At 64.4% G+C, this 115343-nt stretch carries 96 protein-coding genes and 1 tRNA gene (1 of these 97 cut by a window edge); 54 read left to right on the top strand and 43 right to left on the bottom strand.

From position 1 onward, the window contains the following. The 6 genes from Pla108_RS21335 to Pla108_RS13125 form a co-directional block, all read left to right on the top strand. On the top strand, positions 1-308 hold a 308-nt coding region (locus Pla108_RS21335), incomplete at its 5' end, for a hypothetical protein (protein WP_231934484.1). A gap of 98 nt (positions 309-406) precedes the next feature. Next, complete coding sequence (locus Pla108_RS13105; RefSeq protein ID WP_146445403.1) at positions 407-1891, top strand: type IV secretory system conjugative DNA transfer family protein; 1485 nt, start codon at positions 407-409, stop codon at positions 1889-1891. 60 nt (positions 1892-1951) lie between these two features. Further along, positions 1952-2347, top strand: a complete 396-nt coding sequence (locus Pla108_RS13110) for a hypothetical protein (RefSeq protein ID WP_146445404.1) — start codon at positions 1952-1954, stop codon at positions 2345-2347. Between the two features lie 48 nt (positions 2348-2395). After that, a complete protein-coding gene (locus tag Pla108_RS13115; RefSeq protein WP_146445405.1) occupies positions 2396-2848 on the top strand; it encodes a hypothetical protein in 453 nt (150 codons plus the stop codon). Further along, entirely contained in the window at positions 2845-3087 is a 243-nt protein-coding gene (locus Pla108_RS13120) for a helix-turn-helix transcriptional regulator (RefSeq protein ID WP_146445406.1), read from the top strand. The genes Pla108_RS13115 and Pla108_RS13120 overlap by 4 nt, the downstream gene beginning before the upstream one ends. A gap of 60 nt (positions 3088-3147) precedes the next feature. Continuing rightward, positions 3148-3453, top strand: coding sequence for a DUF1580 domain-containing protein (locus tag Pla108_RS13125; RefSeq protein ID WP_146445407.1), 306 nt, complete (start codon positions 3148-3150; stop codon positions 3451-3453). Here Pla108_RS13125 and Pla108_RS13130 read toward each other — a convergent pair. Together Pla108_RS13130 and Pla108_RS13135 are read right to left on the bottom strand one after the other, a co-directional pair. Then, positions 3450-4736: a tyrosine-type recombinase/integrase gene (locus Pla108_RS13130; protein ID WP_146445408.1), complete on the bottom strand. Its 1287-nt coding sequence runs from the start codon at positions 4734-4736 to the stop codon at positions 3450-3452. The genes Pla108_RS13125 and Pla108_RS13130 overlap by 4 nt on opposite strands. Before the next feature lie 399 nt (positions 4737-5135). Beyond that, complete coding sequence (locus tag Pla108_RS13135; RefSeq protein WP_146445409.1) at positions 5136-5408, bottom strand: hypothetical protein; 273 nt, start codon at positions 5406-5408, stop codon at positions 5136-5138. Between the two features lie 499 nt (positions 5409-5907). Here Pla108_RS13135 and Pla108_RS13140 point away from each other — a divergent pair, with 499 nt between their 5' ends. Next, entirely contained in the window at positions 5908-6102 is a 195-nt protein-coding gene (locus tag Pla108_RS13140; protein ID WP_146445410.1) for a hypothetical protein, read from the top strand. A 21-nt stretch (positions 6103-6123) separates the two neighbouring features. Here the strand turns inward: Pla108_RS13140 and Pla108_RS13145 are convergent, their stop codons facing one another. Next, positions 6124-6540, bottom strand: a complete 417-nt coding sequence (locus tag Pla108_RS13145; protein ID WP_146445411.1) for a DUF6876 family protein — start codon at positions 6538-6540, stop codon at positions 6124-6126. A 377-nt stretch (positions 6541-6917) separates the two neighbouring features. On the opposite strand from Pla108_RS13145, the gene Pla108_RS13150 reads away from it, so the two are divergent. The 9 genes from Pla108_RS13150 (at position 6918) to Pla108_RS13190 (ending at position 20810) form a co-directional block, all read left to right on the top strand. Then, complete coding sequence (locus Pla108_RS13150; RefSeq protein ID WP_146445412.1) at positions 6918-7835, top strand: ArdC family protein; 918 nt, start codon at positions 6918-6920, stop codon at positions 7833-7835. 103 nt (positions 7836-7938) lie between these two features. Beyond that, positions 7939-8145 carry a helix-turn-helix domain-containing protein gene (locus Pla108_RS13155; protein WP_146445413.1) on the top strand — a complete coding sequence of 69 codons (207 nt, stop codon included), beginning with the start codon at positions 7939-7941 and terminating at the stop codon, positions 8143-8145. A gap of 46 nt (positions 8146-8191) precedes the next feature. Next, complete coding sequence (locus tag Pla108_RS13160) at positions 8192-11020, top strand: type I restriction-modification system subunit M (protein WP_146445414.1); 2829 nt, start codon at positions 8192-8194, stop codon at positions 11018-11020. Further along, a complete protein-coding gene (locus Pla108_RS13165; RefSeq protein WP_146445415.1) occupies positions 11007-12314 on the top strand; it encodes a restriction endonuclease subunit S in 1308 nt (435 codons plus the stop codon). The genes Pla108_RS13160 and Pla108_RS13165 overlap by 14 nt, the downstream gene beginning before the upstream one ends. Before the next feature lie 15 nt (positions 12315-12329). Beyond that, entirely contained in the window at positions 12330-14462 is a 2133-nt protein-coding gene (locus tag Pla108_RS13170; RefSeq protein ID WP_146445416.1) for a DUF262 domain-containing protein, read from the top strand. After that, complete coding sequence (locus Pla108_RS13175; RefSeq protein WP_146445417.1) at positions 14459-17593, top strand: type I restriction endonuclease subunit R; 3135 nt, start codon at positions 14459-14461, stop codon at positions 17591-17593. The genes Pla108_RS13170 and Pla108_RS13175 overlap by 4 nt, the downstream gene beginning before the upstream one ends. A 2-nt stretch (positions 17594-17595) precedes the next feature. Next, positions 17596-18279 carry a M48 family metallopeptidase gene (locus Pla108_RS13180; RefSeq protein ID WP_146445418.1) on the top strand — a complete coding sequence of 228 codons (684 nt, stop codon included), beginning with the start codon at positions 17596-17598 and terminating at the stop codon, positions 18277-18279. Positions 18280-18732: 453 nt separating this feature from the next. After that, a complete protein-coding gene (xerA, locus tag Pla108_RS13185) occupies positions 18733-19587 on the top strand; it encodes a site-specific tyrosine recombinase/integron integrase (RefSeq protein ID WP_146445419.1) in 855 nt (284 codons plus the stop codon). Beyond that, positions 19584-20810: an IS91 family transposase gene (locus Pla108_RS13190; RefSeq protein ID WP_146445420.1), complete on the top strand. Its 1227-nt coding sequence runs from the start codon at positions 19584-19586 to the stop codon at positions 20808-20810. Before xerA ends, Pla108_RS13190 begins: the two co-directional genes overlap by 4 nt. 554 nt (positions 20811-21364) lie before the next feature. Here Pla108_RS13190 and Pla108_RS13195 read toward each other — a convergent pair. Beyond that, entirely contained in the window at positions 21365-22396 is a 1032-nt protein-coding gene (locus Pla108_RS13195; protein WP_146445421.1) for a toprim domain-containing protein, read from the bottom strand. Between the two features lie 8 nt (positions 22397-22404). Beyond that, positions 22405-23022 (bottom strand): hypothetical protein, encoded by a 618-nt coding sequence (locus tag Pla108_RS13200; RefSeq protein ID WP_146445422.1) that lies wholly within the window; start codon positions 23020-23022, stop codon positions 22405-22407. Between the two features lie 555 nt (positions 23023-23577). Here Pla108_RS13200 and repC point away from each other — a divergent pair. The 11 genes from repC (at position 23578) to Pla108_RS13255 (ending at position 35693) form a co-directional block, all read left to right on the top strand. Continuing rightward, entirely contained in the window at positions 23578-24840 is a 1263-nt protein-coding gene (gene repC / locus Pla108_RS13205; protein WP_146445423.1) for a plasmid replication protein RepC, read from the top strand. 105 nt (positions 24841-24945) lie between these two features. Continuing rightward, a complete protein-coding gene (locus Pla108_RS13210; RefSeq protein ID WP_146445424.1) occupies positions 24946-25401 on the top strand; it encodes a helix-turn-helix domain-containing protein in 456 nt (151 codons plus the stop codon). 1559 nt (positions 25402-26960) lie between these two features. Then, a complete protein-coding gene (locus tag Pla108_RS13215; RefSeq protein WP_146445425.1) occupies positions 26961-28028 on the top strand; it encodes a J domain-containing protein in 1068 nt (355 codons plus the stop codon). Positions 28029-28059: 31 nt separating this feature from the next. Then, positions 28060-28341 carry a hypothetical protein gene (locus Pla108_RS13220; RefSeq protein ID WP_146445426.1) on the top strand — a complete coding sequence of 94 codons (282 nt, stop codon included), beginning with the start codon at positions 28060-28062 and terminating at the stop codon, positions 28339-28341. Positions 28342-28554: 213 nt separating this feature from the next. After that, positions 28555-30435: a type IV secretory system conjugative DNA transfer family protein gene (locus Pla108_RS13225; RefSeq protein ID WP_146445427.1), complete on the top strand. Its 1881-nt coding sequence runs from the start codon at positions 28555-28557 to the stop codon at positions 30433-30435. Next, positions 30432-30938, top strand: coding sequence for a hypothetical protein (locus Pla108_RS13230; RefSeq protein ID WP_146445428.1), 507 nt, complete (start codon positions 30432-30434; stop codon positions 30936-30938). The genes Pla108_RS13225 and Pla108_RS13230 overlap by 4 nt, the downstream gene beginning before the upstream one ends. Before the next feature lie 38 nt (positions 30939-30976). Then, positions 30977-31315: a hypothetical protein gene (locus Pla108_RS13235; protein ID WP_146445429.1), complete on the top strand. Its 339-nt coding sequence runs from the start codon at positions 30977-30979 to the stop codon at positions 31313-31315. Positions 31316-31369: 54 nt separating this feature from the next. Continuing rightward, positions 31370-31870: a hypothetical protein gene (locus Pla108_RS13240; RefSeq protein ID WP_146445430.1), complete on the top strand. Its 501-nt coding sequence runs from the start codon at positions 31370-31372 to the stop codon at positions 31868-31870. A 187-nt stretch (positions 31871-32057) separates the two neighbouring features. After that, positions 32058-34904 (top strand): MobF family relaxase, encoded by a 2847-nt coding sequence (gene mobF, locus Pla108_RS13245; RefSeq protein ID WP_146445431.1) that lies wholly within the window; start codon positions 32058-32060, stop codon positions 34902-34904. A gap of 3 nt (positions 34905-34907) precedes the next feature. After that, positions 34908-35297 (top strand): hypothetical protein, encoded by a 390-nt coding sequence (locus tag Pla108_RS13250; RefSeq protein WP_146445432.1) that lies wholly within the window; start codon positions 34908-34910, stop codon positions 35295-35297. Between the two features lie 54 nt (positions 35298-35351). Beyond that, positions 35352-35693: a DUF1580 domain-containing protein gene (locus Pla108_RS13255; RefSeq protein WP_146445433.1), complete on the top strand. Its 342-nt coding sequence runs from the start codon at positions 35352-35354 to the stop codon at positions 35691-35693. A 969-nt stretch (positions 35694-36662) separates the two neighbouring features. Here Pla108_RS13255 and Pla108_RS13260 read toward each other — a convergent pair. Continuing rightward, positions 36663-37901 carry a tyrosine-type recombinase/integrase gene (locus Pla108_RS13260; protein WP_146445434.1) on the bottom strand — a complete coding sequence of 413 codons (1239 nt, stop codon included), beginning with the start codon at positions 37899-37901 and terminating at the stop codon, positions 36663-36665. A 123-nt stretch (positions 37902-38024) separates the two neighbouring features. Next, a tRNA-Met gene (locus Pla108_RS13265) sits at positions 38025-38098 on the bottom strand. Between the two features lie 223 nt (positions 38099-38321). Between Pla108_RS13265 and Pla108_RS13270 the strand changes: the two genes are divergently transcribed. Then, entirely contained in the window at positions 38322-39866 is a 1545-nt protein-coding gene (locus tag Pla108_RS13270; RefSeq protein ID WP_146445435.1) for a prenyltransferase/squalene oxidase repeat-containing protein, read from the top strand. A 187-nt stretch (positions 39867-40053) separates the two neighbouring features. On the opposite strand, the gene Pla108_RS13275 is transcribed toward Pla108_RS13270, so the two are convergent. After that, positions 40054-42027 (bottom strand): hypothetical protein, encoded by a 1974-nt coding sequence (locus Pla108_RS13275; RefSeq protein WP_146445436.1) that lies wholly within the window; start codon positions 42025-42027, stop codon positions 40054-40056. 111 nt (positions 42028-42138) lie between these two features. Here Pla108_RS13275 and Pla108_RS13280 point away from each other — a divergent pair, with 111 nt between their 5' ends. The 3 genes from Pla108_RS13280 to Pla108_RS21640 all read left to right on the top strand — a co-directional run bounded on the left by Pla108_RS13280 (position 42139) and on the right by Pla108_RS21640 (position 44007). Then, the gene (locus Pla108_RS13280) at positions 42139-42867 is read left to right on the top strand and encodes a BON domain-containing protein (RefSeq protein WP_146445437.1); all 729 of its coding nucleotides are present in this window, start codon (positions 42139-42141) and stop codon (positions 42865-42867) included. Positions 42868-43120: 253 nt separating this feature from the next. Then, positions 43121-43705, top strand: a complete 585-nt coding sequence (locus Pla108_RS13285; protein WP_146445438.1) for an HD domain-containing protein — start codon at positions 43121-43123, stop codon at positions 43703-43705. Then, entirely contained in the window at positions 43612-44007 is a 396-nt protein-coding gene (locus Pla108_RS21640) for an HD-GYP domain-containing protein (protein ID WP_146445439.1), read from the top strand. Before Pla108_RS13285 ends, Pla108_RS21640 begins: the two co-directional genes overlap by 94 nt. Before the next feature lie 25 nt (positions 44008-44032). On the opposite strand, the gene Pla108_RS13295 is transcribed toward Pla108_RS21640, so the two are convergent. The 13 genes from Pla108_RS13295 to Pla108_RS13355 all read right to left on the bottom strand — a co-directional run bounded on the left by Pla108_RS13295 (position 44033) and on the right by Pla108_RS13355 (position 62414). Then, positions 44033-44758, bottom strand: coding sequence for a hypothetical protein (locus Pla108_RS13295; RefSeq protein WP_146445440.1), 726 nt, complete (start codon positions 44756-44758; stop codon positions 44033-44035). 14 nt (positions 44759-44772) lie between these two features. Next, the gene (locus tag Pla108_RS13300; protein ID WP_197526532.1) at positions 44773-48177 is read right to left on the bottom strand and encodes a secretin N-terminal domain-containing protein; all 3405 of its coding nucleotides are present in this window, start codon (positions 48175-48177) and stop codon (positions 44773-44775) included. Between the two features lie 626 nt (positions 48178-48803). Then, positions 48804-50996 carry a serpin family protein gene (locus tag Pla108_RS13305; protein ID WP_197526533.1) on the bottom strand — a complete coding sequence of 731 codons (2193 nt, stop codon included), beginning with the start codon at positions 50994-50996 and terminating at the stop codon, positions 48804-48806. 178 nt (positions 50997-51174) lie between these two features. Continuing rightward, positions 51175-52143, bottom strand: a complete 969-nt coding sequence (locus tag Pla108_RS13310) for a hypothetical protein (protein ID WP_146445443.1) — start codon at positions 52141-52143, stop codon at positions 51175-51177. Further along, a complete protein-coding gene (locus tag Pla108_RS13315; RefSeq protein WP_146445444.1) occupies positions 52140-53798 on the bottom strand; it encodes a hypothetical protein in 1659 nt (552 codons plus the stop codon). Before Pla108_RS13315 ends, Pla108_RS13310 begins: the two co-directional genes overlap by 4 nt. A 255-nt stretch (positions 53799-54053) precedes the next feature. Next, the gene (locus Pla108_RS13320; RefSeq protein ID WP_146445445.1) at positions 54054-55703 is read right to left on the bottom strand and encodes a type II secretion system protein GspK; all 1650 of its coding nucleotides are present in this window, start codon (positions 55701-55703) and stop codon (positions 54054-54056) included. Between the two features lies 1 nt (position 55704). Continuing rightward, on the bottom strand, positions 55705-56538 hold the full coding sequence (locus Pla108_RS13325) for a type II secretion system protein GspJ (RefSeq protein WP_146445446.1): 834 nt from the start codon (positions 56536-56538) through the stop codon (positions 55705-55707). Then, a complete protein-coding gene (locus tag Pla108_RS13330; protein ID WP_146445447.1) occupies positions 56535-56969 on the bottom strand; it encodes a type II secretion system protein in 435 nt (144 codons plus the stop codon). The genes Pla108_RS13325 and Pla108_RS13330 overlap by 4 nt, the downstream gene beginning before the upstream one ends. A gap of 6 nt (positions 56970-56975) precedes the next feature. After that, complete coding sequence (locus Pla108_RS13335) at positions 56976-57542, bottom strand: prepilin-type N-terminal cleavage/methylation domain-containing protein (RefSeq protein WP_197526534.1); 567 nt, start codon at positions 57540-57542, stop codon at positions 56976-56978. Next, positions 57514-57933 carry a type II secretion system major pseudopilin GspG gene (gene gspG / locus Pla108_RS13340; protein WP_197526535.1) on the bottom strand — a complete coding sequence of 140 codons (420 nt, stop codon included), beginning with the start codon at positions 57931-57933 and terminating at the stop codon, positions 57514-57516. The genes Pla108_RS13335 and gspG overlap by 29 nt, the downstream gene beginning before the upstream one ends. Before the next feature lie 259 nt (positions 57934-58192). Then, positions 58193-59401 carry a type II secretion system F family protein gene (locus Pla108_RS13345; RefSeq protein ID WP_146445450.1) on the bottom strand — a complete coding sequence of 403 codons (1209 nt, stop codon included), beginning with the start codon at positions 59399-59401 and terminating at the stop codon, positions 58193-58195. 359 nt (positions 59402-59760) lie between these two features. Continuing rightward, positions 59761-61467 (bottom strand): GspE/PulE family protein, encoded by a 1707-nt coding sequence (locus tag Pla108_RS13350; protein WP_146445451.1) that lies wholly within the window; start codon positions 61465-61467, stop codon positions 59761-59763. Positions 61468-61622: 155 nt separating this feature from the next. Further along, positions 61623-62414, bottom strand: a complete 792-nt coding sequence (locus tag Pla108_RS13355) for a Spy/CpxP family protein refolding chaperone (RefSeq protein ID WP_197526536.1) — start codon at positions 62412-62414, stop codon at positions 61623-61625. 232 nt (positions 62415-62646) lie between these two features. On the opposite strand from Pla108_RS13355, the gene Pla108_RS13365 reads away from it, so the two are divergent. The 9 genes from Pla108_RS13365 to cdd all read left to right on the top strand — a co-directional run bounded on the left by Pla108_RS13365 (position 62647) and on the right by cdd (position 71201). Further along, complete coding sequence (locus Pla108_RS13365; protein ID WP_146445454.1) at positions 62647-63423, top strand: AMP nucleosidase; 777 nt, start codon at positions 62647-62649, stop codon at positions 63421-63423. Between the two features lie 248 nt (positions 63424-63671). After that, positions 63672-64856 (top strand): DUF1559 family PulG-like putative transporter, encoded by a 1185-nt coding sequence (locus Pla108_RS13370; RefSeq protein ID WP_146445455.1) that lies wholly within the window; start codon positions 63672-63674, stop codon positions 64854-64856. 67 nt (positions 64857-64923) lie between these two features. Next, a complete protein-coding gene (locus Pla108_RS13375) occupies positions 64924-65364 on the top strand; it encodes a hypothetical protein (protein ID WP_146445456.1) in 441 nt (146 codons plus the stop codon). 134 nt (positions 65365-65498) lie between these two features. Further along, positions 65499-66527: an endonuclease/exonuclease/phosphatase family protein gene (locus Pla108_RS13380; protein WP_146445457.1), complete on the top strand. Its 1029-nt coding sequence runs from the start codon at positions 65499-65501 to the stop codon at positions 66525-66527. A gap of 164 nt (positions 66528-66691) precedes the next feature. Next, positions 66692-67402, top strand: coding sequence for a deoxyribose-phosphate aldolase (gene deoC / locus Pla108_RS13385; RefSeq protein ID WP_146445458.1), 711 nt, complete (start codon positions 66692-66694; stop codon positions 67400-67402). A 108-nt stretch (positions 67403-67510) separates the two neighbouring features. Continuing rightward, the gene (locus Pla108_RS13390) at positions 67511-68347 is read left to right on the top strand and encodes a purine-nucleoside phosphorylase (protein ID WP_146445459.1); all 837 of its coding nucleotides are present in this window, start codon (positions 67511-67513) and stop codon (positions 68345-68347) included. A gap of 127 nt (positions 68348-68474) precedes the next feature. After that, positions 68475-69308 (top strand): purine-nucleoside phosphorylase, encoded by an 834-nt coding sequence (locus tag Pla108_RS13395; RefSeq protein ID WP_231934486.1) that lies wholly within the window; start codon positions 68475-68477, stop codon positions 69306-69308. 174 nt (positions 69309-69482) lie between these two features. After that, the gene (locus Pla108_RS13400; protein ID WP_146445460.1) at positions 69483-70769 is read left to right on the top strand and encodes a thymidine phosphorylase; all 1287 of its coding nucleotides are present in this window, start codon (positions 69483-69485) and stop codon (positions 70767-70769) included. A gap of 27 nt (positions 70770-70796) precedes the next feature. After that, positions 70797-71201 (top strand): cytidine deaminase, encoded by a 405-nt coding sequence (gene cdd / locus Pla108_RS13405; RefSeq protein WP_146445461.1) that lies wholly within the window; start codon positions 70797-70799, stop codon positions 71199-71201. Positions 71202-71400: 199 nt separating this feature from the next. Here cdd and Pla108_RS13410 read toward each other — a convergent pair whose 3' ends face one another. The 5 genes from Pla108_RS13410 to Pla108_RS13430 form a co-directional block, all read right to left on the bottom strand. Continuing rightward, positions 71401-72804 (bottom strand): porin, encoded by a 1404-nt coding sequence (locus Pla108_RS13410; protein ID WP_197526537.1) that lies wholly within the window; start codon positions 72802-72804, stop codon positions 71401-71403. Between the two features lie 327 nt (positions 72805-73131). After that, complete coding sequence (locus tag Pla108_RS13415) at positions 73132-73866, bottom strand: hypothetical protein (protein WP_146445463.1); 735 nt, start codon at positions 73864-73866, stop codon at positions 73132-73134. 62 nt (positions 73867-73928) lie between these two features. Continuing rightward, positions 73929-74546, bottom strand: coding sequence for a CvpA family protein (locus Pla108_RS13420; protein ID WP_146445464.1), 618 nt, complete (start codon positions 74544-74546; stop codon positions 73929-73931). A 45-nt stretch (positions 74547-74591) separates the two neighbouring features. Then, entirely contained in the window at positions 74592-76508 is a 1917-nt protein-coding gene (locus Pla108_RS13425) for an ATPase, T2SS/T4P/T4SS family (protein WP_146445465.1), read from the bottom strand. Between the two features lie 52 nt (positions 76509-76560). After that, the gene (locus tag Pla108_RS13430; protein ID WP_146445466.1) at positions 76561-77709 is read right to left on the bottom strand and encodes a type IV pilus twitching motility protein PilT; all 1149 of its coding nucleotides are present in this window, start codon (positions 77707-77709) and stop codon (positions 76561-76563) included. A gap of 383 nt (positions 77710-78092) precedes the next feature. On the opposite strand from Pla108_RS13430, the gene Pla108_RS13435 reads away from it, so the two are divergent. Then, a complete protein-coding gene (locus Pla108_RS13435) occupies positions 78093-79376 on the top strand; it encodes an FG-GAP repeat protein (RefSeq protein WP_146445467.1) in 1284 nt (427 codons plus the stop codon). 117 nt (positions 79377-79493) lie between these two features. On the opposite strand, the gene pepF is transcribed toward Pla108_RS13435, so the two are convergent. From pepF to Pla108_RS13465, 6 genes are all read right to left on the bottom strand, one after another. Next, a complete protein-coding gene (pepF, locus tag Pla108_RS13440) occupies positions 79494-81287 on the bottom strand; it encodes an oligoendopeptidase F (RefSeq protein ID WP_146445468.1) in 1794 nt (597 codons plus the stop codon). Positions 81288-81501: 214 nt separating this feature from the next. After that, positions 81502-82533 carry a beta-ketoacyl-ACP synthase III gene (locus tag Pla108_RS13445; protein WP_146445469.1) on the bottom strand — a complete coding sequence of 344 codons (1032 nt, stop codon included), beginning with the start codon at positions 82531-82533 and terminating at the stop codon, positions 81502-81504. 105 nt (positions 82534-82638) lie between these two features. Beyond that, a complete protein-coding gene (locus tag Pla108_RS13450; RefSeq protein ID WP_146445470.1) occupies positions 82639-83325 on the bottom strand; it encodes a hypothetical protein in 687 nt (228 codons plus the stop codon). Positions 83326-83408: 83 nt separating this feature from the next. Further along, a complete protein-coding gene (gene pyrE / locus Pla108_RS13455) occupies positions 83409-83972 on the bottom strand; it encodes an orotate phosphoribosyltransferase (RefSeq protein WP_146445471.1) in 564 nt (187 codons plus the stop codon). Positions 83973-84010: 38 nt separating this feature from the next. Next, positions 84011-84232, bottom strand: coding sequence for a hypothetical protein (locus Pla108_RS13460; protein ID WP_146445472.1), 222 nt, complete (start codon positions 84230-84232; stop codon positions 84011-84013). A 26-nt stretch (positions 84233-84258) separates the two neighbouring features. Beyond that, the gene (locus Pla108_RS13465) at positions 84259-85632 is read right to left on the bottom strand and encodes a LysM peptidoglycan-binding domain-containing protein (RefSeq protein WP_146445473.1); all 1374 of its coding nucleotides are present in this window, start codon (positions 85630-85632) and stop codon (positions 84259-84261) included. Positions 85633-85667: 35 nt separating this feature from the next. Here Pla108_RS13465 and Pla108_RS13470 point away from each other — a divergent pair, with 35 nt between their 5' ends. Further along, entirely contained in the window at positions 85668-86174 is a 507-nt protein-coding gene (locus Pla108_RS13470) for a DUF1499 domain-containing protein (protein ID WP_146445474.1), read from the top strand. Here Pla108_RS13470 and Pla108_RS13475 read toward each other — a convergent pair. Further along, positions 86142-86858, bottom strand: coding sequence for an endonuclease III domain-containing protein (locus tag Pla108_RS13475; RefSeq protein WP_146445475.1), 717 nt, complete (start codon positions 86856-86858; stop codon positions 86142-86144). The two genes, Pla108_RS13470 and Pla108_RS13475, sit on opposite strands and share 33 nt — an antisense overlap. A 276-nt stretch (positions 86859-87134) precedes the next feature. Here Pla108_RS13475 and Pla108_RS13480 point away from each other — a divergent pair, with 276 nt between their 5' ends. From Pla108_RS13480 to Pla108_RS13495, 4 genes are all read left to right on the top strand, one after another. Continuing rightward, positions 87135-87788 carry a DUF2617 family protein gene (locus Pla108_RS13480; RefSeq protein ID WP_146445605.1) on the top strand — a complete coding sequence of 218 codons (654 nt, stop codon included), beginning with the start codon at positions 87135-87137 and terminating at the stop codon, positions 87786-87788. A 265-nt stretch (positions 87789-88053) separates the two neighbouring features. Beyond that, entirely contained in the window at positions 88054-90906 is a 2853-nt protein-coding gene (gene alaS, locus Pla108_RS13485) for an alanine--tRNA ligase (protein WP_146445476.1), read from the top strand. 54 nt (positions 90907-90960) lie between these two features. Next, entirely contained in the window at positions 90961-93603 is a 2643-nt protein-coding gene (locus Pla108_RS13490; protein WP_146445477.1) for an MGH1-like glycoside hydrolase domain-containing protein, read from the top strand. A 396-nt stretch (positions 93604-93999) separates the two neighbouring features. Beyond that, on the top strand, positions 94000-94476 hold the full coding sequence (locus tag Pla108_RS13495) for a hypothetical protein (RefSeq protein WP_146445478.1): 477 nt from the start codon (positions 94000-94002) through the stop codon (positions 94474-94476). A 28-nt stretch (positions 94477-94504) separates the two neighbouring features. Here Pla108_RS13495 and Pla108_RS13500 read toward each other — a convergent pair whose 3' ends face one another. Continuing rightward, the gene (locus tag Pla108_RS13500; protein WP_197526538.1) at positions 94505-95992 is read right to left on the bottom strand and encodes an endo-1,4-beta-xylanase; all 1488 of its coding nucleotides are present in this window, start codon (positions 95990-95992) and stop codon (positions 94505-94507) included. Positions 95993-96208: 216 nt separating this feature from the next. On the opposite strand from Pla108_RS13500, the gene Pla108_RS13505 reads away from it, so the two are divergent. The 5 genes from Pla108_RS13505 (at position 96209) to Pla108_RS13525 (ending at position 100394) form a co-directional block, all read left to right on the top strand. Then, positions 96209-97102 (top strand): phosphoribosylaminoimidazolesuccinocarboxamide synthase, encoded by an 894-nt coding sequence (locus Pla108_RS13505; RefSeq protein WP_146445480.1) that lies wholly within the window; start codon positions 96209-96211, stop codon positions 97100-97102. 77 nt (positions 97103-97179) lie between these two features. After that, positions 97180-98433 (top strand): RNA polymerase sigma factor, encoded by a 1254-nt coding sequence (locus Pla108_RS13510; protein ID WP_146445481.1) that lies wholly within the window; start codon positions 97180-97182, stop codon positions 98431-98433. Between the two features lie 155 nt (positions 98434-98588). Continuing rightward, positions 98589-99437, top strand: a complete 849-nt coding sequence (locus Pla108_RS13515) for a YciI family protein (RefSeq protein ID WP_146445482.1) — start codon at positions 98589-98591, stop codon at positions 99435-99437. Between the two features lie 46 nt (positions 99438-99483). Then, complete coding sequence (locus Pla108_RS13520; protein ID WP_146445483.1) at positions 99484-99993, top strand: YybH family protein; 510 nt, start codon at positions 99484-99486, stop codon at positions 99991-99993. Beyond that, the gene (locus Pla108_RS13525; RefSeq protein ID WP_146445484.1) at positions 99990-100394 is read left to right on the top strand and encodes a YciI family protein; all 405 of its coding nucleotides are present in this window, start codon (positions 99990-99992) and stop codon (positions 100392-100394) included. Before Pla108_RS13520 ends, Pla108_RS13525 begins: the two co-directional genes overlap by 4 nt. A gap of 328 nt (positions 100395-100722) precedes the next feature. Here Pla108_RS13525 and Pla108_RS13535 read toward each other — a convergent pair whose 3' ends face one another. The 4 genes from Pla108_RS13535 to Pla108_RS13550 form a co-directional block, all read right to left on the bottom strand. Then, positions 100723-101799, bottom strand: coding sequence for a DNA integrity scanning protein DisA nucleotide-binding domain protein (locus tag Pla108_RS13535; RefSeq protein ID WP_146445485.1), 1077 nt, complete (start codon positions 101797-101799; stop codon positions 100723-100725). Positions 101800-101955: 156 nt separating this feature from the next. After that, positions 101956-103830: a hypothetical protein gene (locus Pla108_RS13540; protein ID WP_146445486.1), complete on the bottom strand. Its 1875-nt coding sequence runs from the start codon at positions 103828-103830 to the stop codon at positions 101956-101958. 322 nt (positions 103831-104152) lie between these two features. Continuing rightward, positions 104153-104827, bottom strand: a complete 675-nt coding sequence (locus Pla108_RS13545; RefSeq protein ID WP_146445487.1) for a HEAT repeat domain-containing protein — start codon at positions 104825-104827, stop codon at positions 104153-104155. Between the two features lie 150 nt (positions 104828-104977). Next, positions 104978-105346, bottom strand: coding sequence for a hypothetical protein (locus Pla108_RS13550; RefSeq protein WP_146445488.1), 369 nt, complete (start codon positions 105344-105346; stop codon positions 104978-104980). Between the two features lie 390 nt (positions 105347-105736). On the opposite strand from Pla108_RS13550, the gene Pla108_RS13555 reads away from it, so the two are divergent. The 3 genes from Pla108_RS13555 to Pla108_RS13565 all read left to right on the top strand — a co-directional run bounded on the left by Pla108_RS13555 (position 105737) and on the right by Pla108_RS13565 (position 111169). Continuing rightward, positions 105737-107359, top strand: a complete 1623-nt coding sequence (locus tag Pla108_RS13555) for an ABC transporter permease (protein WP_146445489.1) — start codon at positions 105737-105739, stop codon at positions 107357-107359. Positions 107360-107411: 52 nt separating this feature from the next. Continuing rightward, positions 107412-110033 (top strand): hypothetical protein, encoded by a 2622-nt coding sequence (locus Pla108_RS13560; protein WP_146445490.1) that lies wholly within the window; start codon positions 107412-107414, stop codon positions 110031-110033. A gap of 209 nt (positions 110034-110242) precedes the next feature. Further along, the gene (locus Pla108_RS13565) at positions 110243-111169 is read left to right on the top strand and encodes an ABC transporter ATP-binding protein (protein WP_146445491.1); all 927 of its coding nucleotides are present in this window, start codon (positions 110243-110245) and stop codon (positions 111167-111169) included. 211 nt (positions 111170-111380) lie between these two features. Here Pla108_RS13565 and Pla108_RS13570 read toward each other — a convergent pair whose 3' ends face one another. The 5 genes from Pla108_RS13570 to Pla108_RS13595 form a co-directional block, all read right to left on the bottom strand. Continuing rightward, a complete protein-coding gene (locus Pla108_RS13570; protein ID WP_146445492.1) occupies positions 111381-112013 on the bottom strand; it encodes a hypothetical protein in 633 nt (210 codons plus the stop codon). Between the two features lie 56 nt (positions 112014-112069). Further along, positions 112070-112504 (bottom strand): DUF695 domain-containing protein, encoded by a 435-nt coding sequence (locus Pla108_RS13575; protein WP_146445493.1) that lies wholly within the window; start codon positions 112502-112504, stop codon positions 112070-112072. A 58-nt stretch (positions 112505-112562) separates the two neighbouring features. Continuing rightward, positions 112563-113708: an aminofutalosine synthase MqnE gene (gene mqnE / locus Pla108_RS13580; protein ID WP_146445494.1), complete on the bottom strand. Its 1146-nt coding sequence runs from the start codon at positions 113706-113708 to the stop codon at positions 112563-112565. 100 nt (positions 113709-113808) lie between these two features. Further along, positions 113809-114906 carry a 4-hydroxybenzoate octaprenyltransferase gene (locus Pla108_RS13585; protein ID WP_231934493.1) on the bottom strand — a complete coding sequence of 366 codons (1098 nt, stop codon included), beginning with the start codon at positions 114904-114906 and terminating at the stop codon, positions 113809-113811. An 80-nt stretch (positions 114907-114986) separates the two neighbouring features. Continuing rightward, positions 114987-115343: the 3' portion of a UbiX family flavin prenyltransferase gene (locus tag Pla108_RS13595; RefSeq protein WP_146445495.1), read on the bottom strand. 309 nt of this gene lie beyond the right edge of the window; 357 of the gene's 666 nt are visible here — the last part of the coding sequence; its start codon lies beyond the right edge, outside the window; its stop codon occupies positions 114987-114989.

Below are 115343 nucleotides of genomic sequence, written 5' to 3' on the forward strand. Positions count from 1 at the left end.
GGGGCTTCGCCCCCGCCCCACGGCCTCTCAGCTTCCTGCTAACGGCTCACTCGGCACAGCTGCGCGCTGCACAATTCGGGCGCCACCGGGGCCCGCCGGGCGCTGCACTTTTCGACTGCCGATCACAGCCGGCGCCGTCGTACACGATCGCCGCGGTCCCGCCGCTAGTCGTCTGGTTGCACGAACGCCTGCGGCTATCGCGGTGGTTCCGTCGCTGGTTCGCCACCGGTTACGGCGCCGCTGGCGAATGGATGTCCTCGGTCGAACTGAAACGTCACACACGACCCCTCCCGAAGAAACTGCCGTGAGTTCGCTAGACGGCCGACCCGTTCTGGCGTTCCGCCGCGTCCGACGCTTACGCCGCTCGGTGGCTTGGTGAAACCCTCTCGAACCCTGAGCAATCCTCATGAAAAAACCCCAAGGCCATCTCCACGACACGCCGCTGATCGGTCAGACGCTCCCCGAGCACGGGCTCCGCGGCGCAGCGGTCCACGTTCCGGGGCACCACTACACGACGATCGCTTGCACGGGTTCCGGCAAGCTGGCCGCCTCGGCCGCTCACCAGTTGATTGGCTGGCCGGACGACCTGCTGGCCATCTCCGAGAAAAACGACCTCTGCGACCTGGCGCTCGGGCGCCGCTGCGACCCGACGCTGTGGGATGACTTGAGGCTGGTGCGTCGTTGGGGACGCCGCCTGGGGGCTGACCCGCGAGGCATTACGCAGGCGCGTTACCACCTCGCGGGAGGGCGGGTGATGAACGTCGATCTGGGCGGCTCAACCGCTTATCCCGCCTCACGCTACACGTTCCTCAACGAGGTCGATGTCACCGAGGCCGGCGCGCAGGCGCGGCTGATGGCGATCGCGCGCGGCCTGTTCCCCGAACAGAAGAAGACGGCGACGGCCGACCCGTACTGGCAACTCGCCCCCCAAGGCGCATTCGCCGCGGTCGCCGGCCACGTCCGAACGACCGAGCCCGACCCGCGTGACCAGACGCTGGTGCGCGCCACCGAACGGCTGATGGGGATCGACCCGGCGACGGGCAAATCGAACCCCAAGCTCCAAGAGCGGCTGTTCTTGGAAATGATGCACAACCCGCACCTGGGCGGCTTTATCGCGGCCCAAGGGGCCGAACTCTACAACCTCGGCGAAAAAACGCTCGGGCCTTTGATGAGCACGATCGGCACCCGCACGCGTTGGATGCTCGGCGACAAGCGGGTGCGCGAGATGCTCAGCGGCCCCTCGGACTTCAGCCTCGAAGAACTTGGCGCCGGCGGCCCGCCGCTGAGCGTCTTTGTGACGCCGGTGCGCGGCGACAAGTCATCGCAGGCGTTCTTGCGGATGCTCTTGGAACTCTCGGTGCTGATGTTCCAACAGCGCCGCGAGCCGCCCAAGAAGCGTGTGCTGCTGCTAGCGGACGAGGTCCCGGCATGGGGCGAAGAACAGGTCAATCTGCTTCGCAGCTCGATGAACATCCTCCGCGACCGCAAGGTCACCGTCTGGCTCTACGCCCAGTCGTACGGGCAGCTCGTGCAGCTCTGCGACGAACAAGGCGCGGCGGAGATTCTTTCGGCGAGCTGTGTGCAGCTGTTCGGCTGCCGCGACAAGTGCACGGTGGACATGATCCGCGACCGGCTCGGCAAAACCGTGATCCGCCGCAATAGCGGCAAAGGGCCCGCCAAGTTCGAAGAGGTCTACGTCGCCGACACCGACGCGATCTACGACGAGCTGAGCCCCGCGTCGCCCCTGCAATATGTCTTCCCCTACGCGGGCCGCCCGATGCGGCTAGGCCGCGTCGGCTACACGTCGATCCGCACGCGTGAAGGCCTCGTGCTGCCGGGGCTCAACTACCAAGGCCACTATGACGTTAGGCTTCGCCCTTACGGCCCCTGAGGCGTCCCGGTGCGAGCGGCTTTATCGGTTTGTTTTCATCAACCTCTGGAGATTGTCTTCATGTCCGCTTCCTCCTTCGGCGATGCGCCCGACTTGTCGCGTGACTTCAACGCCCCTTCGGGCGAGCTGCGGCCCCCGATCGACGCGGCCAACTGGCCGACCCAAGACGAGGTCGAGCACCTGAGCCTCGCCGACCGCCCTTACACGCCCGGCGGCGATCTCGAATACAACGTGCACCAAGCCGTGCGTTACGAGCGGACGAGTTATACGCAGCAGACGGTGACCGGCCCGGCGGCCGGCGCGCCCGAAGAGCTGAACTTCGACAAGGACTTCCAGTCGGCCAGCGGCTCGCTCTCGCCCGCTGCGCTCCGCGCGCAGATCGACAAGGAACTCGGCGCCCTGGCGCCGGGGTTCGACCGCGCCGCCGGCCCCGACCGCGGCGGACCGGATCGCTGAGGGGTCGTCGGAGTCATCTTCCCTCTCACCCCTTAGGGACCACGCATCGTGACGGAAATCGACGACTGCTTTGCGCAGTGCCGGTCGCTGTTGACCGAGCAACGCGCCGCGCTGGTGAAGACCCGCGACGACGCGCTGGCGACCGCCGAGCGGGCGTCCAAGACGCTCGCCAAACTCGACCGCGCCCTCACCGGGCTCTCGACCGGCTCCAAACGCTCCACGGACGCCGCGCCGCGGGCGAAGCGCGCGTGCAGCAACCGGCCGGAGGTGCTCGCGACAATCCACGCAGCGCTCGGCGCCGGCCCGCTCGACGCCGCGACGCTCAAAACCCGAGTAACGCAGCGGCTGCGCGACGAGGGCCGAAACCTGTCGATGTTCGCCAAGCTGTTCGAGAGCTGCTTGGCCGATCCCACGCTCGCCTGTAACGACCAAGGCGTCTATCGCCTCCCCGGCGCTGCGGGCTGGAAGGCCAAGGGACCGGCCGCGGAGACCCTGCTATGACGCCGCCGCAGACGCCACTGAACGAGGACACCTCGCCGCTGCTTTTGACCGCCGCGCAGGTCGCCGGGCTGCTCCAGATCGGTGAACGCACCGTCTGGCGGCTGCTCAGCGCCGGGGCCATCGTCGCGCCGGTGCGGATCGGCGGCGCGACGCGTTGGCGACGCGGATCGCTGGAACGATGGATCGACGCGGGCTGCCCACGGCCGGGCGAGACCACGGGGGGTGAGCCAACGGTTTAAGCGGCTGTTGGTCTCGACGCCTCCTCTCCCTATCTCACCAGCCTAAGCAAAGCCCACGCCATGCCCCTCCCCGACGAGACCCCCGTCGCCCTCACCGACGCGCCGTTCCATCTGCCGCGGCGGCGCGGCAAGAAGGTCCACTACGCCACGGTCTACCGCTGGGCGACCAAGGGCACGCGGGGACGCGTGCTCGAGTCGCAGCTAGTGGGCGGCGTTCGCTACACGACGCTCGGCGCGTTGCGCCGGTACTGCAACGCGGCCGAGTCGGCGCCGCCACTCCCTCCGCGGCGTTGCGGGGTTACGTCCTTGCCAACGACGCCCGAACTGCGGGCGATCGAACAAGCACTGAGCGACGCCGGCCTCTAGCCGAGGGCCCGCATCACCTCGACCGCCTTCTGCAGGTCGAGCTCGGCGTAAATCTCGGTCGTCGTCGCCGAGCTATGCCCGTCCACGGCGCGGGCCGCGTCGATGCCAAACAGTTTGCGGATCTCGGTCGAGGCCGTGTGGCGGATGCGGTTGGGCGACCATTGATCGACGCCCGCCTTCTTGCAGGCGCGGTGGATCGCCCGCCGGTAGCTGCCGGCCGTGTAACGCTCGCCAGCGGAGCGGAGTGGGGAGGCCTTGCGGTTGTCGCCGGGCTTGTTGCCGCACGACAGCGAAGTCTTTCGCCGCGCCGACGCCTGCCCCCGGCGGAGCCGCTCGGAGGCCGCTGGCGAGAAGCAGAACGCCTCGACGGGCGTCGTATCGAGGTAGGGGCGGAGGATGGCCTGGGCGCGGGGACCGATGGCGACGATCCGGTCCTTCTCGTGGTGCTCGGTCTTGTGCTCGGAGGGGGCGTAAATCCACACGTCGCCTGTCGTGTCGATGTCGGCGGGCGACAAGCTACAAATCTCCCCGGGCCGTGCGCTCGTGAGCCGCTGCAAGCGAACCATGTCGGCCACGATTTCCGGCAGGTGGATGATCGTCGCCTCGATCACTTCGTCGGCGACCGATTGGACTCCCTGGGTCTCGCGGGCGCGGCTGCGGCCCTTCTTCAGACCGGCAAGCGTCTTCAGACCCGCGGGGACCGACGGTTCAACGAGTTCTTGGGCAGCCGCCCAAGTGAACAGGCCGCGTATGCGGTTGATCTGCTTGTTGACGTGTTTCCGGGACCAGTTGGCCTCGTCGATCATCGCGTCACGGACCCCGTCGAGGGCGACGGGGCCGAACTCGTTGGCGATCGTCAGGCCGTAGTGCTTGCGGAGCACGCGGAGCGCGTCGTCGATCACGCCCGCCTCGCGCGTCACCTCGCCGTTCTTGCGGTAGTAATCGTGGGTGTGGCGGCGATAGACGAGGATCAGCTCGACGATAGTCAGGGGCGTCCCGTTGTACGCCTTTTTGCGGAGCGTCTCAGGAGTGACGCCTCGGGCGACATCCTTCGGTTTGGGCTCCTTATTGGCGCCGTCGCCCGTCGCACCTTGACCGCTCAGCGGCGCCGGGCCGCGGTGGCGTTCGGTGCGCCACTTGGTGAGGACCTCCTCGTACCGCTTGTGGCTCTTGGGGGAGCCGTAGGGACCGAGGAAGATTTGCCGTCCGAAGTAGGAGACAACGGCCTGCTTGGTCGTCTTGTGGAGACGATACTTGGGGGGCCGGTGGAACAGGCGGGGCATGGCGCTCTCGGCGGGCTATCGAGGGCGCAAAGAGGGATGTCCTGAGAACATCCCGCTTAGCATTCCCTCTTTGGCTTCGGCAGAGAGCCGCTCCGGCCGACATGGCCGGGTAGCTAACCCCTTACGGGGCAAAGAGTTACAAAAGTGGCGGGGGCCGGATTCGAACCGACGACCTCGAGGTTATGAGCCCCTCCCTCTAAGTGTCCCAACTGCTTTGCTGGGGCAGATTTACAAATCGTATCAAGACGCCTTAGAGGGTAAAAGTACCCTCTTTTGTAAGCAACCGTTCGCAATCATTCGCATTCTTGCGAACCGAAAGAGGGTCTTTGGATTGCAAGCTCATCAACGAAGACGAAGAGAGCCGCCTGTCGCCAGGCGGCTCTCGGTGAATGTGCGAGTTTACTGCTTGCTCGCCTGGTAGTCGGCTTCCTCCAGCTCGCGAACCTGATCGTAAGCCAAGGCGTAGAGCCTCGAAGCCTGGAGGAGTTGGGATCCACTCAGAGACGTGGTCTCGTGGTAGTTCCCGTTGTCGTCCTTGTAGCTCCGTTGCACGGCCGAGGTTGAATAGAAGGGGCGTCCCTTCTCGCTCTCATTCTTCCAGATGGCGATCTGCAAGAGGCCGTCCTTCAGGCGGGTGATGGGTTCGTTCTGGGTGGAAGTTTGGTTCGACATGGTCTTTCTCCTTTCATGGTTGGTTGACCTACGCATCCGACCGTCCACCGAAAAGCGGGCGTGTCCAACGTCTGCCCGGAGGGACCACAAAAGAATTTCTAGCGAAGCGTCCCGAGAAATTGTTTTTGGCGTTTGACTCGACCGATGCGGGGGACAGGATAGCGCTAGTCAATCCGACATGAAAGAAAAAAGAAGGCCGGAACCACTCCACCTAGAACGCCTCACTCCGACGACGGCATAGGACTTCTCCATCGCATAGACGGAGAGAGCGGCAAGGCGTCTTCTCAAGCTCTGGCCGTGCTGACGGCGTTCACAGGGCAGGAACCTCTCCGAGATCACACTTGTCACTATGCTGGCCAATCCAGGTTGTGGCGTGTCTTCCTCGGCTCGATCCAGCAAAGTATGGCGGAGGCCGCCCACTACCCGGTGCCATCCTCGCACTCGGATTGACCGATGGATGGCAGGGGAACACTCGCTCGTACAGACGATTGAAGGAACGATGAGCAGCACGAATAATCGGGCGTTGACCGAGGACAACAGTCCAAGAGATCCGAGCGAGCAGACGATCCGGCTCACCGCATCGGAACGAAGACGCTTCTGCGATCTCTGTCTCTCTCCCCCGCCCTTGGCGGAGCCCCTGAAGACAGCGCTCAAGCGTCGCAAGGAAATCGTCGAAGACCGGACCGCCGAGTGACGGTCCGGCCGACGGCAGCGGTCAGTGTTCGCTCGGCAGGTACAGCGTCCAGAGCCGACCATCGAAGCCGGCCCAGACATCGACGCTCTTTAGAGGGAAGTCTGTGAACGGAATCCGCTGCGTGATGAAGGCCGCTTCCCCGGCGTCCGGAACCGCGGTCAGAACGGCCGATCGCTCCGACAGGTCCACCGACAGCTTCCAGAAGTGCAGCCACTGGAGCCGCTCGTTCTGCCTGAGGGCCTCGTTGAACGAGTGACTGCCTATCCAGCTGGCGATCGCGTCGATGAGCCAGTAGGCGCCAGCCTGCTCCGCGAGGTGTCGCACCCCCGGCGTGTAGATGACACGAGGGTTGAGGGAGTGGCGAAACCGCTCCAGGTCTCCTGTGAAGTGACGTAGCTCGTTCTCTAGTTGAGCTGATGCTGGTAGGTTCTTAGACATCGTAGGTTCCTCCTTTCTGAGGGTTTGATTGAACGATGCCTGCGAAAACAAGCGAGCGGCACTAGCGGCGGTGTCCAGGGTCTGCCGCCAGGCACGCCGAAGATGCCGGAGGCGTCTGCAGGCGTCCCTTGACGCCCGACCGCGACGCTCGCTTACCGTCTGGCGAGAGTTCCATCACGCCCAGGAGGAGAGAAGCGGAGAGGGCCAACCCCTAAAGCCGGATAGAGATTCGTAGCCATGACACGGGTCCAAGAATTGGCTTGACTCTCTCGTCTCGCTGTGGCACGCAAGTGGTAAAGCAACTGAGTAAGAAGGAGCGTCCCATGCAGACGGCATCACCGACCGCTAACAAAACGCTGCCCTCCGGGTAGGGCGGCGTGGCGCGGGGCAATAGGAAGACAGAAGCGGCAAAGCCGAGGCGAGACATCTACCAAGAGGTCACCGACCGCATCCTCGACCTCCTCGATAGCGGCGTCGCCCCCTGGCGGCAACCGATCAAGCGATCGGCCCACGGCGACGGGGCGCCGAAGAGCCTCTCGACCGGCAAGAACTATCGGGGGATCAACGTCTTCCTCCTGGCGATGACAAGCTGGGCCCACGGCTACGAGTCGGACTACTGGGCGACGTTCAATCAGGTCATCAAGCAGCAAGGCAAAGTCAAGAAAGGCGAGAAGTCGACACTCGTCGTGTTCTGGAAGCAAGCAGCCACGAAAGACAAAGAGAGCGGAGAAGAGATCAGTATCCCGGTACTGCGACATTACAACGTCTTCAATGCCGAGCAGTGCGAGGGGATCAACGCTCCTGACCAGGCTGCCACGACAGACGAAGCAGAACCCTTCGAGCCGATTGAGGAAGCCGACCGAATCGTCACGAGTTACCCGGCAGGTCCACTTGTCATGCACACAGGGTCAGCTGCAATGTACCTGCCGAAGATCGATACGGTCCGTATCGCAGCACCGGATCGCTTTGAGAACCGAGAGTCTTACTACGCCACGCTTTTCCACGAGCTAAGCCACTCGACGGGTCACAAGTCGCGGCTCAACCGAGGCCTGGATGAGGCACCCGCTCCTTTTGGGTCGCCTGACTACTCGAAAGAGGAGCTTGTGGCAGAGATGGGCTCGGCGTTTCTCTGCGCCGCGGCCGGCATCAGCCCGCCTACGATCGAACAATCCGCGGCCTACATCGACGGCTGGCGGAAGAAGCTAAAGGACGACAAGAAGCTGGTCGTGCAGGCAGCCGGGCAGGGACAACGGGCGGCGGATCACATTTTGGGCATCGACTACGTCGCAGACTGAGACGACTGACGCTGGCTATCTGTGTGGGATACCGAGATCCTGGAGGGTTTGGTAGACTCGCTGTTCGTGGAGACAAAGCCCTGGCCGAACTAAGGCTCCGAGCATGGAACGAATTGACGAGTACCTCAAATTGGCAGAGGCAGCGAAGACGCTTGGTGTTGCCGAGAACACACTCAGAAGCTGGGCTGACTCCGGCAAGGTGGCGGTCACGCGAAACCCAGCTAACGGGTACCGACTCTTCCGTCGAGAAGATCTAGAACAATTCTTGGATTCAGTACGCAACGAGCGGGAGATGCGCAAGCCGCGATAGCTGCTTTTGTATCAGCTTTAGGAACGCAATCTTTGGAGCACTGTGCATGAAGCCCGAAAAGATAACACTATCTCAACTCGAAACTTTTCTCTTCAAAGCCGCCGATATCCTCCGCGGCAAGATGGATGCGTCTGAATTCAAGGAGTTCATCTTCGGCATGCTGTTTCTGAAACGGCTGTCAGACGAATTCGACGTCAAACGGGAGCAACTCAAGAAGGAGTATGCCCACCTGAAGGACCAGCCGGAACTGCTCGCCGAGGTCCTGGAAGACAAGACCTCCTACGGAGAAACCTTCTTCGTTCCCATTCGGGCCCGATGGCACGAGTCGTGGACGGATGAGGATGGCGAACTCGTCCCGGCACTGAAAGACCTGAAGCATGACATTGGCAACATGCTTAATAAGGCCATCGCCGCCGTCGAAGATGAGAACGACGCGCTCGCCGGTGTGTTAAAGAACAACATCGACTTCAACGAGGTCAAGGGAAAGACAAAAATCCCCGACCAGAAGTGGAAAGACCTCCTTGACCACTTCAATCAACCCAACTTCGTCTTGGTCAACGGCAACTTCGAGTTCCCGGACCTTTTGGGGGCTGCGTACGAGTACCTTATTAAATACTTCGCCGACAGTGCCGGAAAGAAGGGTGGCGAGTTCTACACACCCGCCGAGGTGGTTCGCTTGCTCGTGCAGCTCGTGAAGCCCGAGGCGGGCAATGAAATCTACGACCCCACCGTCGGCTCGGGCGGCTTCTTGATTCAGTCGCACCAATACGTCGAGGAACAAGGGCAAGACCCGAACGACCTCGCCCTGTTCGGCCAAGACAGCAACGGTACTGTCTGGGCCATCTGCAACATGAACATGATTCTCCACAACATCACCCGCTTCACTATCGAGAACGGAGACACGCTGGAGGACCCACAGATTCTCGACGACGGAAAGATTCGCACCTTCGACCGGGTGCTCGCCAATCCGCCCTTCTCGCAGAACTACAGCAGGGCAAACCTGAAATTTGCCAGCCGCTTTCGCGAGTGGTGCCCCGAAACGGGCAAGAAAGCCGACCTGATGTTCGTCCAGCACATGCTGGCTAGTCTCAAGCCCAATGGGCACATGGCGACCATTATGCCGCACGGCGTGCTGTTTCGCGGTGGCAAGGAAAAGCTGGTACGTGAGCTGTTCATCAACGACGACGTCATCGAAGCAATTATCAGTCTTCCTCCCGGTCTCTTCTACGGCACGGGCATCCCGGCGTGCGTGCTGGTTATGAACAAGAGCAAGCCAGATTCCCTGAAGGACAAAGTTCTTTTCATCAATGCGGACCGCGAGTTCGCCGAGGGGAAGAATCAGAACAAGCTACGTCCCGAGGACATTGAGAAGGTCGACTTTGTATTCACGCACAAGCGGGAGATTCCGAAGTACGCGCGACTTGTCGACAAGAAGGAAATCGTCGACGAGCACGACTACAACCTCAACATCCGTCGCTACGTCGACAACACACCGGACCCAGAGCCGGAAGATGTTCAAGCACACCTCATTGGTGGGATTCCTCAGAGTGAAGTCGAGGCGCTTAGTTCTGACTTTGCTCAATTCGGCGTGCAGGCGGATTCGCTGTTCCAGCCCGACCGAGTTGGGTATCTCGCTTTCCGCGAGTCAATCGACACCAAGCCAGCAATCAAGGCGACGCTGGAATCGGACCCAGAGTTGCTGGCTACCGTTGACAAGCACGAGAAAGCGTTGGAGGAGTGGTGGCAGGTCGCTCGCGACGATTTCGCGGAGCTATGCAACGGAAAGAATCTCCCTGAGGTGCGGCACGAGCTGATGACGACGCTAAAGGAAAAGCTGGTGCCACTTGGGGTGCTCGATGAATTCAAGAGTGATGGAGTTTTCGTCAACTGGTGGCAGCAAATCCGCTACGACCTAAAAACCATCATTTCGACGGGCTGGCATCACACGCTGATTCCCGACGAGTATCTCATTGCGGAGTTCTTCGAGGCCGAGGCCGCTGACATGGAATCGTTGGAGGCCACCATCGCAGAGACACAGAGCGAACTGGCAGAGGCGGTTGAAACGGCTCAAGAGGTGTCTGGCTACGAACCGGACGAAGACGAGAAGGTCACCGCGGCCATCATCAAGTCCACTCTCAAAGACTTGATTGATGACCTGAAAGACACGCCAGGCTCCTCAGCAGAGATGGAACGGACGAAGCTTGAAGAGCAGGACGACGCCATCAAGGCAATTGAAAAACGTATACGAGAAACAAAGGCGGAACTCAAGGAGAAGACGGAAGCCCTAGATTTTAAGCTAACGCTAAAACGCATTGGAGCAGATGAGGTCAACGCGGAGACGACTGTGCTAAAGGCTACGGCTGAGAGCCAGCTATCAAACGTCGCTGAAAAAGTCGACGAGGCTCTAATGCCGTTTGCCGAGGAGCTTGGGGATCACAAAGACTTCGACGACGCTCAGAAGAAGCTCAGTGCCGCCATCAAAAAGCTAGAAAAGGGGGGCGGCAATACAGACCGCGTCAAGGCTCTCAAGAAACAGAAGGAGGCATTCAAGCCAGTCACAAAAAGATACAACGCTTTGAAGAAGGACCAAGAGGCGCTTCAGGATCGGCTAAACGCGACGGACGATATCTGTTCCGAGATTGGCGGTCAACTGACTGAAAACGAAGCCAAACACCTAATTTTGAAGAAGCTTTACGATGCGGAGCATGGTCAACTGACCCGCTACCTGAATACGGAGAAACGAGTCTTAATGGAGGCAGTCGAGAACTTGTGGGATAAGTACGCGATTTCAATCAGGCAGCTAGAAGACTTACGAGCAGAGACACTGGGAACCCTGAACGAATATTTGAAGGGGCTTAGCTATGTCTCATCGTAATGGCGAAGTTCCATACAAGCATCCCTGGCCGGAAGACCAACTTGGTAATGTTGCAAGCGTTACCGTTGGAGGTACTCCAAGTACGTCGGTGCCAGAGTACTGGAATGGAGAAGTTCCCTGGATGTCGTCTGGTGATGTACATCTAAGACGTATTCTTGATGTGCCAACCAGAATATCTGACCTTGGACTTCGCTGCTCGAATGCAACAATGGTTGACCCTCCGGCCGTTGCTATCGGCCTTGCTGGTCAAGGAAAGACCCGAGGTACGGTTGCTATTGTTTTGTGCCGCCTTTGCACAAACCAGTCGGTCGCCTTAATCAAGGGCAATCCACATACACTCGATACCAACTACCTGCTTTACAATCTGGAGTACCGATACGCAGAACTGCGTTCGCGTTCTGCCGGAGGTGGACGCGCTGGTCTCTCTAAGCAGTTGCTCGAAGCTGTTCCGGTCCCACTACCTTCGACCACCGAGCAATCCAAGATTGCCGACGTCCTTTCGACGGTTGACAGAGCGATTGAGCAGACGCAAGCACTTATTGCGAAGCAACACAGAATCAAAGCCGGCTTGATGCAGGATCTGCTGTCCCGCGGCATCGACGCAGAAGGAAATCTCCGTTCCGAAGAAACGCACGAGTTCAAGGACTCTCCACTCGGGCGAATCCCAATCGAGTGGGATATCGCCGAGTTGGGCTCACTGACGGAAAGCTACGACAGCATCACCTATGGTGTGTTGAAACCTGGACCATATGTTGAAAACGGGGTTCCACTTCTGCAAATTGAAGATGTTATTCACGGTGATATCCAAATAGAGCTACTTCACCGCATAAGTCCCGAACTTGACTCTCAGTACAAACGCACGCGATTACGAGGCGGCGAAGTAGTTGTTTCACTGGTAGGTACCATCGGGCGAATTGCACACCTGCCTCCTTCTGTGTGCGGTTTCAATCTCCACCGGAATCTTGCTCTCGTACGGCCCGTCGCGAAGCATTCCAGTCGGTTCTTATATCACTTCCTTCGAAGTGAGGGCGGTCAAAAAGAGTTTGCGAGAAACTCGTTGGGAAGCACGCAAGCATTGTTCAATTTGGGAAGTCTTCGCGCTCTGTGTGTGCCATTGCCCGACCCTGATGAACAGGAGCGAATTGCGGAGCGAAGCGACGCCCTCGATGCCGCTTCTGCAAAGACCGCACTTGCAAGAGACAAACTGATTGAGCTTAAGACTGCCATGATGCAGGACCTACTCACGGGCGACAAACGTGTCACGCCGTTGCTTGAGCCAGCTGAAATTACCTGACCGACCGGTACATCAATGGACGAACCCAAGCCTCTCGACAGCCTCTTCAAGGAGAAGCTGTTTCGCATTCCGGACTACCAGCGAGGCTATGCGTGGGGTCGCGAGCAGTTGGCTGATTTCTGGGAGGACTTGGTCAATCTCCCCGACGGCCGTTCGCATTACACAGGTGTGCTTACTCTCAAAGAGGTTCCCAATCGCAATGTCGACGAAGACGCGAAAGAGTTCTGGCTCATCGACGACCACTCGTACAAGCTCTACCACATCGTGGACGGGCAGCAACGGCTCACGACGTTCACATTATTCCTGCAAGCCTTCATCGAGCTACTTCGCGGACTACCTGAAAATGAAGGACTGGCGGACAATGCAATTTACCTGACCGACACGCTCAGCATCGCAGCCGTCGAAAGCAAGTTTCTGTTCGATGTAAAGCCGGCCGGCAAGGCGTTTCGCACCTACAAGTTTGGCTACACGGTCGACAACCCCAGCTACGAGTATATGCGGTTTCGCATTCTGGGCGAATCGGGTGGCGGGACGGTGTTCGAAACGTTCTACACCCTGAACCTGAGTAATGGGAAACGCTATTTCAAGGAGCAATTGCGGGCCTGGCACGAAGAGGAAGGAATCGGCGGTCTCAAGAACTTGTACCGCACCCTGACCAAACGGTTCCTGTTCAACGAATACATTATCAAAGACGAGTTCGACGTGTTCGTCGCCTTCGAGACGATGAACAATCGTGGCAAGACGCTATCGGACTTGGAACTGCTCAAGAATCGTCTTATTTACCTCACGACTTTGTACACCGACGCGGAACTAGACCACGCCGAACGTAAAGACCTCCGAGACCTGATTAACGACGCCTGGAAAGAAGTCTATTTCCAGTTGGGCCGCAACAAGTCCAAGCCACTGAACGACGACGACTTCTTGCGGGCCCACTGGATGATGTACTTCAAGTTCTCGCGACAAACAGGTCGCGACTACATCAAGTTCCTGCTGGAGGAGCAGTTCACCCCGCAGCGTGTCCATCGCAAAGTCGTCCAGCCGGTGGAACTGGAGGAAGCGGAAGAGCAGACGTCCGAGGCAGACCTCGACACCGAAGAGGACAACGGCCTGGAAGAACTCGAAGCCAGCGAGCCCGTGATGGTGGCTGAGTTGCGGCCCAGTGATATTCGCGACTACGTCAAAAGCCTCAAGGCGTCCTCGGTTCACTGGTTCCGGACGTTCTACCCTGACATGTCGGACGAACTCCCGCAGAAAGAAACGGAATGGATACAGCGGCTGAATCGCTTGGGCATGACGTATTTCCGGCCGTTACTGATGGCGATTCTAAAGAACATCGACGATTCTCGCGAGCGCGTTCGAGTCTTTAAGGAGATTGAGCGATTCGTCTTCGTCGTGTTTCGGCTGACGCAAACCCGCTCGAATTATCGCAGCTCCGAATTCAGCAATGCCGTCCGAGCAATCGACCGAGGCGACACGGACGTGGCGGAACTAAAGGAGCGACTGCGCAGCCGAATGAGCTTCACATTCACCGACGAGGGTCATTTTGCGACCGACGACTTCTATCTATTGCTGCAGAAGAAGTTTGAGAATGACCAAGGGTACTACGGCTGGACCGGATTGCGCTATTTCCTCTACGAGTACGAGCTAAGCCTGTTGTCTAACAGTCGTCAGAAGAAGCTCGACTGGACCGACTTGCTCAAGACGCCGAAGGACAAGGTCTCCATCGAGCACATCTATCCGCAAACCGCGAGCGCTGGTTGGAAGCCAGCGTTCAAAGGCATCCGCAAACGGGAGCGGGAGGCTTATCGCAACAGCCTCGGAAACCTTTTGCTTCTTTCTTCCGCAATCAACTCATCACTCCAAAACGACCCCTTTAAGGAGAAGAGGAAGCCCAAATGTAATCGCGATGGTACCAAGCTCCGCAATGGCTACGCCGATGGTTCCCATTCAGAGATTGAAGTATCGCATTCCGAAGATTGGGGGCCCGACGAGATTCGGGAGCGAGGCATTCGGCTGCTGAAGTTCATGGAGAAGCGTTGGGGAATCCGTTTCGCGGATGACGCGGCACTGGAAGAACTGCTGTTTATCGACACACTGGTCGATGGCGACTCCGACAAAGGAGAAGCGGACGAGGGAGATTCACAATGAGTTCCCGAGACAAGACGCCGAAGCACATCAAGATCGACGAACGGAATCACGTCGAGCTGCCGCTGCTTGAGCAGCTGGACGGGCTAGAGTGGGTAGTCATCGACCTTACGGACAAACAGCAAACGCCTGCGGACACTGGACGGGAGAACTTCACCGAAGTCATTCTTCCGAAAGTTCTGCGTGCGCAGCTCAAGGTGATTAATCCGTGGCTGGAGGATGACCAAGTCGAGGAAGTCGTCAAGCAACTCACAGCCAGCTTCCCTAGCACGAGCCTCATCGAGAACAACAAGTACCTACTTCACTTGCTTCTGGAGAACACCAGTGTCAGCGAGAATCGGCAGACCGGCGAGCAGAGCCCGACGGTCCAATTTGTCGACTTCAAGGATGAGACGAAGAATAGCTTCACGGCTGTGTGTCAATTCAAGGTGCGAATTCTAGGCACAGAGCATCACGTCATCCCGGATGTCACACTCTTTTTGAATGGTCTGCCGGTCTGCGTCATCGAGTGCAAGTCGCCGAAGGTCAAGGACGCCCTTCCTGAGGCGATTGACCAGCTGATGCGGTACAGCGAGCAACGAGGCGACAAAGGCGAAGGCAGCCCTCCGCTGTTCTTCTACAATCAAATCGTCGTCGTTACTTGCCGGAATCAATGCAAGTTCGGCACCATCACCACGCATACCGAGAAGTACTTCTACCGTTGGGCCGACCCGTATCCGAGGACGGTGGACGACTTAGCTCACGGTGCGAGCAGCCCCAACGACCAACAACGGCTCGTCGCCGGAATGATGGACAAGAGGAACCTGCTCGACCTCATTCGCACATTCACCTTGTTCTCGACGGATGACAAAGGCCAAACTATTAAGATTGTCGGCCGATATCAGCAGTTCCGTGCTGTGAAACTGGCAGTCAAACGATTGCTCGATGGACAGACACCGCGCGAGCGAAGTGGTATCGTCTGGCACACGCAAGGCTCTGGGAAGTCGCTGACCATGATGTTTATGGTTCGTGAGATGTACCGACACGCAGAGCTATGCAATTGGAAAGTCGTTTTTGTAACCGACCGGACACAGCTGGAAGAGCAACTCAACGAGACAAGCCAGAGCATTGGCTTCACGGTCAAGGTCGCAGACAGCATCAGGCGTCTAAAGGAACTGCTGCGCAGTGACACCGCTGACCTCGTGATGGCGATGATTCACAAATTCAGAGAGACGGACCTGCAGGAGACATTTCCTGAACTCAATGCGAGTCCTCACATCCTTGTGATGACCGACGAGGCCCACCGCTCGCAGTACGCAATGCTCGGGGCGAATCTTGACAAAGGGATTCCCAACGCGTCCCGCATTGGCTACACGGGCACTCCTATCGACAAGACGGAACGCGTATTTGGCGAGTACATCGACAAGTACACCATGCGACAGTCGATTGAAGATGGCGTCACGCTGGAAATCGTCTATGAAGGCCGCACGCACAACGCCGAGGTCGCTGACCAGGCTGGAATGGACGAGAAGTTCGCGGACGTGTTCAGTGAACACAATCTGCAGGAGCGATTGGAGATTCTAGGATATGGAACCAGAGAGGCTTACTTAGAGGCGAGGGCGACAATTAAGGCCAAGGCTTGGGACATGGTGCAGCACTACCTGACCCATGTCTTCCCCAACGGCTTCAAGGCCCAGGTCGTTGCCACCTCTCGCGAAGCCGCTGTGCGGTATAAGCGGTGGATAGACGCGTCGCTGCGGCTAAGCCTACGACGGCTGAAGCAGAATAATCCCGACAACATCGACCTTGCCCGCCTGGAGCGGATGACGACCGATGTGATTATCTCAGAAAGGCACAATGACCCTCTCCGACTGAAGAAGTTCACCTACAAGTCTCAACACGAGAAGAGCATCAAGAGCTTCAAGCTTGCCTTTGGCCGGGAGGACGAGGGTGTCACGGGCGACATGGGCATTCTGATTGTCAACAATATGCTTCTGACGGGGTTTGATGCTCCCGTCGAGCAGATAATGTACCTCGATAAAGTCGTCGTCGCCCATAATCTTCTGCAAGCGATTGCCCGCGTAAACCGTGTCGGCGGAGAGGGGAAGGACAAGGGTTTCGTCGTTGATTACGTGGGGATTGGGCACCACCTGAAGAAAGCCATCGATACCTATGACGAGCGCGAGCAGAAGGAAGTACGCGACGCCTTAAGTTTCCCCGAGGAAGAGTACCGCGAGCTGCAAGCGAGCCATGCTGAGATTCTTGAGCTGCTCGCGACACATGGCTTGACTGACTTGAGCGACCATGACGCATTCTTTGACGTCTTCTACGACGAGGACCTGCGCTTTGACTTCATGCTCGCGTTCAAGAAGTTCACAAAGTGCTTGAACTTAGTGTTTCCGGCAAGGGAAGCATTGAACGTGATGCAGGATTACCAAAGACTGGCAGAGATAAATGTCTTAGCAGGCAAGCACTTCCGTGACGGAAGACTGAGCATGAAGGGGATTCCGCCGAAGCTTCGAGGAATCGCGGATGAATTCCTGAAGTCTCGTGGTATTGCTCAGAAGGTGGCCCCCATCTCAATACTCGACGAAGATTTCCAAAAGGAGGTTGGCAAGCGCTTTCGCACGAAGACGAAGGCGGCGGAAGTTGAGCATGCAATCCGGCACCACCTGGATGTCGAGTTAGACGACGACCCCGACCTGCAAGCGTCCTTTGCAGAAGCCCTCGCCCGAATTTTGGAGGAGTACAGAGACAACTGGGACAGAATCTATCAGGAACTAGAAAAGCTACGGCAGCGAATCATCAATGCCGAGAAGGAACCGACGTACGGCCTACACCGCAAGAAGCAGATGCCGTTCTTCCGCTGCCTCCGACGGGAAGTCTATGGCGAAGAGGCACTGACAGATGACCAGATATCGGTTTTGGTCGACTTGACGCAGAAAGTGTTCCTCGTCATCGAGCGCGAGCTGAAGCTGACGGGATTTTGGGAGAGTACTCCTGCCAAACAGAAATTGCGAGCCGATATACAACAGCTACTGCTGTCACCCGACGTTATGCAGCTCCCCAACGTTGTAGCCAATCGGGCAAGGATAATCAGCCGAATCATGGAGATTGCCGAGAGCAAGAACGACACGATACTCTACGCGGCATAGGAATGGAATTAGATTACACCGTCAAACGCTCTGCTAAGCGGAAGAAGCTAACAATCTCCGTCGAACGCGACCGGACGGTGGTGGTTCATGCTCCTATATCGGCGTCTGATGAGGCAATTGACAAAGCGGTGCAATCGAAACGGCAGTGGATATACGCGAAAACGCACCACGAACAGAAGCTGCACGAGTTGCCGCACCCGCCGGGCAAAGAGTTCGTGAATGGAGAATCGGCACTCTACCTGGGAAAGCACTATCGGATTCAGATTGTTGATGACGAGACAGCCAAAGTTCATTTTGGGAATGGGTTCACTGTGCCGCGGCGTCAAGCTTCCCTCCGACGGGAGGCGCTTCGTGAATGGTACCTGGAGCAAGCCCGCGAGGTGATATTGCCACGAATTGACGAGCAGGCCCGTAACCTGGGTGTTCAGGTCCGTTTGGTTAAGATTGTCGACAATCGCTTTCGTTGGGGTTCCTGCACGCCGAAGGATGCAGTGCATATCAACTGGCGTCTTATCAAGGCCCCAATGTCTGTTATCGACTACGTGATTGTTCACGAACTTGCACATTTACTGGAGGAGAATCACACGCCGCGGTTTTGGAACATCGTCCGCACGCACACTGCGGCGATGCTTAAAGCCAAGACGTGGCTTAAGGAGAACGGACAACTTCTAGAGGAAGAGGTTTAGGATTCTTTGATGCGCGGTAGTTTTTAGTCGCTTCTTCATTGTTTGCACCTGCACAATAGACAAATGCACAATAACCACTTACCGGCTGATCGATGTTTTGATCGAGTATTCTGATACTGCCTCGCTGCCGCAATGTGATAATAAAGATTGGACTAAACCGCTTCGCGGTGGGACGGCGTGGATGCCGTCGGCGTCGAGCGGATCATCGCCACGCATCGCAGAGTGGTTTCCATATCGTCGAGCGTTGAGCCACGCCGAGATGTCAATCGAATCAAGCGGTTGCCGTCCCCTATTTTCCCTATTGCGCGTTATCACACTGGCGTCATGAGGCGACGAGCCGTCTCCTCAATCGGCTTTTTCACGTCCTTGTGACGCGATTCGCATCGGCATTCTCCATTGCCCAGGATGGCGGGGTTTCCCCACCCCGTCCCCTTTTTGGCAGGAAGATTTGCGATGACCGAATTGCGCCAGCGGATGATCGAGGACCTGCGTCTGCGGAACGTCGCGGAGAACACGGTCACGTGTTACGTGCGTGCCGTGCGGCAGTACGCCGAATTCTTCGGCAGGTCGCCCGATCGGCTCGACGCCAAGCACCTGCGGCAGTACCTGCTACACCTGCTGGAAGTCCAGAAGGTGGGCCAGGGAACGTACAACCAGAAGGTCGCGGCGCTGCGGTTCTTCTACCGCGAGACGCTGAAGAAGCCCGCGTACGTCGAGGGCGTCTGCTTCACCAGGAAGGAGCGGAAGCTGCCGGTTGTACTGAGCCACGACGAGATCCGTCGGTTCCTCGAAGCGCTCGACAGCCTGAAGTCGCGGGCCATCTTGATGACCTGCTACGGCGCCGGCCTGCGAATCTCCGAAGCGTTGTCGCTCGGCGTCGGCGACATCGATAGTGAGCGGATGATGATCCGCGTGCGTCAGGGCAAGGGCCGCAAGGACCGCTACGTCGCGCTGCCCAAGACGCTCTTGATCGTGCTCCGCGAGTACTGGAAGGCGGCCAAGCCGACGGACTGCTTGTTCCCCGGCCGTGACGGCGTCAAGCCGCTGACGCGGCAGTCGGTCGTCAACGCGTGCCACCGCGCGATGAAGGCGGCCGGCATCAGCAAGAACGTCTCGCCCCACACGATGCGGCACAGCTTCGCCACGCACCTGCTGGAAGAGGGCGCCGACGTGCGGACGATCCAGGTGCTTCTTGGTCACCGCAGCGTGACCACTACGGCGCTTTACACGCACGTCTCGCAAGCGACGATCCGCAAGACGAAGAGCCCGCTCGACCGCCTCAACGAGGAGCCGGCCGCCACGGCATGACCAAGCAGCCTCGGCTTGAAGTAGCCGAGGTGTTCCGGGGAGGTGGATCGAGGTTCCTCGATCGGTACGGCAAGACACTCTCGCACGCCCAGCACCGCGCGTTGCGCGCTATCGTGGCCTGTCGCACCAAGGTGCTCGGCGGCCACGTCGATCGGTGCGACGGGTGCGGCCACACGCGGCCGAGCTACAACTCGTGCCGCAACCGGCACTGCCCGAAGTGTCAGGCGTCGGCGCGAGCCGCGTGGCTCGAAGCGAGGGCGACCGAGCTGCTGCCCGTGCCCTACTTCCACCTCGTCTTTACGCTCCCCGATCAGCTCGGCCCGATCGCTCTGCAGAACCCGAAAGCCGTTTACGGAATCCTCTTCCGCACGGCCTGGGAGACGGTGCGCGAACTGGCTAAAGACCCCAAGCACTTGGGCGCCAGCGCCGGCATACTCAGCGTGCTGCACACGTGGGGTTCGAACCTCTCGCACCACCCCCATCTGCACTGCGTCGTGCCGGGCGGCGGCCCGTCGCTCGACGGCGAGCGGTGGGTCGCGGTCGAGCGGTCGCGTAAGCGGAAGGCGTTCTTCCTGCCCGTGCGGGTGATGAGCCGCGTGTTCCGCGGCAAGTTTCTCCAGCAGCTCAAGGCCGCCTACCGCAAGGGACAGCTCACGTTCCACGGTAAGCTATCGCCGCTGAGTGCCGTTCGCGTCTTCGAGTCGCTCCTCAATGCCTCGGTGAAGACTGACTGGGTCGTTTACGCCAAGCGTCCCTTCGGCGGTCCGCGGCAGGTCCTGAAGTACCTGGCCCGCTACACGCACCGGGTCGCCATCGCTAATAGCCGGCTGGTGAGCTACGAGGACGGCGTGGTCGGCTTCAACTGGAAGGACTACCGCCACGGCGGGCAGACGAAGGTGATGCGGCTGAGCGATGTCGAGTTCATCCGCCGGTTCTTGCAGCACGTCCTCCCGAATGGCTTCGTCCGCATCCGCCATCACGGCTTCCTCGCCAACCGCGATCGCGGTGAGAGCCTGCGGCGTTGCCGCGAGTTGCTCGGCGTCAAAGAATCGCCTCCGATCCCTGAGGCGACCAGCGAGGCCTCAAACGATCCGCCCCTGAACGTCTGCTCGGTCTGCGGCGCCGGCCTACGGTCGAGGGAGCTGAGGCCGCTCCGCGGCCTCTCCACCCGGCAGGTTCTGACGCTCGACGCCGCCGGACTGGGCCTGCTGGATACTTCGTAGAGGAGTAACGTGGTAAAACCCTTCGAATTCGTTGCGTCAGCCTTGCTGAACCACTGCCGGTGCGCGCCGAATGAGGTCGCACGCGATCAAGACTTCCTTCTTCGCCGCTCGCCAAGGCTTGGAGGTGTCTCTAGTCGTAACGGAAAGCGGCTCGATCGCAGTCAGTCCTACGAGCTGATGTCGCCGGCTAGGCTATGGCGGCGATAGAATCCCCATAGCCGGCCGCCCCCGTCGGTTTACTCCAACGCGTTGTATCGGAAGTGCCGGGTCGCGTGTTGGCGGGACTACGTCGTGCGGGCACTGCCGATACAACAGTAAGCGTTCTGACAAATCCCGCTTCTTGCTTCACCGCTTCGGCCGTGGCCGCCGTCGCTTTCGCACCGGTGGTCGGGGCTGCGGTCGCCGCCGTCGCCGCAGCTTGGGGCCTGCTCGACGCTTCTTTCTTGACGGCTTCCACCGCTCGCCAGCCGCCAATCCGAACTTGACCCGCAGCGACTGGGCCTTGTCGTATCTCAGTTTCTTGGCGTAAGGCATCGGCTTCGGCATCGCTTCTCCTATCGCCCCGGCTCTGGCTTGCCAACTACCAGCCCAGCCGGTACCGGCTTGCGGATCTTCAGAGCATCATTCCAGTCAGCTCCCCGTTCTTTGGGCCGATCGTCAGAGAAGGCAAGATCAGACCGGCCAGTGGAAATCAGCAGCTCGTGAAGCTGAGTGGTCAAGCGATCGCCCGCTTCATCGTTATCAAACGCCGCGACGATCTGCGACTCCTTCTCCATCCGCTCGATGGCCCGTCGGATCAGTTCTGGTTGTTGCGGGTTGAGTTGTCCGCTTACGGAGGCGACGCGTAACGAAGCCTGCTGTCGGATTGCCAAGTACGAGACGGCATCAAGGCCGCTCTCAGCGAATGCGAGCGTGCGATCCCCCCCGAAGCCGGCTGACATCCACAATCCTTTGCGTCCTCCCTTGCTGAATAGATTCGTCCCGGACCCTTTGATTTCGTAGCCTACGAGGACGCAATCCCCGTCCCCTACTCCCCCTTGCAATCCCCAGTGTGGGAAAACGACTGCCCCACTCCTGGGACAATGTCGGACACGGCCCCGAAGGCGGCTGCCGAGCATAAGGTCGAGTGGTACACCCCGCTCGGCGTTCAGGTAGTTGTGCCACGCCCTAACCGGCTCAAACCTGGCGTAACGGACGGCGACGCCGATTAGGTCAGGCTCGCTCGGCCGCAATTCCGCAGCGAAGCTCCCTGCCCGCTTTTGCCGTACTGAGTCGAAATACGGCGTGCTGAGATAAGGCCGGAGCAGTTGCCGCACCCGCCCGAGCGAACAGCCGGGTTCGATGACCCGCTGAGCAAAATCGACCGCGCTGCCGCTCGACTGGGGGTCGTAGACGCTGCAGTAGACGTAGTGCCGCCCGTTCTGCGCGACGATGATCTTGTCCTTGCCGCTCGCCATCAACGCGGAGTGACGGGTCGATTTGCGGCGATCGATCTCGTACCCGTGATCGCTAGCGATCACCGTCAGGTCTAGCCGCTTGAACGCCTCTAGCTCCGTAGCACGATCGATCGCGTCTCTTGCCGACATCCCTACCCTCACCCAAACAACTTCTTCCAGAACGACTTATTCCGCTCGGCGCGCAGCGCCTGACGGTACTGGTCGATCTTGCGAGTCGCCTCGTCGAGTCGCCCACGATAGTCCTTGGCCTGCTGCTCTTGGTTGCCGATCCGCTTCTCGAGGGCCTTGATCGATCTTTCCCAGTCGCTTGTACGGCCGGACGCCCCTTTGGTCTCGTCGGTGATCAGGAGCAACGCTTTGTTGTGCTGGTCTTGGGCCTTGGCGAGCGTCTCGCGGAGATGGGCGATCTCGTCCTCTAGTTGACGCCGTTCCCGGACCCTCTCCGCGGTGAGCGTCGCTTGCAGTGTCTCGCTTGCGGCCAGCCGCTCCGTTAGGCCGGCGATCCTTTCCCTGACGTCAGGTTCTAAGGACGCCCGACCGCTCCTGACTGGCGCCTTTCCCTGCCCTACTGTCTCGCGAATCTCATCCACCGACTTTGTTAGCGGGTACACCCGCTCCAGCTCCGCTACGTCGATCACCTTCTTGTTCTTGCCGTCCAAGGAATAGGAAAGCCTGCCCGACTTCGTGGCGGCGTTGATCGTCTCACGGCTCTTGCCGGACAGTAGAGCGGCTTCCTTGACGGTTACTTTAGACAAACTTGACAACTCCTGACAGCAATAACTCCATTAAGGTTGCCACAACTTGATCGGCGGATCCACAACGAATTGCGTCTGGGGTTGTCAAGCTTTCGGTCCTAGGATTGTCAGCCGGACGTCAGACGCCACAGCATTGTTGTCAGGCCAGACGCCAAGCGACTGAAAGCACACGACAATCAGCGTCAGGCCGTCTGTCAAGAGTTGTCAACTTGATTGACAGTCTGACATTGTGTTATTGTCAGATGGTTGATTCTTTTTTCCTGGGGATAGTTTCCACCCCGGAAAATGATTTCATACCGCCGCTCCGCTTGCCAGCGGGGTTCTCTTCAACTCACAAACCACAAGGAGGGCGTCACCCCGAAAGAAGCCTTGACGACATGAAAAAACCGCCGTTGGCGCGGCGGTTCTTCTCGAAGAGCGATTTATATCAGTACCTCTTTACCTTAGCGCTCTTCTTATTGCGATGCAAGCTATTTATTAGCTCGGCAACCCTGTTGTGTTGCCCCATTTTGCGTCGCCTTTTCGTACGGCCGATGAGGGAACGCAGCACAATAAATGCAATGCAAAATCAACGAACCACGGACAACCCAACCCCAACGGCTAGCGGCCCAGAAGTCTCGCTTCGAAGAGGAACACCGCGACCCTTTCGCGGCCCTCGAAGAGGACGCCGACCGCTATCAGCTTTTACTACTGGTCAAACGCGTCGGAAAAGAGGGAGGGTTCTCTCCCCGCATGATCCAGCTGCTGGACTACTATCTGGCCTACACCACCAAGGAGGACTGGGAGGAGGGGAGTCGGCCGATCGTCTTCCAATCCGTTGGCCGCACCGCGATGGACTTGGGCGTGAGCGAGCGACAAATCCAGAAGCTCGAAAAGCAGCTCTTCGCCGTTGGGGCGATTACCTGGCGGGATAGCGGCAACCACAAACGATACGGCCTACGTGACAAGAGAACGGGCCGCTTGGTGTACGCGTTCGGCGTCGATCTGACGCCCCTGGGCCACCTAAAGAACGACCTTGAAGACAAGCTGCACCAGAAGCGGCTCTATGTCGAGGCCTGGCGAGCGACGAAGCGAGACATCTCGATGTGCCGCCGCCGAATTCGCTCAGCTCTGATCGAGGCAGACGAGCAGGGGATCGACAAAAGTCAAAGAGCGGCTTGGGAGGAGGAGTACGGAGCGATTGCTCACCAGCTCCGCACGCACCACTCCCTCCAGGAATTGCGAGGTCTGCTAGTCCGCCATACCGAGCTTCTTAGGCGGCTGTCCGGAGCGATAGGACAGCAAGGAGGGCGATGCGCGAGGTCCGAGCCAACCATCGCAGCAACAGACATTTGTGCTGACAGAAGCGAAGAAAAGTTCGCCCACTTAGAGTACTCCAATCCAATTAACCAAGTTAGTAGTCGCCCTGCGGGCGTAGGCTTGCAGGAAGGAGGAAGGGAGGAGCCAGAGGACCAACGGCGAACTCTTAAGCCGTCGTGCTCCACCGTCTCACTTCGTCAGGCCCTATCAGGCGCGACCGACAGGTTCTTGCAACGGCTGCCCCATCCTAGTTCCCAACCTAACTGGAGTGATCTGATCGAAGCGGCCTACGAGATACGTGGGGAACTGCGGATCAGTCAACAGAGTTGGAACGACGCCTGTCGCATCTTGGGGAGGCCGTCCGCCGCGGTCTGTGTGCTGCTGACCGACCGGGGAACGACGAGGGTGTCAGGCCGTGTCAGGCTACCTGACGCGTATTTCCAGGGTATGGTCCGAAAGGGGTCTCATGGAAAGCTGCGCCTCGATACGTCCTTGCTTGCGCACCAGAGAGAAGTGTAGTAGGGTGCCCGTGGCAGTCACGGAAGTTAGTGAGGGGCAGTGCGCGAGGAATTTGATCGGGAAGCCAAAAGGCGACGGGGAAGGTCCACCAAGTACCGCGTGCGGTTGTCCAAGGAAGAGAGATCACAGCTCGAAGCCTTGAACGAAAAAACCACCGACCGTTTCGTGGAATGGAGATCGAGGGTTCTCATGGAACTTGACGAGGGCGGAGACCGAGGTCGGAACCGGTCCAATTACCGCGACTTGGCGAGTTCACTCGGCATTACCCCCCAACAGGTGACCGATACCGCGAGAACGTATTGCCACGGAGGCATCGACGCCGCTCTCGCCGCCAAGCGGCCTTGGATCCGAGTCACGCCCGCGGAGGAGGTGACGCTGAAGGCGCTGATTGTCGAGGGGATGGAGGAGGGCAGGTCCCTCTCTATCCGATACCTAGCGGCACTGATTGGAAGGTCACCATCGACGGTGGCGAGGGCCCTGAAACGCCTCAAGAACGCTGAACTTGCCCGCTCGAAAGCAGGGCCAAAAAAATATCTTGACGGCCCAGCCTCACCGGGATAGAAAAAGGAGTGTTCCAACAGGAACAAATGCCGTTTCTAGCGGCCTACACTTCTTCGTCGCCTCTGGCCTCGTGTCAGCTGACAGCTGACAGACGTAAGACTCACCGATCATCGTAGGGACTGAACGAGCTTGCTCGCTCGCTGGCTCTACGTGAGGGGGTTTTACATGGCCATCGATTCTTCGCGACTCAGCCAGACGGACTTCTGGTTGTATCCTCATGACCGCGCACACCGTGAGGAGTGTCTAGCACTGCTCGAGAACTTCCTCTCCTGCCAGAGCATGGTGCTTACCACTTCTGCGGTCGCTTGCTTCCTTGATGTCGCGTGCCCCTGCCGCTGCAAGCATCCTCATGACTTTGTCGAGGAATGCGCAAAGCGGATTTCGCCTAACAGTCAATTGACTGTTCGACGCCAACGCCTCAGAGACTTTGGTCCCAAGAGTGTTATCCGATTGTTGTCTCTGGTGATTCCTCGTGAATGCCACGCGTTAACAACGGCCAATCTGCGAGATGCTAGGCCGATGACACAAGACATAAGGCGCTCGCTGGATCGCCTATTCATACGGTGGGGCCAACACCACTACGATATTGAAAAAAGAATTGCGTCAGCGCCGACGGAATCATTGCCGTATATCTGGGCGCATCGCAACTCGGATACGGACACGGATTGGGACACCGTCTCGCGGAAACTGGTGGTCGGGATCGCCGCTACAAAACTGAAGGCGCGGGGAATAAGAGTGGTTTCGGACCGTTACTTTAATTTCATCAGAAAGCATATTGGATATACAGGCATACATAGCTTTACACCGTTCGTGTATTGCCATCGCGGCATTGGTAGCCTCGGTTTGGCGTGCGGATTCAGTCCTGCCACAATTGGCATTTATACTCACTACCGAGAGCAGGATCGAAAGCGCACTAAGGAGGAAAGTCCCTTGAGTGTGATGTCGCTCTTGGACTTGGAAGGTCCTGAGTGGCTTTCGCGATTTGAAACCTGGCGAGACGCGATAACAAGCAAATCACGCACGGCCAATGTCGCTAACGAATATGTCATCGATCTGTACACCCTAACTAAGGCTGTTGAGTTATCGTCCGACCTCTCGTTTACACCGGGCGAGTACATACGACTCGATGGCGCCACTTAGGTTTCGCTCGACGCGAGCGGTCTAAACCAGGCATCGTATTAAAGGAGTTTCACACAAAAAATAAAGAACCCGCCACGCCGGAGCGATGACGGGTCCTCATAGTGTCCAGCAACCGGCCTGAGGGCGGGTCACCGGAGCAACTTGGTCGTTCTCCTTTGTACCCCCTCAAGCCTGGTCGGTCAAACGACATCGGGGGCTCTCGCATCTCTCTTAGCGACCGCGCGACCTCTCCGCGCGGATGGCGGATCGAAACTTCGCCAATCGACGCGTTGGCGCGGCTAGCTATCGCCACATCTAGGCAAACCCCGGCAGCCATCAGCGGCCACGGGGCCCGCCGAAGGTGCGTCCGCAGTTGTCGTCGGCTTGTCGAAAGGCCAAACACCTTCGTTCCCTTTCCTTTCACTAAGACGAGATCCGCAATGACCGTTGAAACCGCCTGCCAGGTCCTCGGCGTCAACCGAACCAGCCTCAACTGCGCGCTCCTGAAGACCGCATATCGAACGCTCGCCAAACGTCACCACCCCGACACGCCCGGCGGCGATCCAGCCCTGTTCCTAGAGGTCAATGAAGCCTTCGACACGCTCCAGGCGTTCTTGCGCGGCGAGGCGCTCAACCCCGTGACCCCGCCGAAGAAGTCGCTTTCACTGCAGTTAGGATCGACTACCGCCACGCTACGGATCCCGGAGAACGTTTCGCCACAACGCACGCTCGAACACTTCAAGAAGGCCGGCGCAATCGACAAGAAGTGGCGGTTCTCTCACATCGATCGTGACGACCAGACGTTCGTGCCCCGTTCGTGGGACGACCCGGTCGGCGTGATGGGGCTCAAGACCACCGACGCGATCGTCTGCTTCGACCCGCTAGAAGTCGAAAGGGTCCGGACACTACGTTTCCGGGCGCTGGAAGGTCGTGAGGGGACGCCGAAGCCGCCCCCCCGTGTGGACACCTTGCAGAGGATGTCGGTGGAACTTCCCGCCATCGAGGCCGCTTTGGCGTCGGCCGAAACTTACAAGATCGCGAACGGGTTCCCGCTCTACGAGAACGACAAGGAGGGCAGGGAACGGGCCGGACGGACCTGGGACCTTTGCTACCGCCGCGTTTACCGCGACTTCTCTGCAATCCAAGTCAGGATTCTCAACGCGGCAGATGAACTCGTCGGCGAGTACCGCTTCGATGTCAACCCGCGGGCCGTCACAAGCACCGAGCGGGTCCACGGACGCAGCGACGCCAAGATAGCCGTCGCCGGCGCGTACAGAAGCGAAGGTCCGAACCTCATCGGTGATGGATGGAATAACGATCGAGACCTCGAACCGTATTCGTCCGACTCGCTTTTAACGAAGTGGGTCCCGCTCGAGAAGTACGAAAAAAGCCGGTACTACAAGCTGTTGCAAGAAGGGATCGGCGGTCGCCACTCGAAGCCCGCTCTCGAAGCTGGCGACCAGCTGCACGCGATAGGCCAGCAGCAACGCCGTTTGTCGGCCGGTTAGTCCCTCCGTTTTGTCCCCAAGGAGACCTCTGATGGTCGCCCTCTGCTTCCGGCGGGTCCGCCAGCTGCTGTGGTGGTGCCTGCACCAATCCCTATTCGTGCTTTGTGAGGTCACAACCCTCCAAGTGCTGTTTCTCACCCCGGCCGTGCTAACGCTGCTCTGGCTCCCAACCCTGTTCGAGCCACAGCAGTCATCCGCCGACGACAACCAACAAACCCAAGCCTCCCACTCTGCCCCGACTCTGACGGACATCCTTCACATCTTTCAGCCCCCAAACTCCGACTGCGAGCCGAATCATGTCGCGAACCCCTAAGAAGGAAGTGTGGCCGCCGCCCACTGCACCGCCAAGTCGTTTCAATGGTGGGCCCGGCGAGTGCCGGGCCCACCCCTTGTACGGCCCGCTTTACCGCTTCGACCCCATCACCTACCCAGTCTCGGTCCCCGGCACGAACGACAGTCCGTCACTCCCACCCCAAACCGACCATCCCGACAGCGATGGTGGGGGCAAGCGAGGAGGGAGCCGACGGTGAACAACTTCGGACCCCGCGTCATCGTCAACATCCTGGCCGGCGTGCTGGCCTGCTTCTTGTGGATGCGGTTCGCCCAGCCCTTCTGGCGGGGGACGCCGTGGGAAGAGATGACCGCCCACTTGGGCGCCATCGCCTGGGCGATCGGGCTCCTCTACCCGCTGTCTTACGTTATCCCGACGCTGCGGCGCCGCCTAAGACTGCCGTTCATCTTACCCGCCTCGGCCTTGGTCGCCTTGATCGGGTTCTGGCAGATCGGCCAGGAATTCGGCCGGGAGCAGGCGAGGCTGCTGAGCCAAACCTGCTTTATTCCCGCTGTCTTGCTCGCCGGCCCGCTGCTGGTGAGCAGCGTCTCCCACCAAATCTGGCTGAGCCGCTGGTTCCGCGAGGTCTTCCGCTTCGGCGACGGCGACAACGCCCGCTGGTCGACGCGTTCGGATTACAACGCCCGGGAGATGCCGATGCCCCGCACATGGAACGGCGGCCTCGGCTGGACCGACCGCATCCTGCTGGGCGTCACGACGTTCCGCCACGACGTCTCTCCACGCCTCGTCTGGCTAACCCCAAGCGTTCACCTCTACACGGTAGGAATGAGCAACTCCGGCAAGTCAGCGACCGCCCAGTGGCCCAACTACGCGATCTACGGTGGGGCGGCGCTGATCGTGGATATGAAGGGGGAGCACGCCCTGATGACGGCGAAACGCCGCGCAGAATTAGGTGAAGTGACGATCGCCAACCCGCTGGGCGTGCACGGCCTTCCCAGTTGTCAGTGCAATCTGCTGGCGGGCATCGACGAGACGACCGACGAAGGGCGTCGGCAGATCTCCGAGATCGGCAAAGCGATCGTCATCCCCGAGGACAACACCCACACCGGCACTCACTTCTCCGACAACGCCAAGACGCTCCTCGACGCGGTGAACACCTGGGTCTGCCACACGCAACCGGAAGAGACGCGCAACCTCGTGACGAGCTACCGCCTGATCAACTCGCAGGACCCGGCCACCGGCGTCTATGACCCCGCTGTCTGGCTCGACCTGATGGCGGAGATGAGCGAGTGCCCGCTGGGCGTCTGTGCGATGGCCGCGAAACTGATGGACAACGCCGGCGACCGCGAGGGGGGGTCTTTTCTCACCACCCTCTCGAAGTCCATCAAATTCATGGCCCCCGCAGGGATGCAGCACTTCCTCTCGGGGGTGACCAATCCGCTGCGCGACCTGCCGACCAAAGCGAAGGCGAAGCCCACCTTCTACGTCGTTGTCGGCCTGGGCAACGAGATCGACTATAGCCGCTACATCCGATTGATGGTGGCGATGGGCGTCTACTACTTGCGGGAAGACTACCGCCGCACCGGGCAGGCGGCTTACCCCAAGCCGCTGATCGGACTGGACGAGTACGCCCTGTACGCCAAGGGGCTCGACTGCATCACAACCGGCTTCGGCAACCTCCGCGAGGTGGCGACCCTCTGGGTCTGCACGCAAAAGAACTCGATGGTCCGTGAGGTGATCAAGTCGGGTCTCGACCTGTTGCTCCAGAACTCGACCGTGCAAGTGTTCGGCGTCGCCAATGACGACGACGACATGGCCGCTTGGGTCTCCAACCACCTCGGCCAGCACGTCGTCCGCAAGAAGAAGGGGCCCGGCATCTGGTCCAAGGAGATCCAGAGAGAGAAGCAACCGCTGATGACCCGCCGGGCCGTGCAAGACACGCTCCGCCAGCACTCCGCCAACCAGTTCATTTTCCCGGCCGACGGCGGCCCGCCGATGTGGCTTCACCGCCGAGCGTACAAGCGATTCAAGATCGGCGGCAAGCAAGTCTTCAAGGCCTTCAACCTGGCCGGCGTCTACGACAATGTTGACCCGAAGAAAGGAAAGCCCAAATGAAACCCGGCGCCAGCTACCCCTCGCCCAGCCATCCCGTTTCCTACTCGGGCCCCCCCCAGGCGTTCTCCCACGTCCAGAAGATCGGTCCCGAGTTCAATGACGCTGCTTCGGGTAGTCGAGAGAAGCGTGCGACGGATGCGCTCAGGCCGCACGCTCCCGACTTGAAGAAGGATTTTAGCAAGGCCCACGAAGGGCCTCGTGAGGAGGTCGGCAAACCGACTCTGCACCACATCCTCATCCCTTCGGGAGAGGTGGTGGCCGCCGTCCACGCCCAGCACGACCGCGAGAAGCTCCAACGCAATCAGGAGAAGGACCGGCAGATGAAGGCGTGGCGAGAAGCCGCGATCACCACCAGCCGCACGTTCAATACCAGAGCCCTGGCCCCGATGCATCTACGCGAGACCGTCACCCCCGAGGTCTTCTTGAAAGCGGCCCGGCAAGCGGCCCTGAAGCGACGGCTGCAGCAGAAGCAAGAACAAGCCCATGAGGATCACGAAAGATAATGTTTGCCAACCATGCGCAAATCGCGATAGGGTCGAGAATGGACACGCTCAACGAACAAGAGATCGAGACGCTTCTCCTTCGCGAAGCGCGACAAGTGCCGCTCCCGACAGGCGGCTTCAACGAAGTCACCGCAACACGCCACCACTGGCTGGCGGTTGAAGAGCTCGTGAGGGACTACGGCTGGTCGCTGGAAAGCCTGGGCCGCCTCGTCTTCGAAGACCAAAGGGCGACCGGCGCCGACTTCCATGCCTGCTTTTGTCGCGTCGTCGCCTACGTCCTGGCCGACGCCCGCCATGTCCTCGGCGAGACCGTCGAAAGGCCCAGCCGCCTGCCGCTGCTGCCGAGTGGCTATCAGCCCCGCGAGTCGGCCGTCTAGATCAGACACTCAAGCCGCTTCCTCTTTCTCCTATCGCCACCGGAGCCAACCGCGATGCCAACCGCCATGCCAACCGTCGAAGCCGCCCGAGAGGCGCTGATCGCCATCCGCGACCCGCTGCTGGAAGAAAAGACGCAGCTCGCCCGCCAGCTCATCCGGATCGAGGCCGACCTCGCCCCGATCGAATCGGCCCTAGAAGCCCTCGATTGCGATGCGAGCAAGCCGGCCAAGCAGCGTGGCAAGTCAAAGAGCAAGAGCCCGCGCCAAGAGGACGTCCGCAAGGTGATGCTGCAGCTCGTAGCGGCCAACCCGGGAATCGATCGTAGCGAGCTCGAAGAACTGACCAAGGACAAACTGAGGAACGAGCTAGGGTTCGACCTCAAGGGCTTCGCCAACCGCTCGAAAGAAGTCTTGTCAAAGAACGGCTTTGCGGTCGAGGCGAGTGGCGGGGTGTATCTCGCCGGTCATCCGGTAGCCGAATCGAAGAAGCCTCTTCTTAAGCCGGCAAGCGAATCAGTTGTGGACAGAACATTCGCTGCGGACGGTTTGCGTTGATTCGCAGGGAAGAATCAACGCAAGCTGGGCAGGCATAAGCACCGCTTAGGAGACGAGCCTATTCCTCAAACTGCAATTCTAAACCGTTCACATCATTCCCAGGAGCAACCGTAGTCGCTACCGCCCGACCTCAAGAGACCACCGAGCAAATCACGACCGCGCCTAAGAGTCAAGAGTAATCAACGCCATGCTGATCGCCACGCAAGCCAAAAGCATAGAAGGGACGCAGAAGTACTTCGACACCGTGCTGTCGCAAGGGGACTACTACACCGGCGACAGCGAAGTGGGCGGCGAGTTCCACGGCAAGCTCGCCGAGCTGCTCGGCGTGGCGGGCCAACAGGCGACCCGCTCGGCCTTCGGCCAACTGCTGAGGGGCCACCACCCAGAGACCGGCAAGAAGCTGATCCAAAGGCTGCGAGCCGATCGCCGGCCGGGGATGGACCTCACCTTCAGCACGCCTAAGTCGTTGAGCATCCTCTTCGCCACCACCAAGGACGAGCGTCTACTCGACGCCTTACGTGCGACCGTGAGAGAGACGATTGAGAAGGACGTAGAGCCGCTGATGGCCAGGCGGGTCCGCTCGGGGGAGAAGGCCGCGTCGAAAGACAAGACGCTCACCGGCAACCTCATCTACGCCGACTTCTTGCACAAGACTTCCCGGCCGGTCGAGGGCCGGGTCGATTGCCACCTCCACATTCACGCCTTCGTGATGAACCTCACCGAATCGGGGGGCAAGTTCTATGCGGCTGAGATGGAAGAGATTGTCCGCCAACGAGCCTCACTACAAGCCAAGTTCGACGCCCGGCTCGCCCGCCGCCTGCAACGAGAACTGGGCTACAAGGTCGAAAAGACCCGCTTCCTCCAGTCGGGCCGGATGAAAACCGGCTGGGAGATCAAAGGCGTCAGTCGCTCCACCATCGAGAAGTTCTCCCGCCGGACGCAGCAGATCGAAGAGTTCGCCGAAGAGCACGGCGTGCTGGGCGCCGACGAGAAAGGCCGGCTCGGGGTCCGCACTCGGGACAAGAAGGAGAAGGGGCTCTCGATGGAAGAGCTCCACCGGGAGTGGCGGTCGCGGCTGACCGCCGAAGAACTAGCGGCCCTCGAAGGGATGCACGCCGCGGCCCAGCAAGCCACGCAAGGGCGAGCCCTTGAGGGCAAGGCCGCCGAATCGGTCCGCTACTCCCTCGACCACCACCTCTACCGGCAATCCACCGTTGAAAAACAAGCGGTTATCGCGACCGCTTTAGAACACGGTTTAACGCTGACGCCCGAGGAGGTCGAAGCGGCCCTCGACAACGAAGAGGTCATCCAACGCAGCCGAGAGTTCCGCGGCGTCACCCGCGACTTCGTTACGACACGGGCCGTATTGGAGGCGGAGCGACGGATGATCGCCTTCGCCCGGGAAGGCCGCGGCACTCGGATGCCGATCGGCCGCGGCGAGTACAAATTCGAACGCCACTGGCTCAACCCCGACCAGAAGAGGGCCGTCACCAGCATCCTCGAGAGCCGCGACACCGTCATGGTCGTGGCCGGTGGGGCCGGGACGGGCAAGTCCACAACGCTCTCCGAACTGGGCAAAGCCCTGCATTCCTTCGGTCGCGAGCTGTTCGTCTTCGCCCCCAGCACTGGGGCTCGTGAGGTCCTCGAAGAGAAGGGGTTCGCCAACGCACAAACCACCGAGCACCTGCTCCGCAACGAGAAGCTCCACGAGTCGCTCCGAGACCAAGTGCTGCTGATCGACGAAGCGGGACTCGTCGATGTCCGCACGATGAACGGCGTCTTCGACATCGCAAAGAGCCACAACTGCCGCGTCGTCCTCTCCGGCGACACCCGCCAGCACGGGCCGGTACGAACGGGGGAGGCGATGCGGATCCTGGAGCAAGAAGCGGGCCTCCACGTCGCCCGGATCGAGACGATCCAACGCCAGAAGGGCCACTACAAGGAAGCGATCGAACTGATCAGCCGGGGGCACGAGGTCGTCGACAAAGAGCGGGGCCGATCGGGCCTCGTGGCCGGCTTCGAGAAGCTCGACCGGCTCGGCAAGGTCGTCGAGATCACGTCCAAGAACCGCTACGCCGTCCTCGCCGAGGAGTACCTCAAAGCCCCCAAAGGAAAGTCCCCGCTCGTCGTCGCACCGACGCACGCCGAGGGGCAAGCGGTCACCGGGCACATCCGCCACGGCCTGCGGAAGCGGGGGGCGATAGGGAAAGAAGACCGCGAATTCTTGCAACTCACCTCGCTCAATCTCAGCGAAGCCCAGAAGACGCAGCGGGCGACCTATCTCCAGCCGGGCGTCGTCGTCCAGCTGCACCAGAACATTCGGGGGGGCTTCAAGAAGGGCGAACGCTACCGCGTTACCAAGGACGCGGCGGGCGAGCCCCAACTAACGCCGCTCGCAGGCGGCCCGGCGAAGCCGATCCCGTACCAGCACCCTGACCGCTTCGAAGCGTACGCCGAGAACAAACTCGGTCTGGCGGTAGGCGACAAGGTCCGCTTCAGCCTTGGCGGCTCGTCGATCGACAAGCAGCAGCGGCGGATCAGCAACGGCCGTGTGGACGAGATCGCCGGCTTCGACAAGCAAGGAAACCTCCGCCTCAAGAGCGGCATGACGGTGGCGAGGGACTACGGGCACCTCTGCCTGGGCTACGTCGTCACGAGCCACTCGGCCCAGGGCAAAGACGAGCGGCACGTCATCGCCGCGATGGGCTCCCAGTCGCTCCCCGCCATCAACGCCCGACAGCTGTACGTCACCGCCAGCCGCGGCCGCGAAGACATCACGCTGTACGTCGACAACAAGGCCGCCGTCGTGCAGGCGATTCAGAACGCCGGCCGGCAGCTTTCCGCCACCGAGTTGGTGGGGTCGGCAGCCGTGCAGCGGGCAAGCCAACAGCGTCGGCAGCTACGCAGCCATCTCCGCTTGATCGAACGAGCCCGCGAATGGTGGCGGGCTCGGGTGGGAGGCCGCGACGCGACGCCGCAGCGACGCCATGTCCCCATCCATCTTCAACCGGCCCCGCAACTCGGCAGGAGTTAAGAAATGAGCCGTCTACCCTTCCCATCCAACGAGAACCACCACACGAGCGTCGCCTCCGCAACCGCCGACAAGGCCCCGTGGAAGCGGGTCAACCCGAGCGAGCCGCCGCCGATGATGTTCCAGGTGCAGCTGTGCGACGGGCGGGCCGTCAGCTACGCCTACTGCGACCTGCGTGAAATCCGTCAAAGGGACGCCGGCTACATCGAGCTGTGCCTATTGGGGATGGAGAAGACGCACGTCGCGGTGACCGGCCGCAACCTCACGGACCTGGCCAACCTCATCGCGGCCGGACGGATCAAGTCGTTTGAAGAACTAGGGCCGCGGACGTTCGACCGGGCCGAATCGAGCCCGTCGATCGACAAGATCACCATCGAGACGCTGACGGGACACTGATCTCACTGAGCAAACCGCGACCGCTACACCAGCATCTTAGGAGGGACCGAACCGATGACCGGCCGCACGCTGCACGACGAAAAACTCATCTCACTCCGCGAGGTCCCCGACTTCCTGCCGACGCGGCGGGGAAAGAAGCTGCACATCTCAACGGTCCACCGCTGGGTCCAGAAGGGGGCCCGCGGCAAGGTGCTCGAATCGGTTTTGCTCGGCGGCGTCCGCTACACGAGTCTAGAGGCACTGGTACGTTTCATGACCACCAGCACCGTTGAGCTGACTGAAGTGCGACGCCAAGCAATCGTTATGGATGAAGTAGAGAGACGCGGATTTCTAAATCCTCGACAACCCCGTTCAGAGATTCGTGGAAGGCAGACTGACAAGACTGATCGGCAATAGGCTGCAGATGTTACTTATCGAGAGCTATTTGACATTGGATGCTACAAAGTCACGAATGATCCTGTAGTCCCCAGGTGACTGCTCAACGAGAGTGCGGTCTAGGTTTATTTGGTACTTGTGAAAGGCACCTGGCAAATTAAGGGATATGATCGCGGAATCAATCCGTATCAATAGCATCCAGCATGAATTAGGTTGATTGGGATCAAGCGGAAAGTGAGAGAAGCAGGTGCACTGCGTCAGATCTAAGTTGATAGCGGCGAATCCGTTTCCTACCCTCTCAGCGAAAGCTGTCCTTGCAGGACTGCTAGTGAGGTCGAGAGGGATGCGGGCTCGTTTGAGCGGATTGTCGAACGTGGATTGCAGCAAGGTAAGGTAGTTGTTGATGAATATCCGCAAAGGGTAGTCTGAAACAACCAGGAAGTACCTCGCTGTAGAGGTGCTCGGTCGGTGCGAGCACGCATAGCAATCAGGTTCAGGAACTAGAGCGACCAAGCGAATCAAGTCTGCAACAACCTCCGCACTTACCTGAGACGCTCGTGTGTCCTTTCCACTGGGCGTCCGTCGATACGACTTAAGGAACTTCGCCTCCACATAATTGCGATATCGCCAACCGAAATTAGCAAGTCGCTTGCTGCCGATTTTCGAACCGCCGTAATCAACAAATATGTCGCAGTGACGGTTATTCACGGGCAGTGGCGCATTCCGAGTGTCGTATGGCTTCTCTAGCTGTAGTCTTTGAATTGGGTCAACAACATTCTTGGAGTGGAGGGCGTTAAGCAGTGAAAAAGAAAACGATCCCACAGCATTCGCTTCTCGCTTGACACGTTGGAATCCCAATCCAGCGATGGATTCAGGCAAGATCGAGAAAGCACTCTCAACTATCATTATGGCGTTTTCCACCCGGATGCCTACGAAGCTAACTGCCTCAAAACAGTATAGCTACGCGGTTTCTTCGAGCGACAACATCGCTCAACCAACCGTTCGGGCGACCTTCATCGCCAGGGCCAGGTCCCGCTCGGCGTAGATCTGAGTGACCTCGGCACTCTGGTGCCCACACACCACCTGGGCCGCCTCCAGACCAAATTGCTTACGCACCTCGGTCGCTGCTGTGTGCCGCAGCCGGTTAGGGGACCATTTCTCGACGCCCGCCTTCGCGCAGGCCCGGTGGATGGCGATCCGGTAGCTGTTGGCGTCGTAGAACCGAATAGGCCCCCGCTTAGTCACTACTTGATGGGCGCGTCGGAGGATCGACTCGAACGGCTCGTTACTACCTTCTTCCCCGCGGCGACGACGCGTCATCCAGGAGGTCTCGGCGGGAGCGAAGCAGGGCCAAAGCGGATCGCGAAGCAAGTAGGGGGCAAGGACCTTCTGAGCCTTCGGCCCGACCATCACCAACCGCTCGGCGCCGTAGTGCTCCATCTTGTGGGACCCGAGCTGATAGACCCAGACGTCCCCGGTGCGTTCCAAGTCGCTCGGGCGCAGGCCGCAAACCTCGCCAGGCCTGGCGCCGGTGAGCCGCTGGAACCGGACCATGTCCGCAACGATCTCCGGGGCGTGCTTCAAGGTCGCTGCAACGGACGCGTCGTCGATGACCGTCACCCGGCCGTTGTCGCGGGCCCGGCTGCGTCCCTTCTTGAGCCCGGCCACCGACTGCAACGCATGATGGACGAGCGGCGGCACGAGCTCGTTCTCGCACGCCCAAGCGAACATCCGCCGGATGCGGTTGACGTGTTCGTTGATGTGCTTGCGGGACCACCCCTTGGGGTCGATCATCAGCTCCCGCAGGTCCTTGAGCTTCACCGGGCCGAACGCGGCCGCGTCCTCCTCGCCGTGGTGACGCAGCAGCAGCTTGAGGATCTCGCTGACTTGCTCCCCCTCGCGGGTCAAACGCCCGTTCTTGACGTAGTAGGAGTGGGCGTGGTCCTCGTACACGATCGCCAGCTCATTGAGCGTGACGACATGGCCTTGTTGCAGGCGTCGCCGCAGCCGCTTGACGGTCAGCTCGGATTTCGGGTCGGCCTCGGCCAGATCGGGCCGCTGCGCGTCGCGGCGGAGACGCCACCGCTTGATCAGCTCCTCGTACCGCTCGTGGCTCTCACCGGAACCGTAGGGGCCGAGCTGGATCGCCTTGCCGTCGATCGAGACGACGGCTTGGCCGGTGCTTTTGTGGAGACGGTACTTGGGCGGGCGCGAAAGAAGCTTGGGCACGGCGGCTCTCCTGCTTCGAGACGCCAAAAGAGGTAGTTTTACCTCTTTTGGGCCCCAGCAAGCCGCTCGGCCTCACATGTGGCCGGTAACCTAAAGTACGGTTTCAGCAGGACTTAGAGAAAGTGGCGGGGGCCGGATTCGAACCGACGACCTCGAGGTTATGAGCCTCGCGAGCTACCTGGCTGCTCCACCCCGCGGTGGAATATCTCAAGATACTCCGCTCGAATCGGCTCGGCAAGGCGCCCCCCTGTACTGAATCTTTGCGACTTGTTCTTCGCGACTTGGCTCGTTCTTAGCGACTTGGCTCGGCCGTTCATTGCTTCGGGGCGATGCGACCGATACGGTTCCAAGAACGCCCACTGCGTAGACGACCTTCAACGCCGCCGGCCTTTCCCAACGAATCTGGCTCCCGCCGACCGCTTGGCCTCGCCTTACTCCGCCGCCGTCCTGCCGCCCCCGCCGCCCCCGCCGCCCCGCGTCGGTCGCGATGTCGGTGTCGATTCGGGGGGGACTGACCCCGCCGACGGAACGCGGCGTCGGCCGCTCGGGATCGGGCCGGTGGGCCGGTGGGTTGAGGACGCTCCCGCCTGGCTCGTGAGTGGGATGCTCCATCTGGGGCTGCTCGTTCTCTTTGCCCTCTTGGCGATGGGCGTGGCGAAGGACGACCGGCTGTCGCTCACCGTCGGGCTCTCGGAGGACCTGGGCGAGCAGATGATTGAGGAAAGCCTCGACCTGACGACGGCGACCGAAATCGAACTCGACGAGCAGGTGCTGACGCCTGACACGCTGCCGGAGGTGGCGAACCCACTGGCGACGCCCCCCGTGATCCCGATCGATCCGACCGGTTTGGCTTTCAGTTCGGAGTTGCCGAGCGTGACGCCCGGCGCGGCGTTGTCCGGCCGCGAGCCGGGTCGCAAAGAGGCGTTGCTCAAAGCGATGGGCGCGACCGCCCAGACCGAGACGGCGGTGCTCGAGGGGCTCCGCTGGCTCGCGCGGGTGCAACAGAACGACGGCGGCTGGAGCCTGGTCGGCAAGTACCCCAACCCGGCCGCCAACGAAAACCGCGAAGCGGCGACCGCCATGGCGCTGATTGCGTTTCAGGGCGCCGGCAAGCTGCCGAGCAACTCGAAGATGGACTTCGGGCAGAACGTCGCCCGGGGATGGCGTTGGCTGCTCGGCCGCCAGGAGGCGGATGGCTCGTTCTTCCACAGCGGCGGGAGCAACCACCGCTTTTACACGCACGCCCAGTGCACGATCGCGTTGTGCGAACTGTTGGCAATGACCGGCGATGAGCAGTACCGAAAGCCCGCCCAACTCGCGGTGAAGTACCTGATCGATACGCAGACCGATCTTGGCGGCTGGCGGTACAACCCGGGCGTGCAAAGCGACTTGTCGGTCACGGGCTGGGTGCTGATGGCGCTGAAGAGCGCGCGGATGGCGGGGATCGAGGTGCCGTCGCCGGTGTTCGCTCATATCGAGGGCTTCCTCGACCTTGTGTCGCGCTCCGACCCGGTGGTCTATGCGCCGCTCGGCTCACGCTACGTCTACGAAGAGCCCGACATCTTCAATCGCGAGGCGGTGCCGACACTGACGGCGGTCGGCTTGCTGAGCCGCGAGTACCTAGGCTGGCCGACGGACGACAAGCGGATCGACAAGGGCGTTGAGTTCCTGCTGACCCACAAGCCCGAATGGCGGCGGGGAAAGACCGACGTCTATTACTGGTACTACGCGACGCAGGCGATCTTCCACGCCGGTGGGCCGCGCTGGACCGAATGGAACAAGGTGATGCGCGAGCTGCTCCCGGCTCAACAGTCGAAAGACGGCCGCGACCGGGGGAGTTGGGACCCGCGCGAGGACGCGTGGGGCGCCTCGGGGGGCCGGCTTTATATGACCTGCATGGCGATCTACACGCTGGAGGTCTATTACCGCCATCTGCCGCTGTACCAGCAGCGCGCGGTGCGGTGACGCGGTGAGGTGGCGTGGGATGGGGGGCTTGGTTTGCGGTGGTGCGTTCTCCGCTTACTTCGTGCGCGGCTCTAAGCGGCTCGCGCTACGTTTCCGCGAACTACAACAGACCGCTTAGAGTCGCGCACGAAGTAAGCGGAGCAGTTCGAACCACCACCAAGACCCTCCCAACCCACAAGCTCTGCCCTCAATCGTCCGTCTTGAAGCTAAACGCCACGTACCGGAATCCGCGCGGTGTGTCGTAAAGCGCGGCGGCGGACGGGGTGGCGTACTTCATCATCGTCTCGACCGACGGAACGCTCGACTCTTCTAACGCATCGCGGAGCCAGCGCATCGGCGGGGCGAACTCGGCCATGCGGTTAAGTTCTTCGCGCGAGGCGTCCGATGTTCCCGCGGCGTGCCATTGGCGGAACTGGGCGCCGGGGTCTTGGTAGGTGAGGATTCGGCCCTCGTCGGCGCCCACCGTGCCGGCGCCGAGCCGCCCGGCGCGGTTGAGCGTCAGACGGAACGGCAAGTGGTCGGCCAGCCGATCGCCGACGCCCGCCTCGGTGTCGATCAACCGGTGGAGCAGCTCGGGCGTCTCGGCGAGGACGACTTGCTCGCCGATCACGGCGATGCACGACAGGAAGACGGGGCGCTGGCCGCGACGGCGACGCCCCTCCTCGCCGGCCGCCTCGGCGGGCTCCGTGGCGTTGAAGCCGTCGACCTGCAAGTAGCTGACGCCGCCGTGCTCCCGGGTTTCGACGCGTGGCGCGACCTTCGACAGAACCGCTCTGATCGTCGCTTCCATCCAGACGGGGTCGTCGACGTCGAGCAGCGTGACGCGGGCCGGGGTGACCCGCAGGGCCTTTCCCTCCTCCGTCGCGCCGTAGCCCTGCACGGAGGTGAACCGCCCCGTCAGGTGCGAGACGAACTCTTGCGGGGAAACGCCGATCTTCTTGGTGACATTCTCTTCGACGAGCTTCGCGAACTCCCCCTCGCCGCGGATTCGGTCGTAGAGCTGGCCCGCGCCGTCGAGCGTCGCCTTCAGGTCGACCGCGCCGCAAGCGTAGCTAGTGATGTCGGCGGGGATGGCGTCGCCGGGGGTCGCGTCGCAAGGCAACAGCCGCGCCATCTTGAGGATGCCGGCGCGGGGGTTGTCGAGCAGCAAGTGGGCGCGGAACAGGCTGTCCCAGTCCCCCTCGTTGATCCAACCGGCCGCCGCGATCCCCTCGACGCCATCGAGGCCCAGAATCGGCAGCGTCGCCAGCGCGATCCGCATCCCGGCGTTCCCTTGGGCGACCGCCCGGAAGATGCCCACTGGGTCCACGAAACCGACCAACTGCGGGGGCGACTCGTCGCCGCCGCCGAGCCGTTCGCTGACGCACTCGCGCAGCGACTCGGTGAACGCCTCGTTGTCCGACAGCGGCGTCGCGTAGCGGGTGCGGAGGCGGGCGATGCGTTTCGCTTTGTCTTCGTCTTCCGCTGCCGCGTCGCCCTCGGCATCGGCTTCGGGCGTATCGGGCAGTTCCGTGAGCCCTTCGGCTTCGTCCCACTTGGCGACGACCGACTCGATCAGGATCGGATCGTTCGACATCACCAGCACGGCGTCGCGTTCGACAAGGCCGACGGTGTTGTTGACGTTGTCGCCGTCGCGGATGACGGTTACCTCGACCGAGCCGATCGGCTGGGTGGCCACCTGTCTCCCCTTTTCGGCGGAGTAGTTCTTTACGGATTCGATCAGTACCGCCGCGCGGTCGCTGCCATCCACCAACGCTTGGCGATCTCCGGCGGCGCGGTCAGCGGCGCTCACGGTGTCGGCAAGAAAGACGAAGCCGGGCGCCTCGTTCCGTCGCGGCACGATGCTAAGGGCGACCTCCCCCTCGAACAGGGCAAGCATCTCGGCAAGCCCGCCGCCGGTCGCCTTGCCGGGGCCGTTACGGTAGGACTCGTCGATCCGATTAAACAGAGCCTGCAGGAAGGGGGCGATCTCCGGGTCGTTGAACATCTCGCCACCGCTGCCGCTGTTGAAGCGCTCGGCGAGCTCCGAGGCGTCCGGCGTGCGGACAAAAAAGACCGACCGACCGGGGAACAGACGCATGGACGTCGGTCGCTCGGCCACCGCCACGGCGGGGAGGGCGACAAGAAGCAGGACGAGAAAACGGCAAAGAGGGCGTCGCACGACGGAGATTCTCCTAAGAAGAAGGGGCGTTGGCGGTGACGCGGCGGTCTCGCCAATTCCCGTGTGGTAGACTACAGGATAACCGAACCAGCCACCCCGAGGGGCCCGACTGTGATCCGCCCTGCCCTCCCCCACTTCGCCGCAGCCGTAGCGATCTTGACCCTCGCGGCCGATGTTTCCGCCCAAGGCCGTGGCGGCGCTGGCGGTGGCGGTGCGTTCGGCGGCGGTGGCGGCGGGGCGTCGTTCGGGACCTCCTCCCTAGGGGGCGGCGGCCTCGGTTCGTCGTCGCTCGGCGGCTCAAGCCTTGGCGGTTCCTCTCTCGGGCAATCGTCGATGGGCCAATCCGCCTTCGGCTCGACGGCGAACGGCTCGGTCTTCGGCGGCGCCGCAACCGGCCAGAACGCCAACCAAGCGTTCATTGGCCGCGGCGCTGCGGACCTCCAAGCGTTTTTCGGCAACCAAAACGCGGCGGGACAATCCAGCCAACGGTCGCAACGGGCCGGCGGTCAAAGCAGCAGCAGCTCAAGCTCGTCCGCCGGGCGGCGCCCCGAGGTGCGGGTGACGCTGACCGCGGCGCCCGAGTTGCGTCGCGTCGCGACCGCGAACCGCCCCGATGCGTCGGTCGCCCTCGCCAACGTGTCGCGGCTGCTCACCCGCAAAGGCGTAAACGGCGTGACGGTCTCCGCCGATGGCGGGGTCGCCGTTCTTGAAGGGGTCGTCGCGACCGCGTCCGAGCGGCTGCTCGCCGAGAAGCTCGCCGCCATCGAGCCCGGCGTCCGCCGCGTCGATAACCGCCTCACGGTTCAGAGCGCCGAAGAAGTCCTCCCTGAGCCGCTCTAAGCAAAGCGAACGCTAAGAAAGACCCTACGTCTTCTTACGGGCGAGGGCTTGTTCTTACGGGCGATGGCTGGGGCTGAGACCACGCCTGCTGATGATGGCAGCGGTGGCTCCCATGACACGTGAGTTCGGCTAGCGAAACGCTCGCGCGTCGGTAGCAAGCGGCTCGGCCCGGTGAAAAGCCAACGCGGCGCTCTCGGCTTGGCCGTCCGGCACCGTGCTCGAAGGCGTCCGGAGCGATGTCAAGTTTGCAACGATGCCGGTGCTTGTCCTGACCGCTTCGGACGACGCCAAGACGCGCCGCCGCTCGTTAGAACTCGGTGCAACGGACTTCCTCTCCAAGCCGGTCCATCCCGACGAGTTGATTCAGCGTGTCCGGAACGCGCTCGCGTTGCGTTTCCATCAGCGCGAACTCGCCCAGTACGCCAATCGCCTTGAGTTGCTGGTCCGTGTGCGCACCGAGCAACTCCTTGTTGCACAACGCGAAGTGATCCATTGTTTGGCCAGGGCGTCGGAGTACCGCGACCACGAAACAGGTCGGCACGTGTTGCGGGTCGGCCGGTACTCGGGCATCATCGCACGCCAACTCGCAAAGGGCGAAGCGTACGCCGAGGCGTTGGAGCTGGCGGCGACGCTGCACGACGTGGGGAAGATCGCTGTGCCCGACACCATCTTGCTGAAGGCGGGGGGGGGCTCGACCAAGACGAGTTCGAGTGGATCCAGCGGCACTGCGGGTTTGGCAGCCGCATGTGCGACACCCTCGGCCCCGACGAGACGACCTCCTTCCGAACGCACACCGACGCCGGCCCGCAGATCATCGAGGCCGCCACTTCACCGCTGATGAAGTTCGCAGCGCGGATCGCGAAAACCCATCACGAGAAATGGGACGGCTCCGGGTACCCCTTGAAGCTTCAGGGTGAAGACATCCCGCTGGAAGGCCGAATCGTGGCCGTCGCCGACGTCTTCGACGCCCTCAGCAGCAAACGCCCCTACAAGCCGGCGTTCCCGATCAAGAAGTGTTTCGAAATCCTCGAAGAGGGCGCGGCCAGCACTTCGACCCGGCCGTCCTCGACGCCTTTTTGGCGAGGAAGGACGAAGTCATCGAAGTCCAAATCGAGTACTCCGATGATTGAATGCCGCTAGAGCGGCTCGGAGTCTCGACACATCCCTAGCGATTCAAACGGATCGTCGTCGTCGAGAGCCGCTTGCGAGACTCAACCGCCTCGACGGTCTCAACCCCGCGCGGCGCCGCGGCGGGCGGCTCTTGGAAGCCGGCTTGGCGGACCTGCTGGCTCGCCGGCGTGGCGGCGAGCATGGTCCCCTCGGCCGGCGCGAGGCCGCTGCCTGGCAGCCGCTGCCGTGTTTGATCGCTCACCACGAGCCCGCCCCCCCGGACTGGCTCGAAGCGAGCGATCAAACTGATGTCGGCCGGCGGCCCGTCGCTCGGCCCCCACGGCAGCCACACACTGTACGACGGCCCCAGCTCCGAAACACTCATGTGCTTCGTGAGTTGTTCGACCGGGAACACAAAGCGCCGCGTCGGCTTGTGATCGGTCGCCAACCGACCCCCTTCGTCAAAGGCATAAACAACCAGCCGCCCTTCGACGGCGATCGGGTCGGTCCTTCGGTCATAGAAATAGAGTCGGCCGCCAAAACCCCGTTCCGATGCCTCGCCCGGCGTTTGCCGCACCGTGTCCACCCAGGTGGCGACGATGCGGTCGGGCTCACCCGAACGCGGCTCGTCGGGATCGACTCCCCACTGCATCGGATTGGGCAGCGTGGCAAACGGGCTGACGCCCTTCACCGTCTCGGCGTCGGGCGCCGCGCTGCGGCATCCGACCGACACGCAGACCGCCAGACAGGCGATCCCGAAACCTCGGAGGGCGATCGACATGGCGGGGTTGGTGTTCAACGGCTAACGGTGGGCAAGCGGCGCGGGGCGGTTGCCGGGGCGGTGTACGATACCGCCTCGACGCGGGTCGTCTCTTCGTTGTCGGTCGTCGACTCAGCGGGTTCAGTCGATTCCTCCGCGGCGCCGAACGCGGGCCCCGTCGGGACAGGTGTCTCGAACGGCGCCTGGGTCTCGAAGGGAAGCTGGGTCGGGTAGCACGCCGGCGTGTCTTCCCACGAGTCGCCCCGCGTCCGCAAACCGGCCGGGCCGTGCATGCCGATCACGTCCGACAACACCCAGCTCATCCGCGACGACTCGACTTGCTTGAGCATCTCGGCGTCGAGCTCCGAACGGATCACGCGCGGCGTCATGATGATCAGCAGCTCGGTGCTCCCCTGCTGCACGCCGTCGTAGCGAAACAGGTCGCCGATCAACGGGATGTCAGCGAGCAACGGCACGCGGCGGTGGACATCAAAGGTCCGCTTGGTCAGCAAACCGCTGAGGACCACCGTCTGTCCGCTGGCGGCGCTCACCGTGGTGATCGCCTGCGTCGACTTGATCTGCGGCGCGCGGATCACCGTCCCGTCGGCCGCGATATTGATGGCGATCCCCTCCGCTTCGGGTCCGACTTCCGACTTCTCGGCCGAGACGTTCATCACGACCTGGCCATCGGGGCTGATCCGGGGGGTCACCTCGAGGATGATGCCGACCGGCTCGTACTCGATCGAATTGGTCTGACCGAACTGGCTGTTCGTGACGCCCGTGATCCTCGGCACGCGGGCGCCGACCTGGATGCTGCCGGTCTTGCCGTCGAGCGTCGTCAGCTGCGGGCGGCTGAGCACCTCGAGGCGACGGCTCTCTTGCAGAGCCCGGAGCAAGAAGTTGAGGTTGCTGCTGCTCGCCGAGAGGACGAAGCCGCCGAAGTTCAAGTCGCTGTTGACGCGGTTGAGCGCGAAGCTCGACAGGGCTTGGGCGCCGACATTGCCCGCCCGCTGCAGGGCGGTCGTCGAGCCGTTATTGCCCAGCGTTTGGTTGTTGAAGTTGAACCCCGGCGACAGCTCACTCGTAAGCACGTTCTGCGTCGTTGTCGAGACGGTCGCGCCACCGGCCGACTGCGTGTTGGTCGTCGTCGTGATCAGCGTGGGATCGGTCAGCAGCGACCGGTCGAACAGCAACGAGTCCTGCAGGCCGAGCTCGACGCCGAACTCGTCGGTGTCGTTGAGGCTCACTTCGGCGATCAGCACCTGGATGGTAACCATCGGCGGCCGTTCGTCGAGCTCTTCGACCAGCCGGCGGAGCTCTTGCTCGTAGCGCGGCGTCGCGCTGATGATCAGGCTGTTGGTCGCTTGCTCGGCGACAACCACTACCTCACGCTCGATCAGCTCACGGGGGCTGTACGAGAGATCGGCGTCCGCCTCGGCGGCGCGCTCCGTCTCGAGCCACTCGTTGAGCACCGTGGCGACCGTCGTGGCGTCGGCGTTCTTCAGACGGAAGACGGTCGTCTGCCGCGAACGGACCTCGGCGTCGTCGAGGCGCAGCAGCACCGCCTCGACCACGGCAAGGTCCTCGGCCGTGCCAGCGGCGATGATGCTGTTGGTCCGCAGGTCCGTCGTCACATTCAGCGGCGACAGTCCGCCCGAGCCGTAGCCGCCCGGCTCGCTCGCGTCCTCGTCGGCGCCAAAGAGCGTGCGGAGCATCTCGGCGAGCGCCTCGGCGTCGCCGTTCGCGACGGTGAAGACCTTGAGTTCCGCCGCCGCGTCGGGCGAGCGGTCGAGCCGTTCGATCAGGCCGGCGAGCAGCGGCATGCTGTCGGCCGGGGCCGTCACCACCAGGGCGTTGGCCCGCGTGTCGGGCGCAACCCGCACGCCGGTCAGCACGCCCGACTCCAGCGCGGTGGGGTCGCCTTCGCCCATGCCGAGCCGCAGCGCCGCCGCCCGGGGCGACGCGTTCTCGTCCCCGCCATCGGTCGATGGACGGATCGCCGCCTCGATCACCTCGGCGAGGTCCTCGGCCAGCGAGTTCTTCAGCGGGAAGACCCGCACCTCGTCGACGGCTTGGCCGCGGGCGGCGTCGATCTGCTTCACCAACGCCCGGACCTCTTCTTGGTCGCGCGGAGCGGCGCTCACGATCACGACGTTGCTGCGGTAATCGGCGACGGTGAACGCCCGCGACCGCAGCAGCGAGGTCGATTGGTCATTCGCCTGCGGCGTCTGCTGCTCGAAGAAGTTGTCGATCAGCGTTTTGACGTCGGCGGCGGCCGCGTGCTTGAGCGGGTACGCCTCGAAGCGGTAGGTCGGCTCGACCGGCTGATCGAGCTGTTCCACCAGCCCCGTGGCGAGCTTCACGTTCTCTGGCCGGCCCACCAGCAACAGCGCGTTGGGCTTCGCCAAGCCGGTGACGCTGAGGTCGCCGACGCGCGGGCCGAGCACCTGGTCGTACACGCTCGTCAACAAGCGGGCGAGCGAATCGGCGTCGATGTGTTGCAGCCGCAAGACCTTGATCTCGGGCGTCGTCTGCGAGCTGAGGCTCTCGATCTGGTCGATGATCCGCATGACACGGTCGACGTCCTCCTGATCGCCACGGAGCACGATCACGTCGAGCCCCTCGACGAACTCGATCTGCACCGGGCCGAGAATCGACTCGTCCTCGGCGACGCGGCCCGGGTTGGGCGTCGCGGCGCCGGCTTCACTGTCGTTTGCGGCCAATGGGTTTTCGGCGGCCACCGGCGCGGCGGTTTGGATGGCGCGGAGGGCGGTCTTCACCCGCTCGGGCGGCGCGGTCGCCGTCGAGACGATCCGCACACTGCTGCCGGCCGGTCCCGCGGCGCCCGCCTGGGCGGCCAGCGAGTCTTCCATCGCGGTGACGACATCACGCCAAGCGGCGATCGCCTCGGCGGGCCCGTCGATCGCGACGGCGCCGGTCGCCGAGTCGACGCGGAACTGCACGCCGGCCCCGTCGCCGAGCGACGCGGGGAACGACAGCACCGTGTGGTCGCCGTTCCAGGTCGCCGGCAGCGGCCGGTGGGCGAGCGCCTCGAGCCGGCCATGCAACTCGGTCGGCGTCAGGCGGCGGAGCTGCAGCGTTGGCGAACCGGTCGCCGCCTTCGCAGCGACGCCCCCCTCGGTCACCAGCCGCATCAGGTCGCCGTGCGTCGCCATCGGGCCGAACAGCAGCAGCCGGCCGGTCCGTTCGTCCCAGACGGTCCGCACGTCGGCGGGCTGCGTCTGGCGCCACGCCTCGACCGCGGCGCGGCGTTCGGCGGGGATCGAGTGGGCTTCGAGGACCGCGTCGCTAGCCACCGGCGCGCCCGCCACCTGAGCCATCGTCACGGAGGCCAGCGCGAGCAGCGAAACGACCGCCGTCAGGCGGGCAGCGGTCCGGAGCGTCATGGCGCGGCGCGTCGATTGGAGATAAGTCGGCATCAAGCCCCCCCAGCTTGGTGACGCGGGGTCGTTCCGAAGTCCGGAGCGGTCGCGGCGCACCCTGGCTGCGCCGGTCGATACAACCGGCGTCACCCGGAACATCGGCAAAGTCCGCCACGCTCGGCCACGATTTCCGCGGAGAGCCGCTGCTGGCGCCACCGCGACGGCCCGCTAGCGGCCCTGAATCCGCGGCGGGTGGCCAACTTCCGTTCGTTTTTCTCGGAACCGAACCCCGACCGGTGCGCGAGGTCCTTCCATCAATTCGGTTTCGCGCACGTGGCCAAAACGGCGGTTGTCGCGACCGGCTCCACCCCGTGGTTCGTGGCCCTTGAAGGTGTGGCGCCTTGAGCCGACGGCGCTAGCCGCGGGCGAACGAAGCATGGCCTTCCCCGCCCCGATCGCCCGACGCTGGCGCGTTCGACTCAAGCTATCACGGCCGCCATCGCATAAAACAAACGTCACTCACGACTGGGCCGGTGGTGAACAGCCAATCGCTTCAGTGTGCGCACGTAACCACCGGAAGCGATGAATTGGTGGACGGTCGCTTGCTTCGTCGAGTTCTTAGGTGTTGCTTTTAGTTCACCTGCCCGGCAGCGACTGCGGACGTATCGCTGGGCGCGGCTTAGCTAGAGTGAGCGGGCAGCCGGCCGAAACGATGCCCGGACACCTGTGCGTTTCTCACGCCCCAGTTCCTCAAAGCCGCGATCAATGTTTCGCGACTCGGTCTCAACCTGGCGCAGACGGGCATCGTCACCAAGGTCGCTGATGGCGTTCAGATGGCTGGGACTCACCAACAGGAGGAGTCGATCCTCTCTGGGAGTCGGCGCGACGGCTGGTCGGAAGGAGGGGCGAATTCCCCGGTTGGCGGCTGAGGGTTGGCCCATTTCGTTGGCGAAGAAGTTCCCCACAGTCGGCGACTCTGAGGTTTCGGACGCGCTCCCCACGCTGGCTTGTTGACTCTCCACCGGGGCGGGCGCTGTAGTGTTCACTCCCGTCCCGAGATGGTCCCGCCAAATCGTGTAATCGGCGGAATTGACGGTCCCGTCGCCATTGCCGTCAGCGGGGAGGCCGACGCCCACGGCTCCGTACGCGGCTCGCCAGACGTCGTAATCGTCCGCATCGACGTCGCTGTCACCGTCGTAGTCGCCAGGCACGGCGACGGCCGCCTCAATAGCCGGGTCGACCGAATTCAAAAGCTGTGTCGGATCGTCGATTCGGCCCATGAAAGCGATCGTGTCCGTCACGTTGTCGCGAATCATGAAATGGAACGGCTGATCGACATAGAACCCGTCCCCGTAGAAGTTGTGGGTCCAGACAGCGAACTCCCACGAGTCGCCGCCAATAAAGTAGGTGTGGTAGTCGGCGACCCGTAGATTGAAGACGGGGATGGCCTGCTCGGTTTGTCGAACCTGCTCAACAGCGCCCCAGTCAACGCCATTGGTCGCTAGCAGGTCGCCGCGGCTCAATTTGTCGGCCGGGGTCCAGCCGTGTCCCTTGACGAAGAAGGGGTGCGCCGGGGTGACAAGAATCGCGCGTCCCTGCACCGTCACTTCCAAGACGGGTGACGTCCCTTGGCGAGTCTCTTCGATAAACTTCGGGTGAAGCTCGCCTTCGATGTTGTGCTCGTCGCGTGCGAGAACGATGTCGCCAACGCGGAGTTGTTCGATCGACTTGGAGCCATCGGGTGTCAGAACGGGTGTACCCCCGGCAAAGCACAATGCGAGCTCGACCTCAGTCGCCGCAGATGCCTCGGTCCCTTCTTCCCTGACATCAATCGTCGCCTTATGAAAGACGGTTTCTAGGAACGCCCCATCGGCGCCAAACATCCCAGAGAAATCAGCCGCCGTCGCGTCGAATGCCGACGGCATCCCCAAGTCCGCGAGCAGTTGGTTAAGGTTGGTTTCAACCGTGGTCTGAAACTTTGGCAAACGGACTTGCAATTGTTCGACTTCGGGCGCGCTGTCAACCCAACTCTCGATGTCAACCAGCAACTCTTCCGACAAGGCGTTCGGCCCGTTCTGTTGGACGGGCATCGCCAAAATCATCGACGATTTTCCGTTGGCGAATGGCAGATCCAAGACATCGAAACCACCTATCTGCGTCCGGGCCGCTAATGGCTCGGTGTACATCATCGGCGTCGTAACGATGTCAGCCGGGCCGCGGTAGAATTGAGAGTCACCGGTGTACTGAGGATCAAAGGGGTGGTCCCAAAGCGAGCTAAAGTAGACCGTGTTGGTCAGCACCATTAGCGTCCTTGGATCGAGTTCGTCCACCAAATCAGTGATTTTTTGCTCGGTTCTATCGGCGACCCAAGCGTTGATCAGGTCTTCCGCAACTTGGGGGTTTGCGAAGTCGACATTCTCGACGTGGCCGAAGTAGTCGGTCTGGATTGTGTCGAGGAAAGCTTGATTGACCGGTATGCCCTCTCCGGGCCAGATGGCGTTCGACACGAGCAACTCGAAGTCCTCGTCCGAAAACGATCGGACGAGCATGGAGATGAGCAATTCACGGTACGAAGCGTTGATGGCCGGGTCCGTCCCTAAATGCAAAACCTCCTGCATCTCCGCCAGAGTTGGGCCGGCTGCTCCTGCCGCCGTCATCGCCAAGCCCGTTGAAATGCTCAGCGGCGAGAAAAAAAGGTTCCCCTCTTCGCGCTGCATGTGCCCATAAACATCGATCCCAAACTGGTTGACCGCGTTGGACGCCGCCGTGGCGGACAGCAGTCGGCGGTCTTCCAGCGACTCGAGACTTAACGTCCGAGCAGAAGAGAGTCGGTGTCGGGCGACTTCGCAACGGGCGCGACGATTGAGGAGTGACACTTGGCGCCTCCGGCGAAGAGGTGGGACCGCAATGCAACGGCAAACGACGCATCGAGCCATCTATTGCCGTCGTGACCCTAACGCGCTTCGGGCCGTTCGGCAAATAGAACGGGGGGCGAAATAGAAGAATCGACCCACTGGGGTTCGTTGCTAGCCGAGCAACGGTTGGCCAGCGTTCCTAAGTTGCGTCGCCCGCACTCTTCTGCGCTTCGCGCAGCTTCTCACCCAGCTCAACCGTCCACAGCACGCCGTCGTCGCCCTCAACAATCATTTCGCGCGGCGAGACGCTTTGCACGCGCGCCTTGAGTTGGCCGACTTCGAGCGCGTCGCCGTTGTGGAGACGCAACGTCTCGCCCGTGGTGCGGACGACGACCCACGCCTCGTAGGCGGCGCCGTAGCCGACGATGCCCGAGAGGCTGGCGTGCTCGGCGTCGTCGAAGGGGGGCGGGGTCGGCTTCGGCTTGGGCGCCTCGCGGACCACCTTCGTCGGCTCAGTACGGACCGGCGGCGGGGGGGTGTAGCTGGCGAACAGGTTGCGGCCCACCACGCTGTCGACGTAGGCGTCGGCCGTCGGGCGGTCGAGTCGGGCCGGTTCGCGCGGCGCCTCGGGGAGGCCGGCCTCGCGGATCGCGCCGTCGACGATCATCGCGATCGTGGTGAACGTGACGCTCCACTCGGCGCCCTCGTCGTCGGCGGGGCGGAGTTGCAGGTTCGTCAGCTGGTGCAGCACGTCGAGCCGGTAGTAGGCGTCGAGCAGGCGCGTCACCGCCCCGGGCGAGCCGCTCGCGGTGGCGTTGAACGACACGCCGGTGGCGGCGTTGTCGTAGCGACGCGTCGACGCCCACTTCACCGAGCCGAGCTCGAGGCCCGACTGCTGGATCGTGTCGATCAGCCACGCCGAGTAGACGCTCCGCGCCACGTCGGGATCGATGGGCAGCGACGCCTCTTGGTACTGCTCGAGCCGCCGCAGCGATTGGCGGGCGCGGCGGGCGTCGACGCCGGCGTCGAAGAGTTGCTCGTCGAGCTCGACGAGCGTCCGCTCGCGCCGGTCGTAGCCCGCTTGATAGGACGTAAAGCCGCTCCAGGCGAACCAGAGGACGATGAGGCCGACGATGCCGCCGAGCAGCGTTTTCTCGCGCTGGTTCATGGCGTCACCTCCTCGGCGGACGCTTCTTTCACTTCCGATGCTTCCGCGGCGTCGTCAGGCGTGGCGTCTTCATTCTCAGCGTCTTTGGAACCGGCGTCTTCTGATGTTGTCTCGACTGTCGGCGCGGTGTCGGTTTCGACGGCGTTGGGTTCGGCGTTATCGGCGGTAGCGCCGTTAGCGGCGGGTTCCACGGCGACGGGTTCCTCGGCGACGGGTTCCTCGGCGGTTGGCTTCTCTTCCTTCGCGTCGTCCGCGACAGCGTCGTCTGCGACTGAATCATCGGTTGTTGGCCCGTCGTCTTCGAGCAGGTCGGGCGGCACCCGCAGCAGGGCGCTGTACTTGTAGCGGTAGGCGTCCTTGGCGGGCGACTCGGCCGTGGAGATCGGTTCGACCGGGTGGTCGTCGCTCCGCAGCCGGGCTTCGAGTTCGCTGGTCGAAGAGCTGCGGGCGACGGCGGTCAGGTCGACGCGGCCGCCCGGCTCGTCGCCGCCGAGGAAGGCGGTGGCGATCAGCTGCGTGGCGCGGATGTCGTTGGCGACGGGGAAGTCCTTGGCGTCGAGCGGCTCGGGGCGCAGCTTCTGGCTGAGGCGGTCGAGTTCGTCGAGCCAGTTGACGTCGCTCTGCCGCCAGGCGTCGAGCGCGGCGACGCGGTCGCGGTAGGGCTCGAAGGCTTCGACTTCTGCCTCGGCGGCGGCGATCTCGCGCTCTTTGTCGGTGATCTGGCGGTCGAGCCGGGCCATGCGGTCGTACGCCATCCAGACGCCGGCGAGCAGCACCGTCGCCGCGGTGACGCCGAGCAGGATCTGCCGGCGGCGGTCGGTCTTCGCCACCGGCGGGCGGCGGGGGTCGGCGAGGTTGATGAGCGACGCGCCACCCAGCGCCAAGCCGGTCGCTGCGGCGGCGTCGCCGAGCGTGGCCGCATGGGGGGTGTCGGCGCCGAGCGTCGCCAGGACGTTCTGCCAGTCGATGAGCTCGCTGGCGCCGAGGTCGGCGTGCGACGCGACGACCCGCGGCGATTCGACCCCTTCGCCCGAGAGCGATAACAACGTGCGGCGGAGCTCTCGGTCGGCGGGGCCGTCGCCGACGCGCGCCGAGCGGACGAGCACCGGCTCGCCCCCGTGACGGGCGATCAGGTCGAGCGAGTCACCGGCGCGGGTGACGAGGAGCGTCGACGCCCCGTCACGGATGAGCTGAGCACCGGCGAGCGCGCGGGGCGCGACGACGGTGAGCTTGCCGCCGAGCTCTTCGGCGACCGCTTGCCAAAAGGTGAGCGTCTCTTGTGTCGCCCAGGCCGTGAGCGCGGCGGGGGCGCCTTCGGCGGCGGGAGGGACAAAGTCGGCGACGATCGCGTCGGCATCGACGGCCGCTTCGCGCGCCGCCTGCATCGCCACGATCGGCGGCAACTCTTCAGCGGGCGCCGGCGGGACGGCGAGCCGTTTGACGCGGACCTCGTCGGGCCCCAACGCCACGGCGACCAGGGGTTTCCCGCCATTGAGTTTCGGCAACGCCGCTTGCAGCGCCGCGGCGAGCTTCGCGGCGGTCGCGGCGCGCTCGACCGTCGCCACGCCGACGAACTGCGTAGCGCCCGATTTCGCGCGGTCGACGAGTACGCCGGTGACGCCGCGGCTGTCGGTCTGGAGGGCGAGGGTTAGCAAAGTCGGGGTCTCAATAGCGTAGGGCGAGCCGTGTGGACGTGGTGTCCCTTCTGCGTCCCTTCAGGTGGAGGGCATGAGGTAGAGGGGCGCGTCGGGTACACGCTTCGACACCCTCCCCTCGACCCTCCCTCCGAAGAATGAGGGGGACCTGGGCAACGCAATCGTTCGGTAACGCCAACACGGTCCTGACCCTCTAGTTTACTCACCCACCTCCCTGGAGGAGGGGTCTCCGAAAGGTTTTCTCCGCTCCTCCCGTCACGGTAGCGCGGCGGTTTGAGCGGCGCCCTCGGGGACGAGTGTCACGGCGGGGTCAAAACCGGCGCCGAGGGGCGTCAGGTCGCGGCGTAGCACCACCTTAGGGGGGAGGGTCGTCGTGTCGAGCACCACCTCGAGTCGGCGGATCGGGCCCCCCGCTTCGTAGCCGCCGACCACCTGGGTGCGGTAGACGGCCCCCTGCCCCGTGACGTACGGCGCGAGGGCGCGCATCGCCTCGAGATCGACATACCCCTCGGTAAGCAGCCACGTCGCTTGCAGACGATCGGCCCGTGTCGAGCCGGCCGTTGGGTCGCGGTTGGCGACGATCGCGTCGACCGTGCCGAGCGGCATGCCGGGCAGACCGGTGAGCACGGCGCGGGGCGCCTGGTTGATGTTCACCCGGCCCGGGATCGACGGCGAGTCGGTCGTCGTGAGCGTCGCCATCACGTCGGCGAGACCTGCGGCCATCGTGCCGTTCCCTTCTTGCCAAGGCGACTCGACCAACGTCGGCTGGAGTTGCCCCGACTCGACAACGCGGACCGTCACGCCGACCAAGTCGAGCGGGTCCTGGATCGCCACCGCGGCGGGGGTGTCGAAGTCGACCGTGATGACGCTGGCGTCCTTGGTTTCCAACGAGAGCCCGTCGTCGCTTTCACCTTCACCGAGAACCGTCACCTCGTTGGATGCCTCCGAGTCTGCAGCGTCGGCGCCCGCCTCGGCCGCATCGTCCGAGTCCTCTTCGGGGCCGCCTTGGCGGTAGGCGACGATGAAGTTGGCCGCGTCGAGACCGAGGGCCGCCTCGATGTCGGTGTGGAGTTGCTCGAGGTCGTCGCTGTTGACGTTGATCTTCGGCGACCCGTCGGCCTGGACGTTCGCCTCGGCGCTGTAGAGCGTCAGCATCGACGCCCAACCGCCGTCGAGTTCGCCCGACGCGTTGTCGACCGGCATTGCGATCACGGCCGCCTCGGTCTCGGTCGCTTCGTGGTTGCGGTCCTGGTCGACGCCCCAGAACAGTTCGGGGGTGACGCCTTTCACTTGGAGGAGCTGCTCGAGCGTCGCCAGCGGGCCGTTGGCGGGGAGCAGCGGCGTCTCGAGCGTCGAGTAGTAGTCGCGTTCGGCGCCTTGGGAGCGGACTTGGTCGTCCTCGTCGAGCCAGTCGAGGATCGCGTCGGCGATCGCCTCGCTCATGCCCGGCAGGGCGAGCAGCTGGTTGCGGCCGGCGTCTTCTTCACGGGCCTCCATCACGAGCAGCGTGTTGAGGTTCAGCCGGCCCGATTCATCCTCAAGGCCGAAACGCCCCCCCTCAAGCCGCAAGGCGCCCCAACGCGGCGCGACCGCCGCGGCGCGGACACGCAACTCGGCGGCGGGGCTGTCGGCGACCAGCACCGCGCGGAACCGCGCCGGGTTCTCGTACCAGCCGCCGTCTTGGTCGATCGTGGTCGCGTCTTCCGACAGGTAGACGCGGAGCATCTCGACGGCCGACTCGGCGGCGGCGTAGGCCTGCTCGCGACGGACCGTGGCGTCGGCCGCCTTGCGTTCGGCGAACGTCCAGTCGAAGTACGACAGGTTGGCGATCGACATCAGAGCGACGACGACCAGCACCACCATCAGCAGCACGCCGCGGCGATTACGAACGGGGGGGCGACGCATGTCAGACCGCCTCCGTGTCGGTGGCGGTGGCAGCGGCGTCTTCTTCGTTCTCGTCGGCGGCTGCCGGCAAGCGGACCACACGCCGGTAGATCTTTGTCGCCTGGCGTTCGGCGTTGCTGTTGGTTGCGTCCGCGGCGTCGGCGGGGGCCAGTTCGATCCGGACTTCGACCGCCGTCGGAAGCGTCTCCTGGTCGGCCATGTCCCAGACCTCGAGCAGCTGGTCGCCGTCGAAGTAGCGGAACTGAACGCCCCGCACCTCGGCGGCGATCGGTTCGATGACCGGCGCCGTCTGGCCTTGCTCGGTCCGCCAGCGGGCGGCGTCGCGGGGGGTCTCGCTCCGCACTAGGCCGGGCGTCTCCGCGACGAGCGACATGCCGTAGGTGATCTGAATCCAACCGGCGCCGACCCGCGTCACCGGCGGCTGGCCCGCCTCAGCGGTGACCAGTGACTGCCAGAGCTGGCGCGTGTCGATCGTCACCGTATCGATCGTGCCGTAAAGGCCTGGCGCCGTTTCCGTCTCGCTGGCGACCGCCTCGGCCGACTCGTCGGTCTCCGTCGTCTGGTCGACTTCATCCACGTTGAACTTCGCCGCCGACTCGGCCGCGGCCAGTTGTTCCGAAACGTCTTGCGGCGGCGCCGTTGTCACCCCCCGCAGGTCGGTCGTAATGCGGTCGAGGATCGCCCGCGCGAGCTGCGCCTGCTCGATCGTCGTGCGGCTTGAATCGAGCCGCACCAAGTGCAGGTCAATAGCGAGCCCCAGCAAGGCGACCAGCGCAATCGACAGGCTGATCGCCAGCACGAGTTCGATCAGCGAGAAGCCGCGGCGAAGGTTCATAGCGCAGCCTCCGCCGACGAGGCCGATTCTTCGAGCGCCGGATCGACGACCCAGCGGACGATTTCGATGGTGTCGACCAACGGCGCAGCCGGATCGTTAGGTCGGGCGCTGGCGCGGAGCACCAACACGCCGTCGAGCGGGCCGTTCTCGATCGTGAGCGACAGCAGCGCCACGGGCGGCCCCGCCGGGTCGACCGGGTTGGCCAGCGGCTCGTTCGCCACCACCGTCAGCGGCCGCGCGCCGACCAGCACCTCGTCGAGCAACGAGGTGGCCGCAAAGCAGAGGTCGGCTTGGTCAGCGGCGCGACGGGCGTTTTCGTGCGATCGGCCGACCGCTTGGCCGAGCGTCGCCAGCGCTATGCCCAGGATCGCCAGCGCGAGGATCACCTCGAGTAGCGTGAAGGCGGGGCGGCTTTTGCGACGGCGACGCATGGCGTACTACGTTCCCTCCGACACGGCGACCTCTTCGATCCTTGCCGCGCCGGTCAGGCCGCGCAGTGTGATCTGGCGTCGCTGGCCGTTGGCGGCCTCGACGATCGCCCAGGCGTCGTCCGCCGCGCCGTCGGGACGGAAGACGACACACGCCGCTACCGACGGGTCGAGGAGCGGGTCGAGCGGGTCGCCGACCGACAGCTGCGTGAACGTGATGGCGCCGAGGTCCTCGTGCTCATCGTTGGCCAGCTGCTCTTGGTCGGCCGTGTCGGTCGCCCCCGCGAGCGCCGCCGTGGCGTCGGTGAGTTTCGACAGCGTGTACTCGCCCGTGCCGAGCCGGCACTGGAAGACGACCGGTTGGCCGGTGCGCATCGCTTCGAGGCGGGCGTCGGCCCACGCGGTGCGGACCGCCTCGGCGGCCGCTTCGAGCCGCACCCGCGCGAGCGTCCCGCTGAGCGACGGCGCCGCCAGCGCGGCGAGCACCACCACGAGCGACAGCACCAGCATCAGCTCGACGAGCGTGAAGCCCGCCGGGCCGCGTGGCTCAAGTTCCCTCGTCGTCGGACGATACATCGTCGTCAGTCCCGTCGCTGCCGTCCGGCCCGACGGACCAGACTTTGAAATCGTTGTCTTTCGACTCGTACCGGTAGTCATTGTCCCACGGGTCGAGCGGGATCGTCTTCTTGTTGAGGTACGGCCCGGCCCAACGGTCGGCCAGCTTCGAATCGCTCGGCTTCTCGACCAGCTCGTCGAGCGACTCGGGCATCTTCTTCATGTCGAACCGGTACTGCTCGATCGTGCGGCTGAAGAGCTGCACCTGAGCGCGGGCCGAGTTGCGCAGCGCCTTGTCCTGTTGCCCCGTGACGGCGAGCGTCGCCATCGAACCGAGGACCACCAGGATCACCAGCACGAGCAAGACCTCGAGCAGCGTAAACGCCGCCACAGCCCGTCGCTTACTTCTCAAATTCGATCTCTTACGCCTGTCCATGCAAAAACCTCTTCTCTTGTTGGGGTGAGTTTTGAAAAGGAGATGTGGGGATAGGGGGAGATGGGGGGATGGTCTTTCGGCAGATCGAAATTTCTGGAGAAGGCGAGTTCCTAGGTGCGACGAGCATCTCGCTTGCTTAATCACTCACCTTGTCGCCATTCGAGAGGAGCATGCCCCCCTCGAACCGGCATCCCCTTATCCCCCGGCATCCCCACATCCCCCTTCATAAAGTCTCCTACAAGGCGCCGCCGGCGTTGATGATCGGCATCAGTAGCGCGATCACCACCACCAGGACGGCGCTCGCTAACATCACGAGCATCAGCGGCTCGATGAGCCGCACCGCTAGTTCGATCTTACGCCAAGTCGACCGCTCAAGTGAATCGGCCACCTGTTCGAGGACGGTCTCAAGGCTGTTGGATTGTTCGGCGACGGCGATCATCTCGCAGACGTCGCGTGGGAAGTCGCCACTCGCGCCGAGCGGCGCGGCGAGCGACTCGCCCGACTTGATGCTCTCGGCCGCGCCACGGACGACGCCCGACAGGACGCGGTTGCCGGCCGAGTCGGCGGCGATGTCGAGCGCGCGGACGATCGGCACGCCCCCCTTGAGGAGCGTTCCCAGCACACGGCAGAGCCGGGCCACGGAGAGGCTGCGGCTGATCGGCCCCATCAGCGGCGCTTTGATCCGTACGCGGTCCATCACGTCGCGGCCGCGGGGCGTCGCCATCCACTTCGAGACGCCGTACCCGACGCCGACGAGCGCCGCCAGCACGAACAAGCCGTAGCTCCCGAGGAAAGCGCTCAAGGCGAGCAACGCTTCGGTGACCCACGGCAGTTCGCCCCGTTCCTTGAGCCTCGCAAAAATCTCGGAGACCATCGGCACCGCGAACACGATCAGGCCGGTCACCACCAAGACGCCGATCACGCACAAGATGACCGGGTACGCCAGCGCGCCGGCCACCTTGCCGCGGAGCTCAGCCTGTTGCTCGGTGAACGCGGCGACGCGGTCGAGCGAGTCCTCGAGGAAGCCCCCCTCGCCGCCGGCGCGGACCATGCTGACGGCCAACTCGCCGAACGCGCGCGGGTGTCGCGCCATCGCCTCGGCGAGGCTCGCCCCCTCTTCGACCTGGGCGTAGACGTCTTCCATCACCGCCTTGAGCGCCTTGTGCGACGACTGCTCCTTCACAACCGCCAGCGAACGCAAGAGTGGCACGCCACTCCGCAGCAGCGCCGAGAGCTGGCTATAGACCGGCGTCACCTTGGCGGTGGGGACACGAATCGACCCGTCGGCGCCCGACGCGACGCCCCCCTTGGCCGCCTCGACCTTGATCGGGAAGAGGTCCTTGGCCGACAGCTGCGACATCGCCTCGCGCGCAGAGCCGGCGGTGAGCGTCCCGGTGAGGAGCTCGCCGGCGAGCGAACGCGCTGTGTAGGCGAAGTCAGGCAAGGTTGCAGGTGGGATAGTTGAGCGAACGAAGTGAGCCGTAATCCCCCGCCCCCTTTCAGGGGGAGGGGTTAGGGGAGGGGGCGAAATAGGTACATGTGTTCAAACGAACTAGTGCTTTGTCAAAGCTAGAAAGAGGGGTTGGCTCCACTAGCCGTTTTAGCGCTAGCCACGGTTCTTGGTGATTCAACCGGGGCTAGCGCCCAATCGGCTCCCCCTATGATTCAGCTTTCACAAGGCATTAGTCGCCTCTTCGCGGGCAGTGTATTGGTGGATGCCGAACAAGTACCCGGGTTCTGCCCCCTCCCCTAGCCCCTCCCCCGCAAGCGGTGGAGGGGGAAATCGACTCGCTGCGCTCGCGGTTAGGCCTGGTCTCCGCGGGTGACACGCGCCACTTCATCCACGGTGGTGATCCCCGCGATCGCCTTGTCCCAGGCGTCTTGTCGGAGCGTCCGCATGCCGGTGCTGAGCGCCGCCTTGCGGATCTCCCAGCTGCTGGCGCGGTCGTGCGCCAATTGCCGGACGGGGTCGGTTGTTTCGCATAACTCGAAGATGCCTTGCCGGCCGGCGTAGCCGAGTTCGCGGCACGCCCGGCAACCCTTGGCCTGATAGAGCTGGCCGCCGGCCGCCTCGAGCAGCTCCCACGGGAAGTCACGCGGCAGGTCGTCTTTCTTCGGCGTGTACGGCGTACGGCATTTCGTACAAAGCCGCCGGACCAGCCGCTGGGCCATCACCGCTTCGATCGTGCTCGCCACGAGGAACGGCTCGATCCCCATGTCGATCAGGCGGGTGTAGGCGCTGGGGGCGTCGTTGGTGTGCAACGTGCTAAACACGAGGTGACCCGTGAGCGCCGCCTGGATCGCGTTCTCGGCGGTCTCGTGGTCGCGGATTTCGCCGACCAGCACCACGTCGGGGTCGTGCCGCAAGATCGACCGCAGCGACGCGGCGAACGTCAGGCCGATCTTCGGGTGGACCTGGATCTGCGCGATCCCCGGCAGCTGGTACTCGACCGGGTCCTCGGTCGTGATGATTTTTGTAGTCTCGTCACGGATCTCGGTCAGCGCACTGTAGAGCGTCGTCGTCTTGCCCGAGCCGGTCGGTCCCGTCACTAGCACGATGCCGTGCGGCGCGCGGATGAGACTGCTCATCTGCTTGTAGAGCGTGTCGCCGAGCCCCATGGCCTGCAGCGAGAACTCCATGCGTCCCTTGTCGAGCAGACGCATGACGATCCCCTCGCCGTGGACCATCGGGATTACCGACATCCGGACGTCGACCTCGCGCCCTTCGACGCGGAGCTTGATCCGGCCGTCCTGCGGCAGCCGCTTCTCGGCGATGTTCAGGTGCGCCATGATCTTCAGGCGGCTGACGATCGCGGCGCGGAAGTGGTTGATCTCAGGCGGGGTGGGCTGCTCGACCAGTAGGCCGTCGATGCGGTAGCGGATGCGGATGCCGGTGGCCTCGGACTCGATGTGGACGTCCGACGCGCGGGTCTGGATCGCTTCGAGGAGGATCTCGTTCACGAGCCGGACAACCGACGCCTCATGCGCGCCCTCGGCGAGTTCGGCCGCGTCGGCGTCGATCTCTTCGAGCAACTCGACACCGCTCTCGGCCTGACGGGCGGCGACGAGGCCTTCGACCGTTTCGCTGCCGACGCCGAGATGGGCTTTCAACCGCTCGGCGATCTGGCGCCGCGTGGCGAGCAGCGGCTCGATCGACAGCCCGGTGAGCGCGCCGACCTCGTCGAGTGACTCGAAGTCGAGCGGGTCGCTGGTCGCGATCCGCAGCGTGCCGTTCTCGCGGCTGACCGGGAACAGCCCGTGGCGGTGCATCAACCGCTGGGGGAAAACGTCGAGCAGCGACAGGTCGGGATTCGCGTGGTTCAGGTCGACGCACTCGGCGCCGAGCTCGGCGCCAAAGGCCGAAAGGACATCTTCCTCGGCGACGTAGCCCCGCAGGACGGCCACTTCGTGGAGCGGTTTGCCGCCCGCATCGCCGTTCAGGGCGCGCAGGTCGGCGGCCGCCTCGGGCGTGAGGGCGCCGTGCTTCAGCAGAACGGCGACCGAATCCATGCGATGAACGGGGGGGAAACGGGGGGGAGGAGGCGGGAAAGCGAGGCGGGGACTCTCGACCCCTGATTATCAATGACCGAACGCCGGGCGGCAAACGAGAGCCGCCCGGCGTCGGTATTTCGTCTAAAAATCGCTGTTCTTGCGGTTCACAGCGCTCAAAGCTCCGAATTGTCCCCGGGCGGGGGGCCGGGACGACCGCCCCGGCGGCCACCCGGACGACCCTCGGGCGGGCCGCCGGCCCGATCGCCGCGGCGTCCGGCCCGGTCACCACGGGGCGGGGGCCCCGGCTGATCGCTCATGGTGAACGGGGCGCCGGTCATCTCGTCCAACATGGCCCGCTGCTCGCTCGTGAGGACCTCGAGGAGCTTGTCGCGTGCCTCGGCCCGGGCGGCGGTCATTTTCTCTTGCATCTCGGCCTGGACTTCCTGGGCCTTCTCACGAAGTTGGGCCTTCTGCTCGTCGGTGAGGCCGAGCTTATCCGCCAGCGGTCCGCCCATCAGCGACCGAGCGCCGCCGTTGTTGAGCTGCTGCTGGGTGTCGATCTGACGGAGACGATCCATCTGCTGAGTCGAAAGGACCTCGCCGATCCGGCCCTCGATCTCGCCCCGCATCTCTTCCATTTGGGCCCGCATGGCCTCGAAATCGGGACGTTCCCCGCCACGACGGCCGCCGCCGAACATTTCGCGCATCTTGCTGCGCATCTCGTCTTCGATCTCTCGGAGCTGCTCCTTCTGGTTGTCGAGCAGCTCGAGCTCGCTCTGCACGTCGGGCGAGCGGAGCAGCATGCCAATGCCGCCACGTCCACCGGGTCCGCCGGGGCCGCCGCGACCGCCAAATCCAGGGCCGCCCGGGGGCGGACCGGGGGGCTGCGCCATCGCCACAGTCGAAAGGCCAACAACCAGCACCACAGCGGGCGCCAGCCGGGTGAGCGCCTTCAGGGCGTCCATGTCACTCATCTCCAGAAAAGTTCGGGAACCAGTCAGTCGGGCCGGAAGCGCCGCGGGGTCCGCGGCGAAAGGCTTGCCGTCTCTACCCAACCTAACCCGGCTGGCGGGGCCGAGGCGCCGGGAAATCTTTCACACCGCCGGGCCAGCCCCCCGGTCGGCATTGCAGAGGGGTAGCGGAACGACGTAGCTTGCGCAATCAGCCGCTCTCACCACCCCGCTGTGGACCCCGCCGATGGCGCTTAGCAAAGAAGAGATCGTTCGCGACTGGCTTACCCGCTACACCGGGATGCCGCTGTCGAAATTCGGCGACTACGTCCTGCTGACGAACTTCCACGACTACGTCCACCGGTTCGCGGAACGCTTTGACTGTGAGGTCTACGGCGAGGATCGCCCCATGCAGGCCGCGACCAACGCCGACGGGCTGACCATCATCAACTTTGGGATCGGTTCGCCCAACGCGGCGACCGTCATGGACCTGCTGACCGCGCACCGGCCCAAAGCGGTGCTCTTCCTGGGCAAGTGCGGCGGGCTCAAGCACTCGACCGAGATCGGCCACTTCATCCTGCCGATCGGCGCGATCCGGGGTGAGGGGACGTCGGACGACTACATGGACCCGCTGGTGCCGGCCCTGCCGTCCTTCAAGCTGCACAAGTTCGTGTCGCAGAAGCTGGTCGAGCGGAACCTCGACTACCGGACCGGCGTGGTCTACACGACCAACCGCCGCGTCTGGGAACACGACGCCGCGTTCCGCGAACGGCTGCAATCGTTCACGCCGATCGGCATCGATATGGAGACCGCCACGCTCTTCATTGTCGGCCACGCCAACCAGATCGCCCGCGGGGCGTTGCTGCTGGTGTCGGACGTGCCGACGACGCCCGAGGGGGTCAAGACCTCGCTCAGCGACGCCGCCGTGAGCCGCGATTGGGGGAAGATCCACCTCGAGCTCGGGATCGACGCCCTTTCCGACATTGACGACAAGGGGGAAGAGATAAAGCACTTCCGGTACTGAGGGCCCCAACTCGCGAATAAGCGCAACGCCGAAGGACAAAAAGCGCAGCCAAGTTGCTAAAAAACGTCGGTCACACGTTGGACGAAGGGGCTAGCACACGGCTATGATGCGAGGCTCCTGGATGGCCCCGCCGCCCGGGTGCCCCGCCTCCCCCGCCCCCCTGCTGCGACCGTCCACGGCGACTCGCGACGTCACTGCTGGATGATTTCTGCCGACGATTCCCCGCCCGTTACGGTGAAGACCCCGCAATGAATGCCCAGACCCCTCCGCGTCGGCTAGGTTTCACGCTCGTCGAGTTGCTCGTGGTGATCGCCATCATCGGCATCTTGGTGGCGTTGCTCTTGCCCGCGGTCCAAGCGGCGCGGGAGTCGGCCCGGCGGATCAGCTGCATGAACAAGGTGAAGCAGATCGGGCTCGCCGCGATCAACTACGCCAGCGCCAACAAGGTCTACCCGCCCGGCCGCGGCTGGCCCGACTGGGAAGTGGGCGGCATGGCGCAGGGCGGCACCAACTACAACGCGGTGGCGCAAAACGCCTCGACCAAGACCGGCTTCTACTCGGTCCACGTCCGTGTTCTTCCCTACATGGAAGAAACGGCCATCTACGACTTGATCGACTTCAGCGTCGGGCAGTCACACCGGATGACGTCCGGTGCGACGCCGTACAACGTCAACTACGAGGCGTACAACAACGCCGCCGAGATGTTTGTCTGTCCGAGCGACCCGTTCCTCGAACGGATCACGTCGGAGAACAACTACGTCTACAACTTCGGCGGCAGCACGCCCTACGCGGGCGTCGCAGGGGTCGATGAGCCGGACAACCTCGACGCGACGCTGCAGTTCACCGGCCCCGACGGAAACGAATACGACCTCTCCTGCGGGGGGAACGGCGCCTTTACGATTGGCAAAGGGCTGAGCCCCGCCAAGTTCACCGACGGCACCTCGAAGACCGCGATGTTCTCCGAGCGCACCAAGGGGAGTGGCGCCAACCCGGCCGCCTCGCCGGCCGGCCCGAGCGACATGATCACGATGCCGGGCCGTCAGCAAAACATCAAAGCGATTACGCCCTTCAGCATCTACGGACGTTGCGAGAACGCTTCGACGGCGGCTAACGCCTTTAACTTCAACTCGTTTGGTCGCTGGTTGCCTGGCGAGGATTACTCGAACGGCTGGCCGTTCGCCGCTTACAGCGGCACGATGTACAATCACGTCGCCCCGCCCAACTGGAAGGGCGCCGACTGCGGCGCCTACTCGGCGATCTCGGATCGGCCGGGTGAGCACGCCCTGGTGAGCGCCCGCAGCAGCCATGGCGGCGGGGTCGTCAACGTCTGCTACGCCGACGGTCACGCCGACACCGTGACGTCGGGCGTCGATCTGACGGTCTGGCGGGCGGCCGGATCGCGCAACGGGGGCGAAACCGCGAACGGGCTGTGACCCGCCGCTGAATCGATCGGTTACCCGTTTCGCCCGCGCCACGGCGCCCTCCCCCGCCCCAATTGCCTTGACCCGCCTGACGACGACTGCCGTTCTGTTGCTGGCGATTTTAGCGCTGGTTGGCTGTGGGGCCTCGGGCCCGACGGCACAGCGAAGGGACGCCAACCGCCTAGCGACCGAGGGCGAAGCGAAACTCTCCGACGGCGACGCCGCGGGCGCCGCTGCCGACCTCGGCGCCGCCCTCGAGCAAGGGGGCCTGAACCCCGACATCTACGAACAGACGATCACGCTGCGGGCGATCGCCCTGGCCCAGACCGGCGAGATCGACCAAGCGCTCGCGTCGCTCGAGCCGGTTATCGAGCAAGGTTCGGCGGTCGATGTCGCCCTGGCCGCTAAGGCCTATGTGCTTCAGAAGAAGGGCGACACCGCCGGCGCCAAGCAAGCCTTCGCCCAGGCGCGGCGGCTGAACCGCACCGTTAAGCCGTTCACCGATCGCCCCAACCTCTGAAGCCGCTCGTCTCCCTTGAAGCCGCTCGCGTCGCCGAGCCGCACTCTCCGCGTCTCGGGCCGATAGCGTCGCCCTGACGGGACGATTAGGGTGATTGGTGATCGAAACCTCACTCACTCCGTCGAGTCGCCACTATGAATCGTGTCGTTTTATACTCCCTCGCCTTGGCTTGCGTTTGCCTAACCCGGTCGGGGGTCGCGGCCGCCGACGTGACCCCCCTGCGGATCGTCACCTTCAACGCCGAGATCCTCACCGCCCCCAGCGTCAACGCCGGGCAGCTCCAGAAGTTCCGCTTCGACTACGCCCGGACCGGGCACCTCGAGCGGGTCGCCAACGTCATCGAGACCCTCACGCCCGACGTGCTGAACCTCGTCGAGGTGACCAGCCGCGAGGCGGTTGATCAGGTCGTCGAGCTCCTCCACGAGAAGGGCCTCGACGACTACCGCGGCTACCACGTCGAGTCGAACGACGGGTTCAGCGGCATGGACGTCGGCGTCATCACGCGGCTGCCGCTGGATGAGGTCGACGGCGAGCCGATCCGCACGATCTACTCGCCCAAGGGCGACCCCACCTGGAGCCAGGCCTTTTCCTTCACCGAGGACGGTAAGAGCCGCAAGGGCGGCACCTCGCTGAGTCGCAATTCGCTCTACTTCATGAGCGTGAACGGCTGGAAGATCGGCCTGCTCGGCCTGCACCTGAAGTCAAATCCCGACGACGCGTACTCTAACGGGCGCCGGACCGCCGAAGCGAAGCTCGTCGGCCGCGCGATCCGCGGCGAGATCGTCCCGCGGGGCTACCTGCCGCTGGTGCTGGGCGACCTGAACGACTACGACCCGGACGTCCCCGACCGGGACGACAGCCGCTCGACGAAGACCGACGTGATCAAGCAGATCAAGGACTTCGACCCCGACCGACCCGGCGACGAGCTGGTGAACGCCGCGCAGTGGATCAAGCGGAAGGCCGACCGCTACACGTCGCACTGGGACTGGAACGAGAACGGCGCCGCCGACGGCGACGACGTCTTCACGGCGATCGACCACGTGCTGCTCCCCAAAGAGCTCGCCCCGTACGTCAAGCGGGTCTTTATTAGCCACGTGGTGGGCCTCGACACGTCGGACCATTTCCCGATCGTGGTCGACCTCGAGCTGCCCCCCGCTCAATAGCGGAACGCCCGACCGATGGGTTGTGAGCGGTGGGGCGCCAGCCCCCGGTTTGCACGTTGATGCCAACGAAGAACCGGGGGGTTAGCGCCCCGCCGCTCACTCGCTGCGATCCTCTGAATCCACGGCCTTCCGCGTCCTATTCTTCGGGCCCGGATCGATCTATCATGCCGGGCATGGCCAACGTCGTCTCGCTTATTGACCACGCCGTTTTGCACCCAACGCAGACGTCTGACGACGTCCGTGCGGCTTGCGAGATGGCGGCCCGGCTGGGGATCGCCAGCGTCTGTGTGAAGCCGTCGCACGTCGCGCTCGCGGCGAACGCGTTGCGGGGCTCCGGCGTGGCGCCGAGCACCGTGATCGGCTTCCCGCACGGCGGGACAACGTCGGCGGCCAAGGTGGCCGAGACCCTCCGCGCCTGCGACGACGGCGCGGTCGAGGTCGACATGGTGATCAACATCGGCCAGGCGCTGAGCGGCGAGTGGGAGTCGGTTGGCAACGACATCGCGTCGGTGGTCGCCGCCGCGAAGAGCAAAGGGGCGATCACCAAGGTGATCTTCGAGACCGGCCTGATGCCCTCCGACGAGCACAAGCGGAAGCTCTGCGAGCTGAGCGAGGCGGCCGGCGCCGCGTTCGTGAAAACCTCGACCGGCTTCGGCTTCGTCAAAGGCCCCGACGGCGCCCTGGTCTCGACCGGCGCCACCGTCGAAGACATCCGGCTGATGCGCGCCGCGTGCGGCCCCAACGTCCAAGTCAAAGCCTCCGGCGGCGTCCGCAGCTACGACGACGCCGTCCGCCTGGTCGAAGCGGGCGCCACGCGCCTCGGCACCAGCGCGACCGAGGCGATCGCCAAGGGCGCCGAGGGCGACTCCTACTAAAGAAAGCTCACCGCGGAGACGCAGAGGACGCCAAGGTTCGGAATTGCCTAGAGCTCCTCTCCGCGTTCTCCGCGCCTCCGCGGTGAATTACCCAACCGAAGAGAAGAGATGCTGCACCTTTACGAACAGATCCAAGAAGCCGTCACCAAGATCCACAGCGTCTGGGACAAGAAGCCCCACGCGGGGGTCATCCTTGGCACCGGCCTCGGGAACTTTGCCGAGTCGATCGAGGTCGAGGCGACGCTCGACTACGGCGACATCCCTCACTTCCCCGTTTCGACCGCAACAAGCCACCGCGGCCGCTTGGTCTTCGGCTCGCTGCGTGGCCTGCCGGTGATGGTCATGGAGGGGCGGTTCCACGCCTACGAGGGCTACCCCCTCAGCCAGATCACGCTCCCCGTGCGGGTGATGAAGGCGCTCGGCGCCGAGGTGCTCATCGTCTCGCAGGCCGTGGGGGGGATGAACCCCTACTACCAGCCGGGCGACGTCATGCTGATCGACGACCACATCAACCTGCTGGGCGACAACCCGCTGGTCGGCGTCAACGACGACCGCCTCGGACCCCGTTTCCCGGACATGTCGCAGCCCTACGACTTCGAGCTGCTGGCCGAGGGCCAGGCGATCGCCCGGCGGAATGACTTTGTCGTCCACCGCGGCGTGTCGGTCGCGGTCCTGGGGCCGTGCCTCGAGACGCGGGCCGAGTACCGCTTCCTCCGCGCGATCGGCGCCGACGTGGTGGGCATGTCGACCATCCCCGAGGTGATCACCGCGGTCCACTGCGGCCTGCGGTCGTTCGGCATGTCGGTCGTCACCGACATGTGCCTGCCCGACGCGCTGCAGGTCGCCGAAGTCGAAGAGATCATCCGCGTCGCCAACTCCGCGGCGCCCAAGCTGCGGGCGCTCGTTGAGGGGATCCTCGATTACGAAGCGGCGAAGACGGGCTAAGGATTTAATCACCGAAATGTGGGAGGCGTCTCCCGACGCCGATGACGGGTTCGTAGCGAAACCGGCTGACAGCGCGTAATCGGCGTCGGGAGACGCCTCCCACAGTCTCGAACTTTGCGATGACGCCGTGGACGGACTAGCCGATCAGATCGACGCCGCGGTCGCCGCGATCAACTCCGCCACCGGCGGCGTCACGGCGAAGGTCGGCGTCATCCTTGGCTCGGGCCTCGGCGCGTTGGCCGAACGGATCGACGACGCCGTCGCCCTCCCCTACGCCGACCTGCCGCACTTCCCGCGTTCGACCGCCGCGGGGCACGCCGGGCGGTTGATGGTCGGCGCCCTCCGTGGGACGGACCGCCAAGTCGTCGCCCTCCAGGGACGCTTCCATCTGTACGAAGGTTGGTCGGCCCAACAGGCCGCCTTCCCCGTGTGGGTGATGAAGCGGATCGGCGTCGAGACGCTGGTCGTCTCCAACGCGGCCGGCGGGCTCAACCCGTCGTACGCCGTCGGCGACGTGATGCTGATCGACGACCACATCAACTTCATGTTTCAGAACCCGCTCACCGGGGTAAACGACGAGTCGCTTGGACCTCGGTTCCCGGACATGTCGGCGCCGTACGACCGCGGGCTGCTCGAACTGGCCGAATCGGTCGCGCGGCGGGACAGATTCTTCTGCCCCCGCGGTGTCTATGTCGGGATGCTCGGCCCCACCTACGAGACGCGCGCCGAGTACCGCATGGCCCGCCGTCTCGGTGGCGACGCGGCCGGTATGTCGACCGTCCCCGAGGTGATCGCCGCCCAGCACTGCGGCCTCAAGACGCTGGGCCTTTCAACGATCACCAACGCCTGCTCCCCTGACCAACTCGGCGAGACGACGCACGAAGAGGTCGTCAAAGCCGCGGCGTCGGCGGGCGAGAAACTGCGAGCGATCGTCGAAGCGGTTGTTGTCAGTACAGGCTAACTGTCATCCCCCCTCCCCCTTGTGGGGAGGGGTTGGGGGAGGGGGGCAGAGGCGGGTACCTACTTCACCCCCCTCCCCTAGCCCCTCCCCACAAGGGGGAGGGGTAAATGCCTTTCTTAGTGCCCTTCGTGCCTTCGTGGTTCCAATCCCACTCCAAGTCATCCGGTGGTTCCCATGAACGTCGCCCAACTGATCGCCAAGAAACGGGACGGCGCCGAGCTGGCGGCCGATGAGATCGCCGGCCTCATCGCCGCCTACGCGGCCGACGACTTGCCCGACTACCAGATGGCCGCGTGGGCGATGGCGGTCTTTATCCGTGGGATGACGACCGCCGAGATCGCCGCCCTCACCGAAGCGATGCTCCACTCGGGCGCCACGTTCGACGGCTCTCCCGCCGGCGGGCCGCCGAACGTCGACAAGCACTCCTCCGGCGGCATCGGCGACAAGGTGTCGATCCCGCTGGCGCCGGCGCTGGCGTGCTGCGGCGTGCGGGTGCCGATGATCAGCGGCCGCGGTCTCGGCGCCACGGGGGGCACGCTCGACAAGCTCGAAGCGATCCCCGGCTTCCGCATCGACTACGACTACAAGGCGGCCCAAAGACTCGCCGATCAAGTCGGTTGCACGATCGTCAGCGCGTCGCCCGAGCTCGTCCCCGCCGACCGCAAGCTCTACGCGCTACGCGACGTGACCGGCACGGTGCCGTCGATCCCGCTGATCACCGCCAGCATCATGAGCAAGAAGCTGGCCGAGGGGCTCGACGCGTTGGTGCTCGACGTGAAGTGCGGCAGCGGCGCCTTCATGAAGACGCTCGACGACGCCCGCGGCTTGGCGCGCTCGCTCGTCGACACCGGCAAGCGGATGGGCGTGGCGACGGTCGCCCTGATCACCGACATGAACCAACCCCTCGGTCGGCTGGCCGGCAACGCGGTCGAGATCGACGAGTCGGTCGCCTGCGTCGAAGGGGGCGGGCCGGACGATCTCCGCCAACTCGTCGTCGAACAGGGCGCCGAGGGACTCTTCCTCGCCGGCGTCGTGTCGTCGATCGAAGAGGGCCGTATCCGGATCGCGAAGTCGCTCGACGACGGCTCGGCCCGAGAGAAGCTGGCCGAGATGGTCCGCGTTCAAGAGGGCGACCTCGACGCCCCCCGGCCCCGGGCCGCCGAGCAGGTCGTCACGGCCCAGCGTGCCGGCTGCGTCACCGCGATCAACACCGAGGCGCTCGGCTACGCCGTCATCGAGCTCGGCGGCGGCCGCAAGCAGAAGGGGGACCCGATCGACCCGTCGGTTGGCCTCGAAATGCTCGTCCGGCTCGGCGACCAGGTCGAAGCGGGCCAGCCACTGGTGCGGCTGTTCGCGGGTCAGAAGGGACGCGACGCCGCCGAACGTCTGACGGCCGGCGCGATCACGCTTACCGACGAGCCCGGCGACGCGCCGCCGCTGATCCTCGAACGCATCGACTGACGCCCGCCCGGTCGCTACGCTGCGTTCATGGCCGAACCGACCCCCGTGCAGCTTGATGAGCTGGTAAAGACCGCCGTCGCGATCCGCGAGCGGGCGTACGCGCCGTTCTCTCACTTCTACGTGGGGGCGGCGATCCTCGACGACCAGGGCCGTGTCTTCGCCGGCGTCAACGTCGAGAACAGCTCATACGGCCTGACCATCTGCGCCGAGCGGACCGCCGCGGGGGCCGCGATCACGGCCGGCGCCAAGGAGTTCGTGGCGGTCGCCGTCGCGACCCCCGGCGCCGCGGCGCCATGCGGCGCGTGCCGGCAATTCCTCTACGAGTTAGGCCCGCAGTGCGCCGTGCTGCTGGTCGATAGCGACTCGGGCAAGGTGGTGCGAACGGCGCCGCTCGACGAGTTCCTGCCGAACGGCTTTCGGCTAGGCCGCTAGCCACGCGCCAGTTTTCAGGAGAGCCGGAAGCGTCAGCGCCCGGAGTGAAGCGGGAGCCAACTTCACTCCGGGCGCTCACGCTTCCGGCTCTCTGACTACGACTACCGCAACGAAAAAACCGCGGGCCGTCACTGGGACGACCCGCGGTGTGATCCGACGCTTGCCAACTCTTACTTTACAGTCCGCATCCGCTTCCCGATCAGAAGGTGAAGATCACGTCCATGCCGAACTTGGCGCTGTTGAACTCTTCGGCGTTGGCGAAGCCGACGTTGTTGGCGGCGGCGTCGCTGGCGGTCCAGTCGTAGCGGATCTCCGGACGAATCACCACGTTGGCGTGCGGCCGGTAGTTGAGGCCGTAGGTCATCTCCTGGTAGGAGAAGCCGTCGGTCTTCCACCACTCGAGGCGGGCGCCGGCGCCCCAGCAGTCGTTCATCGTGTAGAACAAGTACTGGTTGATGCCGACCTGATCGTTCGCCCCGATGGCGCCGTTCTGGCTGTCGATGCTCACCAAGTCGCTCTGGAAGACGTAGTTCAGCTTGTCCGACAGGGCGAAGTCAACCACGATCGAGTGGCTGTAGCTGTCCGAGACCGCGTTGGCGGCGCCGGTCGACCGCTTGCCGAAGTTGCCGGCGGTCGTGATGTAGGTGAAGGCGACGTCGTCGGTCAGGTTCGTGCTGAAACCGCCGAGGAAGTTGCTGCCACCGTTGAAGTCATCGAAGCCCGTGTCCCAGCCCGCGGTCCAACCGGCGTACACCTCGAGGTTGTCGAAGCCGCTGTACGTCGCGATGGCGCCGGTGTGAGTGAACGGCTCGCTGTTGAACATCGTGTAGGCGTGGCTGTAGAAGAAGTTATCCGGAGCGGTAACGACTTCGTAACCAACCAGCGTGAAGAAGTGGCCGAACTTGACCGACCAGTCGCTCCACGCCACCTCGCCGTACAGCTGCGGCATGGCCCAGCCGTATCCGCCGCCACGGTCCCAGCCGTTCAGGTAATCCCACTCGCCGGCGTCGTTGCCGAACGCCTGCGTCTTGACGGCGTCGGTGCCGTACATGATGTCGGCGCGGAAGCCCCAGTCGACGCCACAGCAGGGCGCCTCGGCGACCTTCTCGGCGTAGAACCACTGCTGGTGCAGGTTCAGGCGACCCGGGTGGTCGTTGAACGCGAAGGCGTCGTTGTCGTCCCGCGAGAACCGGGTGTTCTGCGTGTGGAAGCCCACTTGGGTCCAACCGCCGAACGTGATCGGGCTGCAGCCGCACGGGTCGAGGTGGCCCTGGAGGGTCCACGGATCGCCCAGGCAGCAATCGCCGAACAGGCTGCACGCCGAGCCACAGCCACACGCGTCGCCGCAGCAGCCGTCGCCACACGCATCGCCACAGCAGCCGCCGGCGTCGCAGCAACCGTCGGCACAGCCGTCATCACAACCGCAGCCGGGCTCGCAGCCACAGCTCGGGTCCGCACAACCGCACGACGGCTCGTCGCAGCAGGCGGGCGTCTCACAACAAATCAACTGGTAGTCGAACGCCGACTGAATCGCCGTTTCGGCAGACGCGGTCGCGCCACCGAAGGCGACCAGAGCAACGCCCATGGTCCATCGCAGAGTCATTACCATCAGCTCCTTCTGGGGGGAAAGCTCGCGTCCGTTCGAGTTGGCGAGCGAACGGGAAGTGCGATCGCCCGACGACGCACCTCACGTCGCCTGGCCCGAATTGGTTCGCCTGATCGTTCGAGATATCGTCGAACCCGGGCCGCCGCATGCACGCCGAGACCGACGGCTAACCACGAAAACCGGGCAGAACGGCCCGAAGTTGAGAAGCTTTGCGGACTACGGGGAAACGCCGACCGCGCCCCCGCCAAGTCGCCCGGCCGCGCATTCGGAAAAGTCAGCCCGTCTCGCCTAGCCCCGAGGGGGAGACGCCGCTTTTGCCGTCGGTCAAGCCGCGGGTGGCGCCAGGCGGTAGTCAACGACCCGCCAAGCGACGCCACCGACCCGCGCCGGGCTGGCCGATCGCTCGACTTCGATCTGCAGGGTGGTTGGCTCTTGGCCGGCCCCGGCGGGGACCTTGTAGGTCTGGATCCCCTGGACCCGGCGTCCCGAAACCGAGGCCGATTCGAAGGGCCCCCGGCGCACGGGGAGTTCCCCGCCGGCGACCCGTTGCACTTCCGCCCGCTGAGTGAATTCTTCCAGCTGAGCCTGCGCCGCGGCGTCGCTCTCGTAGAAGACCTTGGCCAGCTCGGGACTAGGACGGCGGTCGGGGAACGGCTTTGTCAGTTCTAAGGCGCCGACGAGGTCGTTCTCGGCAAGCAGCTCGACGAAGCGGTCGGTGACCGCGACGGCGGACTTTTGGTGGAGCCACTTCGCCACGGGACGCTGCACCAACAGGGCGCCCAGCACCACCAGCGAGAGAGCCATCCCCGCGATGGCGAGTCCCAGGCCGCTCTGCGCCTCGGGGTCGCGTTGCACCTGGTGGGCCGCCGCCCAAGAGATGGCGACCGCCGCTAGGGGCAGGAACGCCAGCCAAGGCGTCACCAAGGACAGCAGCGACGCCAAGCCCAACACCAACCCAACCACCGCCAAAGCACTGACGGGGCGGTAGGCGACCGCCTCATCGTCGAGCGTGTCCGACAAGCCGATTTGCCGAGCGTCCGTTTCGAGCCGATCGTCCATGCCGGTCGTCTGCTGCGGTTAAGGGGAGTCGTGGTCTAACGAAAGCGGGAAGGGTCAGCCGCTCAGCTGCGCTTAACGATGCCCGTGTCCATCGCTTGGTTCGTCTGGCGGTGCTTGCCGTGCTGTGAGACGAAGATCTCGGGGCTGAAGCCGGCGCCGCCCAACGCGTCGGGCGACAGGACCGACTCGCACAGCCGCAGCCAGGCGACCGTCGGCGCCATCGGGGCGAACTTGTCGTCGATATTCTTCTTCGCCTCGTCGGGTGAGACGCCGAACTCGTAAGCGCTGCCGAACAGATCGTAGCCGAGGGGGGCGGCATGGAACGTCGCCATCGCGAAGCAAACCATGACGTAGGCGGTGAAGGCCCCGATCGCGGCGCCACCGAAGTTGTCGACTTGTTCGGGGAAATTGACCCGGTTCTTCGACAGCCGGGCGGCGATCTCCTTCAGCACCCCGGTGACAATCGCGAAAGTAAGCCATAGCACGAAAAAGTCGAGCAGGTAGGTGTACGATCCGCCCGTCTTCTCGTCGATGAGAATCGTGAGCGGCTGATGCACTCCAAAGGCGGTGATCCCGCCGATGACGATCGCGATCAGCGAAATCAGGTTACTCCAGACCCCGTGCTGCACCATCATCGCGAGGGTGGCGAAGAAAACGATGCCGGCGATCGTGTAGAACATAAAAAGCAGCCTGAAACGATAGCGAGTGGAAGGGGGGAGAGAGCGTTAGCCTTGCAGGACGCGTTGGAGCTCTTGCAGCGAGGTGGCGCCCTTGGCCACGAGCAGGATGCCCTCTTCTTGCAGGGTGCGCATCCCCGCGGCGCGGGCCGCCTTGCGGAGGACGTCGATCTTCGGTTCTTTCATCAGCTTCTGCCGGAACTGGTCGTCGGGTTCCAGCAACTCGAAGATGGCGGTGCGCCCCTTGAAGCCGAGCCCCGAGCAGACCTTACACGGCTTGTCGATCTCCTCGCCCTTGGGCGTGCGGTAGAACTTGGCCACCTTGCCCGCGGGGATGCCGAGCTTCTTCAGCAGGGCGGGGGTCGCCTCGTACTCGACCCGGCAGGCGGTGCAGAGCTTGCGGATCAACCGTGTGTTGAGCACGCCGATCACGCCTTGCGCGAACTCTTTGTGAGGCGTCTTCTTCTTGAGCATCCGCAGGCACGCCTCGGCGGCGTCCTGGGCGTGGCAGGTCGTGACGACGAGCCGGTCGAGCTCGACCTCGTCCATCATCAGCTTGGCGGTGTCGACATCGACGAAATCACGGACCACCCAGACGTTGGGATACTTGCGCGATAAGCTCGGGATTAGCTTCGCGGGCGACTCCCCCTTCGCGGCGTCGTAGAAGTTTTGCGGGATGTTCTCGATGTCGGCCTGCGGGTCGGAGACTTCCTCGACGGACATGAAGTCGCGCATCAGCCGGTCGGTATCGAGCAGCGACACATCGACGGACGTGGTGAGCCCTCCCTCGGGCATCGCCGAGAAGACGATGACGCCCCGTTCGCTGTTCATGATCCGCAGCCACTGCTCGCGGAGCTTCTCTCGCATGCCGAGCTGCTCGAGCGTCGAGAAGCCCGACTGGCTGGTCCCGCCACGGAGCGAGACGACGACGCGTTCGCCGGTCTTGACGCCTTGGCTCGTGACTTCGCAGGTGTACTTCTTCTTGCCGAAGCCGGCGCCGAACTCGCCGTCTTGCTTCTTACGCCGTTCGCTGACGTTGAGGTTCGCCAGCTGCTTCATCACCGCGAGCATGACGTCGCCCGACTCGCGGTCGCGGGCTTCGCCCTCGTGCCAGACGCCGTCGATCATGTGGCGGGTGCTGACCACCTCCGCCGAGTAGTCCATCAGCACGCGGTTCGAGCCGCGGATGACCATGTCGGCGACCAACTCCTTCACGTGGACGTAGCCGGGCGACTGGCGGGCGGTGAGCAGGTTGGCTTGATCGGTCCGCTCGTCGCCGCCGCGGGCGATGAGGTCGACGTCGGGGCCACGGAGGTAGTCGGCCTTCTTCTCCGAGCCGATCTTTAGCCCGACCAAGTTGCCCACCTCGGAGAGCTGGTAGCGGAACCAGCTGCCGGTAAAGACGGTCTGGTGCGGCTCGACCGACTTGTTGTGGTGCACCGCGTAAGCGACGAACGGCACGAGCCACGCCAGTGACAACAGCACGACGCCGATCACGTAGTTCGGGATCAGCAGCATCACGAGGAAAGCGATGACAAACGGGGCCACCATCGCCGCGTTCCAGCCATTGAAGCCGAGACTGAAGATCTGGGCGTCGCGGTTGACCCAGTCGGCGGAGCGGACCCAGACCCAGAAGAGCAAGACGACCGGGAGCAGCTTGATCCACGAGACCGAAGGCTCGCTCTGGCGGTAGATCGAATGCTCGTCGTCCCACTCGTCGATGCCCGACACGGCGGCGGGCGCCGCTTCTCCCTCGGCGGCCTCGTTGGCGGCGGGGTCGGCTGCCGGCTCGGCGGGGGACTCGGCGGCCCGGTTGTTGCGGTTGTTGCCGCCGCCGGCCATCTCGTTCTGGATGTTCTGGGTCTCGAGGACCTCGCCGAGACCGATCTGCGCCGCCGCGTCGCCAATCGGCAGCGAAAGAAGTAACGCGGTGGCGATCGCCACCGCGCAGCACGGACGAGTCATCCGGATCATTCCCACTGCCATCAACGCCGTTGCCTTTTCTGAGTATGCCGCTTCAAAGAATGCCGCCCTGAGAGACGTCGATGCCCTTGAGGGCCATCTTGAGGGCTTCGCGGTTGGGGGCGACTTCCATCGCTGTCTCACGGTCGATCAGTTCCTTGTCCACCAGGCCCTTGAGGCTCTGGGTAAAGTCCTGCATGCCGTCCTCGGCGCCGATCCGGATCGCATCGCCGAGCTTCTCGTCTTCCTCTTCGAGGATCAGTTTGCGGATCATCGGCGTGAAGTTCATGATCTCGACCGTCGGCACCCGCGACACGCCCGGCTTGATGCTCTTGAGCAGCTTCTGGGCGACGATTCCCTTCATGTTGAAGGCGATCGCGCTGCGGAGCGCGGGGTGCATCTCTTGCGGGAAGAGGTCGAGGATACGGCCGATCGTCGAGGGAGCGCTCGACGCGTGGATCGTCCCGAACACCAAGTGACCCGTTTCGGCGGCGTGAATCGCCGTCATGAAGGTCTCTTTGTCACGCATCTCGCCGACGAGGATGATATCCGGGTCCTCGCGGACCGCGTGCTTCATACCGACCTCGAAGTCGATGACATCGAAGCCGATCTCACGCTGGTTGATCAGACACTTCTCCTCGGTGAAGACGAACTCAATCGGGTCTTCGAGCGTGAGGATGTGCTTGCGGTAGTTGGCGTTGATCCAGTTGAGCATCGAGCCGATCGTGGTCGACTTGCCCGAGCCCGTGACGCCCGCCAGGAGGATCATGCCCTGGTCGTAGGTGCAGAGGTCCTTCATCGTAGGGGGGAGATAGAGCCCCTCGAAGTCCGGGATGTGGGCGTTCACACGCCGCGCCACCAAGCCCATGTGGCCCAGCTGCTGGAGCAGGTTCACACGGAACCGCCAAGTGGTGTCGTCGACCTTCACCATGTGGGCGAAGTCGGCGCCGCCGTCGCGTTCGAAGATCTTGCGGTTACGGTCGTTCATCAGCGGCACGAGGAGGCTGACCATCTCCTCGTCGCTGATCGGTCCGCGTTGCAGCTCGCGGATGGTGCCGCCGACCCGGACCATCGGGGGATTGCCAACCTTCAGGTGGAGGTCGCTCGCCTCGTACTTGACGCAGGCGCGGAAGAGCTTGTTGACCTCCAACTCGGTGTTGATCGGCATGAAGCCGCTTTTTACAGCGTCGGCGACGATCGACATGATGTTTGCCCTCTTCGCGGGGGGGACCTTTCGGCAGCCGCCGGGGAGTTCCAGCCCCGGCCCGCCGCGGCGCGCACCCCAAGTCGGGGGGCGTCCAACGGACGGCAAGCCTGCAGTTTAACCACAAGCCGGGCGGTGTGCACCTTCCCGCCCGCCGGCGTTTCTGGCCCTCTTTCTAGGAAGAACCCCCGACTCCCCGGGGAAGAATCCAAGTCCACCCAAGCGAACCGTCTCAGAAGGTCGATCCCCTTGGGGGCTGCACCACGCCTTCCGCGGGTCGCCGTCTAGTTTGACCCGCCGGTAAAACCGGCGCAAACTCAATACTCCCCCCCGGCACGCCCCGGCGCAGCCGATCCGTCTACGAGCCCTCTTCGAGCCGTCTCATGAGCCGCACCGCTGTTTCCGCCCTCCTTGCCGGGCTCATGGTCCTGTTCACGGGGCTGATGGTCTTGGCCCAAGCCGGCCTCGCCACCGCCGCGCCGATGAACTTCTATTTTGTCGGGCCCGAGCTTTACCCCGACAGTTACAGCGTGGGCGGCAATTTTGGAGCCACCGTCGATACCGACGGGGCGACCGCCATCGTGGGCTCACGGGCCGGCGGCGCCGGCCTCGGATCGGGCTCCGCTTTCTTGTACGACGCGGCGTCCGCCTCGTCGCTCTACAAACTCGCTCCCGATGACGGCCTCGCCGGAGATCGGTTTGGCGACGCGGTCGCCGTCGCCGGCGCCTACGCCCTTGTTGGAGCGAATGGCTCGCTGGTGGGGAACGGCGCCGGCTCGGCCTATGTGTTCGATGTCGCCACGGGCGTCCAGTCTTGGAAACTGACCGCCGACGACGGCGCGTCGGGCGACAGCTTTGGCGACGCCGTCGATTTGGCGGGCAGCTTGGCCCTCGTGGGCGCCCCGCTTAGCGACGCGATGGGTATCAACAGCGGCGCGGCGTACGTCTTCGATGTCACGACCGGGACGCAATCGCAGAAGCTTGTCGCCGACGACATCGGGGATTTCAGCCAGTTTGGCTATTCCGTTTCGCTCGATGGGACGACCGCCCTGATTGGCTCGCGTATCGACGACGGCGACCCGCTGGGAACCGGCGCCGCTTACCTGTTCAACGCGACGACCGGCGACCAACTGCAGAAATTGACGCCGCCCGTCGCCACCACGGGCGATCGTTTCGGCGAAGCGGTCGCGCTGGAGGCGGGGATGGCGCTTGTCGGCGCCGCACGTGGCGGTGGCGGCCCGGGCGCCGCCTATCTGTACGACGCCGCCACGGGCGGCCTTCTACAGGAGTTCGTGCCGAGCGACGGCGCCTTTGGATTTAACTTCGGCGTCTCGGTCGCGTTGTGGGACGACATCGCCCTAATTGGCGCCAGTGGCGCTATCGTTGATGGGGTGGTGACGGGCGCGGTCTACGCGTTCGACACGGCGAGCGGCCAAGAGCTCGGCCGATTTGTCGATGCCTTCGGAGCCGCGGGTGACAATCTTGGCGTGGCGGTCGCTTACCAAGGCGGCAAGGCGGCCTTCGGGACATCGTTCTACAGCTTCTACGAACTCCGCGCCGGTACCGCCTTCCTGCTGGAGATTGGCGAGATCCCCGAGCCTTCGAGTGCCTTGCTGATGTTAACTCTGGTCGTTGGGACCACTATGCGGACGGCACGTCACGGCTGAACTCGCGTCGTGGGCTCGCTTTCGACGTTGGTGGTTGAGCAACGTAAGCCGTCGGTGCTAGCCGCGGGTGGCGTCACGACAGCGCCGACCGCATGAGACCGGTCCGTACAGCGAACTCTATAAGAGCCCGTCGAGCTCGTCGACGAGCCCCTCGAAGTAGTCGAGCGCCGTCGCGACCGGCGCCGGGCTCTCCATGTCGACGCCCGCGTCGCGTAGCAAGTCGAGCGGGTGCTTGCTGCAGCCTCCCTTGAGAAAGCCGAGGTAGGCGTCGAGCTCCACCTTGCCGCCCGACAGCACACGCTGCGACAGCGCGATCGCCGCCGACAGGCCGGTCGCGTACTTGTAGACGTAGAACGCGTTGTAGAAGTGCGGGATCCGCAGGCACTCCAGCTCCAGGCACTCGTCGACGACGAACTTGTCGCCGAAGTAGGCGTCCAAGAGCTCGCGGTAGGTCTTGCGGAACGACTCGAGCGTGAGCGGCTCGCCCGCCTCGGCCATCGCGTGGGTGAGGTGCTCGAACTCGGCGAACATCGTCTGCCGGACGATCGTGCCGCGGATGGCGTCGATTTCACGGTTCAGGAGGTAGGCGCGTTCCTGGTCGGTGCCGGCGCGCTCCATGAGGTAACGGCTGAGCAGCTGCTCGTTGAACGTGCTGGCGACTTCCGCCACGAAGATCGTGTAGTTGTAATAGTCGAAGGGCTGCGTCTTCGACGAGTACCAGCTGTGCATCGAGTGGCCCGCCTCGTGGGCGAGCGTGAAGACGTGGTCGAGCACGTCCGGCTGGTAGTTCATCAAGATGTACGGCGCGCCGTCGTACGACCCGGCCGAGAAGGCCCCGGAGTTCTTGCCCTTGTTCGGGTAACGGTCGCTCCAGCGGGCCGTGGTGAGGCCTTCCTGCAGCGTCGCGCAGTACTCGTCGCCGAGCGGCGCCAGTGACGCGATCACCGCCTTGACGGCCTGATCCCAGGTGTGGCGCTTGTCGAGCTCCGACAGGATCGGCACGTAGGTGTCGTACTGGTGCAGGTCCTTGAGCTTCATCTTGCGGCGACGCAGCTCAAGGTACTTGTGCACCGCCGGCAGCTTCGAGCGGACCGCGCCGACGAGGTTGTCGTAGACGCTTGTCGGCACGTTGTCGCTGAACAGCGACGCCTCGCGGGCCGACGCGAAGTTCCGCGCCTGGGCGTAGTAGACGTCGGTGAGGATCGATCCTTTGAGCGACGCGGCGAGCGCGTTCTCGTGGTCGGCGAACTCGTCGTAGAACTGGTGGAACGCCGCTTTGCGGACCTTCCGTTCGGGCGAATGGAGGAAGACGCTGAAGCTCGATTGGTTGAGCTCGACCGGCTTGCCCTTCTCGTTCTCGACCTCGCCGAACTTGAGGTCGGCGTCGGTCAGTTGGCGGAAGATCTGACCCGCCGAGCCCGCCATCTCGCTTTGCATCGCCAGCAGGCGTTCTTCGCCGTCGGAGAGCGTGTGCGGCTTGTAGCGCGCCATCCGCTCGAGTTTCAACCAGAAGGGTTTCAGTTCCTTGGCCGACAGCAATTTCTTGAGTTTGGCTTCGGAGAGGCTGAGAACCTCGGGCCGGATGAAGCTCGCCGCTTGCGCCGCGCGGCTGGCCGCGTTCTGGAGCCGACCGACCATCGCTTGGTAGGCGCTGTTGGCCTGGTCCTCGGTGGTCTTGAGCATCGCGTAGTAGCCGAGCCGTTCGCTTTCGCGGTCGAACTTGCTGTCGAACGTGAGGCACTTGGCGAGCTCGGCGGCGTCGGCGAGCTTCCCCTTGAAGGCGGCGTACTTAGGGATCTTCTTTTCCCAAGTGGCGAAGGCCGACTCCCACTCCGCGTCGGAGTTGAAGAGCGAGGAGAGGTCCCAGGTGTCGGCGACCTTTACCTTGTCACGCGTCGGCAGCTTCTTCATCACTCTTCCTGTCGTTCTAAAGTTGGGAACCACAAAGGCGCGAAGGACACGAAGAAAGGAAAAGAATGAGCTAGCCCACGAATCACACGAATAAGCACGAATGATTGATGTTGAGGGCAACAATTCGAGTTCATTCGTGTGATTCGTGGGCCAATAACTCTCTCCTTTACTTTGTGTCCTTCGTGCCCTTTGTGGTTTATTTGCTTCTAGAAGCTTACCACTTCCACAGCGCGGTGCCCCAGGAGAGGCCCGCGCCGAAGCCGCACATCAGGAGCTCGTCGCCCGCCATCACTTGCCCCGCGCGGAACGACTCGTCCAGCGCGATCGGGATCGATCCGGCGGAGGTGTTGCCGTAGCGGTCGAGGTGCTTCACGACGCGCTCGCGGGGCACGCCCATCGAGTCGGTCGCCGCGTCGAGGATGCGGGAGTTGGCTTGGTGCAGCAGCCAGAGCTTGACCGAGTCCTTGTCGCGGTCCGCGGCGGTGAGGACATGCTCGAACGTATCCTCCAGCAGTCGCACGGCCCACTTGAAGACCGGCCGGCCGTCCATCTCCATCAGCCAGGGGACACGGCCGTCGGCGTCGGCCGTAGCGCCGGGGTGGAAGGGCGTCTCGACCCCTCCCATGCGGCGCGTCAGCAGGTCGGCGCCCGAGCCGTCAGCGCCGAGCGTCGCGGCGAGCATTCCCTGCTCGTCGGAGCCCGCCGACAAGACGACCGCACCGCCGCCGTCGCCGAAGAGCGGGAAGGTCTTCTTGTCGTCGGGGTCGAGGACGCGCGTGTTGGTGTCGGCGCCGATCACCAAGACGTTCCGGCACGAGCCGGTCGCGATGAATTGGGCGCCGGTCACCAGGGCGTACATGAACCCCGCGCAAGCGGCGACGAGGTCCATCGCCGGGCACTCCAGCCCGAGCTGCTGCTGCACGGCGGTGGCCGTCTGCGGCAGTAGGCGATCAGGCGTAAAGGTGGCGAGCAGCAGGAGGTCGATCTGTGACGGGTCGACATCCGCGGCCGCGATCGCTTGGCGGGCCGCCCCGGTGGCGAGATGGCTGGTAGAGACGCCCGGTGGGGCGTGCCGTCGTTCGCGGATGCCGGTCCGCTGGATGATCCACTCGGGGTCACACCCCAAGCGGCCGAGGTCCTCGTTCGTCACAACCTGTTCAGGGACGCAACTACCGGTGCCGGCGATGCGGACACCCGTCAGGCGGAACAGCGGCCCCCGGCGGACCTGTTGCAGAACATCGGACATGCGTGGTGGGAAGCGGGCTGGCGAATCGGAGAGGACCGAGCAACCTAAGGCGAGACGCCCCCCGGCGGCAACCCCGCAGGACGCCCCGGCTCGCGCCCGGGGGGGTTACGCCGCCTTGCGACGGGGGCGCCCGACCCGTTCGTAGAGCCACGCTCCGCGGCGTTTGCCGACTTGCTTCACGGCGCCCATCTCGCGGAGGGCGTAAGCGGCCCGCTGAGCCATCCAGCGATGGGCGCTCATCGCCTCGGCGAGCTCCGCTGTGTCAAAGGTCTTGGGTAGTTTGCCGGGGACGAGTTGCCAGAGGTCGGCCGCCTTGGCGAAGCGGAGCGTCTCGCCGACGCTCGCCAGCCGTTGGTCGACGACCACATGATCGCCGCGACGCCATCGGCGGCGGCGGCCATGGCCGGGGCAGCGGACCTCTTCGACCTCCACCAGCGGTGTCTCGAGGGTGAGCCGCGGGTGGGGGAACGCCCTCGTGAAATGGACCAGCTCGTCGAACAGGTCGCCGGGCGCGCCGCGTTTGGGGCTCCAGCGTTGGCTGACGACTTCGCCGTCGACGCGGTCGAGCTTGATGATCCGTCGGCGGGCGACGATCGGCTTCACCACCAGAACGCGGTGCTCGTCGCAGAGCTTGCGGATCTTGTCGCGGATCGACGCGAGCCCCGCGTGCTGCACCTCGATCAACACGTCGCCCCGCACCACGTCGATGCGGTAACGCCCGAGGCGCACTTCGACTTCGCCGTCGTCGCCGGCGTAGTGCGCCTTGAGTTGTTGGTGGAGAGAGGTTTCCATGGCAGGGAACGCCCTCCGTGGCGTTCCGGGCGAAGAATTAAGAGAGCGATCCGTGACGATTGAGACGCCACGAAGGGCGTTCCCTACACCTCGACGCCCAGGTCCTCGACGGTGAACAGGGTCGTCAGCTCGTGGCCGGCGGCTTTGAACGCTTCGCGTCCCCCTTCGAGGCGGTCGACGATCGCCAGGACCCGCTCGACCTTCAGGCCTTCGGCCTCGCAGAGTTCGATCGCCTTGAGGCTCGACGCGCCAGTCGTCACGACGTCTTCGACGATGACGATCGACTCTCCGGCGCTGTAGGGGCCTTCGACCTGCTTGCCCTTGCCGTGCTCCTTGGGCTCCTTGCGGACCATCACGCCACGGAGTGAGTAGCCGCGGATGCCGGCGGTGGTGAGGATCGCGGCGGTGATCGGGTCGGCGCCGATCGCCATGCCGCCGACGAGCTTGGGCCCTTGGCCCATCTTTAGCCGCATCTCGCCGATCAGGTCGAGCATGCCGTCGCCGATGAGCTTCGCCCCGCGGGCGTCGAGGGTCACTTTCCGGCAGTCGAGGTAGTAGGACGCCTTCTTTCCCGAGGCGAGGGTGAAGTCACCGAACTCCAGGGCGGCGTTGCGGATGAGCTTGGCGAGGGCGTCGCGGTCGTACATGTGGGGGCGTGGCTTGGGGCGTGAGTCGTGAGGGAGGCCTACTGGCCCTCTTGAGCGGCGACGGCTTGGGCGCCTTCGTAGGCATTGACCCGATCGGCGTAGCCGTCGAAGTGGGCCCGTCGTTGGGCGTCCCCATCGTCGTGGAAAAGATGCCCGGCGAGCAGCCCCCTTAAGAGGCCCCGGTCGGAACAGCCCCCGGCGGCAGCGCAGCCAATCGCTGAGCCGACCACCAGCAGGGCTCGTAAACGAGTCGATCCCATCGTCACCGCCCTCACGGAACAGATTGCTATCGACGCAACGTGACGGTTGAGCCGACCGAGAGGATGTCGTACAGGTCCGCCAAGTCGTTCGACGCGATCGTAAGTCGGCCGCGGGAGCCAACCGGGGGCGTTGGGCCGGCGCTTAGCTCCACCTGTTCGCCGGTGGAACTCTCGAGCACGACTTTCGGACCGGCGCCGATAATCGGCTGGTCGGGGGCGTCGAGCCGTTTCTGGCCCACTCGCCACTCACCGGTCGGGGGGGCCTGTCCTTCGACGCGGATCGGGAACCGGCCGGCGTAGCGCTCGTCAAGCAGCACCACGAGCTCGCCGCGCGCCAGGTCGACTTCGGCGTCGAACGGCCCCCGCATCACTTTGAGCGGTTGGCCCGGCTGGACCGCGTCGGTGGACGCGACGCCGTTGATCTTCGCCAGCAGCTGCCAGGGGACGTTGTAGTCTTCGGCGATTGTCGCCAGGGTCTCGCCCGGCTGCACCGTGTGGGCGGGCTCGAGCAGGTGCTCGGTGGAGTAGACGACCGTGCCCGCTAGCTGACCTAGCAGCGTCTCGACGCGGCCCCGTTGCTCAGGAGACAGGTTCGGTTCGGCCCGCCACTGCGACAGCATCCGGTGGGCGCGGGGTAGTTCGTTGCGCTCGAGCGCCATCTCGACGGCCTGCCAAGCGGCGTCGAAACCGGGCGCCGACGGGACGGCGGCCTGACCGGGCGGCGACGAGACCGAGTTCGCGGTCTGGAGCGACGGGACGCGGCCGGTGATCGTCGGCGAGGTGACGGTGGCGGCGTTGTCGCCGTAGTTGGCTTGGGGGATCGAAGCGGGGAGCGGCAGCGCTTGGTTGCTCGACGTCGTTTGATTCGCAGAAGTCGACGGCGTCGCGCCGGGCTGCGTCGCGAGTTCCGAGCCGACCGGGACCCCTTGGATCGGCGGCAAGTCATTGGTCGGGGGCGCTGGCTTTGCGTTGCCCGAGCCAGGCAGACTCGGCAGCGCTGGGAAAGCCGGCGTCGCCGCGGGCGTGGCGGCCTTCGGTTCGGTGCTCGAATCGGCCCAGCTCGGCGCCGAGCGGGCTTCGAGGCTGGTGTCTTCGGCCGACGTGTCGCCTTCCCAAGCCGGGGGCTCGTCGCCGGCGTCCTCGGAAGCGGCGCCCCAGCCCTCGTTGAGAGCGACGGGCGGCCCTTCGTTGATCTTGAAGGCCAGGAACACACCGAGCGCCGCTAGCACGGCGATCGTAGCGAGGGGGCGGATCGTGCTCATCGCGATAAACGGGGGAGGCTGTAGGTTGGCGCCGGGGCGAGCGCCACCGATGGCGCCGCGCAGAACCTCTTCGGGGCGGAAAGTAGGCGATCCCCCCGAACCGGGCCATGCCAATCCTGCGGCGCGTCGTCTCGCCATGCTGGCGCCGTCGCGTACAACTACCGTAGCCCGCCATGTCCCCTTCCCAGCCAATCGCCGCCCGCCGCCGAATGACGCTCACTATCGCCGTGATTCTAGTTCTGACGCCTTTCGTGCTGGTGGCCATGCTGATCGACGACTGGTCACGCGACCTCAACACGAACACCGCCGCCACCGCGCCCGCCGCCAAAGACAAGAGGCTTCGGCCGGTCGAGGCGACCACGACGCTACAGGCGGCCGATACGACGATCGACCGTTTCCTCGACGCGCACGCCAACTGGCGCCGCGCCGACGAGAAGCCGTTGCCGGACGATTCACCAATCCGCAAGATCGCCGACGGCCAGTTCACGGTGCGGCATCTGGTCCGCTCGACGTCGCTTTGGAAGTTCAAGGACGATGTCTGGGTGGTGATCGAGGACCGCGGCGACGGCGTCCTGCGTCTGCACGGCGACAGCCGCTCGCGGCTCGGCAAAGGGGACCTCGGTCAGAACCCCCGCAACCTCGGTGAACTATTCGGTTTTCTCCGCGACGCCTTCGAGTAACGGACCGCCCGGCGGCAGCAGCGATTGCAGGGGGCATCCCTCGCAACGCGGCCGAGGCGATCGGCAGTGTTCGACTCCCACCCGCACCAGCAGGGCGTGCGCTTCGGCATAAACCGCCGCGTCGGCCGGCAATCGCCGGCGCCAGAACGTTGCAACCTCGTCGTACTTCGCCCCCGCGTCGTCCCAGCCGTGGCGCCGCATCACGCGGCGTTTGTAGGCGTCGACAACAAACAGCGGCGCCCCGCCGGCGTAGAGCAGGATCGCGTCAGCCGTCTCCGGCCCGACGCCACGAACGCCGAGCAGCTGCGTACGCCGCCGCTGCGCGACGCGACGGTCTTCGACCCCTTCGAGCAGCGAATCGATCGAACCGTTGAACTCTTCAACAAGAAACGCCGTGAGCGCTTGGAGCCGTTCGGCTTTCACCCGAGGCGGCCCGGCCGAACGGATGAGCGCCGCGAGCCGGTCACGCTCCATTGCACCGATAGCGGCGACCGACGTCGCATCGGCTTGTTCCAGCGAGGCGATCGCCCGGAGCACGTTTTTCCAAGACGTGTGCTGCACGAGCACCGCGCCGACGGCGATCTCCCACGCGTCGGCGACGCCATCGCGCGTGGCGGCTGGCCACCAGCCTTGCGGGCCGTAGGCGTCGTGGAGTTGTCGGTAGGCTCTTCGGATCGTTGACACGGCGAGCGGTTGCGGGCGTCACGTTGGCGGAGAGTGGTCGCTGTGACGAGAAAGTCAAGCCGCATTTCACGACTTCTTCGAGCTTCGTGTTTCTCTCTTTGTCCTCCTCTAGCCGAAGGTATAATCGGGGTGTCGGCCAGGGAGGACCACCCGCTCATGCGGAGCGGCGCCCTCCGGGCCGAGACGGCCGCGCAGAGTCTCCCGAGGCGTCGCGTTCCTCACGAACGTGACGCTTCGTCCATTTTATCACTACCCGTGTCACTACCCGATCGCGTCGTGCTGTCAGTCCGCCCAAAGATCGCTGAGCTCGTCATGCAGCTCTACGGCCGACCGCTCCACCCGGAGCTGTTCGAGGTCTTTGCGCAGAAGCGGCTCGAGCGAGGCAAGGTGGCGCCGCCGCCGCGAGTGGTGACGGCCGCGGATGTCGTCGCTGACGAAGAGGCGCACCGCGACGCGACCGGCTACGAGGCGGTGATCCAGATCACTAGCGCCGGCCACGTCGTCCGCTGGCGCCAAGGGGGGATGACCCTCACCGAGGTCTGTGCGTCGTCGCACCAGCCCCTGCCGACACGGCGACGGCTCATGTCGCACCGCCTGGAAGGGGAACGGACCGAACGCGTCGAATGCCGTGGTGGCGTCGTCTATGAGACGAATCTAGCGCTCGAGACCGCTTCTACCGAGGCGCTCCAGTCGTACCAGCAAGAGTTCGACCTGATGAGCCTCCAGGGAAGTTCGCTCCCCACGGGGGGCGGCGGCAGCGCCCTGCTGCACCGCTTCGAGGCGAGCGGCCGGGCGGGCGTTTCGCTGGGCGCTATCAGCTTTGTCGACGTCCAGGCCCGCGACCTCTCGCTCCGCATCCGGGCGTTGCACACGTTCCCGGACGACCACGCCGTTGTGAAGACGGAGAGCGTCTTCCGCCTGCCGGAGTGAACGCCAAGTCACCAAGAGCGCCAAGGAAGACTAGACAGGATCAACTCGATTCACAGGATAAGAACGAAGAAGTCTTATCCCGTTGATCCTGCAAATCCGGTCGAAAGAACACTTCTTGGCGTCTTGGCGGTCCCGACTCTTCGGGCCCCGTCGCGGCGGAGCGGGGGCATCCGTTAGGATACCGGGCTTGGCGGGGCTGCCGCGTCGAGGACGACGCGGCTCGCTACCTTCCTGCCGACTGCCCGCTGTCTAACGCTCGCCGCCGATGAAAACCGACGAACTCCGCGAGAAGTACCTCGCTTTCTACGAGTCCAAGGGCCACACCCGCGTCGCTAGCGACGTGCTGGTCCCCACGTGGGACCCCTCGGTGCTGTTCACCCCGGCGGGGATGAACCAGTTCAAGGACCACTTCCTCGGCAAGGTCAAGCTCGACTACACGCGGGCCACCACCTGCCAGAAGTGCCTCCGCACCGGCGACATCGACAACGTCGGCCGCACGCCGCGGCACCACACGTTCTTCGAGATGCTGGGCAACTTCAGCTTCGGCGACTACTTCAAGCGGGACGCCATCCACTGGGCGTGGGAGTTCCTCACCGACAAGAAGTGGCTCGGCCTGCCCGCGGCGCAGCTGTCGGTCACCGTCTACAAGGACGACAAAGAGGCGGCCGATATCTGGAACCGCGAGATCGGTCTGCCGATGTCGCGGATCTCGTTCGAGGAAGAGGACGAGAACTTCTGGCCCGCCAGCGCCCCGAGCCAGGGGCCCGACGGCGTCTGTGGCCCGTGTAGCGAGATCTACTACACCGCGCCGCTGGCCGAGGGGGGCCCACCTCACAAGGGAAGATGGGCCGAGCCGCTGGAGATCTGGAACCTCGTCTTCACGCAGTTCAACCGCGTCGGCGACCCGCCGAATAACCTGCAGCCGCTGCCGAGCAAGAACATCGACACCGGCATGGGTCTCGAGCGCACCGCCGCGGTGCTGCAGGGGGTCCCGACGAACTACCACATCGATTCGCTGATGCCGCTGGTGCAGGCGGCCGCCGAGGTGTGCGGCGTCAAGTACGAGCTCAATAGCGAAGACGGCCGCCGGCTGCGTCGGATCTCCGACCACGTGCGGGCCTGTACGTTCGCCGTGCACGAAAACGTCTACCCGGGCCCGAACAAGGAGAAGTACGTCGTCAAGCGACTGCTCCGCCGGGCGGTGCTGGATGGCCATCAGATGGGCGTCCACGACCCGTTCCTCTACAAGCTTGTGCCGACCGTGGCCGAGCTGATGAAGGCCGCCTACCCCGACCTCGCCGAGACGACGCAGCGCGTCGCCAGCGTCATCGAGAAGGAAGAGTCGAACTTCTTCGGCACGATTGACGGCGGCCTCAATCGTATCGGCCGCGTCTTCGACGAGATCCGCAAGGACAACCGCACCGCGGTCGATGGCGTCGTCGCCGCCGAGCTCTACCAGACCTATGGCGTTCCGCCCGAGCTGTTCGAGAGTCTCGCCGCCGAGCAGCACCTCGCCTTCGACTGGGACGGCTACCGCCGCGCGATGGCGGAGCACGCCGAGGACTCCGGCAAGCTGGTCCATACCGTGATGGGCGCGAAGGGGCCGATCGATTCGCTGAAGCAGGCGCTCGACGCCACCGAGTTCGTTGGCTACGGCACGACCGAGGCGACCGCGAAGATCGTCGGCGTCGTGACCGGTGCTGGCGGTAATCAGCAGCTCGCCGAGTCCCTCCAGCAGGGCGAAGCGGCCGTGCTAGTGCTCGACAGCACCCCGTTCTACGGCGAGAGCGGCGGCCAGGTGGGCGACACCGGCACGCTAACGGGCGAGGGCTTCGTCTTCTCGGTGACCGACACCCAGAAAGATGGCTCGCTGTTCTTGCATCGCGGGGTGCTGCTCAAGGGGTCGCTCGACACGGGGGATGACGTCATCGCCAAGGTGAACGAGGACCGCCGCGACGCTATCCGACGCGCGCACTCGGCGACGCACCTCTTGCACTGGGCCCTCCAGAAGACACTCGGCTCACACGCGCAGCAGCAAGGGTCGAAGGTCGACGCCGATTGGCTGCGGTTCGACTTCACGAATCTGTCGGCGGTCGAGCCGGAGCAGCTCGCGACGATCGCGGCCGATGTCGAGGCTTGTGTCGCCGCCGCCGGCGCCGTGAAGTGCGAAACCCTGCCGCTCGCCGATGCGCGGCAGGCGGGCGCCATGATGCTCTTCGGCGAGAAGTACCCCGACCCCGTACGGATGGTCTCGATGGGGCCGCTCGCCAGCGGCGACGCCTTTAGCCGCGAGCTGTGCGGTGGCACGCACCTGACGAATACCGGCGAGGTGGGCGTCTTCGAGCTGGTGGCCGAGGAGGGAGTCTCCGCCGGAACACGACGGATCACCGCGGTGACCGGCGAACGGGCCAAAGCGAACCGCCAGGAGGTCGTGGCCGCTCTAGCGGAGACGGCGAGAACGCTCGGCGTCGCCGAGGAGACCGTCGTCGAAGCGGTCGGTCGGCTGCTCGCACGGCAGCGGGCGTTGAAGAAGAAAATCTCCGGTGGTGGCGCCGCGAAGGCCGAGCAGGCCCAGATCCGCGGCGCGAAACTCGAGTCCTACGCCCAGCGGCGGGCTGCGCTAGCCGACGCGGCGCGGCAGCTCTCGGTCGCTCCGACCGAGGTGGCCCCGCGGTGCGCTGCGTTGATGGCGGAGATTGAGAAACTCGAAGCCCAGGTCAAGCAGCGTGACGCCGCCGGGCCCCTCGACGCCGACACGCTGCTCGCCAAGGCCGAGGTTATCGATGGCGTCACGGTCCTGATCGCCGAGACGCCGGGCGTCGCGGCGCCCCTGATGCGGCAGCTGATCGACGCGGTGCGGCAGAAGACGTCGTCGGCCGCGGTGCTGCTCGCCTCTGCCGAGGGGGACGACAAGGTGACCCTCATCGCCGGCATCACAAAGGACCTGCAAGACCGCGGCCTCAGCGCCGGTAAGTGGATCGGACCGGTGGCGAAAGCCGTCGGCGGAGGCGGTGGCGGCCGCCCCGATCTGGCCCAAGCCGGCGGCAAGGACCCCAGCAAGATCGCCGAAGCGATCGCCACGGCCCGCGAGACGATCGTGCCAATGCTCGGCGCCTAACGACGCGGCTCTCGAAACCTCGCCAACCAGTTTCCCTCCGCCAAAGATCGCTAGATGGACCCCGAGCGGCTGCGACTCCAAGAGGCGGCGAGCGGCAAGCGAGCCTGGAAGCGCTGGGGGCCTTACCTCAGTGAACGCCAGTGGGGGACCGTCCGCGAGGATTACAGCCCGGGCGGGGACGCCTGGGGCTGCGTGACCCACGATATGGCCCGCAGCCATGCTTACGTCTGGGGCGAAGACGGGATCGCCGGCTTTAGCGATCAGCGCGCGCGTGTCTGTCTGGGGCTCGCTCTCTGGAACGAGCACGATCCGATCCTCAAGGAACGCCTGTTCGGCCTCACCAACGACGAGGGAAACCACGGCGAAGACGTCAAGGAACTTTACTACTACCTCGACGCGACGCCGACGCACTCGTACTTGAAGATGCTCTACAAGTACCCGCAACGGGAGTTCCCCTACTCGGAGCTGGTGAGCGAGAGCCGGCGGCGGAGCCGCGACGAACCCGAGTTCGAGATCCTCGACACCAAGGCGTTCCAGCACGACCGCTATTTCGATGTCGTGGTCGAATACGCGAAAGCCGACGCCAACGATGTGCTGATGCTCGTCACGGCCTACAACCGTGGTCCCGACTCGGCCCCCCTCCGCATCCTGCCGCACGTCTGGCTACGCGACACGTGGTCAGGGGGGACCTCGACGACCCGCAAGCCACAGCTCGGCATGGCCGACGAGGGGCATGTCGCGATCGACTGCCCCCGCGTTGGCAAGTTCGGCTGGCAGTTGGAGGGGACGCCCGAGTACCTCTTCTGCGAGAACGCAACGAACCCGCATGGCTTCTCCGCTCTGACGGATGACAGCGGCTATTACAAAGACGGCGTCAACAACTACGTCGTGCAGGGGGACCGCGACGCGGTTAACCCGGCGAAGAAGGGGACCAAGGCGGCCGCCCACTACCGGTTCCGCGTCCCCGCGGGGGGGTCGGTCAAGGTGCGGCTGCGGCTGAGCAATACGGTTACGAAGAACGCGTTCAAGGACTTCGACAAGATCGTTCAAAAACGGCGCCGCGAGGCGGACGAGTTCTACGCGGTCCTGCAGAGCGACATCAAGGACGCCGACGCCCGCGCGATCCAGCGCCAAGCCTTCGCCGGCTTGATCTGGAGCAAGCAGTTTTACGGCTACAAGGTCCAGCAGTGGCTCGATGGTGACCTGAAGAACCCCGACCCGCCGGAACAACGGCAATCGGGTCGCAACAGCCAGTGGAAGCACCTCAACAACGCCGACATCATCTCGATGCCGGACAAGTGGGAGTACCCGTGGTACGCGTCGTGGGACCTCGCGTTCCACTGCCTCCCCCTCGCGATGATCGACCCCGAGTTCGCCAAGCACCAACTCGACCTGATCACGCGCGAGTGGTACATGCACCCCAACGGCCAGCTGCCGGCCTACGAGTGGGACTTCGGCGACGTCAACCCGCCCGTGCACGCCTGGGCGACTTGGCGGGTGTACGAGATCGACCGCAAGCACCACGGCAAGAAAGACCGGGCTTTCCTCGAACGGGTCTTCCACAAGCTCCTCCTCAACTTCACCTGGTGGGTCAACCGCAAGGACGAGCAGGGCCGCAACGTCTTCCAGGGGGGGTTCCTCGGCCTCGACAACATCGGCGTCTTCGACCGCAGCGCCCCGGTCAACGGCGGGCACGTCGATCAGGCGGACGGCACGAGCTGGATGGCGATGTACTCGCTCAACATGCTGCGGATCGCGCTCGAGTTGGCGACCGAGAACCCGGTCTACGAAGACATCGCGACCAAGTTCTTCGAGCACTTCCTCTACATCGCCGCGGCGATGAACGACGTCGGCGGCACGGGGGTCGGGCTGTGGGACGAGGCCGACGGCTTCTACTACGACGTGCTGCACCTCAGCAGCGGCGAGATGCTGCCGATGAAGGTCCGATCGCTCGTCGGGCTGACGCCACTCTTCGCCGTCGAGACGATCGAGCCGGAGACCCTAAAGAAACTCCCCAACTTCCGGCGCCGGCTGGAGTGGTTCCTCAAGAACCGCCCCGACCTGGCGAACCTCGTCTCGCACTGGCGAGAACCGGGTCGCGGCGACCGTCGGCTGTTGTCGCTGCTCCGCGGACACCGCATGAAGTGCCTGCTCGAAAAGATGCTCGACGAGTCCGAGTTCCTCTCCGACTACGGGGTCCGTTCGCTCTCGCGCTACCACAAGGAGCACCCCTACACCGTCCTCAAAGACGGTAAATCGATCCCCGGTCTGGGGGACGACAACACCGTCGACTATGTGCCGGCCGAGTCCAACTCGCCGATGTTCGGTGGCAACTCGAACTGGCGCGGCCCGGTCTGGTTCCCGATGAACTTCCTGTTGATCGAGTCGCTGCAGAAATTCCACCACTACTACGGTGACGACTTTCAGGTGGAGTGCCCGACGGGCTCAGGCGTCTTCGTCACGATCCAAGAGGCCGCCGACGAGATTTCGCGACGCTTGTCGAAGCTGTTCTTGAAAGACGCCGCGGGGCGGCGGCCCGTCTTCGGCGATTGCGGCCGCGCGCAGAACGACCCCCACTTCCGCGACCACCTGCTGTTCTACGAGTACTTCGACGGCGATACCGGCCGCGGCGTGGGCGCCTCGCACCAGACGGGCTGGACCGCGCTCATCGCGAAGCTGCTCCAGCCCCGGGGTTAACGGCGGCCGAGCGGATCGAGGCCCGGAGTGCGGCCGTGTGGACGCACGACGGGTGACTTCTTGCGCGGGGGGATTGCTATCGTTCCTCCGCTCCCCCCCCCCCGGCAGGCAACTCTCTTGGGGGGCGTGACGAAAAGTCCCGTCGATTGCGCTTGAACTGCACCGGATCGCGGCGCTATCGTGAAGTAGTGAACGGAGTCCTCGTCGGCGCCTCTTCGCCACCTCGCTTCGCCGCCTTGTTACGCCGATGGCCCGCCGTTTGCAGTGAGTTCTGGGACTCATCCTTTGCGAGAAGTCCCAGAACTTATCTCGCCCACGCTGTTGACGGCGCGGGCGCCTCATCGGCTAAGCGCTGAACGGATTCCCGGCCGGCGCTGCTTCAGGCGGAGACTTGCTATGAGCACGACAGAGCAATTGCGTGGTTCAGCGACGCTCACCCCGGCTTGCCAGTGCACCGTTATTAATCGCGGGCCCAACTGGCTGTTCATCCGCGTCGAACTGACGGGTGAGCCGTGCGGCGTTGGCGAACGGTTGTGGCGGATCGCTGAGAGCCAGTTCATCTACCGGCTCGTCATCGAGTTCGACGCCAAGGCGGAAGCCGACGCGGCGTTCGGCGTCAAACTGGGGCAAGAGCTTGGCACGCTCTGTAATCGCCTCACCCAACACGGCGGCGCGCTGAGGCTCTGCGGGCTGACGCCTCACGCGGCCCACGCCATCGTTGGCGAGTCGGGCTGCCCGCGGCTGCACAACCACGCGACGACGCACGACGCGGTCTGGTGCGGGCCGAGCTGCGATGGCGACCAGCCGGAGGAGACGGTCGTGGCGGCTTTCGAAAAAACGACACGGCGCTCGCCGCCCCGTTCCGCCAAGTAGCCCGCAGCAGCCGACGGCTCAGGGCGTCCTACGAGAGCAACCGCTTTCGCAGGTCGCTCATAACGTCGACAATCGGCTTCTGGGCCTTGTTGCGGTCGTAGAGGCCCGCGTTGGGGAAGGCGTGCGGTCCGCTGTCCGAGAGCTGTGACCACACCACAACCTGCACCGCATTCTTTGCGATCAGCATCGGCAGGCGCCGGCGCGCCCACTCGGCTTGGAACGTCGGTGATAAGAGTTTGTCTTCGTAGCGCGCCGCGATCACCTCCATACGGGGGTCGGCCGACGGGTCGTCGATCGCCGAACTGGGGAACGCGAGCGTCAGCATCAAGGGCGACTCGAGACGCAAGTTCCAGAGATCGACAAGCCGGCTCATCGCCAACGGATTGCGCAGCTCCGAGCCGAACGGCCGATAGCCGATGTTCATTTCCAACTCGAAACCAGCGATCCCCAGGTCGGCACGCTCGAGCGCGTCGGCGAAATCGATCGGCGCGAGCTCGGTCTGACGCTTTGCGCGGTACTCGCCCCACGGCTGTTCGACACCGACGACGACCGGCGTTGACGGGTCGAGTTGCCGGACGAGCCGAACGGCGCTAGCGACAATCTGCAGACGCTGCTCGTCGGTGAGGGAGAGGATGCGGTCGCGGTTGATCTTCGACGCGACATTCCACAACTGCACCTTGCCGCGGTAACGCTGCACCACGGTGCGGATGTGGCCGAGCATCAGCGAGGTGAGCGTTTCGACGTCCCCCTCCCAGAGGTACGCCCAATCGGGGAGGCGCTTCTCGTCGAACTCAAGCAGCGGGCCCAGGCAGGTCCGCATACCCGTCGACCGGGCCCAGTCGATCAGTTTGTCGGTGGCGGTCCAGTCGCGGCGACCTTCGCTCGGCTCGACGACGCCCCACCCGCACGAGATGGCGGCGAGGTTGAACGTCTCAGAAATCGTCTTCGCCTTGGCTCCACGCGGCGCCTTGTCGTTCAGGCGCACGCCAAGCAGCGTGGTCAGCCGCTGTCCTTCAGGCATGCGGATCGACAGGGCCTGCTCCGAGTAGAGATCGGCCAGCAGACACGCGGTGTCGGCGGCGATCTTCAGAGCGGTCCGCGCCCGAACCGCCGCCGACGCCGGGTCGACGGTTTGCGAGACCGCCGCGCGGCTGAACGATCGGGTGGCGTCGCGGACGCCCTGCAGCAGTTTTTCGGTTGTCCGCAGGCCGAGCGTCTCCCAGGCGGCGAGCTGGTCGCGGAGCCGGAACACCAAGCCCCGCGCCAGCTCGACTTCGAGGTGGTACGGCCGTTCACGTTCCATCAGTGACGTCGTCGCCAGCAGCCAATCGCCGTGATCGGGGATCGGCCAGGGAATCGAGAAACTGCCCGAAGCGTCCTCCGACCGCTCAACGACGATCTGGTCGCCGCTCATCAGGGTGCGGCCGAAGGTCGGCGCCTCGTCGGGCCCGGCGACGTAGGCCCGCGCGAGCCGCTCTTCGGAAATCAGGCTCTGGTCGTCGGCAACAAACCGCATCAGGCCCATCGGGCGACTCTTCAAGCAGGTAGGAAGCCGGCGGCGGTAGCGGACGGGCGGAACGGGAGGGGGAGACAAGTCAACGGCGGCTGATTGACGGCCGGGCCGAGCCGAGCCGGCCCGCGCAAGTGCTGACTAGGAAATACGTTAGTAGGCGGGTACCACTGTAACAACCGGGCGACCGCGGCCCGCCTCCGTTCCTCACCGCTTTCTCACGTGACAGCCACCGACCTGCCCGGCTACGAACCGCGTCGCGGAAAGGTTCGCGACATCTACGACCTCGGTGACCATGTCCTGCTGGTCGCGAGCGATCGCCTCAGTGCGTTCGACTGGGTGCTGCCGACCGCCATCCCCGACAAAGGCCGCGTTCTCACGCAGCTCAGCCGGTTCTGGTTCGATCGGCTCGACGCCGCGGCGCCGGTGGCGCACCACCTTGTGACCTGCGACGTGGCGGAAATGTTGCTGCCGCCCGGGGCCGACCTCGAGCGGCTAGCCGGCCGGTCGATGCTCTGCCGCAAGACGCGGGTCGTCCCCTTCGAGTGCGTCGCCCGGGGATACCTCTCCGGCTCGGGCTGGAAGGAGTACCAGACGAATGGGGCCGTCTGTGGCGTCGAATTGCCGCCCGGCTTGGTCGAGAGCGACCGCCTCCCCGAGCCGATCTTCACCCCCGCGACCAAGGCCGAGGTTGGCGCGCACGACGAGAACGTCGCCTTCGATCGGATGCAGAGCGACCTCGGCGCCGAGCTCGCGAGCCAGCTCCGCGAAGCCACGCTCGCGATCTACGCCGCCGGCGCCGAGCACGCCGCGACGTGTGGCCTGCTGATCGCCGACACGAAATTTGAGTTTGGCCAAACCCCCGACGGCGAGCTGCTGTTGATCGACGAGTTGCTGACGCCCGATAGCAGCCGTTTCTGGCCGGCCGATGTCTACCAGCCCGGCGGCCCGCAGCCGTCGTTCGATAAGCAGTTTGTGCGGGATTGGCTGTTGGCTTCGGACTGGGACCGCGAGAGCCCCCCGCCGGCCCTGCCCGGCGACATCGTCGAGAAGACCCGCGCCAAGTACGTCGAGGCGTACGAGCGGCTCACGGGAGACGCTTTCGCCTGGCGCTAAGGTAGCCGAGGGTCGACAACTTCGGGGGCCCGGCAGGAAGCGGTTTGGTCGGCCCCTTCTCCGCGTCGAGTCACAGCATGATTCCTCCCGCCATCGAAGAGCTGTACCGGTCGGACTCGCGCCGCGTGTTCGCCACGTTGGCGCGGCTGCTTGGCGACTTCGACTTGGCGGAAGAGGCGACGCAAGAGGCGTTCTCGTCGGCGGTCGAGCGCTGGCCCCAAGAGGGCGTCCCGGCGAACCCGGTCGCTTGGTTGGTGTCGGCCGGACGTTTCAAGGCGATCGACGCCGTCCGACGCACGGGACGCTTCCGCGACCGGCGGGCCGACCTCCTCGCCCGGCTGGAGGGGGTCGAGCAGACCAACGCCGCGCGCGCCAGCCACGAGATCGAAGACGACCGTCTGCGGCTCATCTTCACCTGCTGCCATCCCGCGATCGATCCTCCGGCGCAGGCGCCGCTGACGCTACGCGAGGTGTGCGGCCTCTCGACCGACGAGATCGCCCACGCCTTCTTGATCCCTCCCGCGACCATGGCGCAGCGGCTGGTACGCGCCAAGGCGAAGGTCCGCGACGCCGGTGTCCCGTTCAAGGTTCCCAGCGCGGCAGACTTGCCGGAGCGTCTTGAGGTGGTGCTCAAGGTAATTTACCTCATCTTTAACGAGGGGTACTCGGCCTCGAGGGGCGAGAGCGTCACGCGCGCCGATCTGTCCGCCGAAGCGATCCGGCTCGCCAGGCTACTGCGAGAGCTGCTCCCCGACCCCGAAACGATCGGCCTGCTCGCGCTCATGCTGCTGCATGAGTCACGCCGCGAGGCCCGCACGGACTCCGCCGGCGACATCGTGCTCCTTGAGAAGCAAGACCGCCGCCTCTGGGACCGGCGGCTAATCGACGAGGGCTGCGAGCTCGTGGAGCAGGCTCTGGCTTCACAGCGATTCGGCGCCTACGGCGTCCAGGCGGCCATCGCCGCGGTGCATGCGTCGGCGCCCACGCCCGCAGCGACCGACTGGCCCCAGATCGTCGCGCTCTACGACGTCCTCCTGCGGCTCGACGAGTCGCCGGTGATCGAGCTCAATCGCGCGGTCGCGATCGCCAAGCGGGACGGCCCCTCGGCGGGTCTGGCCGCAATCGACGCGGTCCTCGCCCGGGGTGAGCTGACCAGCTACCACCTGGCGCATGCCGCGCGGGGCGAACTGCTGCGGCAGACGGGGGATCGCGCGCAGGCGAAGGCCGCCCTGCAGCGGGCGCTTGAGCTCGCTCAGCAGGGGCCCGAACGGCGGTTGCTGGCCCGGCGGATCGATGAGCTCGCTCGCGACGGGTCGACGGAAGCCCCCTAAGCAATGTCAGCCCGACCTATCGACCTTTGCGGCGGCCAAAGGTTTTCTGAAAAAAGTTCTCGCCCGCTGTCGATTCGCCCGATCGCCGAACGACTACTGCACGAAAAGGCCCGGGGGACGCCCGCGTGCCCCCGCTCGAATCAGAGGAGAATGCAATGAAAGTCATGGTGATGGTCAAGGCGACGCCCAGCTCCGAAGCGGGTGAGATGCCCAGCCAAGAGCTGATGCAGGCGATGGGCAAGTTCAACGAGGAACTCGTCGCCGCCGGCATTATGAAGGCGGGCGAAGGGCTCAAGCCGAGCTCCGAGGCGGTCCGGGTCCACTTCCGCGGCGCGGAGCGGACGGTCACCGACGGCCCCTTCGCCGAAACCAAGGAGCTGATCGCCGGCTACTGGATCTGGGAGGTCGAATCACTCGCCGAGGCGGTCGAATGGGTCCGCCGCTGCCCCAACCCGATGACCGAGGAATCCGACATCGATATCCGGCCGATCTTCGGCATCGAGGACTTCGCCGCGTGCGATCCCAGCGGCGAGATTCGCGACGCCGAGCACCGCCTTACCGAGCGCCTTGCGATGCAGCAGGCGTCGGTCACGCCGTACTTGTTCTTCGGAGGGCGGTGCGGCGAAGCGCTCGAGTTTTATCAGGAAGCGCTCGGCGCCGAGGTCGGCATGGCGATGCGCTTCAACGAGAGCCCCGAGCCGTGCCCCGAGTCAGAACTCCCCCCGGGTTACGCCGACAAGGTGATGCACGCCGAGCTGAAGGTGGGCGGGACGACGCTGTTCGCCTCCGACGGTTGTGGCGAGAGCCCCTCGCCGGAGCACTTCCGGCTGGCCCTCACCGTGCCGACGGAGGAGGACGCCCGCCGCGTTTTCGACCGACTCGCCGCCGAGGGGAAGGTCGACATGCCGCTGGCGAAGACGTTCTGGTCGCCGTGCTACGGCATGGTCACCGACCGGTTCAACGTGGGCTGGATGGTGATGGTCCCGGGGCCGCAACCGGCGTGAATCTTGGATTCGATCGAGACCCATTCCTCCAACCCCATCGAGAGCCATGTCCCCTTCAACTTCTGACCCCCAGGCCGACGAGGCGGAGATCCGCCGCTTGATCGCCGCTTGGTCCCGGGCGCTTGAGTCCAAGGACGTCGATGGTCTGGTGGCGGACTACGCCCCCGAGGCCGTGCTGTTCGACGCGATTCCTCCCTATCGGACCGACGGCCCCGAGGCCATCCGTCGGTTGTGGGAGAACTGTCTTCCCTACTTCCCTGCGGAGTACCGCTCGGAGCACCGGGACCTAGTGGTGCATGTCGACGGAGACATTGCCGTGGCGTTCGGCTTGCACCACTTTGCCCCGACGCCCGCCGATCATCCCAGCGGCCAGACCTGGATGCGCGTTACGATTGGCTACCGACGGATCGAGGGTAGGTGGCGGGTCGTCCACGAGCACGTTTCGATCCCCTTCAACCCGATGACGAACGAGGCGTGGTACGTCCGCGACCCTGATAAACGCGACGTGCCGGATTACGGCTGCGTCCCCTCAACGGACTCCGGAGCCCCCTCATGAAGTACATGCTGCTTATCTACGGCGAGGAGAATGCGTGGACCGACCAAGAACGCCAAGAATGTATGCTCGAATCGATGGAGATAAGCGACGAGCTGGCGGCAGAAGGGAAGTGGATCGCGTCTTCGCCATTGCACCCGGTGGCGACGGCGACATGCGTCCGCGTCCGTGACCAGCGGCGTGAGATTACAGACGGCCCCTTCGCGGAGACCACCGAGCAGCTCGGGGGCTACTACCTTATCGATGTCGCGGACCTCGACGAGGCGATCGCCATCGCCCAGCGGCTTCCGCCCGCGAAGAAGGGGACGGTCGAAATCCGCCCGCTGTTCCCGCTGCCGGACCGTGACTTCGAGCCTGCCACAGCAACCGGGTCCAGCGAAGACGAAGCGAGCCCGGAAACTTAAGCGGAGACGTTCGGTGGAACCGCTGAGAGCGGCACGTTGGGTGTCCGCGATGGCCAATAGCGTCGGACTGGGACCGAGAGAGCCCGCCACCGCCGCTGCCGGACGACATCGTCGAGCGGACCCGGGCCAAGTACGTTGGGGTGTACGAGCGGCTCACGGGCGAGACGTTCACCTGGGGGGAGAGCACGCGCAAGTGGGTTGGTGACGCGACTCCCGGCGCTGGCGCTGAGGGCTCCCGCCCCGCGTTTGGCGAACCAACTCATGGGCGGGAGCCCTCAGCGCCAGCGCCGGGAGTCAAACCACGTGGCGCCCAAAAAATCGTGAGGGATCAGCCGCCGGCGTCCGCGGGCGTGTCGGCCGCTTTGGCGTCGGGCGTCGCCTTCGTGGTCTTCGGCTTCGGGGTCTTGGACCGGACCTTCGAAGGCTTCTTCTCGGGGGGCTTCTCTTTCTCGCCTTCGTGTTCGGCCTCGAACTCACGCCAGGTCATGGCGCGTTCGAGCGGCTCGATACGCAGGACGACTTCGCCCCCTTGGAAGACACGGACCGTGCCGCCCGAGCTGCTCACCGCCACGGCGATGGCGTCCGTGGCGTGGGTGATCTGGGCGGCCGCCCAGTGGCGGGCGCCGAGGCCCTTCGACAGGGTGATCTCCTTAGAAGGAGGCCCCGACAGATGCTGCGCAGAGGCGATAACCGTCCCGGTGTTCGAGATGATAAACGCCCCGTCCATCTGGGCGATCTCCTTAACGCCATCACGGACCTTGCTGTCGGCGAGGCTCCGCTCCGCCGCCGGGTAGCCTTTGACGGGGTCGAAGCCCATCGGCTTGCTCATCTCGAGCGTCCGGCGGTGGTCGCCGACGACCATCAGGGTGCCGATCGGCTTCCCCTCGCGGCCCTCGCGGCCGATCTCGACGGCGAGGTCGATCACCGACTTGAGCGTCTCGGTCGGGATCTTCGTCTCGATTCGGCGGAGGTCGCGGACCGTGAGCCGACCGAGGTGCTCGTCGAGGCGGATCAGGCTCACCGAGTCGATCACGCCGGGGTCGTAGCTGCTGTAGAGCGTGACGACGGTTGATCCGGTCTCGATGAACTCGTCGGCGACCGCTTCGAGCAGCGCCTGCGTGAGCCGCTCGTAGACGGGGGCGTCGTTCATCGCCAGGAGGATCGTCTCAAGACCGGGGCCGTTCTCCTCGTCGTGGGCGCCGGCGAGCTGGTCCTCCGAGTCGGCCGCGACCAGCAGCGAGCGGGTCCCGAACGCCTCTTGGAGCTTCCGCCAGTCGATGGGCCGCTCGGCGAGGAACAGCACCGCATCGGCGTTGTGCTGCTCGGCGATCGCCGCGGCGGCCTTGCAGAACCCCTCGAGTTGGGGCGTGAAACGGCGGGGCTGGGAGGCGCGCGGAGATGCCATACGAGGTGTGCTTTGCCGACTCACGTCCGTCGGGCCGTCAGAGCGAGCGGCCCGTACAGAAGGCCGGTAAACCTTGTGAGGGAATGCCGCGCCGTTCCGCCGTTGAACGATACTCGATCCGAGCCGGCGGGATCAATCCGGACCGGAGGCGCCTCCCTAGCGGTGGCGGCTCGCGGCGCTGGTTGACCGCGTCCCGCCGAAGATCCCGAACAAGCCGGTCGACTCCGGCGGGCTGTTCCGCATCACGCCCCGATAAATCGGGTAGGTGCGGTAGAGGCTCCCCGTGGGATCGACCGCGGCGACCAGCGGATCGGCCGCGTCGGCGTCGTGCGGCCGGAAGACCCTTTTGTCGTAGACCACCAGGGCGTGGATGGCGTGGCCGATCGAGCCGAGGTGCCACTCGTGGTCGGCGTTGCTCGCCAACAGCTCGGTCAGGTAGTTGACGGCGCGGACGGTCCGGTAGGACTGCAGCTGATCCTCGGGCAGCGAGTAGACGAGCCACTCCACCAGGTGCCCCGTCGTGCGGAGCCGCCGGTCGATGTCGTCTTCTTCGCCGCGTCCCCGGAACCACTCGGTGCTGAGACTGCCGTCCTCGTTCTGCAGCTGGAAGGCGTACCCCTGGTACTGACTGACGAACTTGGCGGCTTCGGCGTACTCGCCGTCGAGCGGCTCGCCGCGGGCCTCGCGACGGCGAAAGGCGAGGCTCAGCCCCGCCAGGCGGTGCGTTCCGCCGCACGCGGCGCCGCGGATCGGCTGCTCGCGCTCTTCCTTGATGAGCCGCGGGATGTCCCAAGTCTCGCCCTGGTCGTTGACCCAGCGGGCGTCCGAGGCCAAGTAGTGCCCCAAGCCGATCAGTTTAAAGGTGAGCTCGGTCTTGGCGTAGCAGGTCCGCTGCTCGGCCTCGATGAGGTCGTGGATCGTGAATTCACGGTCGGCGACCCGGATCGGATAGTCGGGGCTCACGTTGCACTGCGCGAGCATCGCCAGGAGCTGTCCCTTGTGCCCCTGCAGGCCGACCCCCACTTCGACATCGAGTTTGCCCTCGCGGTTGATGACCATCATCTGCTGCCGCTTCGAGGGGCGGTTGAAGCAGAGGTGGCCGACCGCGGTCATGTAGGGTCCCTTCGGACCACCGTCATGGACGCGGCTGTGCAACTCGTAGGCGAGCATGGCGTGCATTAGCTCCCACGGGTCGTTCTCCACCGTGTTGAGCGGCTGGCGGTAGTAGAACGAAAGCACGGTCCGCATCCGCGATCGCAGGTTACGCATGCTGCGGCTGAGCGGCGGAAGCGGCTCGCTGGGGCGGACCGGGGAGATCGCCGGCGCTGCGGCGCGGGAGCCGGTCCCTCGGGCGGTCGTTTCCTCGGGGGAGTCGGCCGTATCGGGCGTTGCTTCGCTCGCCGCGGGAGCGTCATCGCTCTCTGGCGCCCGCAGTTCAATCGGCGCTGACTCGATGGGGGCGGGCTCAACACGGGCGGGCTCAGGTGAGCGCGACTCGTTTCGTGGCGCGCGGATCGGCAACAGCGGAGCGTCGGCCGCCTTCAGCGGCGACGCCTCGGGGGCCGCGTCGCTGATTTCAACCGGGTCGGCCTCGACCGGCGGCTGCTGCGCGGCGTTGGGCGCGACCAGCTGCGGCGGTTCGGTGACGGGTTTCAGCCCCGCCTCGGGCGCCGGCGCCGCGGAGGGGGTCGCCGGCGACGTCGCAGCCGGGGCCTGTGCCTCGGGGCTTTTCGCAGCCGGCGTCTCGGCAGCCGGGGCGGCGATCGTCGGCGCTGCGATGGCCGGGGCATTGGCCGCCGCTTCGCCGTTGGAGAGCGATTTCGAGGTCTCGACCAATCCAGGCCGCCAGTCGAGCGTTGGCCGACTCGCGAGGCGGGCGACCGGCGTCTCGGGCAGTTCGAGGGCGTCGAGCACCCGCAGCGGCACGACTTCCGCGAGGTCCTGGTGCGGGGTTGCGAGGAAGGGGCCGTCAGCCTGCGTCGCCGGCGCCAGCAACAGCGGCGCGAGCGCCGCCACGAGCACCTTTCGCAAGGCAGCGGCTAGTTGAGGCCGAGTCGCGCAAACATAGCGATTGCAAAATAGCATCAACCCCCGCTCCCCCATGATGCAACGCACGACCGTTGACCCCTTCTTCCTGCTAGCAGCCGCCAGCAGCGGTAGCCGCTCGGCGCAAAAACTCAGCGCCTAGAGGAGGGGTATCGGGCGCAAGCGACCCCGGAGGACAGTCAATCGCGGGTTCGCTTCGAGACGCTTTTCCTCAAGCCCTGCTTGCACGTGCGAGACACATGGCGTCGGAAATCACGATGACGCGGAGGGGCGAAGCAGGGGCAACTGTCGAGGAGATGAGGAACGACTAGAAGAAAGGGACCCAGTCGGGCAGGCTGGCGACCGCTGTCTTTTCGCGCTGCGGGGGCTCCTCGCCGCGGGCCAGGGCGACATAAGCCGCCACATCGCCGCCAAAATCCTTACCGGTCGAGTTCCGCATCGCTTCGACCCCCACCAGCTGCATCGCCGGATTGGGGTCTTGCAGAAGCGCTAGCAGTTGTTCGGACGTGGCGCCGTTCGGCTCGAGCGCCCGCGCCGCGGCGACGCGGACATCGAACGAGTCGTCGGTCTTCGCTCGGACGGCAAGCGCTTCGGTCGCGCCGGCGGTGGGCCGCTGGGAAAGCAGTCGGCAAGACGCCTCACGGACGTAGGGGTTCGGGTCGGAGAGTCCTGCTAGCAGCGCCTTGCCCGTGAGGGTCGTGTTGAAGGCGGCGACCGTCTCGAGCGTCGCCTGACGCACCAGCGGGTCGGTCTCGCCTTCGAGCGGTTTGATCAGTTCCTGGACGAGGGCCTGCTGCTCGGGGGTGTCTTGGCCGTTCGCCTTTTCGGCGGTTTGACGGATGGCGTCGATCCGCTTGGAGGGGACGACGAACGTGGTCCTCTCGGCGCGATAGAACGGATTGAGGCCGCCCATCCGTGGACCGGACTGGCAGCCCGCCAAGGCGAAAGCGGCGGCTAGAATGACGGAAGTCGAACGACGCATCACGCAGGGGCCCTTCCTGAGTCGCAGAAATCGGCGCGGTCTACGCGAGCACAGGCTCGGCGCATGCCGCCAGGCGCGAGGACCGTAGCAGAGGGGCCACGTCGCCGCTACAGCATTCGTCGCGGGCGGCGGTCTCGGGAGACCCGGCGTCTAGCGGGCCGGCATGTAGTTGCCACACCCGGGGCACTTGGCGAACCACATCGGCACCGACTGCCCACACTTGCACTTCGTGTTGTGTCGGATGACCGAAGACCCGAGCAAGCTGCCGCTGCTGCTAGCGTCGTCGTGCAACACGTCGTCCAGCACCGACGAAGCAGAGTCCGAGGGCGAGGCGTGCGAGGCGCGGAACTCGTCGGCGACGGCGCGGCGGTAGTTCGCCTGCGTCTCTTCGGAGGTCAGCAGGTCGGGCACCTGGACGACGACCTGCCCCGGGCAGCGGGGGCAGAGGCCCTTCCTGCCGGCGTACTTATCCTTGACCTTAAAGACGTGCCCATGGGGGCACTCCACTTTAATACCCATGTCTCTAGCGACCCTCCTGCTGCGTCACGCTGGCTCACCCGAAAAAGGGTGACTTTCCCTGCGCTGACGTAGGCGTAAACGGGTTGGGGACGCCTCTTCCCCGTAGCCGTCGCACACGTGCTGAAGGAATCTGATGCCGCCACCTGCTCCGACACCCCAGCAGCCGGTTACCCTGCCACTAGTGACGTTCCACTTCTAGCCACTTCCAGCCACTTCCATCGAACGAAGCCGCGATCCCTTCGCGCTGGCCGTGTTTCGTTCGCGGTAGAAAGCCTGCTCGCTGCTGAGCATCTCGGCTGCAGCATCACGTTGAAACGCATGAGATGAGTCCGCCAGAACTCGCCCACAGCAAGAACCGGCTATCTGCAACCTAGCGATCCCCGCGCGTCGATGCAAGAAAACTCCCACCACGATTCGAGACAGCCCGGCCGCGCGGCCCTGGGCGGCGTTTTGATCGGGGGGGCCCTGACGGCTTTCGTGGTGCTCGCCGCGGCGGCCCCCCGTGTGGCGGGGCTGCTCGTCAGTTCGGCGGCGGTGGCGGTCCCCGCGACGCTCTTGGCGATGGCGTTCGGCACGCCGATCGCGTTGCTCATTGCGAAAACCGACGTGCCGGGCCGCCGCACGGCGCTCGTTCTCGTCGGCACGCTGCTGCTGCTTCCGCTCTATGTCATCGCTAGCGCCTGGATGGCCGCCCTGGGTGACCAAGGGGGAGCCCCGGCGCTGCTGACCGGCGACGGCCCGGCGGGGGGGTGGCTCGTCGGGTATAGCGGGGCGATCTTCCTGCACGCTGTCGTCGCGACGCCGTGGGCGACGCTGTTGGCGGTCGCCGCCCTCCGGTCGGTTGACCCCCGACTTGAGGAGGCGGCTCTGCTCGACGCCTCGGCGCGGCGCGTGCTTGGGACGGTGACGCTCCGCGGCGCCGCGCCCGCCCTGGCGGCGGCTGGCGTGTTGTTGGCGGTTCTCGCCGCGGCCGAGATGACCATGACCGACCTGCTGCAGGTCCGGACCTTCGCCGAGGAGGTTTACACCCAAGCCGCGGCGGGCGAGCTGCTCGACCCCACCGCGAGCGGCACGTGGCGGTTGGCGGTCGGCGTGCTGACGCTCGGCCTCGTCGCGGCGGCGGCGACGCTCACGCTTGTGCGGCGGCTCAGACCGAGCGGAATGGCGCCATCCCGCCACCCGTGGCGGCTGGCCCTCGCAAGGCCACGCGTGGCCGCCGCGTGCTTGGCGATCATGGTCGGCCTCCTGACGCTGCTTCCGGTGGTGGCGCTCGCCTATCGGGCGGGTGGAATTGTCGTGCCCCAGGAAACGGGGCCGACGCGGAGTTGGTCCCTCACGAAGCTCGTCACCAGTGTCGGCTCGGCGCCGTGGCAACACCGCCGTGAGCTGATCGCCTCGACAGGGCTCGCGCTCACCGTTGCGACCACCGCCACGTTCGCCGCCGCCGCAATCGCCTGGTCGCTACGCGGCAGGCGATTGGCGGGCGACTTGGGAGGCGTCGGCCTAGCGATGCTGCTGGCTGTTCCGGGGCCGGTGATCGGGCTGGTCGTCATCCGGTTGCTGAACCAGCCGCTCGACTCGCCAATGGCGCTGCTGGGCGACCTCTACGGGACTTGGTTCGCCCCGTGGTTCGCCCAGATGGTTCGCATCACGCCAGCGATTGCGCTGTTGCTCTGGCCGGCGGCGCTCGCCGTGCCCGCTGAGTGGATCGACGCGGCGCGGATCGACGGGGCGGGTTCGTTTGCGCGATGGCGGTGGGTCGCGGCGCCGTCGATGGCGCCGGCGCTCGGGGCGGCTTGGCTGGCGGCCTTCGCGTTGTCACTCGGCGAGCTCTCGGCGACGGTGCTCGTTGTCCCGCCGGGGACGCCGCCCCTTTCGGTGCGGATGCTCTCGCTTTTGCACTATGGCGTCGAGGACCGGGTCGCGGCGCTCGGTCTGGTGCTGGTGCTGGGCTATCTTGTGATCGCGGCAGCGGTCGGTCGGTTGCTGCCCCTCGGCCGTCGGGCGGGGTAACATGCAGGGACGTTCGCCGATCACTCCTTCCCCGTCCCTCGCCGCGACGCCTATGGCCCGCTACGCCGATCGACCCGCTTGGTGGCGCCGCATCGGTGGCATGGGAATCGTCTTGCTGGCCGCCTTCGTCGTGGTGCAGGCGCCGGGCTGCAGTTGCCGCACCGAGACCCCCGCCGAACGCACGGCTCGACTTGCCAAGGAAGAGGCGGAGCGGATCGCCAAGGAGGAGCAGCGTCTGGAGGAACAGCGTCGCCGCCAACCCGTGGTGCTCGAGCCGGCCCGGACGCTCCCGGCGAGCGACGGCGTGGCGTCGCTGTTCGCCAAGCCGGGTCACTGGAACGCCGTGCTGCAACCCGCCAAGGCGAACGCCAACGACTTCGACGGCGTCATCACCTACGAGGTGGTCGGCAAGGGCAACGCCTCGTTCGCGCCGCCCGGGACGCCGCTGCGACTGGTGAGCCGCCGGCCGTTGGTCGTGGCGCGCGAGTCGCAAAAGACCGTCGACGCGCTCTTCTACTGCCCGCCTACCGATAACCGCACGCCGTACCTCCGCTCGATCGTCCGCGAACGCCGCAGCGGCGACGAGCAGCAGGACCTGACGCCGCCGCTGCGGCCGTTGGCGGACCATCAGTACCACTTTGTGGTCTTCGCCAAGGAGCCGGGACGCTACGCGTTCCTCGACTCGCTGGCGGCGGTCACCGCGAAGCTGCCGAACCGGATCAACACCTCGGCGATCGATGGCCCGACGGGCCGCGTCGACGCGGCGAAGAACTACCGGGTCGTCGCCGTGCCGGCCGACGTGTCGCCGGGCGAGGCGGCGCTGCCCGACAACCCACTCGCCTGGACGTCGATCGCCTACGTCGTCTGGGACGAAGTCGACCCCGAGACGCTACGGCCCGCGCAGCGCGACGCGCTGGTCGATTGGCTCAACTGGGGCGGCCAGCTCATCGTTAACGGACCCGACTCGCTCGACCTGTTGCGAGGAAGCTTCCTCGAGCCGCTGCTGCCGGCGACCTCCGATGGCGCCCGTGAGATTGAGCCCGACGAGCTCGAGAGAATGGAGAGCCGCTGGAGCGTCGGCACTCGGGGCCGGCCGCTGCTGAAGACCGGCGTTTGGACCGGCGTGCAACTCAACCCGGCCGACGGCTCGCGGTCGCTGCCGGGGCTCACCGACCTAGTGATCGAGCGCCGCATCGGCCGTGGTCGGGTGCTCGTCACCGCGATGCAGCTCGCCGATCGCCGGCTTATCAACTGGTCGGCCGGGGTCGACAACCTCTTCAACGCCGCGATCCTCCGCCGCCCGCCACGACGGTTCGTCCCCCGCGAGACCTTCACCGACAGCAACCGTCAGGAGGCCGCCGCCCTCTGGGCGGATGGCGATCCGCTCCGCGTCGACCCGCTGTTCAACACGGCATGGCGGGGGTTCGTCCGCGACACCCACCGCGATCCCGACAATCTCGCCCTCCGTTTCCAAGACGAGGACGCCAACAACGGGCTGCCGCCGATGGCCACGGGGTTCCCGGGACAGCCCAACTTCCCTTCGCTGCCGTCGGCGTCCGCAGGAACGGGCGAGTTCCTTTCGCTCCAACCCGCACCGGTGTCGGGCGGTGCGGGGGCGATCAACGACTTCGGCGCCGTCGCCAGCGCCGTCCGCAAGACGCTCCGCGAGTCGGCCGGCGTCTCGGTCCCCGATTCCCGTTTCGTGATCGGCTGCCTCGCCGCCTATCTCTTCGTGTTGGTGCCCGCCAACTGGGGATTCTTCGTCGCCATCCGCCGGGTAGAACTCGCCTGGGCCGCGGCGCCGTTGATCGCGCTCGGCGCCGCCTGGGTCGTCGTGCAGCAGGCGCAGCTCGATATCGGCTTCGTCCGTTCACGGACCGAGATCGCGGTGCTCGAGCTGCAGCCCGACACGCCGCGTGGCCTGCTGACGCGGTTCACGGCGCTCTACACGTCGCTCTCGACAACCTACGAGATGGAGTTCGACAACCCGGCCGTCGCTACGCCGTTCCCTCGCAGCGCGCCCAACGAACAGACGACGCTGGGAGCCCCCGCGACGGTCGCCTACGAGCGGCAAGAAAAGACGCGGCTCCGTGACTTGGCCGTATCGTCGGCGACGACCGAGTTCGTCCGCAGCGAGGAGATGATCGACATCGGCGCCGCCAGCGTCGCGGGATCGAGCGTCCCCGGCGCGATCCGCTTGGCGAAGGGACCGAACGGCGGCCCGCGGCTCGAGAACCGCACCGCCTGGCGGCTCGAGGACGTGATGGTTGTCGGCCGGCCCGACGGGCTGCGCGGCGAGGCGCGGCTCGAGGGGTGCTGGCTCGGTGACTTAGAGCCTGGCGCCGTGGCGAACGTCGCCTTCCTGCCGGTCGATCGCGAAACGCCCGACTCTCTGCCATTCCCCCGCGAGCGCGCCGACGCCGCCAAGGTGCGTGGCGGCGACGAGGCGACGCGGCTCGACCTCGATACGGTGATGAGCCTCGCGCTCGACGCCGTCCGCTACGAGCCGGGCGAACGCCGCGTGATCGCCCGGGTGTCGCAGGTGCTGCCGGGCCTGGCGATCGAGCCCTCGTCGTCGCAACAGAAGGGGGCGACCCTCGTCGTCGGCGCCCTCGGCTACGGCCCGCTGCCGATTCCCCTGGCCGACGCGAACGGCCCGCAAGACATCAACTGAAATCGGTTCACCACGGAGAGGACAGAGAGCACCGAGAAGAAATCGAGCTAGCCCCAGAGGGGCGGCAGCAGGGATGCTCCGCCCCTCCGGGGCTGCTATGAAAAGACGAACTGCTTCCAGGGGCTTGCGCCCCTGGCTACGCGTTTTCGCCCCTCCGGGGCTTTCCTCGGTGTCCTCCGTGCTCTTCGTGGTTAGAAAAAATCGCCCGCATGATTGAGATCCGTAATTTCGGCAAGCACTACGGCGACTTCGTCGCGGTCGAGAACCTCAACCTCAAGATTGGGGCGGGGGAGGTCTTTGGCTTTATCGGCCCCAACGGCGCCGGCAAGAGCACGACGATCCGCTTCCTCGCCACGCTGCTGCGGCCCACGCACGGCGAAGCGACCATCGCGGGCCACAATGTCACGGACGACCCGATCGCCGTGCGGCGCAGCATCGGTTACATGCCCGACATGTTCGGCGTGTACGACGGCATGAAGGTGTGGGAGTTCCTCGACTTCTTCGCCGTCGCCTACGAGGTGCCCCGCAACCAACGCAAGGCGATCATCGGCGACGTGCTCGAGCTGCTCGACTTAACCCACAAGCGAGACGATTACGTCAACGGCCTGTCACGCGGCATGAAGCAGCGGCTTTGTCTGGCGAAGACCTTGGTGCACGACCCGCCGGTGCTGATCCTCGACGAGCCCGCCAGCGGACTCGACCCCCGCGCTCGGCTTGAGGTGAAGGCGCTGCTCAAGGAGCTGCGGAAGATGGGCAAGACGATCCTCATTTCTAGCCACATCCTCACCGAGCTGGCCGACATCTGCACGAGCATCGGCATCATCGAGCGCGGCAAGCTGCTGCTGCACGGGCCGATCGAGAGCGTCTATCGCAAGATCCAGCAGCACCGGCGGCTCGAGCTGCGCTTCGCGGGCGATCCAGCCCCGGGCGTCAGCCTGGTCCGCAGCGACCCGCACGTCCAGTCGATGCAGGAAGGGCCGCGGGGCGTCACGATCGAGTACTCGGGCGGCGAGAACGAAGTCGCCCGGCTGCTGCACCAGCTCGTCGCGGGCAAGGTCGGCCTGCTGTCGTTCGCCGACAAGGAACCGACGCTTGAGGACGTGTTTATGATGGTCACGAAGGGGTTGGTGACTTGATTGGCGGCGCTGAACTCGTGCAGTGGGGATGGTGAACGGGGTGTGGCGCGACTCCCGGCGCTGGCGCTTAGGGCTCCCGCCCATGAGTTGGTTCGCCAAACGCGGGGCGGGAGCCCTCAGCGCCAGCGCCGGGAGTGAACCCTCTTCCCGCTCGAGAGATTCCCCCCCTCGCAATCTCCTGGGGGACGGCGGCACGGTTTACTGTCCGCGGTCACTTAGACTCTTGAATCCAAACGAGGACGCCGTCGGTTGGCTCGGGGTTCGTTTGGGTCTCGCCGGGTTTTGGCGAAAGGGCGTCACGATACGAGAGCAGGATGTAGGGGGCCTTAGCCGGCCTAGCTAGTGTGCTCGACGACCCAGCAACCTTCTTCGAAACGCCGCCGCGTTTGTCCAGCCATGCGGTGTTCTTGCCGGATGCCTCGGCAACGAAATCGAAGTTTTGGCGCCCCTCGGTTTCAGAATACAGGCCGACTCCCCACTCGCCATTCTCTTTGACTAGCGAAACGCTGAGGAGGGACTCGCCGGGTGGCAAGTCGCAGAACATCTTGTCGGGCACATTCTCCGGCAGGCCGTTCATAGGGATATCGTCGAAAGCCAGACGAAGCCGGAACTGGCGATCCTTTGGCAGATGGATCCGCCAGCGCCAGCTTTTCCTCCCGAATCCAGGGATCGAGATCGCATTGATCTTGTTTGCATCTGAAATGCTCAGGTAGCGCATTTCGTTGCGATACGACTCGAGCTGACTTGACTTATCGGCAAGCTCTCTTTGCGTGACGGCTAGGGTAACTACCAAGGCGACGATCGTGGTGAGCACCAGCAGAGTTTTGAGCGAAAACTTTGGCACGCCATGCCCTTGGATGCACGAATTCGATCAGGTCAGGCTACGCTCAACGCTTCTGCTTAGGACTTAGCTTCGCTAAGAAACTCCGCAAGGCCATTCCATTCCTGATCCTCATATTCTTGAATCTCGATTGGATAAGGATCATGGCCAGTCAAATCGTCGTTCAGCGACTGTAGAAACTGACTGATGTCAGAGGTGTAGTATCGCCATTCCTTCTCGCCACCTCCGGTAATCGAGACCGCTTGGTAGGCGACTCCGCGGTGTTCAGTGCCTGACTCAAGAGCGTCTTCCAGTATGTTCATCTGAGAATGAACGTCACTTTCGGGCATTCCAGATGGTGTCGGTGAGTACTTCCAGGAGACAATAATCAACCGCGAAAAGAGTTCACGATCAGCTTGCGATGGCATTGAACTACGCATGCGGACAACGACAGGATTGCCATCTATTTCGCCTTCGGCAACCGTCCAGTCATCGTTTGGGAAGATGGGACTCATGCGATACGCTCCGCTGCTACACTCCACCCTGGATAGGTGACCTCTCGGTGAAGACCCGCTAAACGCCCGCCGTGATCTTCTCGCCGAGCGTAAACCCGTCCGCCGTGCGGTCGACCTTCCGATAGAGCGTGTCGCGCTCGATCGGGTCGCGGCCCGCTTCGCGGATTACGGCTTCGATGTCGGCGACGCTCATCACCTCGGGCGTCGTGGCGCCGGCGTCGTGGTAGATCAGCTCGTGGCGGACGGTGCCGTCGATGTCGTCGGCGCCGTAGGCGAGGGCGAGCTGCGCCGTGCCGATGCCGAGCATGATCCAGTACGCCTTGATGTGGTCGACGTTGTCGAGCATCAGCCGCGCGACCGCCATCTGTCGCAGATCCATCAGGGCCGTTGGCTTCTTGATGTGGTTGTCGATGCCGAGCTTGTTGTTCTCGGGGTGGAACGCCAGGGGGATGTAGGTCTGGAGGCCGCCGGTCTCGTCTTGCAGTTCGCGAAGACGGATGAGGTGGTCGATGCGGTGCCGCGCCTCCTCGATGTGGCCGTAGAGCATCGTGCAGTTCGATCGCAGGCCAAGCTCGTGGGCGGTGCGGTGGGTCTCGAACCAGCGGCGCGTGTCGGCCTTGTGCTCGCAGATCTGCCGGCGGATCTCCGGATGAAAAATCTCGGCGCCGCCGCCGGGGAGCGACCCGAGGCCCGCTTCGATCTGGTCCTCGAGGACCCAGCGGATCGGCTTCTTGGTGAGCCGCGAGAACCAGTCGATTTCGACGGGGGTCCACGCCTTGAGATGGAGCGTCGGGTAGTTGTCGTGCAGCAGGCTGATCACCTTGCGGTACCAGTCGTACTTCGCTTGGTGGTGGAGGCCGCCGACGATGTGCATCTCGGTGCAGCCGTTGGCGACCGCCTCGGCGCCGCGCTCGAGGATCGCGTCGTCCTGCATCCAGTAGCCCTTCGCCTCGCGGAGGTCGCTGCGGAACGCACAGAACGAGCACCGGTAAACGCAGATGTTGGTCGCGTTGAGGTGCGTGTTGATGTTGTAGTAGCCGGCGTTGCCGTTCTTGCGCTCGCGGACGAGGTTCGCCAGCTCGCCCACCTCGGGCAGCGGCGCCTCGGGCGACTCGAGCACGAGGCCGTCGTCGAAGGAGAGCCGTTCGCCGGCTTCGACCTTCTCGCGGATGGGGGCCAGGATCTCGGAAGATGTTCGCAGCATTTATTCTTGTTCGTTTGAAGTCTCGCGCAGAGACGCGGAGACGCAGAGGTTTGAGCAATCTTTCTCTGTGTCTCCGCGTCTCTGCGCGATTCCTAATCTCTCACAGCAGCAGATCGAAAACACCAACCGCGAGCAGCCCAATGCTGATCACGGCGTTGACGTGGAAGAACGCCAGGTTGACGCGTTCCAGGTTTTCGGGCCGGACGAGGGCGTGCTCATAAATGAGCAGCCCCGCGACGGCCACAACGCCCCCCCAGTAGACCACGCCGAAGGGCGGGTAGACCAGCGGCAGCAGGGCCAGCAGCACGACCGCCACGGCGTGGCTGGCGGCCGCCAGCCGCAGGGCGCCGCGAATCCCCAGCCGGGAGGGGATACTCCGCAGGCCGACCGATTTGTCGTACTCGTAGTCCTGGCAGGCGTAGAGGATGTCGAACCCGCCGACCCACGCCGCGACAGCCCCCCCCAGCACCAACGCCGGGAGCAGGTCCATGGGGTTGGCAATTACTTCCTGACCCCGGATGGCGATCCAGGCCGCCACTGGCGAGAGCCCCAACGCCGCGCCGAGCCAGTAGTGGGCCAGCGAGGTGAACCGCTTCGCGTAGCTGTAGCCGCAGAGCCAGAGGAGCACCGGCAAGCTCAGCGCGAGCGGCAGCCAGTTCGGCAGGAACAGCAGCGTGCTGGCGACGAAGCCGAGCGAACTGAGCACGGTGAATGTCACGACGGTCCCGACACTCAGCGTCCCGGCCGGTAAGTGGCGACCCGCAGTGCGGGGGTTCTTGGCGTCGATTTTTCGATCGACGAGCCGGTTGAAGGCCATCGCGGCCGAGCGGGCGAAGACCATGCAAATCAGGATGCCAAGGAGTTGCCCGCCGAAAGAAGGGGAGAACTCGATCTGGGCGTCATAAGCGGCGTAACGCTGCGGCATACCCGATGGAGAGCCGAAGAGCAGGTCGCCAAGCCAATTGGGCAGTTGAATTGTCCCCGTCGAGTTGGGCGCTCCCCCAGGAGAAATCCAGTAGTAGTGGTGCTCATACAGGACGGGATCGCCACCAACCGGTGACCTCGTCGAGACGGTCGGCCCGAAAGATTGCGCCTCGATCGTCCAAGCCATCAACGCCGCGAGCAGTGCGAACGGCAACGCGAACAGCGTGTGGCTGAACCGGATGAGCGACAGCAGGTGGCGGATCGTCTGGAGCATCACAGTGCCTCACGCAAAGGCGCGAAGGCGCAAAGAAGGCATGAATCGAAGTCCTTTGCGCCTTCGCGCCTTTGCGTGAGTCATTCCGCCCCCCAGCGTTTCACGAGCGCATTCCGTACGCCGAGCTGATCGCAGATCCGCGCCACCACGAAATCAACGAGATCGGCCAGCGACTCAACTCCGTGGTACCAGCCGGGCGACGCCGGCAGCACGACCGCGCCCGCCTCGGTCGCCTTCCGCATGTTGTCGATGTGCGTCAGCGAGACCGGCGTCTCCCGCGGCACCAGCACCAGCGGACGGCGCTCCTTAAGCTGCACCTCGGCGGCGCGTTGGATCAGGTTGCTTGCCGAGCCGACGGCGATCGCGCTGAGCGTCGTGCCGCTGCACGGGACCAAGGCCATGCCGCCTGACAGGAACGAGCCGCTCGCCATCGGGGC

Origin of the sequence: Botrimarina colliarenosi, from assembly GCF_007859955.1 — a bacterium.
Lineage (GTDB): Bacteria > Planctomycetota > Planctomycetia > Pirellulales > Lacipirellulaceae > Botrimarina > Botrimarina colliarenosi.

Bases quoted from the DNA above. Each gene is read 5' to 3' on its own strand.
- Pla108_RS13320 (WP_146445445.1), bottom strand. From the start codon at position 55,703: ATGCGTCGCCCCCCCGTTCGTAATCGCCGCGGCGTGCTGCTGATGGTG.
- Pla108_RS13355 (WP_197526536.1), bottom strand. From the start codon at position 62,414: ATGGACGCCCTGAAGGCGCTCACCCGGCTGGCGCCCGCTGTGGTGCTG.
- Pla108_RS13125 (WP_146445407.1), top strand. From the start codon at position 3,148: ATGCCCCTCCCCGACGAGACCCCCGTCGCCCTCACCGACGCGCCGTTC.
- pyrE (WP_146445471.1), bottom strand. From the start codon at position 83,972: ATGTACGACCGCGACGCCCTCGCCAAGCTCATCCGCAACGCCGCCCTG.
- xerA (WP_146445419.1), top strand. From the start codon at position 18,733: ATGACCGAATTGCGCCAGCGGATGATCGAGGACCTGCGTCTGCGGAAC.
- Pla108_RS13105 (WP_146445403.1), top strand. From the start codon at position 407: ATGAAAAAACCCCAAGGCCATCTCCACGACACGCCGCTGATCGGTCAG.
- repC (WP_146445423.1), top strand. From the start codon at position 23,578: ATGCAATGCAAAATCAACGAACCACGGACAACCCAACCCCAACGGCTA.
- Pla108_RS13175 (WP_146445417.1), top strand. From the start codon at position 14,459: ATGAGTTCCCGAGACAAGACGCCGAAGCACATCAAGATCGACGAACGG.
- Pla108_RS13215 (WP_146445425.1), top strand. From the start codon at position 26,961: ATGACCGTTGAAACCGCCTGCCAGGTCCTCGGCGTCAACCGAACCAGC.
- Pla108_RS13250 (WP_146445432.1), top strand. From the start codon at position 34,908: ATGAGCCGTCTACCCTTCCCATCCAACGAGAACCACCACACGAGCGTC.
- Pla108_RS13180 (WP_146445418.1), top strand. From the start codon at position 17,596: ATGGAATTAGATTACACCGTCAAACGCTCTGCTAAGCGGAAGAAGCTA.
- Pla108_RS13450 (WP_146445470.1), bottom strand. From the start codon at position 83,325: ATGGAAACCTCTCTCCACCAACAACTCAAGGCGCACTACGCCGGCGAC.
- Pla108_RS13240 (WP_146445430.1), top strand. From the start codon at position 31,370: ATGCCAACCGCCATGCCAACCGTCGAAGCCGCCCGAGAGGCGCTGATC.
- Pla108_RS13365 (WP_146445454.1), top strand. From the start codon at position 62,647: ATGGCGCTTAGCAAAGAAGAGATCGTTCGCGACTGGCTTACCCGCTAC.
- mqnE (WP_146445494.1), bottom strand. From the start codon at position 113,708: ATGCTGCGAACATCTTCCGAGATCCTGGCCCCCATCCGCGAGAAGGTC.
- Pla108_RS13155 (WP_146445413.1), top strand. From the start codon at position 7,939: ATGGAACGAATTGACGAGTACCTCAAATTGGCAGAGGCAGCGAAGACG.
- Pla108_RS13160 (WP_146445414.1), top strand. From the start codon at position 8,192: ATGAAGCCCGAAAAGATAACACTATCTCAACTCGAAACTTTTCTCTTC.
- Pla108_RS13425 (WP_146445465.1), bottom strand. From the start codon at position 76,508: ATGACTCGTCCGTGCTGCGCGGTGGCGATCGCCACCGCGTTACTTCTT.
- Pla108_RS13515 (WP_146445482.1), top strand. From the start codon at position 98,589: ATGAAAGTCATGGTGATGGTCAAGGCGACGCCCAGCTCCGAAGCGGGT.
- Pla108_RS13510 (WP_146445481.1), top strand. From the start codon at position 97,180: ATGATTCCTCCCGCCATCGAAGAGCTGTACCGGTCGGACTCGCGCCGC.
- Pla108_RS13500 (WP_197526538.1), bottom strand. From the start codon at position 95,992: ATGCGGTTTGTTGCCGACGACCAGAGCCTGATTTCCGAAGAGCGGCTC.
- Pla108_RS13255 (WP_146445433.1), top strand. From the start codon at position 35,352: ATGACCGGCCGCACGCTGCACGACGAAAAACTCATCTCACTCCGCGAG.
- Pla108_RS13220 (WP_146445426.1), top strand. From the start codon at position 28,060: ATGGTCGCCCTCTGCTTCCGGCGGGTCCGCCAGCTGCTGTGGTGGTGC.
- Pla108_RS13445 (WP_146445469.1), bottom strand. From the start codon at position 82,533: ATGTCCGATGTTCTGCAACAGGTCCGCCGGGGGCCGCTGTTCCGCCTG.
- Pla108_RS13520 (WP_146445483.1), top strand. From the start codon at position 99,484: ATGTCCCCTTCAACTTCTGACCCCCAGGCCGACGAGGCGGAGATCCGC.
- Pla108_RS13545 (WP_146445487.1), bottom strand. From the start codon at position 104,827: ATGCGTCGTTCGACTTCCGTCATTCTAGCCGCCGCTTTCGCCTTGGCG.
- Pla108_RS13350 (WP_146445451.1), bottom strand. From the start codon at position 61,467: ATGGATTCGGTCGCCGTTCTGCTGAAGCACGGCGCCCTCACGCCCGAG.
- Pla108_RS13195 (WP_146445421.1), bottom strand. From the start codon at position 22,396: ATGTCGGCAAGAGACGCGATCGATCGTGCTACGGAGCTAGAGGCGTTC.
- Pla108_RS13560 (WP_146445490.1), top strand. From the start codon at position 107,412: ATGGCCCGCTACGCCGATCGACCCGCTTGGTGGCGCCGCATCGGTGGC.
- Pla108_RS13575 (WP_146445493.1), bottom strand. From the start codon at position 112,504: ATGAGTCCCATCTTCCCAAACGATGACTGGACGGTTGCCGAAGGCGAA.
- Pla108_RS13130 (WP_146445408.1), bottom strand. From the start codon at position 4,736: ATGCCCCGCCTGTTCCACCGGCCCCCCAAGTATCGTCTCCACAAGACG.
- Pla108_RS13230 (WP_146445428.1), top strand. From the start codon at position 30,432: ATGAAACCCGGCGCCAGCTACCCCTCGCCCAGCCATCCCGTTTCCTAC.
- Pla108_RS13120 (WP_146445406.1), top strand. From the start codon at position 2,845: ATGACGCCGCCGCAGACGCCACTGAACGAGGACACCTCGCCGCTGCTT.
- Pla108_RS13110 (WP_146445404.1), top strand. From the start codon at position 1,952: ATGTCCGCTTCCTCCTTCGGCGATGCGCCCGACTTGTCGCGTGACTTC.
- Pla108_RS13370 (WP_146445455.1), top strand. From the start codon at position 63,672: ATGAATGCCCAGACCCCTCCGCGTCGGCTAGGTTTCACGCTCGTCGAG.
- Pla108_RS13535 (WP_146445485.1), bottom strand. From the start codon at position 101,799: ATGGCATCTCCGCGCGCCTCCCAGCCCCGCCGTTTCACGCCCCAACTC.
- Pla108_RS13415 (WP_146445463.1), bottom strand. From the start codon at position 73,866: ATGGACGATCGGCTCGAAACGGACGCTCGGCAAATCGGCTTGTCGGAC.
- Pla108_RS13550 (WP_146445488.1), bottom strand. From the start codon at position 105,346: ATGGGTATTAAAGTGGAGTGCCCCCATGGGCACGTCTTTAAGGTCAAG.
- Pla108_RS13235 (WP_146445429.1), top strand. From the start codon at position 30,977: ATGGACACGCTCAACGAACAAGAGATCGAGACGCTTCTCCTTCGCGAA.
- Pla108_RS13300 (WP_197526532.1), bottom strand. From the start codon at position 48,177: ATGCCGACTTATCTCCAATCGACGCGCCGCGCCATGACGCTCCGGACC.
- Pla108_RS13410 (WP_197526537.1), bottom strand. From the start codon at position 72,804: ATGACTCTGCGATGGACCATGGGCGTTGCTCTGGTCGCCTTCGGTGGC.
- alaS (WP_146445476.1), top strand. From the start codon at position 88,054: ATGAAAACCGACGAACTCCGCGAGAAGTACCTCGCTTTCTACGAGTCC.
- Pla108_RS13135 (WP_146445409.1), bottom strand. From the start codon at position 5,408: ATGTCGAACCAAACTTCCACCCAGAACGAACCCATCACCCGCCTGAAG.
- Pla108_RS13390 (WP_146445459.1), top strand. From the start codon at position 67,511: ATGCTGCACCTTTACGAACAGATCCAAGAAGCCGTCACCAAGATCCAC.
- Pla108_RS13330 (WP_146445447.1), bottom strand. From the start codon at position 56,969: ATGCGTCGCCGTCGCAAAAGCCGCCCCGCCTTCACGCTACTCGAGGTG.
- Pla108_RS13285 (WP_146445438.1), top strand. From the start codon at position 43,121: ATGCCGGTGCTTGTCCTGACCGCTTCGGACGACGCCAAGACGCGCCGC.
- mobF (WP_146445431.1), top strand. From the start codon at position 32,058: ATGCTGATCGCCACGCAAGCCAAAAGCATAGAAGGGACGCAGAAGTAC.
- Pla108_RS13555 (WP_146445489.1), top strand. From the start codon at position 105,737: ATGCAAGAAAACTCCCACCACGATTCGAGACAGCCCGGCCGCGCGGCC.
- Pla108_RS13495 (WP_146445478.1), top strand. From the start codon at position 94,000: ATGAGCACGACAGAGCAATTGCGTGGTTCAGCGACGCTCACCCCGGCT.
- Pla108_RS13435 (WP_146445467.1), top strand. From the start codon at position 78,093: ATGAGCCGCACCGCTGTTTCCGCCCTCCTTGCCGGGCTCATGGTCCTG.
- Pla108_RS13420 (WP_146445464.1), bottom strand. From the start codon at position 74,546: ATGTTCTACACGATCGCCGGCATCGTTTTCTTCGCCACCCTCGCGATG.
- Pla108_RS13400 (WP_146445460.1), top strand. From the start codon at position 69,483: ATGAACGTCGCCCAACTGATCGCCAAGAAACGGGACGGCGCCGAGCTG.
- Pla108_RS13335 (WP_197526534.1), bottom strand. From the start codon at position 57,542: ATGTATCGTCCGACGACGAGGGAACTTGAGCCACGCGGCCCGGCGGGC.
- Pla108_RS13585 (WP_231934493.1), bottom strand. From the start codon at position 114,906: ATGCTCCAGACGATCCGCCACCTGCTGTCGCTCATCCGGTTCAGCCAC.
- Pla108_RS13470 (WP_146445474.1), top strand. From the start codon at position 85,668: ATGTCCCCTTCCCAGCCAATCGCCGCCCGCCGCCGAATGACGCTCACT.
- Pla108_RS13165 (WP_146445415.1), top strand. From the start codon at position 11,007: ATGTCTCATCGTAATGGCGAAGTTCCATACAAGCATCCCTGGCCGGAA.
- Pla108_RS13430 (WP_146445466.1), bottom strand. From the start codon at position 77,709: ATGTCGATCGTCGCCGACGCTGTAAAAAGCGGCTTCATGCCGATCAAC.
- Pla108_RS13140 (WP_146445410.1), top strand. From the start codon at position 5,908: ATGAGCAGCACGAATAATCGGGCGTTGACCGAGGACAACAGTCCAAGA.
- Pla108_RS13465 (WP_146445473.1), bottom strand. From the start codon at position 85,632: ATGGCGAGACGACGCGCCGCAGGATTGGCATGGCCCGGTTCGGGGGGA.
- Pla108_RS13310 (WP_146445443.1), bottom strand. From the start codon at position 52,143: ATGAACCAGCGCGAGAAAACGCTGCTCGGCGGCATCGTCGGCCTCATC.
- Pla108_RS13565 (WP_146445491.1), top strand. From the start codon at position 110,243: ATGATTGAGATCCGTAATTTCGGCAAGCACTACGGCGACTTCGTCGCG.
- Pla108_RS13460 (WP_146445472.1), bottom strand. From the start codon at position 84,232: ATGGGATCGACTCGTTTACGAGCCCTGCTGGTGGTCGGCTCAGCGATT.
- Pla108_RS13295 (WP_146445440.1), bottom strand. From the start codon at position 44,758: ATGTCGATCGCCCTCCGAGGTTTCGGGATCGCCTGTCTGGCGGTCTGC.
- Pla108_RS13525 (WP_146445484.1), top strand. From the start codon at position 99,990: ATGAAGTACATGCTGCTTATCTACGGCGAGGAGAATGCGTGGACCGAC.
- Pla108_RS21640 (WP_146445439.1), top strand. From the start codon at position 43,612: ATGTGCGACACCCTCGGCCCCGACGAGACGACCTCCTTCCGAACGCAC.
- Pla108_RS13490 (WP_146445477.1), top strand. From the start codon at position 90,961: ATGGACCCCGAGCGGCTGCGACTCCAAGAGGCGGCGAGCGGCAAGCGA.
- Pla108_RS13170 (WP_146445416.1), top strand. From the start codon at position 12,330: ATGGACGAACCCAAGCCTCTCGACAGCCTCTTCAAGGAGAAGCTGTTT.
- Pla108_RS13190 (WP_146445420.1), top strand. From the start codon at position 19,584: ATGACCAAGCAGCCTCGGCTTGAAGTAGCCGAGGTGTTCCGGGGAGGT.
- Pla108_RS13145 (WP_146445411.1), bottom strand. From the start codon at position 6,540: ATGTCTAAGAACCTACCAGCATCAGCTCAACTAGAGAACGAGCTACGT.
- pepF (WP_146445468.1), bottom strand. From the start codon at position 81,287: ATGAAGAAGCTGCCGACGCGTGACAAGGTAAAGGTCGCCGACACCTGG.
- Pla108_RS13380 (WP_146445457.1), top strand. From the start codon at position 65,499: ATGAATCGTGTCGTTTTATACTCCCTCGCCTTGGCTTGCGTTTGCCTA.
- deoC (WP_146445458.1), top strand. From the start codon at position 66,692: ATGCCGGGCATGGCCAACGTCGTCTCGCTTATTGACCACGCCGTTTTG.
- Pla108_RS13325 (WP_146445446.1), bottom strand. From the start codon at position 56,538: ATGAACCTTCGCCGCGGCTTCTCGCTGATCGAACTCGTGCTGGCGATC.
- cdd (WP_146445461.1), top strand. From the start codon at position 70,797: ATGGCCGAACCGACCCCCGTGCAGCTTGATGAGCTGGTAAAGACCGCC.